The organism is Streptomyces sp. NPDC002845, from assembly GCF_053591955.1.
This window is the reverse complement of record NZ_JBSFUU010000008.1, coordinates 1-114,360: the sequence shown is the minus strand read 5'-3', so window position 1 is coordinate 114,360 and position 114,360 is coordinate 1. Positions and strand designations below refer to the sequence as shown.

Genomic DNA, 114,360 nt, shown 5'->3' with positions numbered 1-114,360 from the left:
TGGCGGGTGGCCGTCGACACCGGCCTGGTCGAGGTCACGGACGAGGAGGAGGGGACGGTCGCCGCGGGCGAGGAACTGCGGACGCTCACCGCGGGCGCGCCGCGGGACGTGCTCGGCGTCTGGCTGACCGCGCTGGAGACCGTCGTGGCCGACGCGACCGTGCCCGACCTCGACGACCTCGTCGACGCCATGGACGACGGCCGTGAGATCGACCTCTCCCAGCTGGACTGGGACCCCGAGGCCGAGGCGGAGTTCCTCGACGGTGTCCTCGGCAACCTCTACCTGCTGACCGTCGGCGAGGAAGGGCCCGCCGACGGTCCGGTGCCGCTGCCCGCGCTCGCCGCCTCCATGATCGTGCCCGACGACATGGGCGAGCCCACCAACGACGTACTGGAGCAGGTGTCGGACGCGATGATGCGCCTCGACGACCAGTTCCGGCTGCTGGAGCCGGTCGGGCTCGTCGAGTACCAGCCCGTGGACGAGGCACTCATGGCCGATGCCGAGGAGGCCGCAGGGGGGGCAGCCGAGGGGGCTGCCGCCCAGATCGACGACACGGACGTCACGCGCTACGGCATGGTGCGGCTCACCCCGCTCGGCCTGTACGGGCTGCGGGCGCGGCTGCTGGAGGCGGGCATCACCGCGCCCGCCGTCGGGGACCTCTCGGACAAGGGCGCCGATGCCCTCCTCGACGGCACGGCCTCCTTCCCGCCCGCGGCGGCCCAGGCCGAGACCGAGCAGTGGGTCGCCCGGCGCGAACCCCTCGCCGCGGCCCGGGAGTTGCTCACCGCGGCCCGGGGCTCCGACTCCGGCGGACCGCTGCGACGCCTGCGCTGCCAGCAAGCCCTGTCCCTGGTCGGACTGGAGGCCGAGGCCGCGCTCCGGGAGGTCCTCGACGACGCCGAACTGGGCGGGCTCGCCCGGGTGTGGCTCACGGAACGCGGCCTCACCGACGTGCCCGCGCCGCCCGAGTCGATGGTCTTCTGGCTGACCATCGACACCCTGGCCGCCCAACTCGCCGCCGAGGGCAACTCGGCGGAGCTCCAGGCCCTGGTGGAGGGCCTGGCCCAGCAGCACAGCGGGTTCTTCGCCACTGCCTGGCGGGTGGATCATCCCGCCACGGCCGATGTGCTGGAGGCCATGGGGCGGTTGCACCCCGACAAGAAGGTGGCCAAGGAGGCACGGAAGGCGGCGTTCAAGGCGCGGTCGCAGCGGTCGGAGTGAGCGCGGCGGGGGCGAGCGATCTGAGCTGAACGTCGGCATGGAAAGCGCGGGTAATTAATTCAGTCGCTGAGGCCGTGGCCGTCCTCCTAAAGTTGTGCATGTCCAGGTGCGAAGGCAGGACCTACTTCCACTGATAATGGGGCGGCCGCGGGTTCGAGTCCCGCCACCGGTACAACGGGCCGGTGTAGCTCAGGGGTTAGAGCACCTACGTCGGTTCAGCCGACCTGAACTCTGGACACCAGGAATTACCTCGCACCTCCCGGTGCGCGGGCTGCGGCTACTTCTCTCCCACAGAATCCAGGCCGCCGCCGACTTGATCTCGGGAGGCGCGGCAGAGCATTCGGCCAAGTCCGCCGCCGACCCCTGATCTCGGGCACACTCCTCTTGCCGCTCCTCCCTCCGAAACGCGAACGAATTCGGGGGAATTCACCGTGGCACGATTCAACACCAGGGCGGCCAAGGCGCAGCCCACGTCGCGAGTCACCTCGACCGGACGCATCCTTCGTACATACGAGGGCGGCCGAGGCCGAGAGCGCGACACACGTTCCGAGCTCTTTCTGCTGTCGGTCGCCAACTTCGTATCCCAGAAGACCTTCTACGAGACCGGCGAGGCCCGCGACGACCGGTTCGCCGCGCTCGTGCGGAAGCTCGCCGTCGAGGACCCGTCCTGGACGGCCGGCCTGCTCGGCTGGCTGCGCGGCGAGGGGAACCTGCGGACGGCCTCGATCGTGGGCGCCGCCGAGTACGTGAAGGCGCGGCTGGACGCCGGTGCCACCGACGGGCCGTCGAACCGGCAGGTCGTGGGCTCCGTGCTCCAGCGCCCGGACGAGCCCGGTGAGCTGCTCGCCTACTGGACCTCGATGTACGGCCGCAACATCCCCAAGCCCGTGAAGCGGGGCATCGCCGACGCCGTACGACGTCTCTACAGCGGCAAGTCGCTGCTGAAGTACGACACGGCGTCCAAGGGCTACCGCTTCGGTGACATCCTCAACCTCGTGCACGCGGCGCCGGACCCCGACAAGCCGTGGCAGGGCGAGCTGTTCCAGTACGCCCTCGACCGGCGCCACAACCCGGACACGGCGGTACCGCCCGCGTCGAACCGCCTGCTCACCGCGCACCGCGAGCTGATGGCACTGCCGGTGGCGGAGCGGCGCGCGGTCATCACCTCGCCGGGCGGCGCCGAGCGGCTCGCGGCGGCGGGGATGACGTGGGAGGCGCTGGCGGGCTGGCTGCAGGGGCCGATGGACAAGGCGGCCTGGGAGGCCGTGATTCCGGCCATGGGCCCGATGGCGCTGACCCGGAACCTTCGGAACTTCGACGAGGCCGGCGTCTCCGACGAGGTGGCGGCACAGGTCGCCGCGCGCATCAGCGACCCGGCGGAGGTCGCGCGCTCGCGGCAGTTCCCGTTCCGCTACCTCGCCGCGTACCAGCACGCGCCCTCGCTGCGCTGGTCGTACCCGCTGGAGCAGGCGCTCGGTCACTCGCTGGCCAACGTGCCCGTGCTGTCCGGCCGGACCCTGGTGCTCGTGGACCGCTCGGGCTCGATGTTCTACTCGCGGATGTCCGACCGCTCCGAGCTCAGCCGGGCCGACGCGGCGGCGATCTTCGGCACGGCGCTCGCGCTGCGGGCGGCGGACGCGGATCTCGTCGAGTTCGGCAGCAGCAGCAATCGCATGAGGTTCCGCAAGGGCGAGTCGGTGCTGAAGATCCTCGGCCGCTTCGGCGACCTGGGCGGTACCGACACCACCGAGGCGGTGCGCCGTCATTACAGGAAGCACGACCGGGTGCTGATCGTCACCGACGAGCAGTACGCGTACAACCGCCACGGCGACCCGACCGAGCAGGTCCCGGCGGACGTGCCGGTCTACACCTGGAACCTGGCGGGACACCGGGCGGGTCACGGCCCGTCGGGGAAGGGGAACCGGCATACGTTCGGCGGCCTCTCAGACGCGGCTTTCCGAATGGTTCCGCTGCTCGAATCGGCTCGGGACGAGGACTGGCCCTGGGTGGCCTGAGCGCGAGAGGTGAGTGTGGCCCGTACTTCGGTGCGGGCCACGGCCTTGTCCGCGTGCTGCTCTGACATCTAACATTTCAATTCATGGAGGCGATACGGCCCGTCCGCCGGACCCTGCTGAGAGACCGCGCCTACGAAGCGATCCGGGACGCCATCGTCGTCGGTGAGATCGAACCCGGCGCGGTGGTGCGCGACGCCGAGCTCGCCGAGCGGCTCGGGCTCTCCCGGGGGCCGGTGCGCGAGGCCTTCTCGCGGCTCGTGGACGAAGGGCTGCTGGAGAGCAAGCCACAGAGCTATACGCGGGTGACGCCGGTCGTGGCCGCCGAGGTACGGGACGCGGCGGCCGTGGTCGGGGCCGTGCACGAGCTGGTGACCCGGGTGGCCGTGCCCCGGCTGGGCGGCGCCGATATCGACGTGATGCGCACGGCCAACGCGCGGTTCGCGGCGGCTGTCGGCTCGGGGGACGTGGACGCCGCCCTCCGTGCTGACGACGAGTTGCACGACGTCCTGGTCCGGATGAGCGACAACCGGGCCGCCGCCGCGACCATCGCGCGCTACACGCCCCTCATCCGCCGACTGGAGCGACGGCGCTTCGGCGAGGGCGGCAACTGCCGTTCGGCCGGGCTGCACGAGCGGCTGATCGAGGCCTGCGCGGGCGGTGACGTGGACGAGGCGGTGCGCGTGACCGCGGAGATCTGGCGGGGCTTGGAGGAGCTCGCTGATGACGTCCTCTGAATCCCGTGAATCCCGTGAATCCGGAGAACTCTGGAGGCTCCCATGTCCTTTTCCGAGTACGGCCGTTACCCCCTTCTCTTCGGGCCGTCTCCCGTGCACCCGCTGGAGCGCCTGACGAAGCACCTCGGTGGCGCGGCGATGTGGGCCAAGCGCGAGGACTGCAACTCCGGTATCGCGTACGGCGGCAACAAGACCCGCAAGCTGGAGTACCTCGTCGCCGACGCGCTCGCGCAGGGCTGCGACACACTGGTCTCGATCGGAGGGGTGCAGTCCAACCACACCCGCCAGGTCGCAGCCTGCGCCGCTCGCGCCGGGCTGAAGTGCGTGCTGGTACAGGAGAGTTGGGTGGAGTGGCCCGACGCCGTGTACGACAAGGTCGGCAACATCCTGATCAGCCGGCTCGCCGGTGCCGATGTGCGGCTGGTGCGCGCCGGGTTCGGGATCGGGTTCAAGGAGAGCTGGGAGCAGGCGCTGCGGGAGGTCGAGGAGAGCGGCGGCAAGCCGTACGCCATCCCCGCCGGCGCCTCCGACCATCCGCTCGGCGGGCTCGGCTTCGCCGGATGGGCGTACGAAGTGGCGGAGCAGGAGCGGGAGTTGGGGGTCTTCTTCGATGTCGTCGTGGTGTGCTCGGTGACGGGTTCCACCCAGGCGGGCATGGTCGCCGGGTTCGCGGCCCTGGAGGAAGCGGGCGGGCGGCCGCGGCGTGTGATCGGGATCGACGCCTCGGCCAAGCCGGCCGAAACCCGGGCGCAGATCGCCAGGATCGCCCACAACACCGGTCAACTCATCGGCGTCAAGCGGGAGTTGACCGAGGTCGACGTCGAGCTGGACGAGCGGTACCACGCGGGCACGTACGGGGTCCCCGACGAGACCACGTTGGAGGCGATGCGGGTCGCCGCGCGGACCGAGGGCATGGTCACCGACCCCGTGTACGAGGGGAAGTCGATGGCCGGGATGATCGATCTGGTCGGGCGCGGGGAGATCGGCCGTGACTCGACCGTGCTGTATGCCCACCTGGGCGGGCAGCCGGCGCTCAACGCGTACAGCACGCTGTTCTAGGTCCGGGGCCTGACCGCCCGGGTGGGGGTGGGGGGACTCGTGCCCCCACCCCCGGTATTGATCACAGGGCCTGGGCCGCCGGCTTCACCATCCCCCTGACCGTGCGGGACTTGACGAAGTCGCCGATCGCGGTCATCTCCCACTCGCCGGAGAACTGCTTGATCAGCTTCGCCATCATGACGCCGGTCTGGGCCTCGGCGTTGGTGAGGTCGAAGCGGACGAGTTCCTCGCCGGTGGCGGCGTCGAGGAGGCGGCAGTAGGCCTTGGCGACCTCGGTGAACTTCTGGCCGGAGAAGGAGTTGACCGTGAAGACCAGGCCGGTGACCTCCTGGGGGAGGCGGCCGAGGTCGACGACGATCACCTCGTCGTCACCGCCGCCCTCGCCTGTGAGGTTGTCGCCGGAGTGCTTGATCGCGCCGTTGACGATCGAGAGCTTGCCGAAGTAGCAGCTGTCGATGTGGTTGCGCTGCGGGCCGTACGCGATGACCGAGGCGTCGAGGTCGATGTCCTTGCCCCGGTACGCCGGCTCCCAGCCGAGGCCCATCTTGACCTGGGAGAGCAGGGGGCGGCCGCCCTTGACCAGGGAGACGGTCTGGTTCTTCTGGAGGCTGACGCGGCCCTTGTCGAGGTTGATCTTGCCGGTGCCCGCGGCCGGGGGAGGGGTGGCGGGGGCCGGGGGTGCCGAGACGTGAGGGCTCATGGGCGGGGCCGGTGGGGTCACCGGGGGCTGCATCGCGGGGGCGGGCGGGGCAACGGGGGCAGGGGTCGGTTCCTCCACCGTGACGCCGAAGTCCGTGGCGATGCCCGCCAGGCCGTTCGCGTACCCCTGGCCGACCGCGCGGGCCTTCCAGGCGCCGCCCCGGAGGTAGATCTCCACGATCACGAGGGCCGTTTCCGTGCCCAGCTGGGGCGGGGTGAAGGTGGCGAGGGCCGAGCCGTCGTCCGCGTTGCGGATGGTGGCGGTGGGTTCGATGCCCTGGAAGGTCTGGCCCGCCGCGTCCGGGCTGGCCGTGACGACGATCTTCTCGATGCCCGGGGGGACGGCCGTTGTGTCGACCGTGATCGAGTCGGGGGTGGCGCCGCCTCCCGAGCGGTACGTCACGCCCGGGCCGGTCGGCTGGTTGTAGAAGATGAAGTCGTCGTCGGAGCGCACCTTGCCGTCGGCGGTGAGCAGCAGGCCCGATACGTCGAGCCGCACGGGGGCGGCGACGTCCACCGCTACGCGGGCGGCGGAGAGAGGGATGTTCGAGCCGGGGGTCATAGCTGTCATGACCCGTGAACGAGCCAGCCCGCTTTACCGTTCCCTTACCGTGCCACCCGATCGGGTGCCGATCGGGTGCCAGTCCGGTCAGTGGCGGTTTCGGGGGTGGTTGCGGGCCGTGCGCTCGTTGCCCCGGCGGTAGTTTCCCGTCCAGCGGGCCATGACCAGCTGGGGGTCGTCCGTCTCTGCCTCGGTGAGGAACTGGTCGGCTCGGGGGCCGCGGAGGGTGCCTGCGGGGTGGCCGTGGTGGGTGATCTGGACGGTGCCGTCCGCGTGCGTTTCGTAGTGGAAACCGTGGGGTTTGGGCATGTTCCGAAGGGTAAGGCTCGGCGGGGGCTGGCCCCAGTGGTTTTCGCCCCCGCCGCCCCTACCCGTCCCATCCCCAGGGGCTGCCGCCCCTTCGACCCCGCCTGGGGGCCGGGGGTGGGTGAGGGTTGCTGTGGGATCGGCCTGAACGGCCTAGTCCTCAAGCGCCGGACGGGCTGGAGGGGCCGAGGTGGGGGTTCAGCCTCTCCGGCGCTTGAGGAGCGGGGTTCGGGGCGGAGCCCCGAAGGGGGGCCAGGGGGGCGGAGCCGGCTTGGCGGGGTCGAAGGGGCGGAGCCCCTGGGGGATGGGACGGGTAGGGGCGGCGGGGGCGAGGAAAATCAGGGGACCGGGGAACCCAAGGAGTCCTTACGGTATGACCACGATCTTCCTTCCCACCCCCGACGCGAACTGGTCCAGGGCTTGGGGGTAGCTCGTCAGGGGGAGGCGGTCGCTGATGAAGATCTGTGGGTCCAGGACACCCGTCGCGAAGAGCTCCGCCGCGCGCTCGAAGCTGTGGAGGACGGCCATCGAACCCGTGATGGTTATCTCTTGGTTGTAGATCTTGTACGGGTCGATCGTCACCCTCGTCGCATAGTCCGCCACGCCGAACTGGAGGAAGGTGCCCGCCTTGGCCACCCGGTCCAGGCCGTCCTGGATCGCGGCCGCGTTGCCCGTGGCGTCGATGACGAGGTCCCAGCCCTGGGGGCGGTCCAGTTCGTCGGGGTTCGCGGCGGAGGCCGAGACGCCGAGTTGGCGGGCGGTCTCCAGGCGGGTGGGGTTGACGTCCACCATGTCCACGCTCGCGGCGCCCGTGCGCTTGGCCAGCTCCAGCATCATCAGGCCCATCGTCCCGGAGCCGTAGATCAGGACGTGGGCGCCCAGCCGGGACTGGAGCACGTCGTAGCCGCGTACCGCGCAGGACAGGGGTTCGACCAGCGCCGCGTCCTGGGTGCGGATGTGCTCGGGGAGCCGTACGCAGTTGGCGACGGGAGCGACGGCGTACTGCGCGGCGCCGCCCGCGGTGGTGACGCCGATCGCCGCCCACCGCTCGCACATGTTGTTGTGGCCCGTACGGCAGTAGCGGCACTCGTAGCAGTAGAGGGAGGGGTCGACCGCCACCCGGTCGCCGATCGACAGTTCCGTGACCTGGGTGCCGACCCCGACCACCTCGCCCGCGAACTCGTGGCCCGGCACGATCGGCAGCTTCGGCGCGAACTCGCCCTGGAGGATGTGCAGGTCCGTACCGCACAGCCCGCAGGCCGCGACCTCCACGACGACCTCGCGGGGCCCTGGTGTCGGGTCCGGGACCTCGGAGACGACGGCGCGGCCCACGGACTCGATGACGGCGGCCTTCATTTGACGGCTCCCAAGGACAGGCCCTGGACCAGTTTGTCCTGGGCGGCGAACCCTGCGGCGAGCACCGGCAGGGAGATGACGAGCGACGCGGCGCACACCTGCGCCAGGAACAGGCCCTGGCTGGTGATGAAGCGGGTGAGGAAGACGGGGGCCGTCTCGGCGACGACGCCCGTCAGCACGCGGGCGAAGAGCAGCTCGTTCCAGCTGAAGATGAAGCAGATCAGGGAGGTCGCGGCGATGCCGGGAAGGGCGATGGGGGTCACCACGCGCCCGAGGATCGTCGGCAGCCTGGCGCCGTCGATCTGCGCCGCCTCGATGATCGCGACCGGCACCTCGGAGAGGAAGGACTGCATCATCCACACCGCGATCGGCAGGTTCATGGCCGTGTAGAGGATGACCAGCGCCCAGATGTTGTCGAGCAGGCCGGTGTTCCTGGCGAACAGGTAGATCGGCAGCAGACCGGCCACCAGCGGCAGCATCTTGGTCGACAGGAAGAAGAACAGGACGTCGGTCCACTTCTTCACCGGCCGGATGGACAGCGCGTACGCGGCCGGCAGCGCCAGGACCAGCGTCAGCAGGGTGGAGACCAGCGATGCCGTCGCCGAGTTGATCAGCGCGGGCCAGGGGCTGGCGCCGCCGTCCACGCCGAAGAACTCGCGGTAGCTGTCCAGCGTGAGCGAGGCGGCGATCGAGGGCGGGTTGGTCGCCGCGTCCGCCTCGGAGTGGAGGGACGTCAGGACCATCCACAGGATGGGCAGCACGAACAGGATGCCGGCCAGCCACGCGGCGACCCCGAGACCCGCGCTCCGGAGCCGGACGCCGGGCCGGCTCCGCCCCGGGGCGGTGGTGGTGATGGTGGTCATGCGCGGGACACCTCCGCACGGAACAGGGACGACACCACGCGCAGGGCGAAGGTCGCGAGGATGAGCGAGCCGATGACGACGAGGACACCGGCCGCGGAGGCGAGACCGTTCTCGTGTGCCTGGTAGAAGGTCTGGTAGATGGTGTACGGCAGGTTCGCGGTGCCCAGGCCGCCGGAGGTGATCGTGTACACCGCGTCGAAGTTCTGCACGATGTAGATCGAGCCGAGCAGCACGCTCAGTTCGATGTAGCGGCGCATGTGCGGCAGGGTGAGGTGGACGAACACCTGCCAGTTGTTCGCGCCGTCCATCCGGGCGGCCTCGATCAGCTCCGGGTCGCGGCTCTGCAGTCCCGCCAGCAGGATCAGCGTCATGAACGGGGTCCACTGCCAGATCAGCGAGGCCTCGACCGCCATCAGCGGCATCTCGGAGATCCAGTCCGGCTGCGGAGCCCCGTCCCCTCCGATCCAGTTCAGGACGCCGTTGAACAGGCCGTACTCGGGGTTGAACAGCACGTGCTTCCACAGCAGCGCGGCCGCCACGGGAACCAGCAGGAAGGGGGCGATGAGCATGGTGCGCACGGCGGCCCGGCCGCGGAACCTACGGTCCAGCAGGAGCGCCAGCAGCATGCCGAGCACCAGGCTGACGAACACCACCGTGAAGGTCAGCAGGGCGGTCGTCCACACCGACTTGCGCAGGTCGGGTGTGCTCAGCACCTCGGAGTAGTTGGCGAAGCCGGCGAAGTGACGCTCGTCCGGGTACAGCGCGTTCCAGTCGAAGAACGAGATCACCAGGGTCGCCACGAAGGGCAGCTGCGTCACGACGATCATGAAGATCAGCGCGGGCAGCAGGGGGGCCCGGGTGGCCCACGCGCGCATGCGGTTCGGCGGCCGGGTCGCCGGCCGCGGACTGGCGGCGGCGACCCGGGTGGGGGGAGTGGTGACGGTCATGATCCCTCGTACTTCTTGCCTACGGCCTCGGCGAGCTTCTGCGCGTTCTTCAGCGCGCTGTCCACGGACTGCCGTCCGGCGATGGCGGAGCTGATCTCCTGGGAGACCTTGGTGCCCAGGTCGGTGAACTCGGGGATGCCGACGAACTGGATGCCGGGCGCGGGCCGGGGCTGCACGCCCGGGTCCTCGGGCTTGGCGTTCGCTATGGCGTCCCGGGTGACGTCGGCGAAGGCGGCGGCCTCCTCGCGGTACTGCGGGATGTCGTAGGTCGACGCACGCTTGCCGCCCGGCACGTTGGCCCAGCCGATGGACTCACCGACGAGCTTCTCGTAGTCCTTGCCGGAGGCCCAGGAGATGAACTTCCAGGCGTTCTCGGCGTTCTTGGACGCCTTCTGGATGCCCCACGCCCAGGTGTAGAGCCAGCCGGAGCTCTCGGTCTTCTCGACCGGGGCCGGAACGTAGCCGATCTTGCCCTTGACCGGGGAGTCGCCGGCCTCCAGGGAGCCGGCGCCGGCCGTGGCGTCGTACCACATGGCCGTCTTGCCCTGCGTCATGTTGTTCAGGCACTCGGCGTAGCCGGCCTGCGCGGCGCCGGACTCGCCGTGCTCACGGACCAGGTCGACGTAGAACTGCGTGGCCTCCTTGAACTCCTTGGAGTCCACCTGCGCCTGCCAGTCCTTGTCGAACCAGGTGCCGCCGAAGGTGTTGACGACCGTGGTCAGCGGTGCCATCACCTCGCCCCAGCCGGGCAGACCGCGCAGGCAGATGCCCTTCATGCCGGACTCGGCCTCGTCCACCTCGGCGGCCAGGTCGGCGACCTCCTGCCAGGTGGGCTTCTCGGGCATGGTCAGGCCCGCCTTGTCGAAGATGTCCTTGCGGTACATCAGGAAGGAGGACTCGCCGTAGAAGGGCTCGCCGTAGAGCCGGCCGTCCTCCGCGGTGAGGGCCTGCGTCATCGGGGTGAGGATGTCGTCCTGGTCGAAGGCGGTGTCGCTCTCGACGTAGGAGTCCAGGGAGTGGAGCCAGCCGTTCTTGGCGTAGATCGGGATCTCGTAGTTGCTGAGCGTGGCGACGTCGTACTGGCCCGCCTGGTTGGCGAAGTCCTGGCTGATCTTGTCCCGGACGTCGTTCTCCGGGAGGACGGTGAAGTTCACCGTGATCCCGGTGTCCTTGGTGAAGTTGTCGGCGGTGAGCTTCTGCAGCTCAAGCATCTGCGGGTTGTTCACCATCAGGACGTTGATGGAGTCGCCGCCCGATCCGGATCCGCCGCCGGCGCCCGAGCAGGCGGCGAGTGAGGTGATCAGCGTCCCTACGGCGGCCACGGCGAGGAAGGTGCGTGGCGTTCGTCGGCTCTGGGTTCGCATGGATTACTCCTGGACATATAGGGAGATAGCGGACGGTAATGGGCGTGGGGGTGCCCTGTGGGGTGGGTGGGTGTGCTGGATTTCCGTATGCGCGGTGCGTCTTGGCGGCCTGGAGGTTTCAGACGAGGTCGGTCCTGGCGGTTTCAGACGCGGTCGGTTTGGCTGTTCAGACGCGGATGACCTGCGGCCCGAGCAGGGAGTAGCGGTGGGCCTCGGCCGACGGGAGCAGGGTGCTGGTGACGATCGTCTCCAGGGCCCCGACATCCGCGAACCGGCAGAAGCTGACCGCGCCGAACTTGGTGTGCACGCCGGCGAAGACCGTGCGCCGTGCGGCCCGGATCGCCTGGGTCTTGACCTCGCTGACGGCCGGGTCGGGGGTGGTGAGGCCGTGGTCGCGGGAGATGCCGTTGGCGCCGATGTACGCCAGGTCGACGACGAAGCCGGCGAGCATCTTCGTCGTCCAGTGGTCGACGGTCGCGAGTGTGCCGGGGCGCACCCGGCCGCCGAGCAGCAGCACCGTGGTGTTGCCCGCCTCCGCGAGCGCGCCCGCGGTGGCGAGGGAGGCCGTGACCACGGTCAGCGGACGGTCTCTGGGCAGGGCCTCGGCGATGAGCTGGGGGGTGAAGCCCTCGTCGACGAAGACCGTCTCCGCGTCCCCGAGCAGCTCGGCCGCGGCGGCCGCGATCCTGCGCTTCTCGGGTACGTGGCTGGTGGCGCGGAAGGCGAGCGTCGTCTCGAACCCGGCGCTCTCCACGGGGTAGGCGCCGCCGTGGGTGCGGCGGAGCAGTCCGTGGTCCTCCAGGGCACGCAGATCGCGTCGTACGGTCTCCTTCGCCACGCCCAGTTCGGCGGCGAGCGTGGTGACGTCGACCGAGCCGGTACGGCGTGCGGCGTGCACGATCTCGCGCTGGCGCTCTTCGGCCGTCCTCGGGGTCATCGTCGACACCTCCTGCTGTGCTCTGTTCTCCGGCTCGCTCGCCTCCGGGGCGAATCAGGCCGGTGCCCGTTCGGGCCCGGTGAGGCCCATGCCGGAAGTTCTACAGCGACTGTGCGGCACTGACCAGGCCTGTTGCAGGCCCGATGGCGCCCGTATGTGCCCGTTTGACTCGGCCGGTGCCCGCCTCGGACCTGCGAGGCTGTGAACAAGGGCGTGAGATCGGGCAGCACGGATGCCCGAATACGAGAGCGGGCGGGCCCGTTCGGTGCCCGCCCGCCCTTTTGAGACGACTGGTTTCGGTCAGTACGGCCGGTCAGTACGGCCAGATCGGGGGGTCGCTCACGAAGTGGCCGCCCAGGTAGGAATGCGCCACGTTCTCCGGGTCCAGCTCGCCCTGCTCGGCGATCAGCTTCTCGGCGTACGGCTCGGAGTCGTCCTGAGGCTCGTATCCGAGTGCGCGGGCGGTCGAGAGGTCCCACCACAGCCGCGTGTTGGCGGAGGAGCCGTACACCACCGTGTGCCCCACGTCCTCGGCGGTCAGGGCCGCATGGAAGAGGCGGGCGCCGTCGGCCGGACTCATCCAGACGGAGACCATGCGGACGCCGGTGGGCTCGGGGAAGCAGGAGCCGATGCGCACCGAGACGGTCTCCAGGCCGTGTTTGTCCCAGTAGAACTGGGCGAGGTCCTCGCCGAAGGACTTGGACAGGCCGTAGAAGGTGTCGGGGCGGTGCGGGGTGTCGACCGGGATCAGGGGGTCGTCGCCCTCGGGGCGGGGTGTGAAGCCCACCGCGTGGTTGGAGGAGGCGAAGACGATCCGCCGTACGCCCTCCTCGTGGGCGGCCTCGTACAGGTTGTACGTGCCCTCGATGTTCGCCTTGAGGATCTTCTCGAAGGAGGACTCCAGGGAGATGCCCGCGAGGTGGAGGACCGCGTCGACGCCCCGCACGGCCTCGCGCAGGGCCGCCTTGTCGGCGAGGTCCGCGGTGATCGCGTCCGGCTCGCCCTCGATCGGGCGCAGGTCGAGCAGGCGCAGCTCGTAGCCGTACTGGGGGAGCAGCTCCCGCATCAGGGTGCCGAGTCCGCCGGCGGCGCCGGTGAGCAGAACGGTACGGGGAGCGGGCATCCTCGGTCTCCTTGGAGCGACGGCCGTACGTATGTGCGTACGGCATTCACATGCGTGGACACGCTAAGGAGCGGCGGTGTGGTGCGTCAAGTGTGGCGCGGAGGGGCGGAATCCGCAGCTGAGTTGCGGGTTTGCGTGCTTGACCGGCTCCAAAGGGGCGTCCTAGGGTGATGCTGTTCAGAAATATATACGCAAGTCAGAAATATGGACCTGGGAGAGCCCGTGACGTCGTCAGCCCCTCTCGCCGCCCGACTCGGTGTCCCGAGCGGGCCGCTGTTCTTCCCCGTCACGGCGTACGGCCCGGACGGCACGCTCGCCCTCGACGCGTACCGCACGCATGTCCGCCGGGGCGTCGAGGCCGGGGCCGCCGCCGTCTTCGCGTGCTGCGGCACCGGGGAGTTCCACGCGCTCACCCCCGAGGAGTTCCAGCAGTGCGTACGGGCCGCCGTCGAGGCGGCGGAGGGACGGGTGCCGGTCGTCGCGGGCGCGGGCTACGGGACCGCGCTCGCCGTCCGGTACGCACGGCTCGCCGAGGAGGCCGGCGCCGACGGGCTGCTCGCCCTGCCGCCGTACCTCGTCGTGGCCGCGCAGGAAGGGCTGCTGCGCCACTACCGGGAACTCGCCGCCGCGACCTCGCTCCCCGTCGTCGTCTACCAGCGCGACAACGCCGTGTTCACGCCCGGGACGGTGGTGGGGCTGGCCCGCACCGAGGGGATCATCGGGCTGAAGGACGGCGTCGGCGACCTGGACCTGATGCAGCGGACCGTCAGCGCGGTGCGCGCCGAGGTGCCGGGCGACTTCCTCTACTTCAACGGCCTGCCGACGGCCGAGCTGACCGGGCTCGCGTACCGGGGCATCGGGATCACGCTGTACTCGTCCGCCGTCTTCTGCTTCGCGCCCGAGATCGCCCTGGCGTTCTACCGGACGTACAACTCCGGCGACGACGCGACGGTCGACCGGCTCATCGACGGCTTCTACCGCCCGTTCGTCGAACTGCGAGCCCAGGGACGCGGATACGCCGTGTCACTCGTCAAGGCCGGGGTACGGCTGCGGGGTCTCGACGTGGGGGAGGTGCGGCCTCCGCTGCACGAACCGACCGAGGATCATGTCAAGCAGCTCGCGCAGCTGATCGAGCGCGGGTACGGGCTGCTTGAGGAGGGCAAATGAAGGCGTCGGCGTTCGTCTACCCCTGGGACGTCAACGGGGACCCGGGAGCGGGGGAGTTCATCGCGGGGCTCGGGGTGCGGCAGGTGACGCTCGCCTCCGCGTACCACTCCACGCGCGCGTTGACCCCCCGCCACCCCCGCCACCGGATCGTCACCGCCGCGCACGCCGCCGTGCTCTACCCGCCGGAGGAGGCACGGTGGTCGGGGCGGCGGCTGCGGCCGTACACCGCCGGGGAGTGGGCGCCCGGGGACGCGTACGGGGAGGCCGCCGCGGCGCTGACGGAGGCCGGGCTCGACGTGCACACCTGGGTCGTGCTGGCGCACAACTCCCGGCTGGGGGAGGAGTTCCCGGACACGTCCGTGGTCAACGCGTACGGGGACCGGTACGGGTGGGCGCCCTGCATCGCCCAGCCGGAGACCCGGGAGTACCTGGTCGACCTCGCCGTCGAGGCGGCCGTACGACCCGGGGCGCGCGGGACCGAGCTGGAGTCGCTCGGGTGGTACGGGCTCACCCACCTCCACGCCCACGACAAGACCGCCGGGGTCGGGCTCGGGGACGCCGCACAGTATCTGATGTCGTTGTGCTTCTGCCCGGCCTGCCGGGAGGGGTACGGGCAACAGGACCTGGATGCCGAGGAGTTGGCGTCGGCCGTACGGGCCGCGCTGGAGCCGGTGTGGCGGGGGGCCCCGTCCGACGGGGGCTGGGCGGCCGTGGAGAAGCTGCTCGGGGGCGAGTTCGCGGGCGGCACGCGCGCGTGGCGGGACGCGACCGCGCGGTCCCTTCAGGAGGCGGCGGTCACGGCGGTACGGGCCACCGCGCCCGACGGGTTCCAGGTGCTGTTGCACGCCGACCCGGTGTCGTACCACTGCGGAGCGAACGCGGGCGTCGACGCCGGGCACATCCTGGGCGTCGCCGACGGAGCGGTCGTGCCGTGCACGGGCGGGCCGGGGCTGCTGACGCCGTTCGCCGAACAGGACAAGGAGGGCACCGTGCTCGCGGCCAACTTCACCGTGGTGTCCGGCATGGGCGGCAGCCCGGCCACCCTGGCGGCGGACGCGGCACGCGCGGCCGGGCTGGGGGCGAGTGAACTGCGGCTGTATCACGCGGGGTTGGCGTCGGACGGTGATCTGGCGGTGGTGCGGGAGGCGCTGGCCGGGCTGGGGTGAACCCTGCCCTCCGTTCGGAAGGTTCCGCCCGTTTTACCTGGTCGGACGTGTGAACGACGGCCCAAGACTGCTGTCCGCAGTGGAGAGCCGTGGCGCACTGGTGGGGCAGGCGACGTGTCCTGCCCCACCGCCGGGGGCCCTGGCCCTGGACACCTACGGTTCCCGCGCGGACTCCGGCTGGGACATGCCCTTGCTGTTGTCCTGACGCCCGACCCGCGACGCCGGCACGAGGCACAGCAGCCCCAGCGCCGCCAACAGCGCCCGGTGATCGACGAGTTCGACCAGGGCCGCGCCCATCGCGATCCCCAGTACGGTCGGGGCGAACACGAGCGTGTTGGCTGTGGCCGCGACGCGGCCGAGCAGGTCGCCCGGCGTTTCCCGCTGAACCGTGGTGAGGGCCGCGATCAGGGGGCACGGCAGGCCGACCCCGATCACCGCGCTGCACACCAGGGCCACCGTGTCGTCGGGGATCGCGCGGAGCGCCACGCCGGCGGCGGTGAGCGCGATGCCGTACGCGGCGAAACGGCGTTCACCGAAGCGCCGCAGGAGCGGGCCCGTGGCCAGGCCGATGGCCACCGAGCCGATGCCCTGGGCGACGGACAGGACTCCGGTGTACGTGGGGGAGTGGCCCAGGGCGTCGACCACCGCGTAGATCAGCGCGCCGTTGACGCCGGAGAGGAGCATGGCCGTACCGGCGGCCAGGACCAGAGGACGCAACCGCTCGTGGGCCCACAGATAGCGGGCGCCCTCGGCCGTCCGGGCGCGCCATCCCGTGGTGGGCGGCGACGGGCGGGGCTCGCGGACGCGCACGAGTGCGTACAGGCCTGCCGCCAGAGCGAACGTGACCGCGTCCAGGAGCGCCACCCTCGCCCCGCCGTACGCCGTGTAGAGGCCTGCTCCGGCCAAGGGCGCGACGAGCTTCATCCCCTCGTTGGCGGTCATACGCAGGCCGTTGAAGTCGCCCAGGAGTGACGTGTCCACGGCCGCGGTGACCAGGGCGGACTCGGCCGCGTCCTGGACGACGCCCGTGGCCCCGTACACCAGGAGGACCCCGAAGAGGAGCCAGAGCCGATCGGGCGATTCCACCAGGAAGAGGATCAGGAGCAGGGCCGCCAGGCCCAGGTTCGTCCCGATGAGCAGCGGGCGGCGGCGGGTGCGGTCCGCGAGGGTGCCGAGCAGGGGGCCGAAGAGCAGGGGAGCCCAGAGGGCGAACGTGCACAGGGCCGCCAGGCCGTTCGAGCCCGTCAGGTCCTTGACCCAGATGCCCGCCACCAGCCCCATCGCCGTCGACCCGAAGCCCGAGACCACCACTCCGGCCAGGTACAGCCCCGCGTTGCGGCCCCCGAGGACACGCGTCACTGTCCATGTCATGGGACGGGATCGTGGCCGTAAGGCCGGGCCCTCGGGATCGGGCAGGTGCCTTACGGATCCCGACGAGTCCCGTGAGCCAGGCGGCGAGCGATGAGTTTCCCGTGCGCCCTCGGTCTACCACTGAAAGGGATCTCAGCGCTGAGGAGCACCGGATGACCGACACCACTCTCGACCTCGGACGGCAGGCCCGGATCGTGGCGCGCCTCGCGGAGAACGTACGCGACGAGCAGCTCGGCGACACGACCCCATGCCCCCAGTACGCGGTGCGCAACCTCCTGGGGCACCTGCTCGGACTGGCGGTCGCGTTCCGGGACGCCGGACGCAAGGACCTTGGCCCGACCACGGACACCAGCCCGGACACCGCCGTACCCGACGTGGACGCCGGCTGGCGCGCAGCCCTGCTCAAGGCCCTCGACGAGCTCGCCGAGGCCTGGCGTGACCCGGCCGCCTGGACGGGTGAGACCCGCGCGGGCGGCGTGGACCTTCCGGGCGCCGTCGCCGGGGTGATCGCGGCCGACGAGCTGGTGGTCCACGCCTGGGACCTCGCTCGCGCCACCGGCCAGCCGTACGATCCTGACCCCGCCGCCCTGGAGGCAGCGCACGGCTTCCTCGCCGCCGCGGCCGAGGACCCGAGTCGGGGCGACGGCATCTTCGGCCCGGTCGTACCCGTACCGGACGACGCGACCCTCCTCGACCGCGCGATCGGCCTGAGCGGCCGGGACCCGGAGTGGACGCCGTAGCGCCCGCAACAGTGCCGGTGATCACTCGTTCGGGGGATGCAGGTGCGTTCGGCCGCCCCGCTTCGGGCACGTGGATACCGTCGGCGACATGCCCGTCAGTGCGCACCACGAATCCCTGCACCAGGTGTTCCAGCAGGACACCGAGCTGCTCGTCACCTCGATGCAGGGCCTGCTCGGTCTCTCCGTTGGACCGGTCCTGGAGATCACACCGCTAGACACCGTCACTACCGAGTTGTTGCCGGTGGAGAGACGGGTCGACGCCCTGTTCCAACTGGACACGGAGAAGACACGCTACGTCGTGGCCTTGGAATCCCAGGGGAAACCCGACCCGGACAAGCGTCGCTCGTGGCCTTACTACCTGGCGTATCTCGGTGAGCGATACGACGCCGACGCCGTGCTGATCGTGCTCACCGACGAACCGGTGACCGAGCGGTGGGCCGCACAGCCGATCGCCTCGGGTTTCCCGGAGCGGCCCTCGCTCGTTGCCCAGCCGCTGGTCCTCGGTCCGACCAGCGTGCCGCTGATCAGCAGCGCGGACGAGGCGCGCGGCGACATCGCCCTGTGGGTGCTGTCCAGTCTGGTTCATGGTCGCCGGCCGGCGAACGCTGGCATACTGACCGCACTGGCCCAGGAACTCAAAGACATGGACCCCGACGAATCGGTGGTCTACGCCGAGTACGTGGAGGCCGGCCTCACGGGCTCCGAAGCCGTCGAGATCTGGAGACAACTGATGAGTACCACGAAGATCTTCTACCGTTCCGCGGCAGCCCAGCAGGTCCGTGAGGAGGCCCGTGAGGAGGAGCGGGCGTTGTCTGTGCTCATGGTGCTGGAGCGGCGTGGGCTGGAGGTCCCGGACGGTGTGCGTGAGCGTGTGCTGTCCTGCCATGACTACGAAGAGCTCAGCGCTTTGCTGGACCGGGCCTGGGAGGTCACGCGCGCGCAGGAGCTCTTCGGCGACTGACACCGGCGGCCGTACGGACCGGTCCCGTACGCTCCCCGCATGCCCCTCACCCTCACCGTCCTCGGAACCGCGTCCCCGCACCCGGGGCCGGGGCAGCCCTGCTCCGGCTATCTGCTGCGCGGCGGCGGCGCCGAGGTGTGGGTGGATGCCGGGTTCGGGACGTTCGCCGAGTTGCAGCGGCACACGGATCCCACGCGGCTCACGGCGATCTGGATCTCGCATCTGCACGCGGACCACAGTGCCGACCTACTGGCCGCCGTTTACGGGTTCGCGTACGGCGGGCTCACCCTGTCCGCGCCGCTTCCCGTCTACGCGCCCGGCGACTGCGGGCAGCGGCTCGCGGGGTTCTTCGGGCGGCCCGATGCCACCTTCCTGAGCGGCGTCTTCGACTTCCGGCCCCTGTGCGACGGCCATACCGTCCGGCACCGGAACCTCAGCCTCACCTCCCGCGCCGTCGCCCACGACAGTGAGGCGTACGGGCTGCGCGCCGAGTGTCAGGGGCGGGTTCTCGCGTACTCGGGGGACAGTGGGCCGTGCGAGGCGCTGACCGAACTGGCGAGCGGGGCGGACGTGTTTCTTTGCGAGGCGGACATCGACCGGCATCGCGAAGGCGAAGAGCGGGTGCATCTGACGCCGGAGGACGCGGGTGCGTACGCGAAGGGCGCGAGCAGGTTGCTGGTCACGCATGTGGGGCCGACACTCACGCGGCAGGAGGCGACCGAGCGGGCCGCTGTCGCGTTCGGAGGGCCGGCCGAGGCCGCTCGTGAAGGCGCCACCGTGATCGTCTGAGGGCGCGTCCCGGCGTCACTTCAACTTCTTTTGACAGAAGCATTGACGAAACACCACGCCCCTCCTACCTTCAACGCGTCGTACTTCGTACGTCATATATGAGACGCGATACGCGAGATCAGATACGCGAGGCTCCGCCCCTGGAGCCTCCGTGACCCCGAGAGGCGCGCATGACCTCTGTGCCCATGCCGATCCCGTCCCGCACGCAGTACGTGCTGGAGGGGATCAAACACCGCATCCTCACCGGGCAGTTGACGCCCGGTCAGGCACTGGTCGAGACCGAGCTGGCCGCGCAGTTCGGGGTGTCCAAGACGCCCGTGCGCGAGGCGCTGAAGACGCTGGCCGGGACCGGGCTCGTCGTGATGAGCCAGTACAAGGGCGTCACGGTGCGCATGGTGGACGCGGACATGGCGCGGGAGGTCTACGACGTACGGCTGCTCCTGGAGCCGGAGGCCCTGAGGCGGGCCGTGCGGCGCGGGTCCTCGCTGGACGCGGCGCGTGACGCGCTCACCCGCTCCGACCAGGCCGCCGACACCGCCGAACGCTCCCTGGCCAACCGGGAGTTCCACCGCGCCCTGTACGTGTCGTGCGGCAACCCGCTGCTCGGCCGGATGCTCGACGAGGTGCGGGACCAGGCGGCGCTGGTCTCGGCGGTGGCCTGGGCCGCGAACCCCTCCTGGGAGCGGGAGGCCGCCGAGCACAAGGAGATCCTGCGGCTCGCCCTCGAAGGCGACGCCGACGGAGCCGCCGTCGCCCTGCACGCGCACATCGCGTCATTCGTCCACCGGGCCTTCCCCGAGGCCGAGGTCCCGGAAGCCGGGGCGGGCGCACCCGAGGCCCACGAAGAGGAAGGTCATCAATGAGCAGCGTGACGTTCGAGACCCAACGGGCGGCCCTGGCCGACGTGGTGGCGATCCCGGTGACACCGTTCGCCGAGGACGGCACCGTCGACCAGGGCGCCCACCGGGCCCTGCTGCGTCGCCTGCTCGACGGCGGGATCAGCACCCTGACGCCGAACGGCAACACGGGTGAGTTCTACGCCCTGACCCCCGAAGAGCGGCAGCTCGTCACCGAGTTGACCATGGACGAGGTCGGCGACCGGGCCGTCATCCTGGTCGGGGTCGGGCACGACGTGCCGACCGCCGTGGCCACCGCGCGGCACGCCCGCGAGGCCGGCGCGCAGATGGTGATGGTCCACCAGCCCGTCCACCCGTACGTCTCCCAGGCCGGCTGGGTCGACTACCACCGGGCGATCGCGGCGGCCGTGCCCGAGCTGGGGGTCGTGCCGTACATCCGCAACGCCCAGCTGCACGGCGCCCGGCTCGCCGAACTCGCCGACGCCTGCCCGAACGTCATCGGCGTCAAGTACGCCGTCCCGGACGCCGCCCGCTTCGCCGCCTTCGCCCGGGACGCGGGTCTCGAACGCTTCGTCTGGGTCGCCGGTCTCGCCGAGCCGTACGCGCCCTCGTACTTCTCGGCGGGCGCCACCGGCTTCACCTCGGGGCTGGTGAACGTCGCCCCGTCCGTTTCGCTGAACATGATCGAAGCGCTTCGATCCGGCGACTACCCGGCCGCCATGAAGGTCTGGGAGCAGATCCGCCGCTTCGAGGAGCTCCGCGCAGCCGACGCCTCCGCCAACAATGTGACCGTGGTGAAGGAGGCCCTCGCCTCCCTCGGGCTGTGCCGCCGCGACGTCCGCGCGCCGAGCAAGCCGCTGCCCGAGGACGAGCGGGCCGAGGTCGCCGCCATAGCCGCCGGGTGGTCCATATGACGAACCCCGAGTACGCACACGAGAAGGGCCCCGAAGAACTCAGAAGCCACCAGTGGTACGGGACTGACGGCCTGCGCTCCTTCAGCCACCGCGCCCGTACCCGCCAGCTCGGCTATCTGCCCGAGGAGCACCTGGGCAAGCCGGTCATCGCCATCCTCAACACGTGGAGTGACATCAACCCCTGTCACGTCCATCTGCGCGACCGGGCGCAGGCGGTCAAGCGGGGTGTGTGGCAGGCCGGCGGGTTCCCGCTGGAGTTCCCGGTGTCGACGCTGAGCGAGACCTTCCAGAAGCCGACCCCGATGCTCTACCGCAACATGCTCGCGATGGAGACCGAGGAGCTGCTGCGCTCGTACCCGGTCGACGGCGCCGTGCTGATGGGCGGCTGCGACAAGTCCACGCCCGCGCTGCTCATGGGGGCCGCGTCGGTGGACCTGCCGGCCGTCTTCGTGCCTGCCGGACCCATGCTGCCGGGGCACTGGCGGGGCGAGGTCCTCGGCTCCGGTACCGACATGTGGAAGTACTGGGACGACAAGCGCGCCGGGCTCATCGGCGACTGCGAGATGCAGGAGCTGGAGAGCGGTCTGGCCCGCTCGCCCGGTCACTGCATGACGATGGGTACGGCCTCCACGCTCACCGCCGCCGCCGAGGCGCTCGGCGTCACCGTGCCGGGCGCGTCGAGCATCCCCGCCGTCGACTCCGGGCACGACCGGATGGCCGCCGCCTCGGGGCTCAGGATCGTCGAACTCGTCCGCCGGGACCGTAAGTTGTCCGACATCCTCACCCAGGAGGCCTTCGAGGACGCCGTCACGACCGTCCTGGGCCTCGGCGGCTCCACGAACGCCGTCATCCATCTGATCGCCATGGCCGGACGGGCGGGGGCGGCACTCACCCTCGACGACTTCGACCGCATCGCACGGACCGTCCCCGTACTGGCCAACGTCCGCCCCGGCGGCCGGAGATACCTGATGGAGGACTTCCACTTCGCGGGCGGGCTCCCCGGGTTCCTGTCCCGGATCACCGACCTCCTCCACCTCGACCGGCCGACGGTGTCGTACGACACGATGCGCGAACAGCTCGACGGCGCGCTCGTCCACGACGACGACGTCATCCGCACCCGGGACAACCCGGTCGCGGCCGAAGGCGGAGTCGCAGTGCTGCGCGGCAACCTCTGCCCGGACGGCGCGGTCATCAAGCACATCGCCGCCGAACCGCACCTGCTCAAGCACACCGGCCCCGCGGTCGTCTTCGACGACTACCGGACGATGCAGCGGACCATCAACGACCCGGAGCTGGGCATCACCGCCGACAGCGTGCTGGTGCTGCGCAACGCCGGACCCAAGGGCGGTCCGGGCATGCCCGAGTACGGGATGCTGCCCCTCCCCGACCACCTGCTGAAGCAGGGCGTACGGGACATGGTGCGGATCTCCGACGCCCGGATGAGCGGCACGAGCTACGGCGCCTGCGTGCTGCACGTGGCACCGGAGTCGTACGTCGGCGGGCCGCTCGCCCTGGTCAGGACCGGGGACCCGATCACGCTCGACGTCGAGGCACGGACCCTTCAGCTCCACGTGGACGACGAGGAGCTGAAGCGCCGCAGGGCGGACTGGACGCCGCCGCCCGAGCGGTACGAGCGCGGCTACGGCGCGCTCTACAACGAACAGATCACCCAGGCGGACACCGGCTGCGACTTCGAGTTCCTCGCGCGGCCGGGCAAGGTGCAGGACCCGTACGCGGGCTGAACGCGGTACCACCCCACGGTCGATCCCAGGACGGCCGGAATCTCGCACGTTGATACGGAAAGCGCTTCCCCGCACGAGACGCACCAGAACGCACCACGTATGAGAAACGGAGAACAGTCATGGCCCAAGCCGCAGCCGTGGCGAAACCGCCCAGGCCACCCCGGCGGCGCCGTGCCTCCGCGACCCCGCGCAGGCTCCCGTACCTGCTGATCGCTCCGGCAGCCCTGCTGATGCTGGGCTTCATCGCCTACCCGGTCATCAGCGTCTTCTACTACAGCCTGCAGCACTACAACCCCACCAAGCCCTGGCGTAACGGCTTCGCGGGCTTCGACAACTTCGTCCACGCCTTCACCGAGGACCCGCTGTTCTGGGACACTCTGGTCTTCAGCGCCAAGTGGGTGGTCGTCGAGGTCGGACTGCAGTTGCTCTTCGGTCTCGCCCTCGCGCTGATCGTCAACCAGACCTTCGTGGGCCGGAGTCTGGGACGCGCGATGGTCTTCTCGCCCTGGGCCGTGTCCGGTGTGCTGACCTCCGCGATCTGGGTGCTGCTCTACAACTCCCAGACCGGCATCACCCGTTACCTCGCCGACATGGGCATCGGCGCGTACGGCACGAGCTGGCTGTCGGACACCGGCACCGTCTTCTGGGCCGCGATCGTCGCCGACCTGTGGCGCGGTGTCCCCTTCTTCGCGATCCTCATCCTCGCCGACCTCCAGTCCATCTCGAAGGACCTCTACGAGGCAGCCGAGGTCGATGGCGCCAGCCGCTTCCGGCAGTTCTTCCACATCACGCTGCCGCATCTGAAGGACGCGATCATCCTGTCCACGCTGCTGCGCGCGGTGTGGGAGTTCAACAACGTCGACCTGCTCTACACCCTGACCGGCGGCGGACCCGCGGGCGTGACCACGACCCTGCCGCTCTACGTCGCCAACACCAGCGTCGACGCCCACAACTTCGGCTACGCGTCGGCCCTGACCACCGTCGCGTTCGTGATCCTGCTCTTCTGCTCGATCGTCTATCTGCGGCTGAGCAAGTTCGGAGGCGAGTCCAAGTGACCACCAAGGCCCCCGAGACCATCGTCCCGATGCGACTCGCCCCCGCCGCCGAGGAACCCCCGCCGCGGCCGCGCAAGACCCGCCGCTCCTGGGACGAGGTACCGCGCTGGCAGATCTACTTCCCCCTGTCCGTCTACCTGGTCTTCACCCTCGTCCCCTTCTACTGGATCCTGCTCTTCGCGCTGCGCCCGGCCGGGTCGACCTCGCTCGTGCCCTGGCCGATGACGTCCGTGCACTTCGAGAAGGTGTGGAACGAGCGAAGCTTCAGCGTCTACTTCCAGAACAGCGTCCTCGTCGGCGTCGCCACCCTGGTGATGACTACGGTCGTCGCCCTCGCCGGCGGCTACGCCCTCGCCCGGTTCGACTTCAAGGTCAAGAACGCGTTCATGCTGGCGCTGCTGTGCTCCCAGTTCGTGCCGGGCGCGCTGCTCCTGGTGCCGCTGTTCCAGATCTTCGCCGAGCTGCAGATGATCAACTCACTCGGCAGCGTCATCCTCGCCGAGACCGTGTTCCAGCTGCCGTTGTCGATCATCCTCATCAGCAACTTCATCAAGAACGTCCCGTACTCACTGGAAGAGGCGGCCTGGGTCGACGGCTGCAACCGGTTCACCGCCTTCCGGGTGGTCGTGCTGCCGCTGCTGCGGCCCGGTCTGATCGCCGTCGGCTCCTTCGCCTTCGTGCACTCCTGGAACCACTTCCTGTTCGCCCTGATGTTCCTCAACAACCAGGGCAAGCAGACCATCCCCGTCGGCCTCAACACCCTCCTCAGCGCCGACAGCGTCGACCTGGGCGCGCTCGCCGCGGGCGGCATCATCGCCGCCGTACCCGTCGTCATCGTCTTCGCCTTCATCCAGAAGTGGCTGATCACCGGCTTCAGCGCAGGGGCGGTGAAGGGATGAGAAGAGTCCAACTGATCGCCGTGGCCGGGCTGCTGGGCCTGACCCTCAGCACTCCGGCGGGGGCCGAGTCCCGCGACATCAGCCGCGACACACTGAGCGACCCCGGGGAGGTGAGGGCACGCCCCCACGCCGCCCGGCACGCACTCTCGCCGCACCGGGCAAAGGCCCAAGTAGCTCCGCTACGAGGACCTTCGTCCGGCACGCCGAGAGCACGCACCGAACGACGCGGGAACGCACCCTCACTTCCCCGGACCCGCTTGGCCGCGAACGACGGCTGGGCGGCGGCCGACGGTGGTACCACGGGGGGTTCCACCGCCGCCGCTGACCACGTCTTCACCGTACGGAACCGGAGCGAGCTCGTCCGCGCCCTGGACGGCGGCAGCGCGACCCCGAAGATCATCCGCATCGCCGGGACGATCGACGCCAACACCACCGACGACGGGAAGAAGCTGGACTGCGAGGACTACGCGACCGACGGCTACGAGCTGAAGAAGTATCTCGCCGCGTACGACCCGCGCACCTGGGGCTCCGCCAGGCCGAGCGGCCCGCAGGAGGAGGCCCGGCAGGCGTCGGCGGCCAGGCAGGCCGAACGGGTCCAACTGGCCGTCGGCTCCAACACCACCATCGTCGGGCTCGGTTCCTCAGCCGTCCTCAAGGGCGCCGGCCTCCAGCTCAAGGGCGCGGACAACGTCATCGTCCGCAACCTCGAACTCCGCGACGCCTACGACTGCTTCCCCGTCTGGCAGCCCAACTCCGGCGGCCTGGGCGACTGGAAGACCGCGTACGACAACATCTGGCTGCGCGGCGCCACCCACGTCTGGATCGACCACGTCACCGTCAGCGACAAGGGCCACCCCGACGAGGACGAGCCGACCTACTACGCCCGCAACTACCTGCGCCACGACGGCCTGCTGGACATCACCAACGCATCCGACCTGGTCACCGTGTCGTGGAGCCGGTTCACCGGCCACGACAAGGCGATGCTCATCGGCAACAGCGACTCGGCCACCGGCGACCGCGGGAAGCTCCGGGTCACCCTGCACCACAACGAGTTCGACAACCTCGTCCAGCGCGCGCCCCGCGTCCGCTTCGGGCAGGTGCACCTCTACAACAACCGGTACGTCGTCCCGGCCGACGCCCACGACTACCGGTACTCCCTCGGCATCGGCACCGAGTCCGCCGTGTACGCCGAGAACAACGCCTTCACCACGCCCGGCCATGTCGAGGTCGCCGACCTGGTGAAGAGCTGGAACGGCACGGCCCTGCACCAGACCGGCACCCTCTTCAACGGCTACCCGGTCGACCTGCTGGCCGTTTACAACGCGTACAACTCCGGAAGCGAGCGCGACCTCACGGCGGATGTCGGCTGGACGCCCACGCTGCACGGGGAGATCGACAGCGCCCGGCGGGCGGACCGCGAGGTCGCGCGGGGCGCGGGCGCCGGGAGGATTCCATGACCACCTCTTACGACCTGCCTCTGCCCGTCGTCCTGGCCGGTGCGCGCGGCCACGGACGCTGGCACCTGGCCAACATCCGCCGCCTTCAGGAGAAGGGGCTCGTACGGCTGGCGGGCGTCTGCGAGCTGAGCCCGCTGACCGACGAGGAGCTGGAGGGCCTCGGCACCCCCGAGTGCACCCCCGAGCAGTCCGCCGACTTCGGCGCCCTCCTCGACTCCACCGGCGCCGCCGTCGCCGTGATCTGCACGCCCATCCCCACCCACACCGACCTGGCGCTCACCGCCGCCGAAAAGGGCGTCCACCTCCTGCTGGAGAAGCCGCCGGCCCCCTCCTACGCCGAGTTCCGCCGCATGGCCGACGGGGTCGCCGCGGCCGGGGTCGCCTGCCAGATCGGGTTCCAGTCGCTCGGCTCGCACGCCGTGCCCGCGATCCGGGCGATGGTCGCCGAGGGCCTGCTCGGCACGGTGGTCGGCATCGGCGGCGGCGGGGCCTGGGCGCGCGACGAGGCGTACTACCGGCGGGCGCCCTGGGCGGGCAAGCGGCGGCTGAACGGTGTCGACGTGATCGACGGGGCGCTCACCAACCCCCTCGCCCACGCCGTCGCCACCGCGCTCGCCCTCGACGGCTCCACCCGCGCCGAGGACGTCGCCGAGATCGAGACCGAGCTGCTGCGCGCCAACGACATCGAGTCCGACGACACCTCGTGCGTGCGCGTCACCACCGCGCACAGCGGCCGGATCACCGTCGCCGCGACCCTGTGCGCCGAGCACCCGGACGAGCCGTACGTCGTCGTCCACGGCACCAGCGGCCGGATCACCTTCTGGTACAAGCAGGACCGCGTGCTCGTACAGCGGGCCGGACACGGCCCCGAGGAGATCGAGTACGGCCGTACGGACCTGCTGGAGAACCTCGTCGCCCATCTCACCGAGGGCACCGAACTGCTGGTCACCCCCGACGCGACCGGCGCCTTCATGAAGGTCGTCGAGGCCATCCGCCAGGCCCCGGACCCGCTCGCGCTCCCCGCCGAGGCCTGGCACCGCGTGCCGGGGGAGAACCGCCGGATCGTCCACGGCATCGACGGTCTGGTCGCGGCCGCCGCCGACACCCTCGCCCTCTACTCCGAACTGGGCGCCTCCTGGGCGCTGCCCGAAGCCACTCCGAGCGCTTCTTCCCAAGCTCTGCCGAATGAGGTGAGCACAGGATGAACCACGACTCCCTGGTCCTGCGCGTCGCGGGCCGCCCGGTCGGCCGCTACATCACCCGGCCCGAACTGCCGGACCGGCTCGCGCCCCGCCCCTATCTGCACCCCGTGACCACCCTGTCCGGTACGGCCGTCACGGAGTTCAGCCCGGCCGACCACATTCACCACCTCGGCGTCGGTGTCGCCGTTCCCGACGTCGAGGGGCACAACTTCTGGGGCGGGCGCACCTTCGTCCGCGATCAGGGACCCACCGAGCTCGACAACCACGGCGCCCAGCGGCACTCCGCCTTCCAGCTGCGGGACCCCGACGGCTTCGTCGAGGAACTGCGCTGGACGGCCGCGCACCGGGAGCTGCTGCGTGAGCGCCGTACTGTCGCGGCCACCGAACTCACCGAGTCCGCCTGGGCGCTGGACTTCACGTTCTCGCTCACCAACACCACCACCGGCCAGCTGTCGATCGGCAGTCCGGCCACCAACGGGCGCCCCGGCGCGGCCTACGGCGGCTTCTTCTGGCGCGCCCGCAAGGAGGCTGCGGCACCGAGGGTGTTCACCGCCGGGACGGAGGGCGAGTCAGCGGTACACGGCACCCGCGCCGACTGGCTCGCCCTCGCCGGCACCACCTGGACGCTGGTCTTCGCCGGGGCCACCGAACGGACCCGCCGGGACCCGTGGTTCGTGCGCGCCGAGGAGTACCCGGGCGTCGGCTCTTCCCTCGCGCACGAGGAGCGGCTGCCGATCGAGCCGGGGGAGACCGCCGTGCGCCGGATCGTGACCGTCGTCGCCGACGGCCGGCTCGACCGGGCCGAGGCGGCGGCGCTCGTACGGAAGGCGGTGAGCCCATGAGCATCATCGGCCCGGACCTCGGAGACGGGACCTACCGCAACCCGGTGCTGAACGCCGACTGGTCCGACCCTGACCTCCTGCGCGTCGGCGACGACTACTACCTGACCGCGTCCAGTTTCGGCCGGGTCCCGGGTCTTCCCCTGCTGCACTCCCGGGACCTGGTCAACTGGACGCTGGTCGGCCACGCCCTCGGTCGCCTGGAACCGGCCACCGAGTTCAGGACGCCCCGGCACGACTGCGGAGTGTGGGCACCCTCGCTCCGGCACTACGACGACCGGTTCTGGATCTTCTGGGGCGACCCCGACCAGGGCGTCTTCCAGGTCAACGCCCCCGCGATCCGGGGCCCCTGGACCCGGCCGCACCTGATCAAGGAGGGCAAGGGGCTCATCGACCCGTGCCCGCTGTGGGACGAGGAGACCGGCGAGGCGTACCTCGTGCACGCCTGGGCCAAGTCCCGCTCCGGCATCAAGAACCGTCTCACCGGGCACCGTATGCGGCCCGACGGCACCGGACTGCTCGACGAGGGCAAGGTGATCGTCGACGCGGACCGGATACCCGGCTGGTTCACCCTCGAAGGCCCCAAGCTGTACCAATACGACGGCTGGTTCTGGATCTTCGCCCCCGCCGGGAGCGTGGAGACCGGCTGGCAGGGCGTCTTCCGCTCACGCGGCTTCTTCGGGCCGTACGAGGAGCGGATCGCCCTGGAGCAGAAGGACACCCAGGTCAACGGGCCGCACCAGGGTGGCTGGGTGCGCACCCGGACCGGCGAGCACTGGTTCGCGCACTTCCAGCAGCGGGGCGCGTACGGCCGTGTCGTGCACCTCCAGCCGATGCGCTGGGGACCGGACGGCTGGCCCGTGCTCGGCGACGAGGGCGCCCCCGTCGCCGAGCACCGGAAGCCGGACCTGCCGCCGCAGCCGCTCGCGGCGCCCGCGACCGACGACGACTTCCCCGGTGGGCGGTACGGCCGGCAGTGGCAGTGGACGGCCAACCCGGAGCACGGGTGGGCCACCGAGCACTCCGGGGACGGGCTGCGGCTGGCCTGCGTACGCACCGTGGACGCGCACGATCTGCGCAAGCTGCCGAACGTGCTCACCCAGCGGCTGCCGGGGATGTCGTGCTCGGCCGAGGTGGAGCTGCGGCTCGACAGCGAGGAGCCGGGGGCGCGGGCCGGGTTCGCGGTGCTCGGGGACGCGTTCAGCTGGATCGGGCTCCAGCGGGGCGCGGACGGGAGCATGCACCTGGTGCACCGGTTCGCGGAAGGGGTCGCCGATCGGGAGCGGGACGCCGAGCATCCTCGGCCGGCGCCCGGGGGGACGGCCCGGCTGCGGATCGAGATCGGGGCCGGGGCGCGCTGTAGCTTCTCGGCCGACGTCGGCGACGGCCAGGGGTGGCAGCCCTCCGGCCAGGTCTTCGCCGCCACCCCCTGGCGCTGGGTCGGCGCCCTGCTCGGCCTCTTCGCGGTCGCGCCCACCGGCGCGGGACACGCCGGGGCGGCCACGTTCACGCAGTTCCGCATCACCGCCACGAGAACCACGACCGCCTGACACCACGTCGTCGTACGCCTGTTGGGAGCCGCAATGACGCACCTCCGTAGCAAGCGCTTGCCGGGCAGAGGGAGAACCCTCGCCGCCGTCACCGCCCTGGTGGCCTCCTTCGTCATCGGGGCGTTCACCCCCGCCGAGGCCGCCGAGGCCGCCGGGTCCGCCGAGGCCACCGGGCCCGGCCCCGAGTCGCACCGGAGCCGGAGCGACAAGCCCCATGGCTTCGCCTCCCTCGCCGGGGGCACCACCGGCGGCGCGGGCGGCAAGGTGGTCACCGTCACCGACCATGCCTCGCTGGCGGCGTACGCGGCGGCCGAGGAGCCGTACGTCATCCGCGTCTCCGGGGCCATCGACGTCGAGCCCTTCGGGTCGGACATCGTCGTGGCCTCGAACAAGACGATCATCGGCGTCGGCCGTACCGGCGAGATCGTCCACGGCGAGCTGCACCTCAACCCCGGCACCAGCAACGTGATCATCCGCAACCTGACGATCCGGGACTCGGCGGTCGAGGGCGACTGGGACTGCAAGGACACCGACTTCGACGGCATCCAGATGGACACCGTCCACCACGTCTGGATCGACCACAACCGCTTCTCGCGCATCTGCGACGGGCAGCTCGACATCCGCAAGGACAGCGAGTACGTCACCGTCTCCTACAACCGCTTCGAGAACAACAACAAGACCCTCGGCATCGGCTGGACCTCGAACGTCAGGACACAGCTCACCCTCGACCACAACTGGTTCCGGGGCACCAAACAGCGCAACCCGTCCGCCGACAACTGCGCCTACGCGCACCTGTACAACAACTACTTCTCCGAGCAGCCGGCCGACGGCGACCCGACGTGGACATACGCCAGCTGGTCGCGCGGCCGGACCAGGATGGTGATCGAGAACAGCTACTACGACGGTGTCCAGCATCCCTACCAGGCCGACGACACCGCCGAGCTGGTGGAGCGCGGGTCGATCCTGAAGAACACCAGCGGGCGGCACGACGAGTGGGGCGCTGCCTTCGACCCGAAGGACTTCTACGACTACCGGCTCGACCCGGCGGCCGCCGTCCCCGCGCTGGTCAGCCGCTTCTCCGGGCCGCAGAAGCAGCTCGGCACGAACACCGTGCTGAACGTGCCCGCCGACTACCCGGCCGTCCAGGCCGCCGTGGACGCCGTGCCCTCCGGCAACGACGGCACGGTCACGATCCGCATCGCGCCCGGCACGTACCGCGAGAAGGTCCACATCCCCACGAACAAGCCGAATTTGGTGCTGCAGGGGACTGGACAAGATCGCTCCGACACCGTCATCGTCTACGACACGCCCGCCGCGTTCGGAGGCTCCACCGGGAGCGCCACCGTGCGGATCGACGCCGGCGACGTGACGGCCCGCCACCTCACCTTCAGCAACGACTTCGACGAGGCCGCGCACGAGCTGAACGGCGAGCAGGCCCTGGCGATGAAGACGAGGGGCGACCGGATCGTCTTCGAGGACACGGCCTTCCTGGGCAACCAGGACACCCTCATGACGGACAGCCCCAAGCTGGACGTCATCAGCCGGGTCTACATCCGCGACTCGTACATCGAGGGCGATGTCGACTTCATCTACGGACGCGCGACCACCGTCATCGAGCGTTCCGTGATCAAGGCCCTCAGCCGTGGGTCGACGAGCAACAACGGCTACATCACGGCCGCTTCGACCTGGAAGAACAACCCGTACGGCTTCCTGATCACGAAGTCGGAGGTCGTCAGCGACGCGCCCGCCGGGACCTTCCACCTCGGTCGGCCCTGGCACCCGGGCGGCGAGCCGGACGCCATCGCCCAGGTCCTCTTCCGCGACACCGAGTTGCCCGCCGCGGTCAAGTCCTCTCCGTGGACCGACATGAGCGGCTTCTCGTGGAAGGACGCGCGCTTCGCCGAGTACGGCACCTACGGGCCGGGCGCGGGCGTCACCGCCGACCGGCCGCAGCTGCCGGACGCGGACGCGGACACGTACACGGTCGCCAGGTACCTCGCGGGAACGGACGGCTGGGCTCCGCACACCGACCGTCGCTGAGTCCGCTCGGCGGCCCGCAACCCCCCCCACAACTTCACAAACCCTCGTTGGATCCAGAAGAAGAGAGCCGACCAATGAAGATCAGCATTCGCAGAAGCACCACAGGCGGGCGCCGCGTATCGGCCGCCGTCGCCCTGAGCGCCGCGCTCGCGCTGACCGCCACCGCCTGCGGTGACGACGGCAGCGGCGCGGGCGGCGAAGAGGGCGCCGAAGGCAGCGGCACGGGCAAGATCGTCTTCTGGGACAACAACGGCGGTGTCCGCACCGACATCTGGCAGGAGATCATCGCCGACTTCGAGGACGCCAACCCGGACATCGACGTCGAGTACGTCGGCGTCGCCTCCACCGAGGTGCAGTCCAAGTACGACACCGCCATCCAGGGCGGCGGCCTGCCGGACGTCGGCGGGGTCGGCGCGGCCATGCTCGCCGGGATCGCCGCCCAGGACGCGCTGGAGCCACTGCAGGACCGTCTCGCCGGGTCGTCCCTGAACGGCAAGCTCAACGAGGCCATGGTCGAGTCGGTGAAGGTGGCCGGCGGCTCCGACGAGGACATGTACTCGATCCCGACCTCCGCCAACAACGGCGTCCTCTACTACCGCACCGACCTGTTCGACGAGGCCGGGCTGGACGAGCCGACCACCTGGGACGCGTTCTACGACGCCGCCGAGAAGCTCACCGACGCCAAGAACAACAAGTTCGGCTACACCATCCGCGGCGGCGCCGGCTCCATCGCGCAGGCGCTGGACGCGATGTACGGGCAGTCCGGCATCACGTCCTTCTGGGACGAGAGCGGTGAGAAGACCACCCTCAACGACCCGAAGAACGTCGAGGCGCTGGAGAAGTACGCCGGCCTGTTCAAGAGGGTCACCCCCGCGGCCGACCTCAACAACGACTTCACCAAGATGGTCGCCCAGTGGGACTCCGGCACGATCGGGATGCTGAACCACAACCTGGGCTCCTACCAGGACCACGTGAAGGCGCTGGGCACCGACAAGTTCCGCGGTATCCCGCAGCCCACCGGCCCCGACGGCAAGCGGGTCCAGGTCTCCAACCCCGTCGACGGCCTCGGCATGTTCAAGAGCTCCAAGAACAAGGACGCCGCCTGGAAGTTCATCGAGTTCGCCGCCTCCCACGAGTCGAACTCCAAGTGGAACGAGTCCGCCGGCGCCATCCCGTCCAACACGGAGGCCGCCCAGGACGAGTGGATCGGCGAGGCCGAGCCGACCAAGCTCGCGGCCACGGCACTGAACGACGGTTCCACCTCGATCGTCCAGCTGCCGTACTACCTGCCGGACTGGAACACCCTGTCCAAGGCCGACAACGAGCCGAGCTTCCAGAAGGTCCTCATCGGCGACATGAGCGCCAAGGACTTCCTGGACACCATGGCCGAGCAGCTCAACGACGCGCAGGCGGAGTGGGACGAGCAGAAGGGCTGACCCCGGCCCGCTGACTCCACACGCGCACAGAACAGGACCGGCGGCGGACAGCACGTCGCGCCCCGCCGCCGGTCCCTCCACCCCCCACGCCCGAAAGTATGAGGAACCGTCCGGAATCATCTGAATTGTCAACCTGAAAGGCACACCGTCGTGACCCTCACCCGCAGACAGGTCACCACGGCGGCCCTCGCCGCCGTCCCCCTCGCCGTCGCCGCGACGGGACCCGCATCCGCCGCGACGACAGCGCGCCGAGCGCGCACCCTTTTCATCGCGGGCGACTCCACCGCCGCCCAGAAGTACGCCGACGCCGCGCCCGAGACCGGCTGGGGCATGGCCCTGCCGTTCTTCCTCCACCGGGACCTGAAGGTCTCCAACCACGCCGTGAACGGCCGGAGTTCGAAGAGCTTCATCGACGAGGGCCGGCTCGACGCCATACTTGAAGCCATTCGGCCCGGGGACTTCCTGGTCATCCAGTTCGGCCACAACGACTCCAAGTCCGCCGACCCCACCCGCTACACCGAGCCCTGGACCACCTACCAGGACCATCTGCGCCAGTACATCGACGGCGCCCGCGCCCGGGGTGCCCGGCCGGTCCTCGCCACCCCCGTGGAGCGCCGGCGGTTCGACGCGAACGGCAACGCGCGGTCGAGCCATGGGGAGTACCCGGCGGCCATGCGTGCGCTCGCCGCCGACGAGGGGGTCGCCCTCCTCGACATCCACGCGCTGTCCATGGCGCTGTGGCAGGAGCTCGGGGTCGAGGAGACCAAGAAGTACTTCAACTGGACCGAGACCGAGCAGGACAACACGCATTTCAATCCGCCGGGGGCCATTGCCGTGGCCCGGCTGGTGGTCTCCGAGTTGTTGCGGCGGAGGGTTCTCCTGCCGCGTGATGTCTGTCGGCTTGAGGACGAGATCCCGGAGTCGTGGATCAGTTGGCCTGAGGCGTAGCGCTCCGTTGCAGGCCGGTTTTTTAGCTGAGGCCGTATGCGGCTGGTCGCGCCCACGCGGCGGAGCCGCACATTGCCACAGCCCCGCGCCCCTTAGGGGCGCGCCCCAATCTCCCCTTGCTCGAAAGGAAGCCGCATCCCCATGCGCTCTCGTTACTGGCATGCCCATGTCATGACATCCGTACTTGCCTGCACCGCCCTAGTCCTCACCGTCACCACCACCTCCGCCCAGGCCCAGGCCCAAGGGCGCGACCTCGGTCGTGAGACCCTCGCCGCGAACGACGGGTGGGCCTCGCAGGGGGCCGGGACCACGGGCGGCGCGGACGCCGACGCCGAGCACGTCTACACCGTCACCACCTGGGAGGAGTTCAGAGCCGCGCTGAAGGACGGCGGGACGGCGCCGAAGATCATCAAGGTCAAGGGGATGATCGACGCCGTATCCGCCGGGTGCGAGGCGTTCGAGGCCGAGGGGTACGACTTCCAGCAGTACCTCGCCGACTACGACCCCGCCGTCTGGGGCTACGAGAACCCGGTCAGCGGGCCCCAGGAGGACCTGCGGGACGCGTCCGCCGACAACCAGGACAAGGCGATCAAGGCGAACGTCCCGGCCAACACCACCATCGTCGGCGTCGGCAAGAACTCCGGGATCCTCGGCGGCAGCCTCCAGATCCGGGCCGTGGACAACGTCATCGTCCGCAACCTCACCATCGAGGCCCCGATCGACTGCTTCCCGCAGTGGGACCCGACCGACGACAACAACACCGGCGCCTGGAACTCCGAGTACGACGCCGTCGTCGTCTACGGCGCCACCCATGTGTGGATCGACCACAACACGCTCACCGACGGCCGCTACCCCGACAGCTCCCTGCCGACCTACTTCGGCAAGACCTACCAGCAGCACGACGGCCTGCTCGACATCGTGCGCGGCGCCAACTACGTGACGGCGTCCTGGAACTCCTTCGAGGACCACGACAAGACCATGCTGATCGGGAACAGCAACAGCGCCGGCGCGACCGACGAGGGCAAGCTCAAGGTCACGCTCCACCACAACCGCTTCGAGGGCATCGTCGAGCGTGCGCCGCGCGTCCGGTTCGGCGAGGTCGACGTCTACAACAACCACTTCGCCGTGACCAAGGGCCAGAAGTACGGCTACACCTTCGGCATCGGCATCGCCTCCCACCTGTACGCCACGGACAACGCGTTCTCGCTGACGCCCGGGGTCAGCGCCGCCAAGACGCTGAAGAGGTGGAACGACGAGCCGCTCACCGCCGAGAACAACTACGTCAACGGCAAGCTCACCGATCTGATCGCCGTGCACAACGCGGAGATCCCCGAGGAGACCCTCCGGTCCGGCGCCGGCTGGACGCCGACCCTGCGCACCCAGGTCCACCCGCCGCGGTCGATCCCGTGGATCGTCGACCACCGCGCGGGCGCCGGCCGCGTGTGCTGACCTGAGCGACCCCGGGGAAGTTCGGGCACGCCCCCACGCCGCCCGGCACGCTCCCCCAGAGGGGGACCCCCACTCGCCGCACCGGCCAAAGGCCCAAGTAGCTCCTCCCCCACTCTCGGCTTCGCTCGAGCGGGGGGGGGGACCCCATCGAGGACCTGCGTCCGGCACGCCGAGAGCACGCACCGGCGGCGACACGAGCCGCTGCCGCGGCGGGCGCGGGAACACACCCGAACTTCCCCGACGCCGCTTGCCGCACCACCGGGCCGGGGCGCACCGCCGCCCCGGCCCCGCACCCCCCACGGCGAGGAAACAGCCGACACCACCCCCAGAACGTCCCGCACTGCGAAGGAGCACCCGCATGGCCTCGCCCCGCCCCCGACTTCCCCTGTCCAGAAGGGGTTTCCTGCTGGCGACCGCCGGTGCCGGCGCCGCCCTCGGCCTCGCGCCCACCCCCGCGCGAGCCGCCGCACGGCGCCCGTTCGGGCGCCACGGCTCCCCGGCCGCGCGCCTGAACGCACAGACCCTGTACGTCGACCCGCACGGCCGGGGCGACCACACCTCCGTCCAGGCCGCCGTGACCGCCGCGACCGGCAGCGGCTGGACCCTCGTCATCGCGCCGGGCACCTACCGGGAGACGGTCTCCGTCGACCGCTCCCGCACGGAGATGACCTGGCTCGGCGCCGGCGACGGCCCGCGCGACGTCGTCATCGTCTACGACAACGCGGCCGGCACCCCGAAGCCCGACGGCTCCGGCAACTACGGCACCACCGGCTCCGCCACCACCACCGTCCGGGGGGACGGCTTCACCGCCCGCCGGATCACCTTCGCCAACGACTTCCTGCGCGCCGAGCACCCCGAGATCAGCGGCACCCAGGCCGTCGCCATCAAGGTGCAGGGCGACCGCTCGGCCTTCCACCACTGCCGCTTCCTCGGCCACCAGGACACCCTGTACGCCGACTCCAACTCCTCCAGCCTCTTCGCCCGCCAGTACTTCTCCCACTGCTACGTCGAGGGCGACGTCGACTTCGTCTTCGGCCGGGCCACGGCCGTCTACGAGCACTGCCACTTCCGCACGCTCAACCGCACGGACCTCTCCTCGGCCCCGTACGGCTTCGTCTTCGCCCCCTCGACCGAGGGCGCCAACCCGTACGGCTACCTGGTCCTGCGCGGCCGGGTGACGAGCGAGGCCCCCGACACCTACTACAAGGTGGCCCGCCCCTGGGTGCCCAGCTCCAGCGCCACCGCCCGCCCCATGCTCACCGTCCGGGAGACCTGGCTCGGCCCCGGCATCGACGCGGTCGCGCCCTACGCCAACATGCGCGACGCCCACCCCTGGCAGGACCAGCGCTTCGCCGAGTACGGCAACACCGGCCCCGGCGCCGAGATCACCGTCCCCGAGAACCGGCCCCAGCTGACGGACGAGGAGGCCGCGGCGCACACCCGTGGGGCCTACCTCGGCGACTGGGCGCCGTGGAAGGCATGCTGACGTGCGCAGACGCACGCTGCTCGCCGGGATCGCCGGCGGCCTCGTGGCCGCCGGCGCCACCCCCGCCTTCGCGGACGCCCGCCGCCGGGTCCGCCACGTCCGACCCGGCGGCTCCGTCCAGGCCGCCGTGGACGCGGTCGACGGCGCCGGCTGGACGATCGTCGTGCACCCGGGGACGTACCGCGAGGTTGTCAACATACCCGCCGACAAAGGGAACTTGACCCTGCGCGGTGCCACCCGCGACCCCCGCGACGCCGTGATCGTCTACGACAACGCCAACGGCACGAAGAAGCCCGACGGCACGACCTACGGCACCGCGGGCTCCGCCACCTTCACCTCGGCGGCGCCCGGCCTGACCGTACGCGGGCTGACCATCGCCAACGACTGGCTGCGCGCGGACCACCCGGAGATCACGGGCACGCAGGCCGTCGCCGCGTATGTCACCGGTGATCGTTCGCACTTCGACGACGTCCGCCTGCTGGCCCACCAGGACACGCTGTTCGCGGACACCACCGCGCTGGACGCCTTCGACCGGCAGTACTACCGCGACTGCTACATCGAGGGCGATGTGGACTTCGTGTTCGGGCGCGCCACCGCCGTCTTCGAGCACTGCCACTTCCACACCCTGGACCGGGACGTGTCCTTCAAACCCGAGGGCATGGTCTTCGCCCCCTCGACGGCCCGCGCGAACCCCTACGGATTCCTCGCCGTGCGCGGCCGGGTCACATCCGGTGCCGAGGACGGGGCGTACAAGATCGCGCGGCCCTGGGTGCCGTCGTACGAGACGACCGCCTGGCCCTCGTTGGTCGTCAGGGACACCTGGCTGGGGCCGGGCATCGACGCGGTGACGCCGTACACCAACATGCGTGAGGCGTACCCGTGGCAGACCATGCGCTTTGGCGAGTACGCCAACTCCGGTCCGGGCGCGGTGATTTCGGTACCCGAGAACCGGCCCCGGCTCACGGACGCGGAGGCCGCGGTGCATACGCGGGAGACGTACCTCCGGGGCTGGAGGCCGTATGCGTGCCCGTGACCGCGCTCCTGGCCACGGGCAGCACCACCATGGGCGGGACGAGGGGCCGAGCCGGGGAGCTACCGCCGTACCGGCTTGATCGACTCCAGAGTCGGCAGCACCGGCTCGATCGTCCCGTCGGCCGCGAACTCCATGCGGTCGATGGTGGTCTCCCGGTGCATGCCGTCCCCGCCCGCCCTGCCGGGGCCGTTCAACGCGAACCGGTGGTAGACCATGTACCAGTCGTCCGTGCCGGGGGCGTTGACCACCGAGTGGTGGCCGGTGGCCTTGATGCCGTACTCGGGGCGCTTGGACAGGATCGTGCCCTGCTTGGTCCACGGGCCGAGCGGGGACGGTCCGGTCGCGTACGCCACGTGGTAGTTCTCGCTGCGGGTGTCGTCCTCGGACCACATGAAGTAGTACGTGCCGTTCCGCTTGATCACGAAGGCGCCCTCGCGGAAGTTGTCCGGGGTGATGTCCCGCACCTTCGCCGCGTCGTACGACACCATGTCGTCGTTCAGCGGCACCACGTACCCGTGTCCGTTGCCCCAGTACAGGTACGCCTGCCCGTCGTCGTCCGTGAACACCGCCGGGTCGATCATCTGGCCGCTCAGCGAACCGCCCTTGGCGACCAGAGGCCTGCCGAGCGCGTCCTTGAAGGGGCCGGCGGGGGAGTCGGCCACCGCCACACCGATCTGCTGCTCGGCACAGAAGTAGAAGTAGTACTTGCCGTCGCGTTCGGCGATCGCGGGGGCCCAGGCGTTCTTGTCCGCCCAGGACACATCAGGGCCCAGGTCGAGGATCACGCCGTGGTCCTTCCAGTGGACCAGGTCCTTGGACGAGAAGGCCTTGAACCGCGTGCCGCTCCAGCCCGGGAAGCCGTCCGTCGTCGGGTAGATCCAGTAGCGGCCGTTCATGTACTTGACGTCCGGGTCGGCGTACAGGCCGGGCAGGAGCGGGCTGCGCGTCGGTACGGCCTCGACCGTCCAGGTGCGGCTTGTCCCGTCCGCCGCCGTCACGGTGTACGTCCGCGGCTTGCGGAAGTCGCGGCGCGTACCGGACCGGGGGCTGACCTCGGCACCCTCACCGACCCACAACCTGGGTGCGAGCCGCCTGAGGTCGGCGTCCGGCTCCATCGGCAGGACGACCTTCGACGTCTCCTCGGTGACGACGGCGTAGCCCTTCCGGCCGCGTGCCGTCGCGTCCACGACCGAGGTGGGGCTCACCGGGTACGCGGCGAGCAGCCGGTCGTACTCCTCCTGCGTGACCGGGATGACCGTGCCGTGCCGGGGGCTGGCCGGCAGCTGGTAGTCGGTGGACATCGTCCACTCGCCCGAGTCGAGGTCGGTCGTCTCGAAGGGGACGTAGCCCCGGCCGCCGTACTCGTCGATGAACAGGTACCACTTCTCCTCGGTGTTGGACTTGAAGACCGTCGGGCCCTCGCCCCGGTCGATCGAGCCGCTGCCGATGCAGTCGGAGACGAAGTCGTACGAGGTGTCCGTCAGCGAGGCCGACTTCTCACCGGTGATGAACTTCGAGCAGGGGGTGGAGGAGGTGGGGTCGCGCTCGTCCTTGGTGTAGCGGTAGTACGTGCCCTGGTGCGACACGACCGTCGAGTCGATGACCGAGTAGCCGGGGTCGTTCCAGACCTTCGGCTCGCTGAAGGCGCGGAAGTCCTTGGTGGTCGCGTACATCATCTTGTTGTACGTCGAGCCGGTGTGGTCGGGGTCGTCGTCGGCGTAGAGCTTCGACGCCCAGAAGACGACGAACTCGCCGAGCGTGTCGTCCCAGTAGGCCTCCGGCGCCCAGGTGTTGCCCGCGTTGTCGGGGGACACCTTCACCAGGCGCTGGTCGGTCCAGTCGACCAGGTTCGTGGACTCCCAGACCATGATGGACTTGCTGCCGTGCCGCTGGACGTGGTCCCAACTCCCGCTGGAATTACGGTACATGCGCAGATCGGTGGCGATCATGTAGAACTTGTCGCCCTCGGGGGAGCGGATCACGAACGGGTCGCGCAGGCCCTTCTCGCCGATGGTGGACGTCAGGACCGGCTCGCCCGCGTTCAGCTCCCGCCAGTGCAGGGGGTCGTTGCCGCGGCTGAGCGCGTAGCGGATCTGCTCGCCGTCGGCGGTGCCCTCGCCGGTGAAGTAGGCGAAGAGGTAGCCGGCGTACTTCGCTCTGTTCACCTGGGAATCTCCGGAGCTTTCTGACTGGGCTGGACTGGGCGGGGCGGCGATCAGGCCGAGAAGAAGGGCCAGCAGAGGGAGCAGGAGCGTACGGGCGGTGCGGCGCATGACACATCCTGTGGGGGTCTGATGGATTCTGTTGGATGAGCTGTCTCGGAGTGTCATCAGTGGGGGACAGGGCGTCAATGGGGGCGGTGTGAAGATCCGAGCGAAACTTTCGATCGTTTTCGCTTGGGACGCGGCAACCTTTCCGGTCGTGGTGGCGACCAGGTCTCAGAAGCGGGCCGGGGCGGCCCCTCCGGCCCGCTTCGCTCCTCGTCCCCCTGAGAAAGGAACACTTCTGTGCGCCAGAGCACCGGACGCCATCGCCGAACCCGTACCCTCTCGGTCGCCGCCGCGGTGGCCGTCGCCTCGGGTGCGTGCGGCGTCTACCTCGGCCTCGCGGACGACGGCGCCCAGGCCGCCACGACGACGGTCACCGTCTCCAACACCGCCCAACTGGAGTCGGCCGTCGCGAACGCCTCCGCGGGCACCACCATTCAGGTGCGCGGCGGCACGTACTACCCGGCGAAGACGCTCAAGTCCACGGCGAACGGCACCGCTTCGGCCCGGATCACGCTCACCGCGTACGGCAGCGAGAAGGTGAAGATCGACGGCTCGAAGCTCCCCGCGGGCTCCTGGCTCGCCGGGATCTACGGTGACTACTGGACCGTCCAGAACCTCACCTTCCAGAAGTCGCCCGCCCAGGGCTTCGTCGCCACCTCGTCCGTCGGCGGGATCTTCAAGAACCTCGTCACCGCGAACAACGGCGACTCCGGCTTCACCCTGCGCGGCGACGGCACGACCGACAACCTCGTGCGGAACCTGGACAGTTACGGCAACTACGACGCCGCCAACCACGGCCAGAACGCCGACGGCATCGCCATCAAGTTCGGCTCGGGGACGGGCAACAAGGTCACCGGGGCGCGTTTGTACAACAATGCTGACGACGGGATCGACCTGTGGCAGTTCTCCTCCCCGGTCGTGATCGAGCACTCCTGGGCCTTCGGCAACGGCAAGAACCGCTGGAACGACGCGGCCTTCGAGGGCAACGGCAACGGCTTCAAGCTCGGCGGGGGAGGCGTCTCGGTCGCCCACTGGGTCAACAACAACGCGGCCTGGGACAACACCCTCCACGGCTTCACCGAGAACTCCAACACCGGCGGCATCCTCCTCAACCGCAACACCGCGTACTCCAACGCCTCCACCGGCTTCTACTTCGCCACCGGCAAGGCCCGCCTCGCCGGCAACCTCGCGGTGAGCAACAAGGCCGGCCTGTCGAAGCTGGGCTCCCGCACCGTGTCGGCGGCCAACAACTGGGACAGCGGGGTCTCCACCCCGTCCTTCAAGTCCACGGACGCCACGGCCGCGTACGGCGCCCGGAAGGCGGACGGGTCGCTGCCCGAGAGCACGTTCCTGACGACGGGGTCGACGGCGATCGGTTCCACCATGAACTAGCCCTCCGCGCAAGAGTGAACGCCCCCGCCGGTCGTCACCGGCGGGGGCGTTCTTCTACTGGCCGAGGGGGGCTCGGGCCAGCAGCTCTACCGGAAGGGACGTGAAAAGCGAACGTGTGGTTGTTTCCGCGACACGAACCTTGCCGCCTCCTGCGAACTTCTTGAACTTCTCTACGAATCGCCCTCGTCCGACGACTCGTCGCCGCCCTGAGCCGCGAAGTCCCCCGCCACGGCGAGCTGTTCGCCGTCCGCCTGCGCCGCGGCCGAGTAGGTGTCGTCCTTCGCGTCCCGGCCGCCGCGCTCGTGGTCGTACTGGCCCGCGAAGACGAACTCGCCCTCCGGGACGGTACGTCCGTCCTTGAGCACCCACGTGTACACGAGGAAGCCGTCCTTCTCCTCGACCGTCAGCGTGAAGTCCTGCTCCGGCAGTGAGCGCCAGGCGCCGGTCGAGGTGACCCCGCCGGTCTGCGCGATCCGCAACTCGACGGTGAGCTGGGTGAGTTCCTTGCCCGTCTTCAGGGTCACATTGCTCTGCGCCCAGAAGTCGTTGCTGTGCGGGTCCACCGAGCCGTCCGACCACAGCGGGCCGTCCTCGACGGCGCCCGACGCGGGCGGCTTCAGCGGGGCGGAGTTCTGCGGCTCGGGGGTGCGCGACGGGGTCGAGCTGGGCTGCTCGTCGACCTCGGCTTCCCGGGACGGCTCCGGGGCCGGCTGGATCGGCGCCCGGCTGGTCGCGTCCGGGGACGGCGAGGGGGTGGGCGTGGGGGAGACCGCGACCGTCTGGTCGTCGGTCGGCTCCTCGCCCTTGACCGCGGAGGCGACCGCGAAGCCGCCCACGCCGAGGATGCCCGCGACCGCGGCCGTGGCACTCACCACCCGCACCCAGCCCCACAGCGGCGGACGCTCCGCCCGCCGGCCCCGGCCGCGCTCCTCGGGAGCGGCGATACCGCGCTCGATCCGGGCCAGGATGCGCGCGCGGTCGGGCTCGTGGGCCTCGGCCGCCTCGTGCAGCCGGGCACGCAGCTCGTCGTGCACGTCCCGCCGCGTCGTCATCGGACCCTTCCTCCCGCCTCACCGCTGGTGCGCGCCATCGCCCTGGGCACGCGCAGCGGAGCCCCCTCGGTACCGAGGAGCCGCTGCAGCTCGGCCATGCCCTTCGACGTCTGGCTCTTCACCGTACCGACGGAAACCCCCAGTGCGAGCGCGGTGTCCTTCTCCGAGAGGTCGAAGGCGTGCCGCAGCACCACGCACGCCCGTTTCCGGAACGGCAGTCTGCGCAGGGCCTCTTGGACATCGACCACGCCCGGTATGTCAGGATTTTCTGTCTTCTCGTCACGTTGCGACCAGAACAGGGTGATCCGACGGCGTTCGCGCACCGCGCTGCGTATGCGGGTGCGGGCCAGATTCGCCACCACACCCCGCGCGTACGCCACCGGATGGTCGGCCGCGCGCACCCGGTCCCAGCGGTGCCACAGCGCGAGCAGCGCGTCCGCCGCCAGATCGTCGGCCGCGTCCGCCTCGCCGGTCAACAGATGGGCCAGGCGCGCCAGTTCGGCGTAGTGGCGCTCGAAGAAGGCATGGAACTCCACGGAGGCGGCGTCGTCGACGACAGTGCCCACGGGCGACCTCTCCCCTTTCCTCCCAGGCAGTGCGGCTGCCGGCCGGAGCCGGCCACGGGCGTATACGGCCCTGTGATGCGCCCGTGAAGGGATGGTGATCTTCTGGCGCGAGAGCCGAGAGAGTATCAGGAGTTCGTACGGAGCTTCGGGCCTCGTGCGGCCCATCGAACTCGATTCCGTAACACGGCGAAAACCTGAACCGGGTTCAACAAGGGAACAATCCCAGCCAGCATCCGCGCGCAGTACCCGCACGTCACGAGGAGTACCAGCCATGTCCGACGCACAGAAGGTGGCCGACCGGCCGAGCGCCGTGCCACCCCGGGTGAACAACGTCGATCGCTTCTTCAGGATCAGCGCCCGGGGTTCCACCTTCGCCCGCGAGATACGCGGCGGTTTCGCCACGTTCTTCACGATGGCGTACATCCTTGTCCTGAATCCCATCATCCTCGGCAGCGCCGAGGACAAGTTCGGTAACCGGCTCGACGGCGCCGAACTCGTCACCGCCACCGCCCTCGTGGCCGCCGTGATGACGATCATCATGGGTGTCGGCGGCAACCTGCCCCTCGCCCTCGCCGCCGGCCTCGGCCTGAACGCGGTCGTCGCCTTCCAGATCGCCCCGCTGATGAGCTGGGCCGACGCGATGGGCCTGGTCGTCCTCGAAGGCCTGCTGATCTGCGTTCTCGTGGTCACCGGGCTGCGCGAGGCCGTCATGCACGCCATCCCGCAACCGCTCAAGCAGGCCATCAGCGTCGGCATCGGCCTGTTCATCGCCTTCATCGGCTTCGTCGACGCCGGGTTCGTCACCCGCATCCCGGACGCCGCGAACACCAGCGTCCCGGTGCAGATGGGCCTCACGGGGTCGCTGACCGGCTGGCCCATCCTCGTCTTCTGCGCCGGTGTGCTGCTGACCGTCGGCCTGCTCGCCCGCAAGGTCAAGGGCGCGATCCTGATCAGCATCCTGGCCATGACGGTCGTCGCGATCGTCATCAACGCGGCCGCCGACATCGAGAGCTGGGGCCTGACCACGCCGAAGCTCCCCGACGACATCGTGGCCGCCCCCGACTTCGGACTCCTCGGCGAGTTCAGCCTGCTCGGCGCCTTCGGTCAGACCGGCGTCATCACCGTCGTCCTGCTGATCTTCACGCTGATCCTCTCGGACTTCTTCGACACCATGGGCACGGTCGTCGGCATCAGCGCCGAGGCCGGACTCCTCGACGAGCGGGGCAGGGTGCCGAACCTCGGCCGGGTGCTGCTCATCGACGGTGCGGCGGCGGTCGTCGGCGGCGCGTCCTCGTCCTCCTCCGCGACCTCGTACATCGAGTCGGCCTCGGGTGTCGGAGAAGGCGCGCGCACCGGCTTCGCGAACCTGATCACCGGCGGTCTCTTCGCCCTCGCGCTCTTCCTGACCCCGCTGCTGACCATCGTCCCGCTCCAGGCTGCGGCCCCGGCGCTCGTCGCGGTCGGCTTCCTGATGATGACCCAGGTCAAGCACATCGACTGGGAGAAGTACGAGATCGCCATCCCCGCGTTCCTGACGATCGCCGTGATGCCGTTCACCTACTCCATCACCAACGGCATCGGCGCGGGCTTCCTCGCGTACGTCCTGATCAAGGTGGTCCTCGGCAAGGCGAAGGAGGTGCACTGGCTGCTGTGGGGCACCGCGGCGCTGTTCCTGGTCTACTTCGCGATCGACCCGATCGAGCAGCTGCTCGGGGTGAAGTAGCCGTACCGGTGAACTGAGGGGCGATGAGCCGCCCCCTGGGGGGAAGGGGGCGGCTCATCTCTTCATATGGCTTCCGGGCGGCCGGGGTTCAGTCCCGCAGGGCCGTTTCCATCATTTCCCTGGCGACCGGCGCCGCCAGCCCGTTGCCGCTGACCTCCGAGCGGGCCGCGTCCGACTGCTCGACGATCACCGCGACGGCGACCTCCTTGCCGGAGGAGTCGGACTTCGCGTACGACGTGAACCAGGCGTACGGAGTCTGGCTGTTGTTCTCGCCGTGCTGGGCGGTACCGGTCTTGCCGCCCACGGTGGCCCCGGAGATCCGCGCGTTCGTGCCCGTGCCCTCCTCGACCACGGTCCGCATCGCGGACTGGAGCTGCTCGGCGGTGGAGGAGCTGACGATCTCCTTGGTCCCGGCGTCGCTGTCGTAGTCGGTCAGCACATTGCCGTCGCCGTCCGTCGTCCGCGACACCATGTGCGGCGAGACCAGCTCGCCGCCGTTGGCTATCGCGGCCGACACCATGGCCATCTGCAGCGGAGTGGCCGTGACGTCGAACTGGCCGATGCCGGTCAGGGCCGTCTGCGCCTCGTCCATGTCCGACGGATACACGCTCGCGTACGCCCGCACCGGCACGTCCTGTGTCTCGTCGTTGAAGCCGAACTTCTCCGCCATCGCCCTGACCTTGTCCTGGCCCAGGTCGACGGCCATCTTCGCGAAGACGTTGTTGCAGGAGTACTGGAGGGCCACCCGGATCGTGGCGTTCTCGCAGGGCGCGGACGGGTTCTCGTTCGACAGCACCGTGCTCGACAGCGGCAGCGTGTACGGGTCCGGACTGTCCGTCCGCTCGTCCACCGACGCGTACAGCCCGTCCTCCAGCGCCGCGGCCGCCACGACCAGCTTGAAGGTCGACCCCGGCGGCAGCGGCTGGCGCAGCGCCCGGTTCGTCATCGGCTTGTCGGCGTCCTTGGTGAGCTGCTTCCAGGCGTCACCGTCGGCGGAACCGCTGCCGCTGATGGTCCCCGGGTCGTACGACGGGGTGGAGACGACCGCGAGAATCCTGCCGCTCGCCGGGTCGATCGCGACGGCCGCGCCCTTCGTGTCGCCGAGAGCCTCGTACGCGGCCTTCTGCACATCCGGGTCGATCGTCGTGATCACATCACCCGGGGCGGCGTGCTTGTCCATGAGGACGTCGAGCGGGTCCTTCAGCCGGGTGGCCGTGCCGTCGAGCAGGTCCTGGTAGATGCCCTCCAGCTGCGTCGCCCCGTACACCTGCGAGCTGTAGCCCGTCACGGCCGCGTAGAGGCTGCCGTCCGTGTACGTCCGCTGGTACGCGAGGTCGCCTCCCGTGGTCCGCTTCGAGCCGGTGATCGCGTCGCCGGCCACGACGATGTTCCCGAGCGGCTGCGCGTACTTCTCCATCACGTTCCGCCGGTTGTCCTTGCCGTCTGCGAGGGCCTGGCCGTCGTAGAACTGCACCCAGGTCGCCCTGACCAGCAGCGCGAGCACGAGCAGCAGCGTGAAGACGGCGGTCCGCCTGATCGTCTTGTTCATCCCGCTCAGGAGGACGAGCGGGATCGGGTGGATCGTTCCTTGCGTCCGGTTTTCTCATGGGGCCTTCATGAACTCATGGGGACTTCATGAAGGGGACCGCATCAGGAATTCCGGACATCAGGACTTCAGGGCGAGGAGGACCTCCTCGATCTCCTCGCCCCGCGCGTTCGCGTATCCCCTCGCCCGGGCCGTCTCTTCGAAGCCGCACTTCCGCAGCACCCGGCGCGAGGCCGTGTTGTCGGCGGCGGCACGGGCGTACAGGGGCCGTTCCGGTATCTGTGCGAGCAGGGCCCGCAGCGCGGCCGTGGCGATGCCGCGGCCCCAGTACGCACGGTCGATCCAGTACGTGACCTCACGTTCCTCCGGAGCGCCGTACACCGCCGCGCTGCCCACCACGTCGCCGTCCACCAGCACCGTACGGACGACGACGTCGGACGAGGCCCGGATCCGTGCCCAGTGCGCGTCGAAATGCGCCCGGTCGGCCGGGTCCTCGGCCGTGAACGCGGCCATCCGGAGCGCGGCCGGGTCGTTCATCTGGCGGAAGAAGACCGGCAGGTCGCTGTCGTGGACTTCGCGCAGGACCACCTCCATGTCACAGCCTCCGCGTCGCCAGCGTCAGGCGGTCCCGGGCATCGAAGAGCGCGTCCTTGACCAGCTGCTCGTGCGCCGGCGTCAGCCGGGCCACCGGCACCGAGCAGCTGATCGCGTCCCGCGCCGGCGTGCGGTAGGGAATCGCCACGCCGAAGCAGCGCAGCCCCAGCGTGTTCTCCTCGCGGTCGACGGCGAAGCCCTGTTCGCGGACCTGGTGGAGTTCCTCGATGAGCTTCTCGCGGTCGGTGATGGTGTTCTCGGTGAGCGCGGGGAGGGTCTCGGGGAGCATCTTGCGGACCTGCTCGTCGGTGTGGGTGGCGAGGAGGGCCTTGCCCAGCGATGTGGAGTGGGCGGGGAGGCGGCGGCCCACGCGGGTGAAGGGGCGCAGGTAGTGCTGGGACTGGCGGGTGGCGAGGTAGACCACGTTCGTGCCGTCCAGCCGGGCCAGGTGGATCGTCTCCGTCGTGTCGTCCGACAGGCGGTCCAGCGTCGGGCGGGCCACGGCCACGACCTCGTCGCCGTCGATGTACGACGTCCCCACGAGCAGGGCCCGTACGCCGATGCCGTACCGCGTGCCCGTCGCGTCCGTCTCGACCCAGCCGAGCTCGACGAGGGTGCGCAGCAGCATGTACAGGCTGGACTTGGGGTAACCCACGGCCTCCTGCACGGCGGCCAGCGAGTGCATACCGGGGCGACCGGCGAAGTACTCAAGCAATTCAACGGTCCGCACCGCGGACTTGACCTGCGACCCGCCGCCTGTCTCGCCTGCCGACATCGCCCTTGACCCCTTCGTTCGACGGCAAATAGTCTCCGCATCATATTCACCATCAGAGACAGTGTTCAGCATATCGAACAGCCCTGGTAGCTGACCCGGTGAATGACCTACGTACCGCGGCAAGACATGTGGAGGAACCCTCGGTGGCAGCAGCACCAGTCTGGAGTGTCGACCCCCGAACCGGGAAGCAGCGTGAGCAGGTTGCGGTGGAGGCCACAGCCCAGGAGGTGGACGCCACCGTACGCGCCGCGCACGCGGCCCGCGGGGCTCTCGCCGACCGCACGGTCCGCGCGGCCTTCCTGCGCTCGGCCGCCGACCAGCTTCAGGCCGCCAAGGACCAGCTCGTCGAGGCCGGGGACGCGGAGACCGCACTCGGCCCGGTCCGGCTCACCGGCGAACTCGCCCGCACCTGCTACCAGCTGCGGGCCTTCGCGGACATCGTCGACGAGGGCGCCTTCCTCGACGTGGTCATCAACCACCCCGACGACACCGCGACCCCGCCGATCCCGGACCTGCGCCGCTACAAGGTCCCCCTGGGCGTCGTCGCCGTCTACTCCGCCTCCAACTTCCCCTTCGCCTTCTCCGTCCCCGGCGGCGACACCGCGAGCGCGCTGGCCGCGGGCTGCCCGGTCGTCGTCAAGGCCCACCCCGACCACCCGGCCCTGTCCGAGCTGGTCGCCAAGGTGCTGCGCCGGGCCGCCGCCGAGCACGGCATCCCCGAGGGCGTCCTCGGCCTCGTCCACGGCTTCGAGGCGGGCGTCGAGCTGGTCGGGCACCCGCTGGTCGCGGCGGCCGGGTTCACCGGTTCCGTACGCGGCGGCCGGGCCCTCTTCGACGCGGCGGCCGCGCGGCCGGTGCCGATCCCGTTCCACGGCGAGCTGGGCTCCCTCAACCCCGTCCTGATCACCGAGGCCGCCGCCGCCGAGCGCGCCGAGGCCATCGGCTCCGGGCTCGCGGGCTCGATGACGCTGGGCGTCGGCCAGTTCTGCGTCAAGCCGGGCCTCGTCCTCGCCCCGTCCGGCGCCGCGGGCGACCAACTGGTCAAGTCCCTCACCGACGCCGTCAGCAACGTGGACTCCGGGGTCCTCCTCGACCACCGTATGCGCGACAACTTCATCGCCGGGGTCGCCGAGCGCACCGAACTCCCCGACGTGGACTCCCCGGTGACCCCGGGCGCGGGCAGCGAGCACACGGTGAGCCCGGGCTTCCTGACCGTCCCGGCGAGCAGGCTGGCCGCCGAGGGCGAGTACGACCTGCTCCTGGAGGAGTGCTTCGGGCCGGTCACTGTCGTGGCCCGCTATGAGGACGAGGGTGAGGCGACCTCCGTGCTGTCCCGCCTTCCCGGCAACCTCACCGCGACCGTGCACCTGTCCTCCGAGGAGGCGGCCGGGGAGGGGCGCGGTCCCGAGCTCCTCGCCGAGCTGACGCCGCTCGCGGGGCGTGTCCTGGTCAACGGCTGGCCGACGGGGGTCGCGGTGGCTCTGGCCCAGCACCACGGTGGGCCCTACCCGGCGACCACGTCGACGTCGACCTCCGTGGGCGGGACGGCGATCGAGCGGTGGCTGCGGCCGGTGGCGTACCAGAACGCGCCGGAGGCGCTGCTTCCCGCGGAGCTGAGGGACGACAACCCGCTGGGGCTGCCGCGGCGGTTCAACGGGCGGCTGGAGCGCTGATCGCACCGGCCCGGGGCACCGCCGACGAGACGGTGCCCCGGTACTCGTACGAACCACGGAACTGGGACACTCTCGGGATGGACGTCGAACTTCCCGAACTCCCCTTCTCCCTCCGCACATACGGCCCCGACGGTCACTGGTCCCACGAGGACGGCGTCCTCACCGGCTGGGCCGGTGCGCGGCAGGACCGTTTCGTGGCGCCGACCGACGAGGCGCTGGACCCGGCCTCGGACGCGCCGCGTCTCCTGGGTGCTCCGGAGGGCGACTTCCAGCTGATCGCCCGGGTGGCCGTCGGTTTCAACACGGCCTTCGACGCGGGGGTCCTCTACGTCCACGTGGGGGAGCGGGCCTGGGCGAAGCTGTGCCTGGAGTACTCGCCGGACGTGGCCACCGTCTGTTCGGTGGTCACCCGGGGCCACTCCGACGACGCCAACTCCTTCACGGTGGAGGGCAGTTCGGTCTGGCTGCGGGTGAGCCGCACCGGCCGTGCCTTCGCCTTCCACGCCTCCCGCGACGGCAAGCGCTGGACCTTCGTCCGGCTGTTCACGCTGGGGGAGGAGAAGGAGACCGGTGCGGCTCTGGTCGGCTTCATGACCCAGTCGCCCCTCGGCGAGGGCTGCGTGGTGACGTACGACGAGATCGAGTTCAGGGCCGCTTGGCCGAGCGACCTGCGCGACGGCAGCTAAGGACGCCGAGAGCAGGGTGAACCGAGCGCGTACCGCGCTCGGTTCACCCATGTCGCAGGAACCGCAAAGGCCCCGTGCACGTCCTCCGCTGCATGATCAGGGAGCGTTTGAACCCTCCCCCAGTTAAAGCATGGGGGATTCCTGGCTCAGGAAACCCCGCAGGCCAGCGGCCCGAAAGGTCTTACTCCCTCAACACCAGCCGGGACGGAACCTGCCCGGTTGCCCGAAAGCATTGGGTTGCGCCGACTTGGTTCTCACTCAGCGCGTCGTACGTGCTTGGTTCTCGCAACGCACGGCGTGCAGCTTACCCGATCGTTTGGCGGCATTGCCTCCTTCCGTACGCGCGAGGCGGCGCCCGTGGACACGGTGCAGCTGTTCCAGTTCCACGTCGACCCCGAGCGGTGGCGCCGGGGCGTCGGGCGGGCGCTGCACGCGGCCTGCGCGGAGGAGTGGCGGGCCGACGGCAAGCGGACGGCCACGCTCTCCGTGCACGTCGAAAACCACCGCGCCCAGGCCTTCTACGCCCGCCAGGGCTGGGTTCCCGATCCGGAGAAACCGTTCGCCGAGGGGGACCACCATCTGTATCTGCGGTTCTCCGTGACCGGGGAATGACCCGGGTTCCTTGAACGTTCACGTACTGAGCGGAGGGTGTCTCCGTGCCCGTGCGAGTGGAGAGAAGCCGTAGACATGCGCGTCGAGATCTGGAGCGACATCGCCTGCCCCTGGTGCTACGTGGGCAAGGCCCGCTTCGAGAAGGCGCTGGAGGCCTTCCCGCACCGCGACGAGGTCGAGGTGGTGCACCGGTCCTTCGAGCTGGAACCGGGCCGCGCGAAGGGCGACGTCCAGTCCGTGACCGCGATGCTGACGAAGAAGTACGGGATGAGCGCGGCCCAGGCGCAGGCCGGTGAGCGCAACCTGGAGACGCTGGCCGCCGCCGTGGGGCTCGGGTACCGGGCCGAGGGCCGCGACTTCGGCAGCACCTTCGACATGCACCGCCTGCTGCACCTCGCCAAGGAGCAGGGCAAGCAGGACGAGCTGCTCCAGGTCCTGTACCGGGCGAACTTCGTCGACGAGCGGCCCCTCTACACCGACGCGGACGACTACCTGGTCGAGCTCGCCGTCGAGGCCGGGCTCGACGCGGACGCCGCCCGCAAGGTGATCGCCGACCCGGAGGCGTACGCCGCCGAGGTGCGCGCCGACGAGCGCGAGGCCGCCGAGCTGGGCGCGAACGGCGTGCCCTTCTTCGTGCTCGACCGCAAGTACGGCATCTCCGGCGCCCAGCCCATCGAGACCTTCACCCAGGCGCTGACCCAGGCGTGGGGCGAACGTTCACCGCTGAAGCTCGTCCAGCAGGCGGACGCCGAGGCGTGCGGGCCTGACGGATGTGCCGTACCGCAGCAGTGACGGGATGGGCGTCGGCCCTGGTCAAGGTCGACGTATAAGCGTTCCTTGGGCGGATCACGCAAAAGAAGTCAATGGACGGGGAGGTCGCGAAGCTCCAGAGTGGTCCCATGGAGACCTTCGAGAGCCTCGTCCGAGGCGAGTTCGCCCCGAAGAACACCTACCTGAACACCGCGAGCACCGGGCTGCTCCCGGCCCGCACGGTGGAAGCCATGCGGGTCGCGGTGCAGTCCGCCGCCGACGGGCGGCCGACGGACATGTTCGCCGACGTGGAGGCGGCCCGTGCCTCCTTCGCCCGGCTGCTGGGGGGGCCGGAGCGCCGGGTCGCGGCCGGCGCCTCGGTCGCCGTCTACACCGGCCTGATCGCCACCTCGCTGCCCGAGGGCGCCGAAGTCCTCACCGCCGAGGCCGACTTCACCTCCGTGGTGAACCCCTTCCACATGCGCCGCGACCTCAAGGTGCGCACGGTCCCGCTGGAGCGCGTCGCCGAGTCGGTGCGCCCCGGCACCGCCCTCGTCGCGGTCAGCGCCGTCCAGTCCGCCGACGGCCGTGTCGCCGACCTGCCCGCGATCCGCGAGGCCGCGCGCACGCACGGGGCGCGTACGTACATCGACGCTTCCCAGGCCGCCGGATGGCTGCCGCTCGACGCGAACGCGTACGACTACGTCTCCTCCGTCGCCTACAAGTGGCTCGTCTGCCCGAAGGGCGTGACCTTCCTGGTCGTCCCGGAGGACCTCGGCGGGCTCAACCCCGTCTTCGCGAGCTGGGTCGCGGGGGAGCACCCCTGGGACAGCTGCTACGGCCCGGTCGAGGAACTCGCCCACTCCGCCCGCCGGTTCGACGAAAGCCCCGCCCTCTTCTCGTACGCGGGCGCCCGCCCCTCCCTGGCCCTGATCGAGGAACTGGGCGTCGAGGCCGTACACGCCCATGACCTCGCCCTCGCCGACCGCTTCCGCAAGGGCCTGGCGGAACTCGGCCACGAACCGGTCCCCGCCCCCGGGTCGGCCATCGTCTCCGTCCCCCGCCTCGGCCACCGGCAGCCGGAATTGAGCCAGGCCGGGATCGAGGTCGCCAACCGCGCGGGCAACCTGCGGGCGGCCTTCCACCTGTACAACACGACCGCCGACGTCGACGCCCTGCTGGACGTCCTGTCCGGCTGAACAGTGGCGCGGAATCCGCAAGGACGCCAGGGACGGTGGGTGGCGGTGGAGCCGAGGTTCATCTACTGGGTGAGCGAAACGTAGCGATCCTGTGGCAGAGTGTCACGTGCGCGCCCGGCGCCCAGGCGACGTCGGGCACCCTCCTCGGTCAGACCATGCGGCCTGACCGATCAGCGTCCGGAGGGACGTGTCACGCGGGCTGACGGCCTCTGCCGCTCAGCACCAGGGCACGAAGGCGAGTGGCTTGCGCCCTGAGCAACGCTCGGGATCCCTAAGCCAATCAGAGACGCTCGACAGTCGTCCTACGGATGCGGAGTTGCATCGGCGGCTGGGTGGGGGGACGAGTCCGCGCTGAACGAGGCGTACGAGGCCTACGGCGGACTCGTCGACCCGCGAATGCTCCCTGTTGCTCCACACTGGAAAGGGGCGCAGGGTGACTCCGCTCCCCCACCCGTAAGGAGAGGGCTTCCAACCCGAAGGCTGCGGTCCAGCCCGAACCGACCTCTTGTCGAGGCGGAAAGAACCCACCACAGGCCCGGGATGCGACTCCCCCACCGGCTGAAGCCGGTGCTCCCCTCGCCAGGGAGACCGATGGAGTTCCGGGCAGCGGGAGGAGGCATGTGATGGCCACGGACCACGAGGGCGTACGGGAACTGCTGGCCGCCTGGGCCGTCGGCGCGCTGCCGCCCGACGAGGACAAGACCGTTCCGCCGCACCTCGCCGAGTGCGAGGAGTGCGCGGCGGAGGCGGAACGGCTGAGGGAAGCGGTACGGCTGCTGGACGGGCCGCCTGTCTCCCGCAACGGCCATCGCGCCGACGGCGTCCTCGCCGCGGCCCGCCGCTCCCGGCCCCGCACACCCAGGGCCGCCTCGCACGCGGCCCCGTACGCCGCCGCCGTCGCCGGACTCCAGTCGCTGCTCAAGGAGGTGGACGGACGCTGGGCGACACCGGTCGTGCACGACTGGGACGTCCACGCGACCGTGGCCCACCTCCTCGCCGCCGACGAGCCGCTGGCCCGGGAACTCGGCATCGACCCGCGCGTACCGCCCTCGCGGATTCCCGAGGGGGCCTCGTGGGAGGGCGCCTGGACGGCCCGGACCGCCGACGTGATCGCGCACGAGCGGACCCGCGCGCCCGAGGAGACTGTCGCCGACTGGGCCGCGCAGGCCGCCGCACTGCTCGCCACACCTGAGGCCCACGACCACGAACGCGCCGCGCATGCCGTGCCGTTGATGGGCCTGAGGCTGCCCGTCGCCGACCACTTCGTCGTACGCGCCTTCGAGACGTGGATCCACACCGACGACATCGGCCGCGCCCTCGGCCTCGCCGTGCCCCCGCTCCCCGACGCCCACCTGTGGCAACTGGTCCGCCTCGCCGTCCGTATCCTCGGCATGGCCCTGGCGAGCGCGCCCCCGGTGCTGTTCACGGTGACCGGGACAGAGCCCGACGACCAGTGGGTCCTGGGCTCCGAGGACGAGCCGGTGCACGCCGAACTCGTGCTGGCCCCGGTCGACTTCTGCCGCCTCGTCGGCGGCCGGTACGACCCGGACGAGGTGCCCCGGGGTGCCACGGGCGACGAGCGGGCCGTACGCAACGTACTGGAGCGGGCGGCGTCGCTGGCGTGGCTGTAGGCAGGCGGCAGCACGCGGGCCCGGACCTTCTCGCAGGAGAAGTCCCGGGCCCTTGGCTCGCGTCAGTTCACCGTACGGGGGTGAAATCCCTGGCCCCGATGCTCCATCTGATTGCGACTGCGCCGCGGGCCGGCCGGATTCCGCTCACCGCACGGGTGTGAAGTCCCGCGCCCCGATGAACTCAGGCCGGCGGATCGGTGCCGCGAACGGCTCCACCGCCGAGTTCTCCACGCTGTTGAACACGATGAAGACGTTGCTGCGCGGGAACGGGGTGATGTTGTCCCCGGAGCCGTGCATGCAGTTGCAGTCGAACCAGGTCGCCGAACCGGCCCGGCCCGTGAAGAGCTTGATGCCGTACTCGCCCGCCATCGAGGTCAGCGCCTCGTTGGACGGCGTGCCCGCGTCCTGCATCTGGAGGGACTTCTTGTAGTTGTCCTTCGGGGTGGCCCCCGCACATCCGAGGAACGTCTTGTGCGAGCCGGGCATGATCATGAGCCCGCCGTTGGTGTCGTAGTTCTCGGTCAGCGCGATCGAGACCGACACGGTCCGCATGTTCGGCAGTCCGTCCTCGGCGTGCCAGGTCTCGAAGTCCGAGTGCCAGTAGAAGCCGGAGGCACCGAAGCCGGGCTTGACGTTGATCCGCGACTGGTGGACGTACACGTCCGAGCCGAGGATCTGCCGCGCCCGCCCCACGACACGCTCGTCGCGCACGAGCTGGGCGAAGATCTCGCTGATCCGGTGCACCTCGAAGACCGAGCGGATCTCCTGCGACTTGGGCTCGATGATCGACCGCTCGTCGGCGCGGACCGCCGGATCGGCGGTCATCCGCTCCAGCTCACCGTGGTAGAGGGCGACCTCGTCCTCGGTGATGAGCTCCTCCATGGCGAGGAAGCCGTCGCGCTCGTACGACTGGAGGCCGGACAGCGAGATCGGGCCGGGGTGGCCGGGGCCGCTCCACACGACCGGGTCCTGGCGGGGAGTCGTCACCTCGGTGGCGCCGCGGCTGGGGTAGAGGTCGGGGACGGTGGTGGTCATGGGTGTGGTGGTCACGGTGAACTCAGACCTCCTCGGTGAGCAGGGGGTAGACGCCGTTCTCGTCGTGGTCCTCCCGGCCGGTCACGGGAGGATTGAAGACGCAGATGCAGCGGAAGTCCTTCTTGATCCGCATCGTGTGCCTCTCGTGCCCGTCGAGGAGGTACATGGTCCCGGGCGTGATGGTGTACTTCTTCCCGGTCTCGTCGTCGGTGAGCTCGGCCTCGCCCTCGACGCACACGACGGCCTCGAAGTGGTTCGCGTACCACATCGACGTCTCCGTACCCGCGTACAGGGTCGTCTCGTGCAGCGAGAAGCCGACCTTCTCCTTGGCGAGGACGATGCGCTTGCTCTCCCAGGTGCCCGACGCGGACTTCACATGCCGGTCGGTGCCTTCGAGTTCCTTGAACGAACGGACAATCACGATGCTGCGATGCCTCCTGCTCGGTGTGTTTCTCGGTGTGTCGTCTGAGATGGTGGTCAGACGGTTTCCCGTACGGCTCGGGCGAGGATCCGCAGGCCCTCGTCCAGCTCGTCGGGCGTGATGGTGAGGGCAGGGAGCAGTTTGACGACCTCGCCCTCGGGGCCGGACGTCTCGATGAGCAGCCCGAGCTCGAAGGCGCGCCGGGCCACGCGGTCCGCGCGCTCCTTGTCGTGGAACTCCAGCCCCCAGACGAGCCCGCGGCCCCGGTACTCCTTCACATCGGCGAGGTTCTCCTCGGCGATCGAGATCATGGCCTGCTCGACCTGCTCACCGCGGGCAAAGGTCTGCTTCTCCATGGCCGCCCCGTCGGCCCAGTACGCCTCCAGGGCCGCGGTGGCCGTCACGAACGCCGGGTTGTTGCCGCGGAACGTGCCGTTGTGCTCGCCCGGCTCCCAGACGTCCAGCTCCGGCCTGAACAGGCACAGCGACATCGGCAGTCCGTACCCGCTGATCGACTTGGACACGGTGACGATGTCCGGCGTGATCCCGGCCTCCTCGAAGGAGAAGAAGGCGCCGGTGCGCCCGCACCCCATCTGGATGTCGTCGACGATCAGCAGCATGTCCTGGCGTTCGCACAGGTCCGCGAGGGCACGCAGCCACTCGGCGCGCGCGACGTTGATGCCGCCCTCGCCCTGCACGGTCTCGACGATCACGGCGGCGGGCTTGTTGAGGCCGGACCCCTGGTCGTCGAGCAGCCGCTCGAACCACAGGAAGTCGGGCACCCTACCGTCGAGGTAGTGGTCGAAGGGCATGGGCGTGCCGTGCACGAGCGGGATGCCGGCCCCGGCGCGCTTGAAGGCGTTGCCGGTCACGGCCAGCGACCCCAGGGACATCCCGTGGAAGGCGTTCGTGAACGACACGATCGCCTCCCGCCCCTTCACCTTCCGCGCCAGCTTCAGCGCGGCCTCCACGGCGTTGGTGCCGGTCGGCCCCGGGAACATGACCTTGTAGGGCAGGTCACGCGGCCGCAGCACCAGGTTCTGGAAGGTTTCGAGGAAGGCGCGCTTGGCGGTGGTCGACATGTCGAGCCCGTGCGTGACGCCGTCGCGTTCCAGGTAGTCGATGAGGGCGCGTTTCAGTACGGCGTTGTTGTGGCCGTAGTTGAGTGACCCGGCCCCCGCGAAGAAGTCCAGGTACGCGTGGCCGTCCTCGTCGTACATCCGGCTGCCCTGCGCACGGTCGAAGACGGTGGGCCAGCCGCGGCAGTAGCTGCGCACCTCCGACTCCAGGGTCTCGAAGACGCTCAGGTCGGGCTGGGTGATGGTCACGGCAATCGCTCCTCAGAGGGGGAGGTGGGTCAACGGGCCGATGCGGTAGAGCACTTCGGGGTCGTGCGGGTCGTGTGCGCCGCTCGGGTCGGTCGGGTCGTTCGGGCTGTCGGGGAAGAGGTCCGTGTCGAACAGCACCTGGGTGGTGACGCGGGCGCCGTGCCGCTCGGCGAAGGAGGCGAACAGGCGCTCGGAGGCGGTGTTGCCCGGCGTGATGGTCGTCTCGACGGTGGTCAGCGGGTGCCGACGCGCGACCTGTGCGGTGAGCCCGTCCAGCAGCGCGGCGGCCAGCCCGCGCCCGCGGTACGCGGCGTCGACGGCCACCTGCCACACCAGGAGGGTGCCCGGCTGGTCGGGCCGGACGTACGCGGTGATGAACCCGACCGGTTCCCCGGTCGCGTCCCGCGCGACCACCGAGGTGCCGGCGAAGTCACGGCACCACAGCAGGTAGCTGTAGGAGGAGTTCAGGTCGAGGGTCCGTGAGTCCCGGGCGATCCGCCAGAGCGCGGCGCCGTCGGTCACTTCGGGGCGCTCGATGCGCAGTCCCTCCGGCATTTCCAGGAATTCCGCCGCTGCCTGTGCTGAGGTTGGCACTGGCATCGGCGCTGGCGCTGACGTGTCTGCTTGTGCGGCAGTCATACGGCTTGAATTTACCGAGAGGAATTTCGGATTGCATCGCCGTGCGGGGTTACGTACTGGGCGCTCGTGTGTTATCCCGCGGGCGTGTGTAGGCGCGCGAAGGGGCGGCAAAAGGTGGTGTTTTGCCCGGAAATTAGGGGAGGAAACGGGCGCGATGTGGAGTCGGTCACATGTGTGTAACTCTCGTGAGACCTGCCTGAATTGCGTCTCGCGATGTTCGCTAAATCTTTGTGTTTAGGAGAGGGGAGAGCGGGCAGAAGAATACGGGGACCTACCCTCGGTGAATTCCCCGGATCAACCCCGGAGAATTGGGGTGGAAAGGGTTCTCGAATTCCCGGAGATCAGGCACCGGTGACCCCGTCGATGCGCTCACGCACGATGCCGACGTGACTGTTGTGGCGGGCGCTCGGGGCCGGTCATCAGGGGATGGGGCGGCCGTCGGGGAGGATTGCGGGGGGAGACGGTTGGGCAGCGCCCCCGAAGGGGCGCAGGGCGGCGTCAGCATGCGGCTCCGTCGCGCGGGCGCGACCGGCCACGACGGTTGCCGCAGACGAACGACGGCACATCGCGGCACTTCCGGCGGAGCGCTCAGCCGACCACCCGGCCGTTCAGCACCACCCGCCGCGGCGCCGCCAGTATCCGTACGTCCGCTCGCGGGTCCCCGTCGTACACGACGAGGTCCGCGGGTGCGCCCTCGTCCAGGCCGGGCCGGCCCAGCCACCGCCGCGCGCCCCACGTGGTCGCGGACACCGCCTCGACCGCCGGAATGCCCGCGGTGACCAGTTCGGCGACCTCCGCGGCCGCCAGCCCGTGCGCGAGTGATCCGCCGGCGTCGGTCCCGACGTACACGGGGATGCCGGCGTCGTACGCGGCCCGCACGGTGTCGTAGCGGCGCTCGTGCAGCCGCCGCATGTGGTCCGACCAGCGCGGGAACCTGGCCTCGCCGCCGTCCGCGAGGGCCGGAAACGTCGCGATGTTGACGAGGGTGGGGACGATGGCGACACCGCGCGAGGCGAAGAGAGGGATCGTGTCCTCCGTCAGGCCCGTCGCGTGCTCGACGCAGTCGATGCCCGCCTCGACGAGGTCCCGGAGGGAGTCCTCGGCGAAGCAGTGGGCCGTGACCCGCGCGCCGAGCCTGTGGGCCTCGGCGATCGCCGCCTCCACCGCCTCCCGCGGCCAGCAGGCCGTCAGGTCGCCCGCGTCCCGGTCGATCCAGTCGCCCACCAGCTTCACCCAGCCGTCGCCGCGCCGGGCCTCCTGGGCGACGTACGCGACGAGGTCCTCGGGCTCGATCTCGTACGCGTAGTTGCGGATGTAACGGCGGGTACGGGCGATGTGGCGGCCGGCCCGGATGATCTTCGGGAGGTCGTCGCGGTCGTCGATCCAGCGGGTGTCCGAGGGCGAGCCGGCGTCCCTGATCAGGAGCGTGCCCGCCTCGCGGTCGGTGAGCGCCTGCTTCTCGGAGACGTCGTCGGGGACCGGCCCATGGGCGTCGAGGCCGACATGGCAGTGCGCGTCGACGAGGCCGGGCAGGGCCCAGCCCTTGACGGTACGGACCTCACGGGCGCCGGCGGGACGGTCGTAGGAGACCCTCCCGCCGACGACCCAGAGTTCGTCGCGGACGTCGTCGGGCCCGACGAGCACCCGCCCCTTCACGTGCAGCACCGCCTGATTCCTCATGTACCGCACCTTAGTGAGCGGGCCGCTGGTCGGACTTTCCGACCTGGTCCGACGTCTCCTCCTCCACGTCCGCCATCGCCGGGTCGAGGAGGCGGGAGAGGAAGTGGCGGGTACGCTCGTGCCGCGGCTTCACGATGACCTGCTCGGGTGTGCCGTCCTCGACGACGACCCCGCCGTCCATGAAGACGACCCGGTCGGCGACCTCGCGGGCGAAGGTCATCTCGTGGGTGACGACCATCATCGTCATGCCCTCGTCGGCGAGCATGCGCATGACGGCGAGTACGTCGCCGACGAGCTCGGGGTCGAGCGCCGAGGTCGGCTCGTCGAAGAGCATCACCTCAGGGCCCATCGCGAGCGCGCGGGCGATGGCGACGCGCTGCTGCTGGCCGCCGGAGAGGGAGGACGGGTAGGCGTCCGCCTTCTCGGCGAGGCCCACGCGCGCAAGGTTCTCGGCGGCGATCCTGGCCGCCTCCGCCTTGTCCCGCTTCAGTACGCGCCTCTGCGGCAGCGTGAGGTTCTCGGTCACCGTGACGTGCGGGAAGAGGTTGAACTGCTGGAAGACCATGCCGATACGGCGGCGTACGGCGTCGATGTCGACATCGGGGTGCGTGACCTCCGTACCGCCGACGAAGACCTGGCCCTCGGTGGGTTCCTCCAGGAGGTTCACGCAGCGCAGCAGGGTCGACTTGCCGGAGCCGGACGGGCCGATGACGCAGACGACCTCGCCCTGGCCGATCTCCAGGTCGATGCCGCGCAGGACGTGGTTGTCGCCGAAGGACTTGTGCAGGCCGCGGACCTGGATCTCCGGGTTCTCCGGGTTCTCCGGGTTCTCCGGGTTCTCCGGGTTCTCCGGGTTCTTCGGGTTCTTCGGGTTCTTCGGGTTCTTCGGGTCGCTCATTGCGTGGCCTCCGCCGCCTTCGCTTCCAGCCGCCGTACGACGAACCCGAGCGGCACCGTCACCAGCAGATAGCACAGGCCCGCCACCAGGATCGGCGTGGAGTTGGCGGTCTGGCTCGCCAGGTCGCGGCCGAACTTGGCGAGTTCGCGCTCCTCCAGGGTCACGCCGAGGAACAGCACGAGCGAGGAGTCCTTGAACAGGAGCACCAACTCGTTGGTGAGCGGCGGGATCACGATCCGGAACGCCTGCGGGATGATGATCGAGACCATGGCCCGGGCGTGCGAGAAGCCCAGCGAACGGGCCGCCTCCATCTGCCCCTTGGGCACGGCCTGGATGCCCGCGCGGATCGTCTCGGCCATGTACGCGGCGGCGACGAGCCCGAGGGCGAGTGCGACCTTGCCGTACGTACCGCCCGGGATCTGCGTGCCCGGGAAGGCCAGCGGTACGGCCACGCCCACGAAGATGAAGATCAGCAGGGCGGGCAGGCCGCGGAAGAACTCGATGTAGACGCCCGCGAGCCAGCGGTACGGGCCCACCGGGGACAACCGCATCAGGGCGATGACCATGCCGAGCACGAGCCCGAAGACGAAGCCGGACAGCGTGTAGAGCACGGTGTTCTTGAGGGCCACCGAGATGATCTCGGGGAACATCCGCTCGGCCAGGTCGGGCTGCGCGAACTGGTTCCGCAGCCGGCCCCAGTCCGCCGAGACCGCGAGGGCGATCACGGCGGCGACGAACACGGCGTACTGGGCTCCGCGCGACAGACTCCGCTTCTGACGCCGGGTCAGACCGGTCTTGCGGGGCTGGAGCCGGACGTCGTTCTCGGCCTCACTCATGAGGCGGACGGGGAGGCGCTGGAGTCGGCGCCCTCGTCGTACGGGCCGATCCACTGCTCGTACAGCTCCTTGTACGTGCCGTCGGCCTTCGCCTCGTCGATCGCCTTGTTGACGGCGTCGAGGAGTTCGGTGTTGCCCTTCTTCACCGTGAAGCCGTACTCCTCACCGGTGTTGATGTTGTCGGCGACCTCGAAGGCGTCGGCGTTCGCCTTGTCCTTCAGCCAGCCCTGGACGACCGGGTAGTCGATGACGACGGCCTGGACCTGGCCGGTGCGCAGCCCGTTGAGGACGGCGTCGGAGGACTCGAACGAGACGGGGTTCAGGCCCTGGCTGGTCGCGTACTCCTCGCCGGTCGTCTGCGCCTGGGCGCCGACCTTCTTGCCTTCGAGGTCCGCGGAGGAGGAGATGCCGCTGTCCTTGGCGGCCAGCACGGCCTGGGTGGCGTCGAAGTACGGGACCGAGAAGTCGACGTTCTTCTTGCGCTCCTCGGTGATCGTCATACCGGCCGCGGCGAGGTCGCACTGGCCGGCGTTGAGGAAGGCGCCGGTCTTGAAGTTCTCGAACGGCGTGTCGACGATCTCCTGCTGCACGCCCAGGTCCTCGGCGACCAGGTCGACGAGGGAGACGTCGAAGCCCTGCACCTTGCCGTCGATCTCCGACTGGAACGGCGGGTACGGCAGGTGGGTGCAGGTAGTGAGCCGTCCGGCCTTCACCAGGGTGACCCCGCCCGCGGTGGTCTCCCCACCGTCGTCGTCCGAGGAGCAGCCGGCGACGAACAGCAGTCCGGCCGTCGCGGTGGTGGCGGCCAGAATGCGGGTCCGGCGTCCGAGGACCGTGTTCACGGGGTGACCTCCTGTGAGTGAACTGATAGTTCCGATTATAAGGAAATGTTTGAGGTGCTCAAATTAATCCCAAGGCTGCCGACCCGTCTGGCCTCAGAAGTCGCCAGTGCGGGGCAGGGTGTACCGCGGGATCACGCTCGAACGACGCCGTATGGACACCTGCCGACCGAGGAGACCGACCGACCCCGTGACCCACCCCTTCCTGGACCTGCCCGCTGAGCGCGGCGCGCTTCGCGTGCTTGGGGCGGAGGAGCCTGGCGCGGGATTGGTGTGGTGGGGCGCGGGCTGATGAGTGCTGCTCCGGGCTGGAGCCGCGCCCAAAAAGGGGCGCGGGGCTGTATCGATATGCGGCTCCGCCGCGTGGGCACGACCAGCCACAAACAACCCGCAGTCCCCCGACAACCCCACCACCCACCCCCTGCCCGGCGGGGTCGAAGGGGCGGCAGCCCCTGGGGATGGGACGGGTAGGGGCGGCGGGGGCGAAACAAAACCCCTCAGCGCCCCGCCAGGGTCACCGCCCGGTCCAGCGCCTGCAGGAAGCGATTCACCGTCACCCGATCCCGCACGGCCAGCCGCAGCCACTCATCACCCAGACCGGGAAACGTGTCACCCCGCCGCACGGCGAAGCCGAGGACGCGCAGGTGCCGGCGTACGGCGGCGGCATGGGGAAGGCGGACGAGGACGAAGGGCCCCTCCGCGGGCTCGGCGACGAGCAACCCGTCGGGAGCGAACTCCCGGAGCCCCGCGACGAGATGGGCGCGATCCGCGGCGACACGGCGCGCCGCACCGGCCGCCTCACCCAAGGCCCGCGAGGAGACACACGCCTCGGCCGCGGCGAGGGCCGGCGTCGACACCGGCCACAACGGCTGCGCCCGCTCCAGCTCCGCGACCGTCTCCGGGGAGGCCAGCACGTACCCGATCCGCAGCCCGGCCAGCCCCCAGGTCTTGGTCAGACTGCGCAGGACCACCAGCCCGGGGACATCCGTCCGCCCGGCGAGAGCCTCCCGCTCCTCCGGCACCGCATCCATGAACGCCTCGTCGACCACCAACGTCCGCCCCGGCCGGGCGAGTCGGGCGACGGACGCGGCGGGGTGGAGCACGGACGTCGGGTTCGTCGGGTTGCCGATGACGACGAGGTCCGCGTCGTCGGGGACGGCAGCCGGGTCCAGACGAAAGCCGTCCTCCACCCGCAGCAGAACCCGGCCCACCGTGTGCCCCGCGTCCCGCAACGCCGCCTCCGGCTCGGTGAACTGCGGGTGTACGACGACGGGCTGACGGGCCTTCAGGGCACGCGCGAGCAGCACGAAGGCCTCCGCCGCACCGGCCGTCAGCAGCACATGCTCCACGGGCACCCCGTGCCGGGCCGCCACCGCGGCCCGCGCGGCCCGCCCGTCCGGGTACGCGGCGAGCCCCCCGAGCGACGAGGCGATCCGCTCCCGCAGCCAGCCCGGCGGCGTATCCGCCCGCACGTTGACCGCGAGATCGACGAGCGCGGACCCGTCGTCCCGGACCTCGGCGTCACCGTGATGCCGCAGATCGTGCGACGCGTCCGCGTGTGACGGGCCCTCGTACGACGACACGCCTTCGTACGACGACACGCCCTCGCCGCGCTCGTCTCTTCCGCCGTCGTCAGTGCGCATGTGAGTGGTGGGAGTGCGCATGACCGTGACGTCCGTCGTGGTGCCCGTGATGGTGGTGACCGTCGTCGTCCGGGTGGAAGTGCGGCTGCTGCGGCAGCCCCACCTTGTCCTCGAAGCCGGGGAGCGCGATGCGGTAGACGCAGGAGTCGCAGTTCATGCGCAGGTCGCCCTTGACGGCCTCCTCGTACCGTTCCATGACCAGATCCAGCAGCTCCGGCTCCGGCCCGATGACATCGGCCGACCGTACCTCGATCTCCGGATGGGCGGCGGCCCACCCCTCGGTCTGCTGGCGCACCCGGTCCGGCAGGATTCCCGTGAAGAGGAAGTACGGCAGGACGACGATCCGGCGCGCCCCCAGCTTCGCGCAGCGGTCCAGCCCGGACGGCACGTCCGGCGCCGCCAGCGAGACGAACGCCGTCTCCACGCCCGCGTACCCGCGCCCCTCCCACAGCAGCCGAGCCGCCTTGTGGACCTCCGCGTTGGCGTCGGGGTCGGTGGACCCGCGCCCGACGAGCAGGACGGTCACGTCGGCCCGGTCGGCGGGCGTCCGGACCGTGTCACCCGTACCGCCGAGCGCCTCGTCGAGCCGCCGCTCCAGCACGTTCAGCAGCGCCGGGTGCGGGCCGAGCGGGCGCCCGTAGGAGTACGAGATCCCGGGGTGCCGCTCCTGCTCGCGGGCCAGCGCGGCCGGGATGTCCCCCTTGGCGTGCCCGGCGGACACCAGCATCAGCGGTACGGCGGCGAAGCGTTGTACCCCCTGCTCGACCAGCTCGGTCACGGCCTCGCCCAGCGGCGGCGGGGACAACTCGATGAAACCGCCCGTTACGGGCAGGCCGGGGTTCCGGCGCCCCAACTCCCGTACGAAGTCGCGGAAGGCCTCGGCGCCCGCGTCGTCCCGAGTGCCGTGGCCGGCGATGAGCAGGGCGGGGGACGGGGTGGTCACGATTTCTCCTTCGAGACGGGTGCTACGGGGGATACGGATTCTGCGAGGGGTGCCGGTGATGTAGATGGTGCCGGCGGCGCAAGTGATGCAGGTGATCCGGGAGATGCAGAGGATACGGGCGCCGCCGACCCCGCCGACGCCAAAGGTGACACAGACGACCGCGACGCCCCAGATGCCCCCGACCGCACCGGGCAGTACAGCAACGCGTTCAGCGCCGCCGCCGCCACCGCCGAGCCGCCCTTCTCGGAGAGGTTGCTCACGGCGGGCAGCCCGCTCTCGCGCAACGCGGCCTTGGACTCGGCTGCCCCGACGAAACCGACGGGCAGACCGATGACGAGCGCCGGGGAGGCGTCCAGGGTCAGCAGCTCCTCCAGGGCGGTCGGCGCACAGCCGATCACCCACAGGGCGCCGGGCCCGACCTCCTCGTACGCCAGGCGGATCGCATGGGCCGAACGCGTCAGCCCCGGCCCCGACCTGGCGTCCTTCAGCCTGCAGACGGTCTGACGGCGGGTGATGCCAGCCGCGACCATCTCCACGTCCACGACGACGGGCGCCCCGGCGTGCAGCGCCGCATGCGCCGTCACGAGGTCGCCCTCGTCCATGACGAGATCGTCCGCGTACTCCAGGTCGGCGGCGGAGTGGATGACCCGCTCCACCACCGCCCGGGTCAGCGGCGCAAAGTGCGAGGTGTCCAGGCGGGCACGCAGCCGCCGGAAGGACTCCTGCTCGATCGGATGAATCACGCGGTTCACCGAGCCTCCCGGTGGTACGGTCGGGGCGTGCTGAGCGAGAACCAAGCCAGCACAGCAGCCTCCAATCTTTGGGAAAACCGGGCTGGTTCCAACCCGGCTGGCGTTGATCGCGGAAGACTTGATCGTTTGCTGAGCGACCGAGCGGCGTGAGCCAGGAATCCTTCTCGTTCGCGAGGAGGAGGGTTCAATTGGGTTCCACCTGCCAGCGGTAACCGCGGGGCGTCACCATGCGCCCCGCGACCTGCCGGGTCGCCGTGTTGCCCACTGTCACGACCGTCATCATGTCGACCGTCGCCGGGTCCAGAGCGCTCAGCGTCGTCACCCGGCTGGACTCGTCCGGCCGTGAGGCATTGCGTACGACTCCGACCGGCGTCGTCGGCTCCCGGTGCCCGGCGAGGATCGCGAGCGCCTTGGGCAGCTGCCAGTCGCGGCCCCGGCTGCGCGGGTTGTAGAACGTCACCACGATGTCGGCCTCCGCCGCCGCCCGCACCCGCCGCTCGATGACCTCCCAGGGAGTGTGCAGGTCGGAGAGGCTGATGGACACGTGGTCGTGGCCCAGCGGCGCCCCCAGAACGGCGCCCGCGGCCAGCGCCGCCGTCACGCCGGGCACCCCGACCACGTCGATGTCGTCGGACGCCTCGGCCAGCGCGGGCGACGCCATCGCGTACACCCCCGCGTCCCCGCTCCCGATCAGCGCCACGGCCCGCCCCTTCCGGGCCTCGGCCACCGCCGTACGCGCCCGCTCCTCCTCGGCCCCGAGCCCGGACTCCAGGACCAGGGTGCCTGGGCGGAGCAGATCGCGGATCTGGTCGACGTACTGGTCCAGCCCCACGAGGACGGAGGCGCGCCGGAGTTCCGCCGTGGCGCGCGGGGTCAGCAGGTCGCGGGCGCCGGGACCGAGCCCCACGACGGCGAGCCGCCCGCGCGCCGGACGCCGTACGACGGCACACGTGGCCATCGCCGGCTGCCCGTCCGCGCGCTCCGACTTCCGCTTGGGGACGAGGAGTTCACCCCCGCGGACGAGGGCCGCCGCCTCCGCGACCGACGGCGTGCCCACGGCGGCGAGCGGCGCGCCGGAGGGGTTCGGCACCTCCACCGTCGCCAACTCCTCGGCCGCGTACGTCACCACGGGCACCCCGAGCCGCTCCGCCGCCCCGACGATGCCGGGCTCGTCGGCCTTGGCGTCGACCGTGGCGAACTCGGCGATGCTGCGAACCGACAGACCCGCCTCCCCAAGGGCGCTCTCGACGAGGCCGAGCACCTCCTCCACGGGCGCGCCCTTGGAGGCACCGACCCCGACGACGAGGGAGGGCGGGCGCAGGACGACCTCACGCTCGGACCGCTCGGCGGGCTCAACCTCCCGATCAGTCACACGAATCGTGCACGCCCCCTGCTCCGCGACCGGCAACGGCGGCAGCGGCCACGCCGACTCCGCCTCCAGCACGACCGGTTCGCCGTCCAGCAGCGCCCGAGTCACCCCGGCGACATCCCCCTCCACGGGGAACCCGAGCGTGTCGAGGCCCGGCACCCCCACGGCATCCGTCGCCGTGGTCACCACGGGCTGCGCCCCGAGCAACTCGCCCACCTCACGGGCGAGTTCGTTCGCCCCACCCCCGTGCCCGCCCACGAGCGCGACGGCGAACCGCCCGCCCTCGTCGACGCACACGATGCCCGGGTCGGAGGCCTTGTCGTCCAACAGGGGGGCGACAAGCCGTACGACCGCGCCCGTCGCGAGGAAGCACACCAGCTGGTCGCACTCCCCGAACGCCCGCCGTACGGCGTCCCCTACGGCACCGTCGTACACGCGGGTGCGCGCGGGCCAAGCGGCGGCGAGCCGCTCGCAGGCCGCCGCGCCCGCCGCCGTCGCGGAGATCAGGCCGATCACTGGGTCACTCCTTCAATGGGGTCTGTAGTGGGGTCTGTAGTGGGGTCTTCATCGGGTTCTGCCAAGGCTTCCGGAGGCCGGACGACGCCCCACAGCAGGAAAACGGGATTGGTGGCCGCCAGCCGGGTCACGTCCCCCGGCAATGGCGCGAGCCGGGACGCCTGGAGCAGTACGCCGTCGCAGGTCAGCCCGGCCGCCATGAGTGCCTCCCGGGCCGCCGGGACCCGGTCGAGCGCGGCCATGGCGACCACCACCGCCCGCCGGGCGCGCCGGGCGCAGGCGGTGACGATGGCGGGCAGTTCACGGCCTCCGCCGCCGATGAACACGGCGTCGGGATCGTCGAGTTCCGACAGGGCGGCCGGGGCGGCGCCGTGCACGACCCGGACGTCGACGCCGTGCGCGGCGGCGTTTGCGCGGACGCGTTCCGCCCCGTCCCGCGTCTTCTCGACGGCGGTGACGGCGGCCCCCAGCCGCGCGCACTCCACGGCGACGGAGCCGGACCCCGCGCCCACGTCCCACACCAGATCGCCGAGGCGCGGCCCGAGCCGGGCCAGCGCCAGCGCCCGTACCTCGAACTTGGTGATCATCGAGTCACGGTACGCGAACTCGCCCTCGTCCAGGGCCCATTGGGCAGGCGAAGGGCGGACCCCGGCGACGGTACGCACGGGAGCGACCAGGTGCTCCTCCGCCAGGCACAGCACGATACTCACCGCCGTATCCCAGTCCCGCGCCGCGGCCTCCGCCGGCGTCACGCGCTCCACCCGCTCGCGCCCGGGATCGCCCAGCGCGGACGCCACGACCAGAATCCGCCCGCTCGACCGGAGCCCCGCGCCCAGTTCGGCGGGCCCGGAGCCGGGACCGGTCAGCACGGCCACCTTCGGGTGGGACCGGCACACGTTGAGCGCGGTGCGCAGGTCACGCCCGTGCGCGCTGACCACGACCGCGTCGTCCCAGGGCAGCCCGAGCCGGGCGAACGCGGTGGCGACGGACGACACGCCCGGCCGCACGTCCAGCCGTCCCGCCCCGAACCGCTCCGCCAGCGCCCGGACGATCCCGAAGAACCCGGGGTCGCCGGAGGCGAGGACGACGACCCGCCGCTCCGGGACGTACTTCTCGATCTTCTCGATGGCGTCGAGGGCGGGCGCCAACGGCCCCAGAACGATGCGCTCGGCCGTGTCCGGCAGCCGCGCCGCGTCCAGATGCCGCCGCGCGCCCACGACGAGTGCGGCCTCGCCGAGTGCGGCCTCGGCGTCCGGGGTGAGGGGCGCCCCCGTTCCCGTACCGATGACGGTGATCACGGCGTCGCACCCCGCTCCCGTGCCTCACGAGCGGCCTCACGAGCGGCCTCACGGAGGGCCCTGCGGGCCTGCGGGTCGGCTTTCCGGTAACCGTGGAAGTGGCCGGGGTGGTACAGGTGCGAGCGGGTGCCGTGCGCGTCGAGGGCCGGGCCGACCAGGAACAGCGTGTGCTTCCACAGCTTGTGCTCCTTGACCGTCTCCTCCAGGGTCTCGATCGTGCACTTCACGACGAGTTCCTCCGGCCAGGTCGCCTGGTACGCGATCACGACGGGCGTCGATGTCGGATAGCCGCCCTCCAGCAGTTCCCGTACGAGCTGACCGCTGCGCGCGGCCGACAGGAACACCGCCATGGTCGTGCCGTGCCGCGCGAACTCCCGTACCTCCTCACCGGGCGGCATCGGCGTCTTGCCGCCGCCGAGCCGGGTGAGGATCACGGACTGCGCGACCTCGGGGATGGTCAGCTCGCGCTGAGCGAGCGCGGCGACGGCGGAGAAGGAGGAGACACCCGGAACGATCTCGGTCTCGATGCCGATCCCGGCGCACCGGTCGAGCTGCTCCTGCGTACCGCCCCAGAGCGCGGGGTCGCCGGAGTGGATACGGGCCACCTTCAGCCCTTCCGCCGCGGCCCGTTCGTAGACGGCGACGACGTCCTCCAGGGACATGGCCGCCGAGTCGAGGATCTCCGCACCCTCGCGCGCGTGGTCGAGGACCTCCGCCTGGACCAGGCTGGCCGCCCAGATCACGACGTCGGCCTCGGCGATCGCGCGCGCGGCACGGAACGTCAGCAGGTCGGCGGCGCCGGGGCCGGCACCGACGAAGGTCACCTTGCCGGCGGGGGCGTCGGCCATGGGGGCAGTGGGAGCCACGGGGGCTGGTCCTCTCATACAGGCATACAGGCATACGGGGTTACTGCTGGTGCGGGGCCGGGACGTTCGCTCGGCAGGACACGGGCGCCCGGTCACGCGGGACGACGGCCCGATCGGATAGCAAGGTCCCATGGCGGTCCTCGTCGCGCTCGGCGCGTTCCTGATGACGCTGGTCGGCGGCTGGACGGCCGGGCGCGTGACGGACCGCCGTCACCTGGTGCTGGGCCTGGCCGGCGGCCTGATGCTGGGCGTGGTCGGCCTGGACCTGCTGCCGGAGGCGCTGGACGCGGCCGACGGTGAGGTCTTCGGCGTACCGGCCGCGCTGCTGCTGTTCGTCGCCGGGTTCCTGCTGGCCCATGTGGTGGAACGGCTGCTGGCGGCGCGGCAGGCCCCCCATGGCGCCGAGGAGCCCGCTGGGCGACCCCGGGGTCCGGCTCCGCCACCGGGGCGCGTCGGCCGCACGCCCGAAGTGGGCCTGACGGCCGCCGCGGCGATGGTCGGCCACAGCGCCATGGACGGTGTGGCGCTCGGCGCGGCCTTCCAGATCGGCGGCGGCATGGGCGCGGCGGTCGCGCTCGCGGTGATCGCCCACGACTTCGCGGACGGCTTCAACACGTACACGATCACGAGCCTGTACGGCAACGCCCGCCGCCGGGCGATCGCCATGCTGCTCGCCGACGCGGCGGCCCCGGTCCTGGGCGCGGCCTCCACGCTCCTCTTCACGATCCCGGAGGACCTGCTCGGCGGCTACCTCGGCTTCTTCGGCGGCGCACTCCTTTACCTGGCCGCCGCCGAGATCCTCCCCGAGGCCCACCACGAGCACCCCGCCCGGCCGACCCTGCTGTGCACGGTCGCGGGCGCGGCCTTCATCTGGCTGGTGGTGGGCATCGCCGAGTGACCCGCCCGGCCGCTCGGGAGTCACCTCAGGGGCCACCCCGGGGGTCACAGCTTGCCGCCGCGTCCGCCGTCGCGCCGGGCGGGCGCGATGAGCGTGGACAGATACGGCAGCGGCTCACCGCCGAGTTCACCGGCCGACCGGATCGACTCGCCGGCCAGCCCGAGCGCGGACCCCCATACGGCGTCGTCCAGCCGCCCCGTCTCGTGCAGCGCCTCGGCGACCTCCTTCGCCTGCCGCCCGAACTTGTACGCCACCACCGTCCCGGGCCCCCGCAGGGCCTCCCGCAGCACGGCCGCCCCGGCGGTGACCGGCACGAGGGTGAGCGGCTCGGTCCCCTCGGTCAGCACGGCACCGGAACGCGCGGCGAGATCCTGCATCGCGGTGATGCCCGGCACGGTCTCGACGACCGTCCCCGGCAGCAACTCCCCGATGGTCTGCGCGAGATACGTGAACGTGGAGTACACGTTGGGATCACCGATGGTCGCGAACGCCACGGTGGAGTGCTCCTTCAGCAACTCGGTCACCCGCTCCCCGGCCGCGTCCCAGGCGGCCTCGCGCCGCGCACGGTCCGTCCGCTCGTTCAACGCGAACACGACCCGTACGACCTTGTCCTCGGGCACGTAGTGCAGGACGGTGGCTTCGGCGCGCCCCCGTTCCCCAGTGTCCATTACCGGTACGACGACGACATCGGCGGCCCGCAGAGCGTTGACGCCCTTGACCGTCACCAACTCCGGGTCGCCCGGCCCGACTCCGACCCCGATGAGGCGCTGCGTGGTCGTCATGATGGGGAGACTCCTCGTCCGAAGGTGACCTTGCCGTGCCTTCCTTCCGGCACGGCGATGAGATACGGCCGCTCCGCGTCGGCCCGGAGCGGGGCCCAACCCGACCAGGTCGCCGCGTACGGCGTCGGTTCGGGATGTCCGGTGCATCGCCTGCGGGTCCGTGGTGGCTGGTCGCGCCCCGCGGTGGAGCCGCTGATGTCACGGCCCCGCGCCCCTTTGGGGCGCGGACCGTTCGGCGCGGGTTGCCCGTCGTCGGGCCCGCCGCCCAGCGGCGCGGTGCTCATCTCATGCTCCTGACGGTGCGCTCGGTGCGCCCGGTGTCCTTGGCGGCGTACTCGACGAAGCGGCGGGCCACGTCAGGCGACGCCGCCCAGTGCGTGTGCAGATAGCTGGCGTGCACACCCCCCTGGACGAACCCCTCCACCCGGCGCCCCGGCCGGTGCAGCCCCCAGGCCGGCCGTTCGCCCGCGCCCGGTTCCAGTACGGTGCGGTGGAACTCGTGCCCCCGCAGCCGGGTGCCCGACACGGCCAGCACACTGTCGGACACGGCCACCGCGTCCCGGTAGCCGAGGGTCAGCCGTTCCGTCATACGCGCGCTCGCCCCGATCACCCCGCACATGGGCTGCCCGTCGAGCTCACGGCAGAGGTACAGCAGCCCCGCGCACTCGGCCGCGACGGGCGCCCCCGACCCCACCAACTCGGCCACCGCCTTGCGCAGCGGCTCGTTCGCGGACAACTCCGGCGCGTACACCTCCGGGAAACCACCACCGATGACCAACCCACCCGTCCCTTCGGGCAGTTGCTCGTCACGGAGGGGATCGAAGACCACGACCTCCGCTCCGGCGGCGGCAAGCAATTCGGCATGCTCGGCGTAGGAGAAGGTGAAGGCGGGACCGCCCGCGACGGCGATCACAGGCGCCTTCGGGGCCGGGGCGGCATCATCCGGCCGGTTCGGTGCCTTCGAGGCGTGCCGAGCCACATCCAGCCCGTCCGGCGTTTGAGGACGAGGCCGTCCAGGCCGATCCCCACCCCCCACCGGGCCGCCACTTTCCCATGTCGCCCAGCCGCCTCCAGCCCGTCCGGCGCTTGAGGACGAGGCCGTGAGGCCGACAGCGGGGGTCTGGGGGCGGCAGCCCCCAGGGTCGGGAACGGGAAGGGGCGGAGGGGGCGAACCAGCCAGGACCTCAGCCGCATCCCAAGCCGCACCCGACAACCCACCCGCGCTCCGCGCCAGCCCCAGCAACGCCTCCAGATCGCACCCTCCGGCCACCTGCCCGGCCATGGCGCGGACGGCCTCCACCGCCTCCACCCGCCGCTCGGCAACCGGCACCAGCCCCAGATGCCGCGACGGCGTGTCCACCCGAGCCACCCGCCGCAGCACACCCAGCACCGGCACCCCGACCGACTCCAACGCCTCCCGCAACAACTCCTCGTGCCGGTCCGACGCGACCTTGTTGAGAATCACGCCCCCGACCCGCACCTCCGGATCCCACGACACGAACCCGTGCACCAGCGCCGCCACCGACCGCGCCTGCGACGAGGCATCCACGACCAGCACGACCGGCGCACGCAGCAACTTCGCGACCTGCGCCGTCGACGCCAGCTCACCCTCGCCGCTCGCCCCGTCGTACAGCCCCATTACACCCTCGACCACCGCGACGTCACACCCCGCCGCCCCGTGCGCGAACAGCGGAGCGACAAGCTCCGCACCGCACAGGAACGCGTCCAGGTTCCGCCCCGGCCGCCCCGTGGCCAACGCGTGATACCCGGGATCGATGTAGTCCGGCCCGACCTTGTGCGGAGACACGACGAGCCCCCGCGCGGCGAACGCGGCCATCAGCCCCGTGGCAACGGTGGTCTTGCCGCTGCCCGAGGAAGGCGCGGCGATGACCAGCCGGGGAACGGACGAAGACATCACGACGACCTCACCACTCGATGCCCCGCTGCCCCTTCTGCCCGACGTCCATCGGATGCTTGACCTTGGACATGTCGGTCACGAGGTCGGCGAAACCGACGAGCTTCTCGGGCGCGTTCCGCCCGGTGATCACCACATGCTGGGCCCCCGGCCGGTTCCGCAGCACGTCGACGACCTCGTCGGTGTCGACCCATCCCCAGTGCATGGGGTACGCGAACTCGTCGAGCACGTACAGCTTGTACGTCTCGGCCGCCAGATCCCGCTTGACCTGCTCCCAGCCCTCCCGGGCCTTCTCCTCGTTGTCCATCTGGGAATCCCGCTGAACCCAGGACCAGCCCTCGCCCATCTTGTGCCAGGCGACGGAACCCCCCTCACCGGAGTCCCCGAGCACGCGCAGCGCCCGCTCCTCGCCGACCTTCCACTTCGCCGACTTGACGAACTGGAAGACCCCGATGGGCCACCCCTGATTCCAGGCCCGCAGCGCGAGCCCGAACGCGGCGGTGGACTTGCCCTTCCCCACCCCCGTATGCACAACGACCAGTGGCCGGTTACGCCGCTGACGAGTCGTCAGCCCGTCGTCCGGCACCACACTCGGCTGCCCCTGAGGCATTACGCGGCCCTCCTGTCGCCCTGAACTTCCCTGACCAGCCCGGCGATCGAGTCCGCCCGCAACTCGTCCAGCGTCACCGCCGTACCACCGAGCTCACCCGCGAGCTGCCCGGCGAGCCCCAGCCGCACGGGCCCGGACTCGCAGTCCACGACCACGGAGGCGACCCCCTCGGCGGCGAACAGCCGAGCGGCCCGCCCCGCGAGGGCGACGGGCTCGGGCCCACCGGTGGCCCGCCCGTCGGTCACGACCACGACAAGCGCCCGCCGAGCCGGATCCCGCAGCCGCTCCACCCGCAGCACGTCATGGGCCTTCAACAGCCCGGCCGCGAGGGGCGTCCGCCCACCGGTCGGCAGCGACTCCAGCCGAATCGCCGCCGCGTCGACCGACGAGGTCGGCGGCAGCGCGACATCAGCTGTCGATCCCCGGAAGGTCACCAGCCCCACCTTGTCCCGCCGTTGATAAGCGTCAAGGAGCAGAGACAGCACGGCTCCCTTGACCGCGCTCATCCGCTGCCGGGCCGCCATGGAGCCCGAGGCATCGACCACGAACAGCACGAGATTCCCCTCGCGCCCTTCCCTGGTCGCCTGCCGAAGGTCGTCCCGACGCACGATCAACCCCCGCCCGGACCGTCCCCGCGCCCGCTGATGCGGGGCCGCCGCTTGCACGGTCGCCGCCAAGTGCAGCTTGGTCAGCGCCCCTTGAGGCCGCCGCGCACCCGTCGTACGCCCATGCTCGGTCCGCGCCCGCGAACGCCGCCCGGCGGCGCCCGTGCCGATACCGGGCACGCTCAGCACCTTGGTACGGAAGGGCTCGGAGGCGCGTGCGGGGGACTGCTCCCCGGCACCGGAGGCCTGCGGTTCGCCGCCCTCACCGGCCTCGGGACGCGCGGCGGTGTCACTCCCCTGCGGCCCGCCGTCGTCCGGCGACGGCTGCTCACCGCCTCCATCGCCGGGCCCGTCCGGATCGGGATCCTCGTCGTGGGGGTCTTCCCCGGAGAACTGCTCCAACGTCTCGTCGAGCTTGTCTTCGTCAAGCCCGGGCGCATCAAACGGATTCCTTCGCCGCCGATGCGGCAACGCCAGCAAGGCAGCCTGCCGCACATCCTCGGCGAGCACATCGGTCCGCCCGGCCCACGCGGCCAACGCGGTGGCGGTACGAGCCATGACGATGTCGGCCCGCATCCCGTCGACCTCAAAAGCCGCGCAGGTGGCCGCGATCTGCCTGAGTGCCCCATCACCCAGCCGCACCGACGGCAACAACTTCCGTGCAGCGACGATCCGTTGCCGCACGGCGGCCTCCTCGTCGGCCCACCGCGCAGCGAACCCGGCGGGGTCGTCGTCGTACGCGAGCCGCCGCCGCACGACCTCCACCCGCTGCTCGGGCTCCCGCGAGGCGGCGACCTCGACGGTCAGCCCGAAACGGTCCAACAACTGGGGTCGCAACTCGCCTTCCTCGGGATTCATGGTCCCGACGAGCAGAAACTTCGACGCATGCTGTACGGAAACGCCTTCGCGCTCCACGTATGAGGCACCCATCGCCGCCGCGTCCAGCAGCAGGTCGACCAAGTGGTCGTGCAGCAGGTTCACCTCGTCGACGTACAGGATCCCTCTGTGTGCCTGCGCCAAGAGGCCCGGCTCGAAGGCCTTCACACCTTCGGCCAGCGCACGTTCGATGTCGAGGGCGCCTACGAGCCGGTCCTCGGAAGCGCCGACAGGCAACTCGACGATGCGCGCCGCGCGGGTCACACCAACAGCCGACTCGTGCAGCCCGTCCGGGCAGGCGGAATCCGGCTTCGCCGGGTCACAGGAGAACCTGCACCCTGTGACGACGTGTACCTCCGGCAGCAATGACGAAAGCGCCCGTACAGCAGTGGACTTCGCGGTCCCCTTTTCTCCGCGTACGAGCACACCGCCCACTGCGGGGCTCACTGCGTTGAGGAGCAGTGCCAAACGCAGGTCGTCCTGTCCGACGACAGCAGAGAACGGGTAGGGCGTGCTCACGTGGTGATCACTCCTTCGGGTGACGCATAACAGAGCGGATCGAGTTCCGGCTGCAGGCATGCCAAGGTCAAAATCTGGTCTCCGCCTACGCGGGGGTGTTCCACGCGCTGCATGGCGTACCGAGACACCTTCTCGGTTGTCCCCGCCGACGCGGGGGTTCCCAGGGAGATCATTGGTCTCCCTCCAGGTCTCCCTCAAGTTCGAGGTAGGTCGCCCGGAGCCGGTCCAGGGTTTCCTGGTCCGGCTCCGCCCACAGCCCTCGGTCGGCAGCCTCCAGCAGACGCTCGGTAATGCCCCTCAGCGCCCACGGATTGGACTTCCGCATGAAGTCCTGGTTCTCAGGCGAGAACACGTACTCGCTCGCCAACTTCTCGTACATCCAGTCGTCCACGACCCCGGCCGTGGCGTCGTACCCGAAGAGGTAGTCGACGGTCGCCGCCATCTCGAAGGCGCCCTTGTAGCCGTGGCGCCGCATGGCCGCCATCCAGCGGGGATTGACCACCCGCGCGCGGAAGACCCTGTGCGTCTCCTCACCGAGCGTCCGGGTCTTCACCTGGTCAGGAACGGCCGAATCACCCACATACGCCTCAGGGTTGGCCCCCGTCAGGTGCCGGACCATGGCGACCATCCCGCCGTGATACTGGAAGTAGTCGTCGGCGTCGTGAATATCGTGTTCGCGCGTGTCGACGTTCTTCGCGGCCACGGCGATCCGCCGAAACGCCGTCTCCATGTCCCCCCGAGCCCCCCGCCCATCAAGCCCCCGCCCGTACGCGTAACCACCCCACACGGCGTACACCTCGGCCAAGTCGGCATCCGACCTCCAGTTCCGCGCATCGATCAGCGGCAGCAACCCGGCCCCATAAGCCCCCGGCTTGGACCCGAAGATCCGGGCCGTAGCCCGCCGCCGGTCCCCATGCTCGGCGGCGTCCTCGTCCACATGCGCCCGTACGAAGTTGGACTCGGCCGGTTCGTCCAGCTCGGCCACCGCCCGCACCGCATCGTCGATCAGCCCCACCACATGCGGGAACGCATCCCGGAAGAACCCGGAGATACGCACGGTCACATCGATGCGAGGCCGCCCCAGCTCCTCCACCGGGATCACCTCGAACCCGGTCACCCGGCGCGAGGCGTCGTCCCACACCGGCCGGCAGCCCAGCAGCGCGAGGATCTCGGCGATGTCGTCACCTTGGGTGCGCATGGCGGACGTACCCCACACCGTCAGCCCGACCGACTTCGGATACCCGCCCGTGTCCTGCAGATACCGCGCGACCAGCGAGTCCGCGAGCGACTGCCCGACCTCCCAGCTCAGCCGGGACGGAATGGCCTTGGGGTCGACGGAGTAGAAGTTCCGGCCGGTCGGCAGGACGTTGACGAGCCCGCGCGTCGGCGAACCCGACGGCCCGGCGGGGACGTAACCGCCGTCCAGCGCCCGCAGAATGTGCCCGATCTCGTCCGTCGTACGGGCGAGCCGGGGCACGACCTCCGTGCAGGCGAACTCCACCACAGCGACGGCCTCGGGGAGTTCGACCCCGAGCACCTCCCGCACGAGCGACGGACCCTCGGCCACCGCCCAGCCGCGCTCTTCCATCCCCTCCGCGATCCGCCGGCACAGTTGCTCCAGCAGATCGATCGCGTCGGAGGCCGTTCGCGCCGGCCCCTCCACCAAATCTGTCAGCTCCACCGGCACCTTCACCGGTGCCCCAGGCTCGGCCAGCAACTCCTTCTCCACCAGCCCGAAATGAGCCGCGAGCGAGGCGCGGAGCCCCGGCAGCGCGTTCGCCTGCCCGCCCCATACCTGCGAGGCCCGCAGGACGGCCAGTACGAGGTTCACGCGCGGTTCGCCCACCGGCCCGCCGCCCAGGATGTGCAGGCCGTCCCGGATCTGCACGTCCTTGATCTCGCACAGATAGCCGTCGATGTGCATGACGAACTCGTCGAACTCGTCGTCGTCCGGCTGATCGTCGACGTGCAGGTCGTGGTGGAGTTCGGCGGCCTTCACCAGCGTCCAGATCTGCGCCCGCACGGCCGGTGCCTTGGTCGGGTCCAGGTCGGACACCAACGCGTACTCATCCAGCAGCTGTTCCAGCTTCGCCAGGTCACCGTACGTGTCGGCGCGAGCCATCGGCGGTACGAGGTGGTCGACCACCGTGGCGTGCCCGCGCCGCTTGGCCTGGGTGCCCTCGCCGGGGTCGTTGACGATGAAGGGATAGATCAGCGGCAGGTCACCGAGGACGGCGTCCGGCGCGCAATCGCCGCTGAGCCCCAGCCCCTTGCCCGGCAGCCACTCCATCGTGCCGTGCTTGCCCATGTGGACGACGGCGTCCGCGCCGAACGAGTTTTCCAGCCACCTGTAGGCCGCCATGTAGTGGTGCGACGGCGGCATGTCCGGGTCGTGGTAGATCGCGATCGGGTTCTCGCCGAATCCGCGCGGCGGCTGGATCATGACCACGACGTTCCCGAACTGGAGGGACGCCAGGACGATGTCCTCCCCGTCGACGTACAACGAGCCCGGCGGCTCTCCCCACGCCTGAAGCATCGCGTCCCGCAAGCCGCTGTCGAGCTTGTCGAACCAGGCCCGGTAGTCCGCGAGCGGCACCCGCGCAGGCGCGGAGGCCAACTGCTCCTCCGTCAGCCACTCGACGTCGTGGCCGCCGGCGTTGATGAGCCGGTGGATCAACTCGTCGCCGCCGGAGGGGTATTCGGTGACCCCGTAGCCCGCGTCCCGCAGCGCGTCCAGCACCCGCACCGCCGAAGCGGGCGTGTCGAGGCCCACCGCGTTGCCGACGCGCGAGTGCTTCGTCGGGTACGCGGTGAAGACGAGCGCGAGCCGCTTCTCCGCGTTCGGCTTGTGCTTCAACCGGGCGTGCCGTACGGCGATCCCGGCCACCCGTGCGGCACGCTCCGGATCGGCGACGTACACCGGAACGTCGTCCGGACCCTGCTCCTTGAAGGAGAAGGGGACGGTGATCAGCCGCCCGTCGAACTCGGGGATGGCGACCTGCATCGCCGCGTCCATGGGGGAGAGGGCCGCGTCCGACTCGTCCCAGGCGGTCCGCGAGGATGTGAGGCACAGTCCTTGCAGGACAGGGATGTCGAGATCGGCGAGTGCCCCGATGTCCCAGGCCTCCTCGTCGCCGCCCGCCGACGCCTGCGAGGCGTGCGTGCCGCCGGCGGCGAGGACGGTGGCGACCAGGGCGTCGGCCTTCGACAGCAGCTGATACAACTCGGCGTCCGCTCCCCGCAGCGAACCGCAGTACACCGGAAGGGCATTGGCGCCCCGTGCCTCGATCGCGTCGCACAGGGTGTCCACGAAGGCGGTGTTGCCGCTCAGCTCGTGGGCGCGGTAGAAGAGCACGCCCACGGTCGGCCGGCCTTCGACGAAGGCACGCTCACCGTGCACCCCGTACTCCGGCATCTTCTGCGGCTCGACGAAACCCTCGCCCGTGAGCAGCACGGTGTCGGACAGGAACCGGGCCAGCTCGGTGAGGTTGGCCGGTCCGCCCTCGACGAGGTACCGCAGCGCCTCCGCCACGACCCCGGCGGGCACGGACGACTCGGCCATCAACTCCGCGTCCGGCACGGCCTCGCCGCCGAGCAGCACGGTCGGGATGCCGGAGGCCTTGAGCGCGGCCAGCCCGTCCTCCCAGGCCCGTTTGCCGCCGAGGAGTCGTACGACGGCGATGTCCGCGCCCTCGATCAGCCCCGGCAGTTCCTCGGCGACATCGACGCGGGTCGGATTGCCGATCCGGTACGCCGCCTCGGAGGCCCTGGCCGCCAGCAGATCCGTGTCGGCGGTCGACAACAACAACACTGTGCTCATGCGGGCGCTCCCGGTGGAATGAAAGGCAGTCCTGACGGCACGCCCGACTCGATGAGCCGCCAGAGCGCGTCCGTGTTCGCGTGTTCCTCGATCAGGTCGCCGAGCCGGTCGAGCTGCTCCTCGCGCAGCGCGGCGAACGACGTGTCGGCGGCCGGTACGAAGCGGCGCCCCGCGGCGGCGGCCACCTCGCGCAGAAAGGCCCGCCGGAAGCCGTCCGACTCCAGCGAGCCGTGCCAGTGCGTCCCCCAGACCGCACCGACCCGGCAGCCGTCCAGGCTGTGTCCATCGTCATCAGAGATGAACGTGTCCCCGCCTGCGACTTCGGCGACCCCGTGGTGGATCTCGTACCCCTCGACGTGCTCGCCGAGCGCCTCGCCGACGGGTCGCGTGAGCGTCTTCTCCCGCGCGAACCGCACCCGTACGGGGAGGACGCCGAGCCCGTCGACATGACCTGCCCGCGACTCGACCTCGTCCTCGATGTGCTCGCCGAGGATCTGGTAGCCGCCGCAGATGCCCAGCACGGGCCGCCCCTCGGCGGCACGCCGCTCCAGAGCGTCGGCGAGCCCGCGCTCGCGCAGCCACTCCAACGCCTTCACCGTCCCCCGGGTGCCGGGGACGACGGCGAGGTCCGCGTCGGCCAGTTCCTCCGGCCGGTCCACGAACCGCACCACGACGCCCGGTTCGGCGGCCAGCGCGTCGACGTCGGTGAAGTTGGACATGAGGGGGATGGCGCAGACGGCGACGCGCAGTACGTCCTCGCCGACGGGCGGAGCGACGACGGACTCCCGCACGGTCCCCCGCAAAGAGACCCGGAGCCCGTCCTCTTCGTCGATGCCGAGCCCGTGCCGGAAGGGGAGGACGCCGTACGTACGCCGTCCGGTGAGGCCGTGCAGCATGTGGAGCCCCGGCTCCAGCAGGGAAACGTCCCCCCGGAACTTGTTGACGAGGAACCCGGCGACGAGTTCCTGGTCCTCGGGCGACAGCAGGGCGACCGTGCCGAAGAACGAGGCGAAGACGCCCCCGCGATCGATGTCACCCACCACGAGCACAGGAAGCCGGGCGTTCCGGGCGATGCCCATGTTGACGATGTCGGTCCGCCGCAGATTGATCTCGGCAGGACTGCCGGCCCCCTCACAGATCACCGCGTCATACGTGCCCCGCAACTCGGCGAGGCACTCCAGCACGGTTCCGAGGAGCTTCTCCTGGCGCCCGCCGTGGTAGCCGCGCGCACTGAGTTCCCCCACCGGCTTGCCCATGAGTACGACCTGACTGGTCCGGTCGCTTCCCGGCTTGAGCAGCACGGGGTTCATCAGCGCGGTCGGTTCGACACGGCACGCCTGGGCCTGCATGGCCTGCGCCCGACCGATCTCGGCGCCCTCGCGTGTCACGAACGAATTGAGGGACATGTTCTGCGCCTTGAAGGGCGCGACCTTGACCCCCTGCCGCACCAGCCACCGGCAGATCCCGGCGGTGACGACGCTCTTCCCGGCGTCGGAGGTGGTGCCTGCGACGAGCAGTCCGCCGCTCATGACGTCCGTCCTCTCCTGAGCAGTCGCGTCCTGAGCAGTGGCGTCCTGAGCAGTCGCGCGGCGGTGCGGTTGAGCGGTCGCGCCCCGGCGCACACGCCGAGCGCGAGCCACCCCACGCGCCGTGAGAGCCGTACGGTCCGCTCGATGTCCCCCACGGCCACGGCGCGCCCCTCGCCGTTGAGTACCGGCCGGTGCTCGACACGCCCCCCGTACGAGAGCGTCCCGCCCAGCCGCACGCCGAGCGCCCCGGCGTACGAGGCCTCCACGGGCCCGGCGTTGGGGCTCGGGTGCGCGGCGGCGTCGGCACGCCAGGCACGTACGGCCCCGCGTGGCTGGCTTCCGGCCACGGCGGCGAGCGCGGCGGTCAGCCGGGCCCCCGGCCACCCGGCCACGTCGTCGAGCCGGGCGGAGGCCCACCCGTACCGCCTGTAGCGGGCCGACTTGTGCCCGACCATGGCGTCCAGGGTGTTGACGGCCCGGAACCCGAGAAGCCCGGGCACTCCGCCCACGGCCCCCCACACCAGGGCCCCCACCACCGCGTCCGACGTGTTCTCGGCGACGGACTCCACGACGGCCCGGGCGATCCCGTCGGCGTCGAGCGCCTGCGGGTCCCGCCCGCACAGGTGCGGCAGCCGCGCCCGGGCGCCTTCGACGTCTCCGGCTTCCAGTGCCTGCCCAATGGCCCGAGCCTCTCGCCCGAGCGAAGTCCCCCCGACAACCGCCCAGGTGGCGGCGGCGGTCAGCGCGACGGAAGCGGTACGGGACGGACGTACGACGGCAGCGGCGACGGCCCCGAGCGCCACGACCCCACCGGCGCACACGGCGGTGTGCAGCGCGCCCCACCCGCGGTGGTCCCGCCACAGCACCCGCTCCACGGCGCCCGCGGCCCGCCCGAACGCGGCGACCGGATGCCCGCGGCGGGGGTCGCCCAGGAGAAGGTCACCGAGAAGTCCGGCGGCGGCGCCGTACGCGAAAACGCGATCGGCACGCATGACTTCAGCCGATCGCTACGGCGGGAAGGTCGCGCGTACCGCGTCGCGTACCGGGTGTACGGAGCCTCGTACCGCTACGGAGCCTCGTACTGTTCGGGAGCCTCAACGGGCAGCCGCTCATGGCGTTATGTCCTCACTCAGGGTGTCCGCGCCCTGGTTCGACGAGACCGGCGGCGAGAGTTCCTGGCTCCCGGGGCTCGGCACCCCGGTGACAGTGGCGGGACCGCGCCGGATTCACACCGGCTTCCTCTCCTGCCGCCGTACTGGCCCCGGCAGTCCACCACGGGGTTGGAAGACCCGTCAACTTGCCGTTGACCTGCGGCGCTGTGCTGTGCTGAGGCCCACACCGCTGAAATGTCGTCAGCCGGCCGAATCGGCGGTTTCTGTGCTCTTTCCCGGCCCGGAAGCTGGGAAGACTGGAGGGAACGGCAGTACGAACACTGAAAGCGCCGGCGAGCGGCATTGGGTGATTCGTGGCGGGGAGACGAACCTGGTGTGGCCGAGCCTCCGCAGCCTCGGGTACGCCCGGGCGGTGGCTGGACGCGGCGCTTGGGGACGTCACGGTGAGGACGCCGGGCCGGTGCGCTGACTTGTGGGACGAAGGAGTTCGGTGTGGTCGGCAGGGAGTCTTCGGGGCGAGTGTGGGTCAGGAGCAGTCACTCCGGTGACCAGGGCGAATGTGTGGAAGTGGCCGCTGAGGAGGGGCTCGTGCTGATACGTGACTCGAACCGGAGCAAGGACACGGTGCTCGTCTTCCGCCAGGCGTCGTGGTGTGGTTTTCTGGCGGAGCTTGTGAACCCGGGAGCGGGCGGCTCGTGACGATCCGCCCGGGGGGCGGGAGGTAGGCACATGGGAGATCGGGCCAGGGAAACAGCTTCGGCGCACACGGGGAAAACCGGCGCGCGAGGGACGTGGGTTGCGGCAGCCGCTCCGCTGGCGCTCTTCTGTTCGGTGGTGGGAGTGCTCTCCGTCGGGGCGGGTGCCCTGGCGGCGCTCCTGGTGCCGGGAGGGGCGGCGCGCGGTCTCGTCTGGCTGGTGGTGACCGTGCTGATCGCCGTCGGCGCCGGCGTGTGGTGGGGGCTCACCCCCGTCACCGAGCGGCTCCGGGTTCTGAACCGGGCTCTGTCGGGGGTTCAGCCCCGGAGGTCACAGCACCACTGACGGTGGTGGTCTGCGTACCTCCGGAGCGGTGGCGCAGCGCCCTGCCCAGCACCGTGCCGATCGCGGTGACGAGGGCCGCGCCGACCGCACCGATCACCGCCGTGGTGAGCGGGGTCGCGGCCCCGAAGGGAACGCCGGGGGCGACCCGGGCGGCCACGGAGACGCCGAACAGCAGGACGCTGCCGCATGTCGTGCCCAGCAGCAGCCGGACCGACAGCAGGCGTATCTCCCCGGCCACCCGGGCGCTCTCGACCTCGATGAGGGCCTCCGCCCACTCGGGCCGCTGTATGGCGTGCGCCTTGAGGGCGTGGTCGTTGAGCGCGGCGGGCTCGTCCTGGTCCGTCGTCTCGGGAGGCACTGCCGGTGGTTCGCCCGTCGGAACGGTGGGGGCCGTGCGTATTTCCCGCCACCACGCTCGTAATCCGAAGACCGCCATGAGGCCTCCCCCCGTTCTCCGCCCGGGCCACTCGTCCCGGGGTCAGCTGTTGTCCAGACTCTCCCTGATCGCGTCGAGCGTCTCGATCAACTGCTCGTCGCGGTACGCGATGGCGCTGATGTCCTCGAAGCACTCCTGGTAGCGCGCAGTGAGGCCCAGGTCGTCACGGTTCGACAGGCCCCCTGTGGGGCCCTCCATGTACAGCAGGTCGTCCTCGTCCTTGAACCCGAGCAGGATGAACGACGTAGCGGTGGCGTAGTGCGCCCCGGCGGAGAAGGGCAGCAGCTGGATGGTCATGCGGGGGTGTTCCGCCATGGTCTTGATGTGGTCCAGCTGGCGTCGCATCACCGCCGCGCCGCCGATCTCACGCCGGACGGACGCCTCGTCCAGAACGATGTTCACCTCGGGGCCGCTCTCGCCGTCGAAGAACCGCTCCTGTCGCGTGCTGCGCAGCTCCACCTGCTGGCGCATCCGGGACTCGGGCGCCCGGGCCGAGAGCAGTGCGGTGGCGTAGTCCTCGGTCTGCAGGAGACCGGGGAGGACGATCGGGTTGTACATACGGATGGTGCTCGCGGCGCCTTCGTAGCCCAGGTACTGGGCGTACGCGGGGGAGACCAGCTCGCTGTACGGCGCCCACCAGGACTGGCCCTTGGAGCCCCGGGCCGCCTCCTCCAGCTCCGTGACCAGACCGGCGTCCGTGACCTCGTAGATCTGGAGCAGCGCCCGTAGGTCCGTGACGCCGAGGCTGACCGTTCCCGCCTCGATCCTGATCAATTTGGAAAGTGACCATTCCAGGCGTTTCGCGGCGTCCCGCTGGGTCAGTCCAGTCTGTTCACGGGCCTTGCGCAGCTCGATTCGGAGCCTGCGTCGATTCAGGCTCGGATCGATGTCCCTGGCCATGGTGCTCCCTGCCACATGTCGTCCTTGACTCGTCAGGCCGCCACTGGCGAACAGTAACTTCCCATTAGATTAGGTTAGTTGGCCGTCAGCGGCTAGCCGTCGTCAGTATGACATGTGTCGTTGCGATGAGGTCGCAGTGACGTTATGAAAACAAATAAAACCCCCGTAAGCATCACAAAGTGCCTACGGGGATTGATTCTGAAGTTGTGAGTGGGGCCTCAGGAGATCAGCGAGATTTCCGGTCTCAGGCCACGATCAGAAAAATTCCGTACGCCACGGCCGCCGCACACAGCGCAAAGCACGCGTACGCCCCTGTCGTCGCCAGCGCCACTGAGCCGCCCCGGGTTGACGCCTCCTCCCGCTTGGAGAGGCCGACGATCCCCAGGGTGAAGAGGCCGACGAGGGCCACGGTGACCACGAGGCTGACGCCGAAGACGGAGCCGAGGGCTTCCCAGTCGATGTGCATGGTGGTGATTCCTTAGCGGGTCAGGCCACGGGGGACGGGTTCGCCGGAGCGTCGGCGGAAGCCGCGGGGGCCGGGATGGCGGCTGCGAGGTCCTCGGAGCCGGCGCCGGTCGGGGGCGGGGTGACGGCGGCCATGGCCGTGGTCACCACTCCGGCGGGCGCCCCGGTCTCGTCGGGTCCGTTGACGTTGGTGTGGTCCACCACCGTGCGGCGGGAGAGCACCCAGATCGCGGCGCTGGACGCGACGAGGAAGACGGCGACGAGGCCGGTGCCCCAGCTGCCGAAGGAGGTGATCCACTCGGCGAGCGCGGCGACGAGCGCGGCGGCCGGCAGGGTCAGCCCCCAGGCGACGAACATCCGGGTGGCGGTGGACCAGCGGACCACGCCTCCCTTGCGGCCGAGGCCCGCGCCCATCACGGCACCGGAGACCGAGTGCGTGGTGGAGAGGGAGAAGCCCAGGTGGGAGGAGGCCAGGATGACCGTGGCGGCGCTGGTCTGGGCGGCGAAGCCCTGCTGCGGCTGGAGGTCGGTCAGGCCCTTGCCCATGGTGCGGATGATGCGCCAGCCGCCCAGGTAGGTGCCGAGCGCGATGGCCAGACCGGCGGAGAGGATGACCCAGACCGGCGGGTCGGAGTCGGGGGCGAGGGCGCCACCGGTGACCAGGGCCAGGGTGATGACGCCCATCGTCTTCTGGGCGTCGTTCGTGCCGTGGGCCAGCGAGACCAGGCCGGCGGAGGCGATCTGACCGGCGCGGTAGCCCTTGGAGGCGGCCTTCTCGTCGGCGTGCCTGCCGAGCCTGTACGTCAGCCGTGCGCCGATCATCGCGGCGATACCGGCGACCAGCGGGGCCGCGACGGCGGGGATCAGCACCTTGGTCACGAGGACGTCGCCGTGCACCGCGCCGATACCGGCCGAGGCGACGGCGGCGCCGATCAGGCCGCCCATCAGGGCGTGCGAGGAGCTGGAGGGGAGGCCCACGAGCCAGGTCATGAGGTTCCAGAGGATGGCGCCGACGAGCGCCGCGAAGATCACTTCTGGTCGGATGCCGGTCTCGTCGACGAGCCCCTTGGAGATCGTGTTGGCGACCTCGATGGAGAGGAACGCGCCGACAAGGTTGAGAACGGCGGACATGGCCACCGCGGCCTTGGGCTTCATCGCGCCGGTCGAGATGGTGGTGGCCATCGCGTTGGCGGTGTCGTGGAAACCGTTCGTGAAATCGAACGCGAGCGCGGTGACCACCACGATCGCGAGGATCAGCGAGAAGCTTTCCATTTACCCGGTCTTCTGTTGGACGTCAGTGGCCCGTGGACCGTAGGCAACCTGGGTGAACAGAAGATGAACTGAGGGGGGTGTGGGGGTGTCGCGGGTCGAGTGCGGCCGTTCCGCTTGCGTCGAGGGGGCTCTGGGGTGTGTGTCGAGGTGGGGTGGGGTGGGTGTCGTCGGGGTGGGGTGGTGGCGTGAAGCCATCGAACGGAGGCGGAATATCGGGCTCCGTAAGGCCCCGCGGGGGCTCTTCGGGGCTCCCGCGGGGCTTGTGGGACGACCTCGGCTGCTTTTCGGCTAGCCCTTCGCGAAACGCTTGAGCTGGGTCATGGACCCGTTGAAGAGATTCTGGTCACCGGCAGGGTCTTCAACTGTTGGTGGTTTCGCTGCGTTCCCCTCCATGAATCGGGCGCGGTCGCCGGGGTGCGTGTCTTTGTGCGGGGGTCGGTCGTTAGGCCGATCGGGTGCGGAGAGGCGCCCGGTTCGGAGCCGTGGCAGGGGGTGGTGGGTGTGGGCCGGTTGGTGGCGACGGCCACGTGCACCGCCTTCGCCGGTGTGGTCGAGGGCAACGGCGAACACGTCGGTCAGCGGCTGCTGTACCAGCGGGTGTCCGTCCTGGCCTCCTTGTGCCGGGAGCTGACCCGGGCCCTGGTAGCCGCCCGGTGGGACGAGGGGTCGCTGGATGTGCTGGCCGCCGGCCTCGACGGGCGGGACGAGAAGCTGCCGTCCGAGGGGTGGATGGCGCTGCGCCGCCTGGGCTGGGCGGGGGATGCCGTGCTGGCCGAGGGGGTGTATGTGTCGGACCGGGTGCGCCGGGCGGCCGAGGAGTACTCCGGCGCGCACCCTGCGTCTGGCGGTGCACCGACGCACCATCGTGGCCGCGATCCTCACGGCCTGGCCCGCCGATCCCCGTCGGCGCACCGGGGCGGAGTGGGCAGAGCTGCGGGCGCTGCTGCCCGCCGGGGTGAGTAGTGCGGAGATCCGCAACCGCACCCGGCAGGTGCGCGCCTATCTATCCCACACCGCCACCGACCGGGCTACCGGCGCCCGTACCATCCGCACCACTGCGGAGGGCACGGTCCGCGGCGTGCGCCGCCCGAAGCGGACCACCCGCCGCCTGCGCCGCGCCCGCCGCCAGACAGCCGCACCACCCAGGCCGCCCGGAACCAAGACCACCTCCGGCAAGGCCCGCCCCACACCGGCCCGGCCCTCCCCGGCCCGTCGGCCGAAGACTTCCCGCCGTATGCCCGATGTGCGTACGGTCCCCGCCACCACCCCCACCGGGGCGGTCAAGCGTCCGGCGGGGCATGACACCCAGGCACCAGCACCTCACGGGCCGGTGCCAGGTCATGGAGTACCCCGCACCCGGCAACCGGCCGGAAGACCACCTTCCCACCGGTCACCGGGCGCGGGTCTCCCACGGAACCTGTCGGCGGCGCACCCGCGCCGCCGAGCGGACCGGGTTCCACCACGCGCACGCCACCGAGGTCCACCCCCTCATCCCGAGGTTCGGACCCCACGACGGCAACCGCACACGGCCACGCCGCGCCCGAAAAGCCTGACACCCTCAGGCACACACAGAGTTCCAGAGACGCTCCCGCCGTTGTCGTAGTGCCAGAACGTCCAGAACTTCCACCCAGCGGGCAGTTGGCCCGCCCCCGCCCTCCGCCCCGCAGTGCCCTCGCCCCCCGTGTCCGGCCGCGCGCCTGGCAGGATCGCGGCATGACTGAGCGGCGATGGGACGCGCGAGACGGGTGTGGGGTTCCGCGGGATTCACGGGGCGCCGGGAGCGGGGGTGCGCCGGACGAGGTGGCGCGGGCGTGGGACGAACTCGTCGCGACGGCCCGCCGTACGGTTGCCGATGGTCTGGTCGTCGGTACGTCCGGCAACGTCTCCGTGCGCGTCGGCGACACCGTGCTGGTCACGCCGACGGGAGTGCCGTACGACCGGCTGACGCCCGGTGATGTGGTGGGTGTCGGCCTCGACGGGCGGCAGGTCCTTGGCATCCTTCGCCCGACGAGCGAGTTGCCCATGCATCTCGCGATCCACCGCACCGCCGGTGCCCGCGCCGTCGTCCATACCCACGCCGTCCATGCGACGGCCGTTTCCACCCTCGTGCGGGAGTTGCCGCTGATCCACTATGTGTCCGCGGACCTTGGTGGGGCGGTTCGAGTTGCCCCGTATGCGACCTATGGCACCGAAGAGTTGGCCGAGAACATGCTCCGTGCCCTGGAGGGGCGCACAGCTTGCCTCCTCCAGAACCACGGCACGATCACATACGGAGCCAGCCTCTCCCAGGCCTACGACCGCACCGCCCAGCTGGAGTGGATGTGCCGTGTCTGGCTGACCGCCTCCTCGGTACCGGGGCTGACCCCGACGCTCCTGACTCGGGAACAGGTGGCGGAGGTGGGGGAGCGGCTTCGGGGGTATGGGCAGTTGGGATCGGGTGGGGGCGCGTGATGGCTCGGGGTGTTCTGGGGTGGCGGGTGCGGGGGAGTGCGTGGGCGCGTTGTGGGTCGAGGGCGCGCCGGGGGTCTCCGTCCTCGGTCTGACGCGACTTGGGTGGGTTCCAGGGGAAACTTTTGTTGCCGCGGCATCCGCTGCGGGCGGACACCCCCGGCACATCTCCATCCTGGCGGGGTCGAAGGGGCGGAGCCCCTGGAGGATGGGACGGGTAGGGGCGGCGGGGGCGAGAACCTCCCGGGTGCGCGGCCGGTGTGCCGAGTGTCGCAGGTCGCGAACGGAACGGCGGCGGTGGCGGCGCGGTGGGGCGTTGGGGCACCCCGGGGTGTCCGCCGGCTGGCCCGAGGCGGGGCGTGACTGGACACTGGACGGGTGCGGACAGTCAACGCGGCGGTCGCGGCCGTCGGTGTGGCCCTCGCGGCCGGGGCGGCGAGCGTGGTGGCCGGCCGGGTCGCCAGTGACGCGGCGCTGAAGGCACCGGCGGGCAGGCCGCTGCCCACGGAGCCCCGGCTGACCGTGCACGCCACGGCCGCCGGCCGGGTCAGCCTCACCCGGGCCTTCGCCTCCCAGCGCCCCGGTGTCTACGGCCTCGCCGGCGACGGCTCTCACGCGGTCGTCGGCACCGTCCTGGGTACCGGCGCCCACTCCGCCGACACCGTCGTACGCCGCCTGGAACGCGTCACCCACGGCACCCTCGGACCCGGCGACAAGGTCTGGCTCACCCCGAACCTGCACATCGGCGACCCGGGCTCCGCCCTCGGCCTCGACCACGCCGACGTCGACGTCCCCGGCGAACTCGGCGCCCTGCCCGCCTGGTTCGTGCCCGCGGCCCGGGACACCTGGGTGATCACCGTGCACGGCCTGGGCACCACCCGCGAACACCCCATGAACGTCATGGAGTTCCTGCACCGCCACCGATTCCCGGTCCTCGACCTCGCCTACCGCGGCGACCTCGGCGCACCCCGCCCCCCGGACGGCCTGAACCACCTCGGCCGGACCGAGTGGCGCGACCTCGACGCCGCCATCCGCTACGCCGTGCGCTACGGCGCCGAACGGGTCGTCCTGCACGGCTGGTCCACCGGCGCCACCATGGCCCTGCGCGCCGCCGCCCACTCCCCGCTGCGTGAGCGCGTCACCGGGCTCGTCCTGGACTCACCCGTGCTCGACTGGGAGGCCACACTGCGCGCCCTCGCCCGGGCCCGCCGCACCCCCGGCGCGCTGCTGCCTCTCGCGGTCCGCGCCGCCCAGGGCCGCACCGGCCTGCCCGCCGACCGTGCCGGTGACATCGGTGACGCCGACCAGCCGAAGGTTCCGGTGCTGGTCTTCCACGGCCCGGACGACGCCGTCGCCCCCTGGGGCCCCTCCCGCCGCCTCGCCGAGCGCCGCCCGAACCTCGTCGCCCTGCACACCGTCCGCCACGCCCCGCACGGCGCCATGTGGAACGCCGACCCCAAAGGTTATGAAGAAGCTCTCCGCCGGTTCCTCACTCCTCTCATGTAGCCACCATCGCCTGTAGCCGCCATCGCCCCTGCTGGATCTGCGCTTGTGAGGCCGCCCCGCCGTCCGCTCGGCGGGCGCGGGTGCGCGGTGATGCCGTGGGGGCGGCGGGTCGGTGACCGACCCCCTGGGTGGGGCAGCCCGAGAGTGCCTTGTGCCCCCTCTCGGGACGGTTCCGTTTTCCGCTCGGACAAGGCCGTACGCATACGTGCCGATCCCTCGCCGAACCCCTTTCGTTGGCTGCCTCTGTCGCCCGCCGTGACATTCCGTTTGGGTTTTCGGACCGTCAACCGGAAGACTGCCCCCGTGACGTCCCGTAACCCGCGCGACTCCAGGCTCCGACTCGTCCGCCCGCGAACCCTGGCCGCCGCCCCGCAAGCGGTGTCCCAGCGCCGCCGCCCCGCACCCCGGCCACCGGAGGGCACCCCGCCGCCCGCCGAACTGGCCCGCATGGCCCGCGCCGGCCTGGCGGACGCGGCCCGCGTCGCCCGCTGGGCCGACGCCGCCCTCCGCCCCGGCCGCGAGGGCGTGGGCTCCGACGGCAGGGGAACCCTCTCCGACGCGACCGCCGAACGGGCCGCCGCCGAACTCGGGCTGACCCCGGATCAGGTCCGCCACGACTGGGACACGGCACGTCTCGCCGGCCTCGTCGAGGTGCACGGCGACAGCGCCCGCCCCGGCTGGCGGCTGCGCGCCTGGAACCGCGACGACAGCGCCGTCCTGCGCGGCTGGGTCGCCCTCTTCGACGCCTGGTCCCTCGCCCGCCCCGAGCCGGCCGATCACGAGCCCGCCGCCGTCGCCGAGGTCGTCTCCGCGATGCCCCAGGTGCTCTCTTTCCTCCAGCTCTCCGCCGGACCCGTCCCCGTCGAGCAACTCCTCGACCTCCTCGAACAGAGGGTCTCGGAGCTCCACACCGAGCGTTGTGAGATTCCGTACGTCCCGCCCGCCGCCCACCACCACCCTTATAAAGAGGCGCTTCGCGCCGCGCCTGCTGATTCGGAGCCCGCTACGGAGGCGAGCACCGAGGACACCCCGCTCGCCCCTCTCCTCGACTGGGCCCTGGGCGCCCTCGCCTCCGTCGGCGCCCTCACCTACGGCGAGGGCCAGGCCACGCTCACCCCGCTCGGCAGCTGGGCGGTGTGGGTCAAGCTGGAGCAGATCTGCGTCGCCGCGCAGAGCCCCGCCGGGAACATCGAGGTCTCCGCCGAGGACATGCTCCGCGGCTGCGCCCAGCTCCGGCCCAACGCGGCCCGCGCCGAGTACCGCGCCTGGCTTGCCGCCCGCCCCGTCGGCAGCGCCGTCACCGAACTCATCGACGCCGCCCGCGGCGAGGACGCTCTCATCCGCGGCCTCGCCTTCGAGGCGCTGCGCGTGGTCGGCGCCCCCGCCGAGCCGGATGTGCGCGCCGTGGCCGACGAGACCCCGCTGCGCCCCTACGCCCTGCTGTGGCTCGCCGAGCACGACGGCGCCGACCCCGAGGACGCCCACGAGGTGCTCACCCGCGAGGAGGCCACCTGGCTGTGGGTCGACACCGCCGCGGCCGTCGCCGACCACGGTGAGGCCCCGCTTCTCGTACGGCACCTGGAGTCCGCCGTGCAGGCCACCGTGCCCGGGCTCCTCGACGAGGTCCGCGCGGTCGACCACCCCCGCACCGTCCAGGTCCTGGTCGCGCTCGCCGCCGCCCACCCCGATCCGGCGCTCGCCAGGGCCGTACGGCGGGCGGCCTTCCAGGTGCACACCGGGGGGAGCTGAGCGCGGAGGACCTCAAGGGCGCGCCGCGTGGGGGCGGGCCGCGTGGGAGGTCAGACGTCTATCTCCGGCGCGTACGTCCCGAAGCTCCACACATTGCCCTCGGCGTCCCGGGCCATGTAGTCCCGCGATCCGTAGTCCTGGTCCGTCGGGGGCATCAGGATCTCCACGCCGTGCTCCACGGCCCGCTGGTGGTGTGCGTCGACGTCGTCCACCACGACGTACACCCCGACAGGGCCCGCGCCCTTCATCGCGCTGTCGAAGACGCCGCCGCGGCCCTTGGAGCCGATCATCACCGCGCCGTTGCCCTGCGTCAGCTCGGCGTGCAGCACTGTGCCGGCACCGTCCTCGTCGCTCTCGTACACCGACAGTTCCGTGAAGCCGAGGGCCTCCGTGAGCTGCCTGATCGCCGCTTTGGCGTCCGCGTACAGCAGCGTCGGGTAGACGCTTGGACGTCCGCCGTCCATGCCGTTCATGCCTGCCATACCGATCACTCCCTCTTCGTCCCGCCATGGGAAGACAGCCGGACATCGCCGGATTCGATCTGCTTCTCAGTCTGGCACCGGGCACTGACAACGCCCCCGAGTCCCGGTGACCGAGACCACGCAAGCCCTCACCGCAAGGGCGGAAAACCGCTTGCGACCCCCCGTTAGAATTGGCCGCATGGCCATTCTCCTCGCGCATTAGACGGCGGGAACGTCCTCAGCCGCCCACCCGCCAACCATCCCTGCCCTGGAGTCTGTCCGTGATCTCCGCCTCCGGTATCGAGCTGCGCGCCGGTGCCCGTGTCCTCATCGAGTCCGCCACCTTCCGTGTCGCCAAGGGCGACCGCATCGGCCTGGTCGGCCGCAACGGCGCCGGCAAGACCACTCTGACCAAGGTCCTCGCGGGTGAGGGCATCCCCGCCGCGGGCGCCGTGACCCGTTCCGGCGAGGTCGGCTATCTGCCGCAGGACCCGCGCACCGGTGACCTGGACATGCTGGCCCGTGACCGCATCCTGTCCGCGCGCGGCCTGGACGTACTGATCCGCAAGATGCGCGACAACGAACAGCGCATCGCCAGCGGCAAGGGCTCCACCCGGGAGAAGGCCCTGAAGCAGTACGAGCGGCAGGAGACGGAGTTCCTCACCAAGGGCGGGTACGCCGCCGAGGCCGAGGCCGCCACCATCGCCGCCGCGCTCAACCTGCCCGACCGGGTGCTCGGCCAGCCGCTGCACACCCTCTCCGGCGGTCAGCGCCGCCGTATCGAGCTGGCCCGCATCCTGTTCTCCGACGCGGACACGCTCCTGCTCGACGAGCCGACGAACCACCTGGACGCCGACTCGATCATCTGGCTGCGCGACTATCTGAAGACCTATCGCGGCGGCTTCATCGTCATCTCCCACGACGTCGACCTGGTGGAAACGGTCGTCAACAAGGTGTTCTACCTGGACGCCAACCGCGCCCAGATCGACGTCTACAACATGGGCTGGAAGCTGTACCAGCAGCAGCGCGAGGCCGACGAGAAGCGCCGCAAGCGCGAGCGGGCCAACGCCGAGAAGAAGGCAGCCGCCCTCAACACGCAGGCGGACAAGATGCGCGCCAAGGCCACCAAGACGGTCGCCGCGCAGAACATGGCCCGCCGCGCCGAGCGTCTGCTGTCCGGCCTGGAAGCGGTCCGCCAGTCCGACAAGGTCGCCAAGCTGCGCTTCCCCGACCCCTCGCCCTGCGGCAAGACGCCGCTCACCGCCGAGGGCCTGTCGAAGTCGTACGGCTCCCTGGAGATCTTCACCGACGTCGACCTGGCCATCGACAGGGGCTCCCGCGTGGTCATCCTCGGTCTCAACGGCGCCGGGAAGACCACCCTGCTCCGCCTCCTGGGCGGCGTCGAGAAGCCCGACACCGGCCAGGTGATCGAGGGTCACGGCCTCAAGCTCGGCTACTACGCCCAGGAGCACGAGACCCTCGACCCGGACCGCACGGTGCTGGAGAACATGCGCTCCGCCGCGCCCGACATGGACCTCGTCGAGGTCCGCAAGGTGCTCGGCTCGTTCCTGTTCTCCGGCGACGACGTCGACAAGCCGGCCGGTGTGCTCTCCGGCGGCGAGAAGACCCGCCTCGCGCTCGCCACCCTGGTGGTGTCGTCGGCGAACGTGCTGCTGCTCGACGAGCCGACCAACAACCTCGACCCGGCCAGCCGTGAGGAGATCCTCGGAGCGCTGCGCACCTACAAGGGCGCGGTCGTGCTGGTCACCCACGACGAGGGCGCGGTCGAGGCGCTCCAGCCGGAGCGGATCATCCTGCTGCCGGACGGTGTCGAGGACCTGTGGGGTGCCGACTACGCGGACCTCGTCGCCCTGGCTTGACGGTCACGGTCCGCCGGTCGCGGCCCGCCCGGCGGTCTCGTCCGCTTGATCGAATGATTGATCAACTGGCTCTGGATCATTCGGCCGATCCGTGATCCATCATCTGTGTGAGATCTCCTCGTACCGAGGTGTGTCCTACATCAACTTCACGGCCGAGCCCTTGGCGGACAAGGGCTCGGCCGTCGCGCGTCGCTGACCAGCCGCTTCGTGGAACAACTCGTTCGGCCGTACGGACGACGTAGGGCGGAAGCATGTATTCCGCTCGTGGGGACGGACTCCTGTCGTCAAAACCTTGTCTCACGGACCTTGCCGAATGGGTGGCCATCACGCCCCGGAGGGGTGATCATGAGGAGACCAGAGCGCACTTCCCATGAGGAGGCACGGGTGGCCGAGACTCTGAAGAAGGGCAGCCGGGTGACCGGCGCCGCGCGCGACAAGCTCGCGGCAGACCTGAAGAAGAAGTACGACTCCGGTGCGAGCATCCGGGCGCTGGCCGAGGAGACCGGCCGCTCGTATGGCTTCGTCCACCGGATGCTCAGCGAGTCGGGCGTCACGCTCCGAGGGCGTGGCGGGGCGACGCGGGGCAAGAAGGCCACGTCGGCCTGACCCCGGGCGGCCCATCGGCTTCGATGGTGGCCACCCGGTCGGTCGGGTGACCGACCGGGTGGTTACTGTGCAGTCACTTAAGGATGTCCGGTACCTCTGAGGTCCACCTCCGAGGTACCGCATTCCACGATGACCGCACCCATCGGAGGCGCCCCATGGCTTCGCTCGACCCGGTACTCGACAAGGACGGCGTACGGCTCACCGTCGACGAGACCATCGCCACGGTGACCCTGGCCAACCCGGCCAAGCGCAACGCCCAGAGCCCCGCTCTGTGGCGTGCGCTGACCGAGGCGGGGCGGGCACTGCCGGGCTCCGTCCGCGTGGTCGTGCTGCGCGCCGAGGGCAAGTCGTTCTCGGCCGGACTCGACCGGCAGGCGTTCACGCCCGAGGGCTTCGACGGCGAACCGTCGTTCATCGACCTCGCGCGCGGCTCCGACGCCGAACTCGACGCGACCATCGCCGAGTACCAGGAAGCGTTCACCTGGTGGCGGCGCAGCGACATCGTGTCCATCGCCGCCGTCCAGGGGCATGCCATCGGCGCGGGCTTCCAACTCGCGCTCGCCTGCGATCTGCGCGTCGTCGCGGACGACGTGCAGTTCGCCATGCGCGAGACCAGCCTCGGGCTCGTCCCCGACCTCACCGGCACGCACCCCCTGGTGGGCCTCGTCGGCTACGCCCGCGCGCTGGAGATCTGCGCGACCGGGCGCTCCGTACCGGCCGAGGAGGCTGTGAGCACCGGGCTCGCCAACCTCGCCGTGCCCGGAGAACAGCTCGACGCCGCCGTACAGGACCTCGCGGCGGCGATTCTGGCCGCACCGCGCGACGCCGTCATCGAGACCAAGGCGTTGCTGCGCGGGGCACAGGAGCGGACGTACGAGGAACAGCGCGCCTCCGAGCGCGCCGCCCAGGCGCGACGGGTGCGGGACCTCACCGGGGTGGGTGACTGAGCGCTCCGCCGGAAGTGCGGTGCATCTCCTGCGGGTCCGTCGTGGCTGGTCGCGCCCACGGCGGAGCCGCATGTTGACGCCGCCCCGCGCCCCTTCGGGGGCGCTGCCCAAAGCGTGCGGACTTCGCCCTACCCGCTTACGCGCCCACGGCGGTGACCAGGACCGCGGTCGAGGGGTGGTCGTGCAGGGACCGCGTGACCGCCGTCCGTACCGCACGCGCCACGTCGAGCACGCGTTCGTCGTCGGTGACCGCCACCTCGACGCGTACATGGCGGGAGGGCAGCGCGGGACCGACCTCGGTGATGTGCACCGCGTGACCGAGGCCGCCGAGCGCGCCCGTCAGCCGGGTCACCCCCGGAACGGACAGCGCGGCGGCGGCCACGCGGAACTCCTCGGTGTCGCCGTCGGCCGGGAGCGGAGCGAGGGCAGGTTCCTCCGGAGGACGAGGTACGGGCTCGTGCTCGCCCTCCAGCAGCCCCGTCACCCGCAGATCCACCCCTGTCACCGTCAACCCGAGCCGCTCCGTCGCCGCCGCGGCGATGGCCGAGCGGAGTCGTGCCGCGGTCGCCGGGAGGGGTTCGGCGCCCGGGGCGGTGAGGTCGGCCGCGGCCAGGAACTCGGCGCCGATCCGGAGCGGGCCGGGCGGGAGGGCGCTCGGTGGGGGCGGTACGGCGGGGTCGTACGACTCCTCCGGGTCGGCCAGGGAGATACGGAGCGGGCCCAGACGGGCCCCGCGCACCTGGGCCGCCGCACGGCGCAGTACCGCGTCGGCCGCGCTCTCCGTGATCCACGCGCCGTCGTGCGCGCCGCCCAACGGAAGCACCCGGCCGAGCCCGAGCTGTTGCCGTACAGCTTGTGCCCATCCGTCTTGCGTCCATCCGCCCGCCGTTCCGTCCGCCGTCATTGCTCCAGGCTGCCGCATCCTCGGCGCCGGACCCCGCAAGCGCGCTTACTGTGGGCGGAGGGACGACGGAGAGCGCCGACCGAAAGGGACGTACGGCATGACCGACATGACGGAGCGGGACCGGACAGAGACCCCGGAGGGCGAGACAGAGGTGCCGCAGGGCGGCGCCGCCCGCAAGACCGCCCGGCGCGGGGGCGGAGACCCGGCCACCCGGGGGCGTACCACCATCGCCGACGGAGTCGTCGAGAAGATCGCCGGGCTGGCGGCCCGTGACGTACTGGGCGTGCACGCCATGGGCAGCGGGCTGTCGCGGACCTTCGGGGCCGTACGCGACCGGGTTCCCGGCGGTTCGAAGTCCGTGACCCGGGGTGTGAAGGCCGAGGTCGGCGAGGTGCAGACCGCGCTCGACCTGGAGATCGTCGTCGACTACGGCGTGTCCATCGCCGATGTCGCCCGCGCCGTGCGCGAGAACGTCATCGCCGCGGTGGAGCGCATGACCGGGCTCGAAGTCGTCGAGGTCAACATCGCGGTCAGCGACGTGAAGCTGCCGGACGAAGAGGAAGAGGAGCCGGAGGCCCGGCTCCAGTAGACGGCCGCCCTGCAACCCTGAGGAACGCAGGACGAACGAGGAGCGCAGGACAGACGAGGAGCACAGGATGAGCTTGGCCGTGATCGGCATGATCGCCGGAATGGCGCTGGGCTTCGCCGGGTACTTCGGCGGATTCGGTGCCTTCCTGCTGGTGGCCGCCCTGGGGGCCGTCGGGTTCGTCGTCGGCCGGTTCCTGGAGGGGGACCTGGACATCGGTGACTTCTTCCGCAGCCGCGACGACCGCCGACGGTGACGGCAGCGGTGACGGACCCGGACAGCCCGCGCACGGCTGTCGCACCCGCCGAGCGCGGGGCGACCCGGATCGCCGACCGGGTCGTCGCGAAGATCGCGGGACAGGCGGCGCGCGAGGCACTGGGGGCACTCCCGCCGGACGCCGTGCCCCCGCACGCCACCGTGGTCGTCCACCACGAGACCGCGCGCGTCCGCGTCAGTGTGGAGCTCGGCTACCCCTCCGACATCGGCGGCCGGTGCGCCGCCGTGCGTCGTCATGTCGCCCAGCGGGTAGGGACGTTGGCGGGAATGGACGTATCGGAGGTGGCCGTGGAGGTGGAGCGGCTGCACCTGGTGCACGGACCCGACGCGGCACAGGGGAGGACGCGATGAGCGAGCCCCAGAGCTCCGGAGTCTCCGCAGGCTCCGAAGGCACAACTCAACGACTGCCGGTCATCGAGAAGGCGACCGAAGGCGAACTCGACCAGTCCGCCTCGGCCGCCACGTACGAACCCCTGCCGACCCTGGAGGCGGCGGACGGCGAGCAGGGCCGCTTCTGGTCCGCCCGCCGCATCCCCGCGGGCGTCCTGGCGCTCCTGGTCCTCGTCGGCGCGGGGCTCTTCCTGTACGACATCACCGCCGTCCGCGCCGACCGGCCCGCCATGGGCTGGCGCAGGACCCTGGCCCGGGAACTCGCCGAACGCCCCCTGGACGACACCTGGGTGCTCGCCGGCGCCGGGGTCGCCGTCGCCCTCGGCGGCTGGCTGCTCGTGCTCGCCGCGACACCCGGGCTGCGCGACGTCCTGCCGATGCGCCGCGCCCACGTCGACGTCCGCCCTGGGCTGCACCGTGGCGCCGCCGAGATGGTGCTGCGCGACCGGGCCATGGAGGTGGCGGGCGTGCAGTCCGTACGGGTCCGGATGGGCCGTACGAAGGCCGACGTCCGCGCGGTGTCCCACTTCCGTGAACTCGACGACGTACGCGCCGACCTGGACGCCACGCTCGCCGACGGCATCCGGGGGCTCGGGCTGGTCCGGCCGCCCGCGCTGGTCGTGCGCGTACGGCGTTCCGAGCGGCCCGTCCGGAACCGGAAGGGGTGAGGTGCGGTGCTGAGGATCGTGAACCGGGTGCTGCTGGGCATCGCCGGGCTGGTGCTGGTCGTGGCCGGCGGCGCGGTGCTCGCCGTCGGCCTCGGCGTGGACCCGCCCTCCTGGTGGGTGCACGACGGGCAGCGGGACGTGCTGCTGAGCGACACCGAGCGGACCCGGTGGCGGGACGAGGGCTGGTGGTGGCCGACCGTCATCGCCGTACTCGCCGCCCTCGTGCTGCTCGCCCTGTGGTGGCTGTCCGCGGTACTGCGACGCCACCGCCTCACCGAGGTGCTCGTCGACACCGGCGACGGCCAGGGCGCACTGCTGCGCGGGCGGGCCCTGGAAGGCGTACTGGCCGGTGAGGCGGCGCAGCTGGACGGGGTCGAACGGGCGCACGTCCAGCTGACCGGCCGCCGCAGTGCCCCCGAGGCGCGGGTGCGGCTCCTGCTGGAACCGCACGCGGACCCCGGGGACGCCCTGCGCCGGTTCACCACGGAGGCCGTCGCACACGCACGGGACTCGGCCGGACTGGCCGGGCTCCCCGCGGAGGTGCGGCTCCGCGGGGCCAAGCACCCGGCGGGACGGGTGAGCTGACCTCCGGGGTGGCCTTCCGAGACGGCTGAGTGCTCCGCCGGAAGTGCCGCGATGTGCCGTCATTCGTCCACGGCACCGTCGCGGCTGGTCGCGCCCACGATGGGGGTTCCCCGCTCAAGTGAAGCCGAGAGCGGGGGAGGAGCCGCATGTTGCCGCCGCCCCGCGCCCCTTCGGGGGCGCTGCCCCACCGCAGCGGACTTCGCCCGACCTGCTTAGAACCCGTGCCGCGCCCCGCCGTCCACCGGCAGCATGAGGCCCGTCAGATACGAGGCGGCCGGTGACAGCAGGAACGCGGCCGCGCGCCCGAACTCCTCCGGGGTGCCGTACCGCCGCAGCGGAATGCGGGCCTCGTTGGCCGCGCGGGTGGCCTCCGGGTCGGGGGAGAGGCCGTCCAGCTCGCGTACACGGTCGGTGTCGATGCGGGCCGGGAGGAGCCCCACGACCCGGATGCCGAGCGGGCCCAGCTCGTCCGAGAGGGACTTGGCGAAGCCCGCGAGACCGGGGCGCAGGCCGTTGGAGATGGTCAGCCCGGGGATCGGCTCGTGCACGGAGCCGGACAGCACGAAGCCGATGACGCCGCCCTCGGCCAGCTCCGCGGCGGCCGAGCGCGCCAGCCGCACCGCGCCCAGGAAGACCGACTCGAACGAGGCCGTCCACTGCTCGTCCGTGTTGTCCGCGACGAACCCGGGCACCGGGCCGCCCACGCTGACGAGGATGCCGTCGAAGCCGCCGAAGTGCTCGCGGGCGGCCGCGATGAGCCGGGTGGGGGTCTCGGGGTGGGCGTTGTCCGCGGCCACGCCCACCGCGTTCGGCCCGAGGGAGGCGGCCGTGTCGACGGCGCTCTTCTCCGTACGCCCCGTGACGATCACCTTCGCGCCGTCGGCGACGAGTTCCCGTGCGGCCGCGTTGCCCAGCCCGCGGGTGGCCCCGGTGACGACGTACACGCGGTCCTTCAGTCCAAGATCCATGGCCCCTATCCTGCCCCCTCGTCCCCGAACAGGGCGAGGGCGGTACCGACCAGGCCGATGTGGCTGAACGCCTGCGGAAAGTTACCCAGCTGCCGGTCCGCCACCGGGTCGTACTCCTCCGCCAGCAGCCCCACGTCGTTGGCCAGCCCCACCAGCCGTTCGAACAGCTTGCGCGCCTCGGCCGTCCGCCCCGTCAGATGCAGGGCGTCCGCGAGCCAGAACGAACACACGAGGAACGTGCCCTCCCGCCCCGGCAGCCCGTCGATGACCGTCTGGTCGGAGCCGTAGCGGCGGACGAACCCGTCCTGGCACAGCTCGTCGCGGATCGCTTCGATCGTGCCGGTGACCCGCGGATCGTCGGGCGGCAGGAAACCGGTGCGGGGGATGAGCAGCAGGGCGGCGTCGAGTTCGCGCGAACCGTATGACTGCGTGAACGTGTTCCGCCCGGCGTCGTAGCCGCGCTCGCACACCTCGCGGTGCACCTCCTCGCGCAGCGCGCGCCAGCCGTCCAGGTCGCCGTGGAGGTCCGGGTTCTCCTCCACGGCGCGTACGGCGCGGTCGGCGGCGACCCAGGCCATCACCTTGGAGTGCGTGAAGTGGCGGCGCGGGCCGCGCACCTCCCACAGCCCCTCGTCCGGCCGCCGCCACGCCGACCGCAGGAACTCCATCAGGGCGCGCTGTACCCGCCACATGTCCGGCTCGGCGGGCAGCCCCGAACTCCGTGCCAGATACAGGGAGTCGATGACCTCGCCGTACACGTCCAGCTGGAACTGGCGTACGGCGTGGTTGCCCACCCGGACGGGACGCGAGCCGCGGTAGCCGGCCAGCCACGGCAGCTCGTACTCGGGCAGCCGCCGTTCACCGGCCAGGCCGTACATGATCTGCAGGTCCGCCGGATCGCCCGCGACCGCGCGCAGCAGCCAGTTCCGCCAGGCCTTGGCCTCCTCGTGATAGCCGGCCCGCAGGAGCGCGCCGAGGGTGAGGGTGGAGTCGCGCAGCCAGCAGTGGCGGTAGTCCCAGTTGCGGACGCCGCCGATCTCCTCGGGGAGGGAGGTCGTCGCGGCGGCGACGATGCCGCCGGTCGGGGCGTACGTCAGCGCCTTCAGCGTGATCAGGGACCGGACCACCATGTCCCGGTACGGCCCGTCGTACCGGCAGCGGGCCGCCCACGCACGCCAGTCGGCGAGGCTGTGGCGCAGCGACTCGTACGGGTCGACCCTGCCCGGACGGGGTTCGTGCGACGGGTGCCAGGTGAGTACGAACGCGACCTTCTCGCCCTCCTCCACGGTGAACTCCGCGTGTGTGGCGTGCCGTTCCTCCCACATCCGTACCTCGGGCTCGGCACGCAGCCACACCGCGTCCGGGCCCGCCACCGCCACCCAGCGTCCGTCCGACCTGCGCATCCACGGGGTGATCGAGCCGTAGTCGAAGCGGAGACGGAGTGTGCTGCGCACGGTCACGCTGCCGCCGAGGCCCTCGACGACGCGTACGACGTCGGGGGCGCGGTCGCGTTGGGGCATCAGGTCGGTGACGCGCACCGCGCCGTGCGGGGTCTCCCACTCCGTGTCGAGCACGAGCGTGTCGTGGCGGTACGCGCGCCGTGCGCACACGTCCGCGCCCTCGGGTGCGATCCGCCAGTGGCCGTTGTCCTCGTCGCCGAGCAACGCGGCGAAGCAGGCCGCCGAGTCGAAGCGGGGCAGGCAGAGCCAGTCGATCGAGCCGCGGCGGCTCACCAGCGCGGCCGTCTGGTGGTCGCCGATGAGGGCGTAGTCCTCGATGGCCGCGATCTCCTCGGTGTTCTCAGCGGCCTCAGCGGCCTCAGCGGCCTCAGCGGCCTCGGTGTTCTCGGTGTTCTCGGTGTTCTCGGTGTTCTCGGTGTTCTCGTTGGGTGAGTGCACGCGGTCCGGGTTCCCGGAGTGACCGGTGATCAGTCCGGCCGGCCGGGCCCGGCTCCGGTGACGGCCGTGTCGGTGCCGGAGAAGATGACCCCGGGGTCGGACGGGGCCTGGTTGAGGACCCACAGGCCGATCAGGGTGGCGAGGGTGAAGACGACGGCGATCAGCACGGCGAGCACCAGCCGCCGCCGGCGCTCGCGGCGCAGCCAGTCGCCGCGGGCCGTGCGGTACGCGTCCGGGGCGGCCCGCACACCACCGGCTAGGGCTTCCAGGGCCGCGGCCAGTTCCTGCTCCGTACGGTCCGTGCCCGTGGCCTGCGGTGTCTGCTCCTTGCCCGTCCGGTTGCGGGAGGTGTCGTTCATCGCCGGGCCTCCATCGCCTGGGTCAGGGCGGCGATGCCGCGCGCGGTGTGTGTCTTGACCGAGCCGCAGGAGATACCCATCGCGGCGGCTATCTCGCTCTCCTTCAGACCGAGCCAGTGGCGCAGCACGAGCGCCTCGCGCTGCCGGGCGGGCAGCTGCTGGAGCGCGTCGATCAGCACCCGCTGGTCGTCGTGGAGCAGAGCGGTGCTCTCGGCGGAGGCGACGGCCTCCTCCGGCGGGCTCGCGGGGCTCTCCACGTGCTTGCGGGCGACCTGGAGGTGCCGTATCCGCATCCGGGTCAGATTGCAGACGGTGGAGCGCAGATACGCCTCCGCCGCCTGGGCGTCCCGCAGCCGCCGCCACTTGCGGTAGATCTGGTAGTACGCCTCGGCCACCACGTTCTCCGGGTCGTCGGCGCCGAGCAGCACGGCGAGCCGCAGCATCGAGGAGTAGTGCAGCTCGAAGAGGCGGGCGAGGCCGGCTTCCCGCTCCAGCTCGTCCGGGTCGCTCACCGCGGGGGCGAGGGGCTCGGCGGCGGGCTGGGGCACCGTCGGCAGTACGGCCGGGGAGTTCTGTCTCTGTCTCACGGGTTGTTCGCTCCCGTCTCGGGGCGCCGCCTGACATTCAGGCGGGACGGTAGGTCGGTCGCGTCGGTGCCGCGCGGGACACCGAGGCGTTCCAGGGCCGCGGTTGCGGCCACGGCGACGAGCAGATTGAGCACGAGGGCGGCGAGGCCCGCGTAGATCTCCAGTGGCTGGTCGGCGGGACCGAACGGCACGATCGAGGAGAACCCCTCCCGCACCACCATGACCGTCCCCGCCACCATGCCCACGGCCCACCCGGCGAGCAGCGCCCGCGGATGCAGCCGGCGGGTGAAGAGCCCCACGGCCACGGCCGGGAAGATCTGCAGAATCCACACGCCACCGAGGAACTGCAGGTTGATGGCGTCCTGGTCGCGCAGCCCGAACACGAACGCCACCGCGCCCACCTTCGCCGTCAGCGACACCGCCTTGGCGATGCGCACCTGCCGCTTGGGCGTGGCCGTCGGATGGACGTACTCGACGTACACGTTCCGTACGAAGCTGGTCGCGGCCGCGATCGACATCACGGCGGCCGGCACCAGCGCCCCCACGGCGATCGCGCCGAACACCAGCCCGGCCAGCGGCCCCGGCATCAGCCGGTCGACCAGCATCGGCACGGCGGCCTCGGCACCGCCCTCGGGCGCCTCCACCCCGGCCGCGAGCGCCGCGATGCCGAGGAAGCCGAAGAGCGCGAGCAGCCCCGTCCAGGCGGGCAGCGCCACGGCGGCCTTGCGCACGGTGCGCGCGCTGTCGGCGGCGAAGGAGGCGGTCAGTACGTGCGGGTACATCAGCAGCGCCAGCGCAGAGCCCAGGGCGAGCGTGGCGTAGGCGGGCTGCTGTTCGGGCGACAGCAGCAGCGGGGACTCGTCCACACCCGTGCCGCCGAGCCGCCGGGCCGCCCCCTCGAAGACCGCGCCCGGGCCGCCGAGCCGGTCGAGCACCAGCCAGCACACGGCGGTGAGCGAGACGAACACCGCCACCGCCTTCAGCGCGGAGATGACGGTGGGTGCCCGCAGCCCGTGCCGGTACGTGGCGACCGCGAGCCCCGCGAACAGCGCCACCAGCACCAGGTCACCGGCCGCACCCCGCGGATACACGCCGCCGGCTGTCAGCACCGCGCGTATCCCGAGAAGCTGCAGCGCCAGATAAGGCATCGTCGCGAGGATCCCGGTCAGCGCCACCACCAGCGCCAGCGGCGGCGAACCGTACCGGCCGCGCACGAAGTCGGCCGCGGTCACGTACCCGTGCCGGCGGGCCACCGTCCACAGCCGGCTCAGGAGCACGAAGGCGAGCGGGCAGACGACCACCGTGTACGGCACCGCGAAGAAGGCGGGCGCGCCGTTGCCGTACGCCAGTCCCGGTACGGCGGTGAAGGTGTACGCGGTGAAGATCGTGCCGCCGAGCAGCAGCCAGGTCCAGACGGGGCCGAGGCTGCGGTCGGCCAGCGCCCAGCCTTCCAGGGAGGGCAGCCGGTCGCTCGGGTACAGGCGCCGTGCGGTGACGGCGAGCAGCGACGCCCCGCCGATCACGGCGAGGAACGTCGCGGTCATGGCGCCGTCGGCCATGGGTCACCGTCCTTGGTGTGCCTGTGCCCGTAGGCCCTGTCGTCAAATTTCCCGCCTGCCCGGCGGGCGGGCGACGGGAATTTGACGACAGGACCTCACGCGAGAGTTGCGCGGGCGGCCGGTTCGGATGACACAGAACCGGCGGGAAATCTTCTGGAAATTCGCTGTCAACCGTCTCCAACGAGTGCGCAACTCTTGCACAGACCCACAGCGAACGGGAGAGGAGCGCAGGTCATGACACAGACCGGTCAGAACCGGCTACGGCGCGTCGCGATCGCCGTACTGCTCCTCGCGCCCGCCGCAGGCCTGCTGTGGGTCCCCTGGTACGCCGGTGCGAGCCCGCGGCTGGCGGGAACGCCGTTCTTCTACTGGTACCAGCTCGCCTGGGTGCCGGGGTGCGGCCTCTGCCTGCTCGCCGCGTACGCGCTGAGCGGGCGCGGGCGCAACGGCCCCTGATCCGCACCCCTTCACACACAGCCGCACGGGCTTCGCACACAGCCGCACCCCTTCGCACACAGCCGTACCGCCCAACACCACCGCCTCGGTGAGGAGCCGCCATGCCTACGTCAGCCATGCCCGAATCCGGTCTCCCGGCCCCCGGAGGACCACCGTCCCGATCCCGTATGACACCGCGGTCGATCCTGGTGTGGAGCGCGGTCGCCGTGGCCGGCGCGATCGGATGGGCCGTGCTCGCCCTGTCCCGGGGCGAGGAGATCTCGGCCGTCTGGCTGGTCGTTGCGGCCCTCGGTTCGTATGCGATCGCCTACCGCTTCTACTCACGGTTCATCGCCCGGAAGGTCCTCCAGGTCGACGACACCCGCGCCACTCCGGCCGAGCGGCTGGAGGACGGTGTCGACTACCACCCCACCGACCGCCGGGTCCTCTTCGGCCACCACTTCGCGGCCATCGCCGGAGCCGGCCCGCTGGTCGGCCCGGTGCTGGCCGCCCAGATGGGCTATCTGCCGGGCACCATCTGGATCGTCGTGGGCGTGATCTTCGCCGGAGCGGTGCAGGACATGATCGTCCTGTTCCTCTCCATGCGCCGGGACGGCAAGAGCCTCGGCCAGATGGCCCGGGACGAGATCGGCAAGGTGGGCGGAGCCGCCGCGCTCATCGGCGTCTTCGCCATTATGATCATCCTCCTCGCGGTGCTGGCGATGGTCGTCGTCAACGCGCTGGCCGAGTCCGCGTGGGGCACCTTCTCAGTCTCCATGACCATCCCGATCGCCCTCTTCATGGGCTTCTACCTGCGCTACCTGCGGCCGGGCCGGGTCGTGGAGACCAGCGTCATCGGTGTGGCCCTGCTGCTGCTCGCCATCCTCGGCGGCGGCTGGATCCAGGACTCCTCACTGGCCGAGCACTTCGTCTGGAGCCCCGAGACCCTGGTGTTCTGCCTGATCGGCTACGGCTTCGTCGCCTCCGTGCTCCCGGTGTGGATGCTGCTGGCCCCGCGTGACTACCTGTCGACCTTCATGAAGGTCGGCACCATCGCCCTGATGGCCGTCGGCGTGCTGATCGCCGCCCCGGCCCTCAAGGCCGAGCCGGTGACCGAGTTCGCCACCAGCGACGCCGGACCCGTGTTCGCCGGGTCGATGTTCCCGTTCCTGTTCATCACCATCGCCTGCGGTGCCCTGTCCGGCTTCCACGCGCTGGTCTCCTCCGGTACGACCCCGAAGCTGATCCAGAAGGAATCCCAGGTCCGGATGATCGGCTACGGCTCGATGCTGACCGAGTCCTTCGTCGCCGTCATGGCCCTGATCGCCGCCTGTGTGCTGGAGCCCGGCCTGTTCTACGCGATGAACTCCCCGGCCGCACTGCTCGGCCCGACGGTGGAGACCGCCTCCGAGGCGGTGAAGAACCTCGGCTTCACCATCACCCCGGACCAGCTCACCGCGGCGGCCGAGGCCGTCGAGGAGGAGACGCTGGTGGCCCGCTCCGGCGGCGCGCCCACCCTTGCCGTGGGCATGTCGGAGATCTTCGCCTCGGTGCTCGGCGGCGCCGGGATGAAGGCCTTCTGGTACCACTTCGCCATCATGTTCGAGGCGCTGTTCATCCTCACCACCGTGGACGCCGGCACCCGGGTCGGCCGTTTCATGCTCCAGGACATGCTGGGCAACGTATGGAAGCCGATCGGCCGGGTCACCTGGAAGCCGGGCATCTGGATCACCAGCGCCCTGGTCGTCGGCGCCTGGGGCTACTTCCTCTACGCCGGTGTCACCGACCCGCTCGGCGGCATCAGGCAGCTGTTCCCGCTGTTCGGCATCGCCAACCAGCTGCTGGCCGCGGTCGCCCTGGCCGTCACCACCACCCTGCTGATCAAGCACGGCAAGCTGCGCTGGGCGTGGGTCACCGGCGTCCCGCTGGCCTGGGACGTGGCCGTCACCTTCACCGCCGGCTGGCAGAAGATCTTCTCGGACGACCCGAGGATCGGCTTCTTCGCCCTGCGGGAGAGGTACGCGCAGGCCATCGACAACGGTGAACTCCTGCCGGGGGCCACCAACATGGACGACATGCACAAGATCGTGCTCAACAACACGGTCGACGGCGTGATCATGGCCGTCTTCCTCCTGCTGGTCCTCATCGTCCTGCTCAACTGCGCCGTGGTGTGCGTGCGCGCCGTCCGTGCCCCCGAGCCGCTGCCGACGACCGAGGCGCCGTACGTCGAGTCCCGCATCGACGTTCCGGAGCGGTCCGGCGAACCACTGGTGGGGACGCGGTCATGAGGACCGTCAAGAAGATGCTGGGGGTGATGCGCTGGTACGCGCGCGAGCTGACCGGCGAGGCGGAGTACGACCGCTACTGCGAGCGGCACCGGCGCCACCACCCCCATGACCCGGTGCCGACCCGGCGGGAGTACGAAGCGCTGCGGACGCTGCACCAGGAGGAGCACCCGCGGAGCCGCTGCTGCTGACGCCGCAGGCGTCGTCCTCGACCGCGGGGCGGGCGTGCCTCCTAGCCCTGACACCGCGCCCGCCCCGCACACCCTCTGCCCCCGACCTTCGCAGACCCGCCCGCGCATCCGACCCGCGCCGGCCCTCCCGTGGCGAGACACAGATGCCGAGACGCCGACCATCCCTGCTGATCCGCCCCGAACTCGACGACGACCTCCTGCACAGGACCCTGATCGAACTCCGGCCCGCCCAGCAGCTCCACGGTCTCGGCGCCGGTCGGAGCAGCCCCCTCTGGGAGCCGGTGGCCGAACTGCTGCGCGCCACCGGACGCGACTGGGACCGCCGTGCGCACCGGGTCTCCGTCCTCGCCCAGGGCCTGCCGGCCGTGGTCGCCGAGAGATGGGCCGCCGACCGGCCCGACGACGGTGACGCCCTGGTCCTGCGTGCCTTCGTCCAGTCGGCCCGGGCCGCGGCCGAGGGACACTCCGCGGTCCGCCGGGCCGAGCAGACGTGTCTGCGCGCCGCCACGGCCTGCCCGGAGGACCCGACTCCCTGGCTGGCGCTGCTGTCCCTGATGCACTCCTGCGCCGTACCGGTGCAGGACGCCGTGCCGGTGTGGACCCAGGCCGTCGACCGCGCGCCCTGGCATCGCACGGCCTACCACCTGCTGCTGCGGTACCTGTCCCCGCGCGGGCACGGCGCGGTCCCCGACATGATGGACTTCGCGTGGCAGGCCGCCTTCCGAGCACCGCACGGATCTCCGATCGCCCTGCTCCCGGTGGCAGCCCGCGTGGAACTCGTCGCGCACCGCCAGAAGCAGACGGGTCTCGCCGCGCTCGGCGCGAGCGGTCACTGGAACGAACCCAGGGCGGTACAGGAGATCGATACGGCCCTCTCCCGCTGGTTCCACACCGCCGCCGCACCGCACGCCGAAGCCGTCATCGACCTCAACGTCCTCGCCTTCGCCCTCACCCGTGCCCACCGCCCGGCCGAGGCAGGCCTCGTCTTCCAGCGCATCGGCCGCCATATGACGCGTCACCCGTGGGACCTGCTGCTCGATCCGGAACGCGCCTTCCTCTACTGGCGGGACCAGCAGGCCGGCCGCCGCCGGAAGTGAACGCGGCACGGTGGCCCGCAGCGCCCGGGAGACTATGCCGGAGCGGGCGCCGTCTCCTTCTCCTCCGGTGCGGCCCCCTCAGCCCGGTCGCGGGCCTCGCGCCGGGCCAGGACGACCCAGCCGATCGGGACGCCCGCCGCGAACAGCCACCACTGGATGGCGTACGCGTAGTTCAGCGCGGCGTTCTCGTCGCCGGGCTTCCCGATCAGCTGCGGGGTGTCGCCCTTGGGCTCGGGTGCCGTCTGCGCGATGTAGCCGCCGAGCACACGGGCGTCGAGGCGGCGTGCCTCCTGCTCGCTATTGATCAGCATGATCTGCCGGTCCGGCAGCCCCTTGAGGTCCTTGATGCCGCTCGCCTCGGTCGTCTCGTCGGGCATCAGCCGCCCGGTGACGGTGACCTGGCCGCTCGGCGGCGCGGGGACCTCGGGGAAGGCCTTCTGGCTCGGGCCGTCGGCGGGAATCCAGCCGCGGTTGACCAGCAGCACCTCGCCGTCCGTCAGGACGAAGGGGGTGAGGACGTGGAAGCCGACCTCTTCGTCGGCGTTGACGCGCCGCCTCACGACGACTTCCCGCTCGGTGTCGAAGCGGCCCTCGGCGGTCACGGCGCGGTACCGCTCGTCGGTGGTGACGGTGTGTCCCGGCGAGGTCAGCTCTTCCACGGGCACCGGCTCGGCGTCGAGCGCGTCGGCGACCAGCTGGTTCCGGTCGGTGCGCTCCTCGTAGCGGTGCATCTGCCAGATGCCCAGCCTGATCATCGTGGGGATGAGGAGGAGAGCGACCAGTGTGAGGATCACCCACTGGCGGGACAACAGGAAGCGGTACACCCCACGACGGTACAACTCGGTCGTGGGGTGTACGCAGGCGGGTGCCGGGGCCGCTCAGACTTTGTCGACGATCCCCACCTTCCCCTCCGCCCGCGCGCAGTGGGCGCCGCAGTACCAGTGGCCCTCGACCTCCACGCCCTGCCCGATGATCTGGACACGGCAGTGCTCGCAGACGGGGGCCATGCGGTGGATCGCGCAGGAGAAGCAGTCGAAGACGTGCACCGAGCCCTGCGCGTGCACCTCGAACGTCATGCCGTAGTCGTTTCCACAGACTTCACATCTCGCCATGCGCCACAGGGTGCGGCGCCGACGCGGCACGGGCGAGCGGGCGGTGGGCGAGTCGCGGCGCAATCACCCGTCTGACGCCGCGGGCTCGACATCGCGCAGCAACTGCCCGAAGGCCGCCTCGTCGATCACCGGCGTCCCGTACTGCCGGGCCCTGGCCGTCTTCGACGTACCGGAGTCGGGGTCGTTGGTGACGAGGAGGCTGGTCAGCCGGGAGATGCTGGTCGCCACGTGCAGGCCGGCCTCGACGGCTCGGTCCTCCAGCAGCTCGCGGTCGACCGAGGTGTCACCGGAGAAGGCGACGCGCATGCCCTGCTTGAGCGGTTTGCCGTCTTCGTACCGGCCGGGGTTGGGGTACGGGCACGGCGGCCGCTTGCGTGAGGGGCGCCAACTGCCGGGTTGGTAGCCCCCGGAGTACTGCCGGCCGATGGTCGGCGAGGCAGACCACTCGGTGAGCGGCCGGCACTCCAGCAGGGGCAGCCGCACGCCGTCCCGGGCGGCTGCGTGCAGACTCGGCCGGAACGCCTCGGCCAGCACGCGCGCGTCGTCGAGGGCGTGGTGCGCGCGCTGCTGTACGACGCCGAAGTGCGCGGCGAGCGACTCCAGCCTGTGGTTGGGCAGCGGAAGGCCCAGTTCCTTGGAGAGCGCGATGGTGCACAGCCGCTGACGCACCGGCGCCTCGCGCTCCGCGCGCGCGTACTCCCGGGCGATCATCGACCAGTCGAAGACCGCGTTGTGCGCGACGAGCACACGGTCGGCGAGCCGGTCGGCGAACTCCTCGGCGATGTCCCCGAAAAGGGGCGCCCCTTCGAGCGCCTCGCTCGTCAGACCGTGAATCCACACCGGGCCCGGGTCCCGCTCCGGGTTGACCACCGTGTACCAGTGGTCCTCGACCTCACCGCGCGCGTCCAGCCGGTAGACGGCCGCCGAGATTATCCGGTCGTCCCGGGCCAGGCCCGTGGTCTCCACGTCGACGACTGCGTACCCCTTGGGATACGCGGCTGGCCAAGGGGCGTCGGACGCCGCGGTCGCAAGGTCTTCGAGCATGGTCACTGAGGATACGGGCCACGACTGACAGCCCCGTCCCCGGAGTCCGGCTCGGGTCCCCTGCCGAGTCCGCCCGTTCGGGGGCGTGAACGTCTGTGCGCATTCGGGACTTTTCGCCTGTGCGGAACTCGGGATCGATCGGACGGGCTGACGAACACGTTGGCGGAGATCGCCACGGCAGGCTCGGGGTCGCCGCCGCTCTCGGTGGCGCCCTGTTCCTGCTATCCGACACGCTCATCGCGACCGGCGTCGCCGGGTGGCCGCAGTTCCCGCGCCCCGAGCTGTAGATCATGCTCACCTATCTGGCGGCCCAGTACCTCCTGGCCCGCGGGACGCTCACGACTCGCCGTTCCCCAGGGCTCACCAGCGGATCGGCACCGGCAACGCCGTCAGCAGCGCCGACACCGTGACGGCCACACCCAGCGCCACCGCCTCCGCGCGCGCGAGAGCACAGGCACTGAGCGGGTCGCTCGCACGGGCCAGACGGACACGGGCCACCAGCGCGAGCACGGCGACGACGGCCACGACGAACACCTTGGCGAGCAGCACACGTCCGTACGCCGTCGTCGTCAGCTGCTCCACCACCGTCTCCGACGGCATACGACGCAGGGTGCTCCATACTCCGGTGGCGGTGATGACGCCGAGGAGAACGGCCGCCACGCGCGCGTAGAGGCCCAACAACGCGGCGCCCGTCTCCGTAGTACGCCATGGACGCATACGGAGTGTGCGCAGGACGTGGAACAGTCCGCCCACCCACAGTGCCGCGCAGAGCAGGTGAATCAGTGTCAGGCCGCTGCCCACCAGAGGGCTGTACTCCGTCGTGGGATGTGCCCGCAGTGCCTCCGCGACGACGATCGCGGCGAGCGGCCACACCTGCGTGGCCGGGCGGCGGGAGACGGCGCACAGGCCCGCCGCGGCGAAGGCGTTGACCTCAAGGAGGGCGAGTCTGCCGTCCCGGGTCTCGTACAGGCCGCCCACGTCGATGTCGGCCGGGCTGTGCGGGACCAGGTTGCCGGTCGCCACGACCGACGCGAGGCCGAGCGCGGCGACGAAACCGACGGTGGCCGCGTACGGCGCCCAACTGCGCGGGGACTCCAGAGGCGCACCCGGCAGCCGGCGCGCCAGCCGGGCCACGAACAACTCGCCCACGGGCACGCACAGCGCCGCGAACAGGACCGCACGCAGCAGCGCGATGCCACCGGCACCCGGCGCCGCCGCCTCACCCGTACCGTCCAGCGCGGCACGCGGCCCGAGCAGCGGGACCAGGGCGGCGACGGCCACGAGGACGAGCACGGCGACGGCCCGGGCGACACCGGTGGCTCCAGGCTCCCGGGAGGCGCCCCCGGCGCCCTCGCTCGCATCGTCTGCGGGTCTGGTCAAGGTCACCCAAGAACTTCACCAGTCGCCACAGACCCGGGCAAGCCCTCGAAAACAACTGACGGTGCACCATTCCGCCCATGAGTACGCGTGAAGCCGTCATACGGCTCAAACCCAGCGGGCTTCGTCCGCACCCCAAGTCCCCGGCGGGCGCGACCAGTCGTGCGGACCGCCGTCGAACGCCACCGGTGGCAGCGCGTACCGCAGCCGCCCGAGAGGGCTCTCGGTCTCGGAGAGCCAGGGGTCGGGACGATCGTACGGGGCACCCGCGGGCCCACCCCTGCCCGTGCCCCCGCTCATCAGCCAAGCCGCCGTCCGCGCCAGCGCCACCTGCACGAACCGGGTGCCGCCCTGCGCCGTCTGCTCGGTGAGCGAGCGGAGCACGGCCGCGGCCAGCAGATAGCCGGTGCCATGGTCCAGGGCCTGGGCGGGCAGCGAGCCCGGCCGCTGAGGAGACCCCTCGGTCGCCGCGATCCCGGTGGCCACCTGCACCAGGCTGTCGAAGCCCCGCCGACCGGCCCACGGCCCGTCCTCGCCCCACGCCGACAACCGGGCCACCACGAGCCCGGGCCTGCGCTCCGCCAGCGCCTCGGGGGCGAGCCCGAACCGGTCGAGCGCCCCGGGCCGGTAGCCCGTGACCACGACGTCGGCCTCGGCGAGCAGTTCCTCGAAGGCCCGCCGGTCCGCGCGGTCGGCCAGGTCGAGCGTGGCGGACCGCTTCCCGAAGCCGGTGTCCGTGTGCTGGTCGGGGAGTTCGGGCAGCCCCGGGGGGTCCAGGCGCAGGACGTCAGCGCCCAGGAAGGCGAGCGTGCGGGTGGCGACCGGGCCCGCGATGACCCGGGTCAGATCCAGTACACGTATCCCCTCGGCGGGCAGCGCGGGGGCGTCGGAGAGCCGGCGGCCCGGTGCGGCTCCCACGATCTCCCGGCTCACCAGTGGCCCGGCGGCCACCGCCCGCCCCTGCTCGTGCTCCGCCCACTCCTTCGCCGTCCGCAGCGCGACCGCGAGGCCCCCGGCGGCGTACACGGCGTCCTCGACCTCCGCAGCGGACCGCTCGGCGAGACACCCGGCGACGGCCTCCACCGACGCGTCCTGCGCGAGCGCCAACGCCCCCAGCAGCCGCGCCCGGTGATGCGGATAGTTCGCGTGCGTCCGCACCCACCCGTCCGCCGTCCGCCAGTGCCGCGACAGCGGCGCGAAGGTGACGGGCGCCCGGCCGTCGACCAGCAGATGCCGCTCGCTGACGAAGGCCGTGGCGACCGCGCCGTCGTCGAGCCGTACCCCGGGCACCCCGGACACGTCCCGACGCCCGGACCGCCGCGCCCCCAACTCGGCGGCGGCCAGCCCGCACGCCCCCACGCAGGCCCGCGCCAACTCCCGTACGGGCAGCCGTGCTTCGAGCGTCCCGTCCCGTACGACGGTCGAGACCCGCCGGAGCAGGGCGGGGTCGCCGCCCAGGGCCGTCCAGGCGAACTCCGTGTCCACTGCGTCCATTGCGACAGTCATGCACGGCACTATGCCGGGTGTACGGAATCAACATGCCGACCAGGGCGGCAAGGGAAGGGCCGGGCAGTGCGGCGGCACTGCCCGGCCCGACACACCTGCCAGGAGCCCTACTTGGTGACCGCGTCCAACGCGTCCGCGAGCGTCGCGGTGTCGTTCCGGCGGAGCCGGACCCTGCTGGCGACGGTGATGCTTCGCTCGTATGTTCCCGATGACGGCGCTTGCTCGGCGTGTCTAGTGTGATCGTCGTGCAGCTCCGGTACGCCTTCAGGTTGTACCCGGACACCGGTCAGCGGATCGCGCTGGCGAAGGCGTTCGGGTGCGCCCGCGTGGTGTTCAA

Annotated in this window: 103 protein-coding genes, 2 pseudogenes and 1 riboswitch (1 of these 106 only partly in view); of the genes and pseudogenes, 52 read left to right on the top strand and 53 right to left on the bottom strand. The window is 70.9% G+C overall.

Annotated elements, in window-relative coordinates:
• The 4 genes from ACWD3C_RS08045 to ACWD3C_RS08030 all read left to right on the top strand — a co-directional run.
• Positions 1–1,221 carry the 3' portion of a hypothetical protein gene (locus ACWD3C_RS08045; protein ID WP_451141295.1) on the top strand. Its footprint begins 228 nt before the window's first position, so 1,221 of the gene's 1,449 nt are visible here — the last part of the coding sequence; the start codon falls outside the window, past its left edge; it ends in the stop codon at positions 1,219–1,221.
• Positions 1,222–1,652: 431 nt separating this feature from the next.
• A complete protein-coding gene (locus ACWD3C_RS08040) occupies positions 1,653–3,236 on the top strand; it encodes a TROVE domain-containing protein (protein WP_451141293.1) in 1,584 nt (527 codons plus the stop codon).
• 83 nt (positions 3,237–3,319) lie between these two features.
• Positions 3,320–3,970, top strand: coding sequence for a GntR family transcriptional regulator (locus ACWD3C_RS08035; protein WP_451141291.1), 651 nt, complete (start codon positions 3,320–3,322; stop codon positions 3,968–3,970).
• 42 nt (positions 3,971–4,012) lie between these two features.
• A complete protein-coding gene (locus ACWD3C_RS08030; RefSeq protein WP_451141289.1) occupies positions 4,013–5,029 on the top strand; it encodes a 1-aminocyclopropane-1-carboxylate deaminase in 1,017 nt (338 codons plus the stop codon).
• A 61-nt stretch (positions 5,030–5,090) separates the two neighbouring features.
• Here the strand turns inward: ACWD3C_RS08030 and ACWD3C_RS08025 are convergent, their stop codons facing one another.
• From ACWD3C_RS08025 to ACWD3C_RS07990, 8 genes are all read right to left on the bottom strand, one after another.
• Positions 5,091–6,290: a TerD family protein gene (locus ACWD3C_RS08025; RefSeq protein WP_451141430.1), complete on the bottom strand. Its 1,200-nt coding sequence runs from the start codon at positions 6,288–6,290 to the stop codon at positions 5,091–5,093.
• A gap of 87 nt (positions 6,291–6,377) precedes the next feature.
• Complete coding sequence (locus ACWD3C_RS08020) at positions 6,378–6,599, bottom strand: hypothetical protein (protein ID WP_451141287.1); 222 nt, start codon at positions 6,597–6,599, stop codon at positions 6,378–6,380.
• Positions 6,600–6,962: 363 nt separating this feature from the next.
• Entirely contained in the window at positions 6,963–7,952 is a 990-nt protein-coding gene (locus ACWD3C_RS08015) for a zinc-dependent alcohol dehydrogenase family protein (RefSeq protein WP_451141285.1), read from the bottom strand.
• On the bottom strand, positions 7,949–8,815 hold the full coding sequence (locus ACWD3C_RS08010; RefSeq protein ID WP_451141283.1) for a carbohydrate ABC transporter permease: 867 nt from the start codon (positions 8,813–8,815) through the stop codon (positions 7,949–7,951). Before ACWD3C_RS08010 ends, ACWD3C_RS08015 begins: the two co-directional genes overlap by 4 nt.
• Positions 8,812–9,762, bottom strand: coding sequence for a carbohydrate ABC transporter permease (locus ACWD3C_RS08005; RefSeq protein WP_451141281.1), 951 nt, complete (start codon positions 9,760–9,762; stop codon positions 8,812–8,814). Before ACWD3C_RS08005 ends, ACWD3C_RS08010 begins: the two co-directional genes overlap by 4 nt.
• Positions 9,759–11,126, bottom strand: coding sequence for an ABC transporter substrate-binding protein (locus tag ACWD3C_RS08000; protein WP_451141279.1), 1,368 nt, complete (start codon positions 11,124–11,126; stop codon positions 9,759–9,761). Before ACWD3C_RS08000 ends, ACWD3C_RS08005 begins: the two co-directional genes overlap by 4 nt.
• A gap of 166 nt (positions 11,127–11,292) precedes the next feature.
• Positions 11,293–12,063, bottom strand: coding sequence for a DeoR/GlpR family DNA-binding transcription regulator (locus ACWD3C_RS07995; protein ID WP_451141277.1), 771 nt, complete (start codon positions 12,061–12,063; stop codon positions 11,293–11,295).
• A 313-nt stretch (positions 12,064–12,376) separates the two neighbouring features.
• Entirely contained in the window at positions 12,377–13,186 is an 810-nt protein-coding gene (locus ACWD3C_RS07990) for an NAD-dependent epimerase/dehydratase family protein (protein WP_451141275.1), read from the bottom strand.
• Between the two features lie 204 nt (positions 13,187–13,390).
• On the opposite strand from ACWD3C_RS07990, the gene ACWD3C_RS07985 reads away from it, so the two are divergent.
• Both ACWD3C_RS07985 and ACWD3C_RS07980 read left to right on the top strand, forming a co-directional pair.
• Positions 13,391–14,353 carry a 5-dehydro-4-deoxyglucarate dehydratase gene (locus ACWD3C_RS07985; RefSeq protein ID WP_451141273.1) on the top strand — a complete coding sequence of 321 codons (963 nt, stop codon included), beginning with the start codon at positions 13,391–13,393 and terminating at the stop codon, positions 14,351–14,353.
• Positions 14,350–15,519, top strand: coding sequence for a hypothetical protein (locus ACWD3C_RS07980; RefSeq protein WP_451141271.1), 1,170 nt, complete (start codon positions 14,350–14,352; stop codon positions 15,517–15,519). The genes ACWD3C_RS07985 and ACWD3C_RS07980 overlap by 4 nt, the downstream gene beginning before the upstream one ends.
• 153 nt (positions 15,520–15,672) lie before the next feature.
• On the opposite strand, the gene ACWD3C_RS07975 is transcribed toward ACWD3C_RS07980, so the two are convergent.
• Entirely contained in the window at positions 15,673–16,890 is a 1,218-nt protein-coding gene (locus ACWD3C_RS07975) for an MFS transporter (protein WP_451141269.1), read from the bottom strand.
• Between the two features lie 152 nt (positions 16,891–17,042).
• On the opposite strand from ACWD3C_RS07975, the gene ACWD3C_RS07970 reads away from it, so the two are divergent.
• The 18 genes from ACWD3C_RS07970 (at position 17,043) to ACWD3C_RS07885 (ending at position 38,287) form a co-directional block, all read left to right on the top strand.
• Positions 17,043–17,630: a TIGR03086 family metal-binding protein gene (locus ACWD3C_RS07970; protein WP_451141267.1), complete on the top strand. Its 588-nt coding sequence runs from the start codon at positions 17,043–17,045 to the stop codon at positions 17,628–17,630.
• A gap of 88 nt (positions 17,631–17,718) precedes the next feature.
• Positions 17,719–18,591: a hypothetical protein gene (locus ACWD3C_RS07965; RefSeq protein WP_451141265.1), complete on the top strand. Its 873-nt coding sequence runs from the start codon at positions 17,719–17,721 to the stop codon at positions 18,589–18,591.
• Between the two features lie 39 nt (positions 18,592–18,630).
• Complete coding sequence (locus tag ACWD3C_RS07960) at positions 18,631–19,380, top strand: MBL fold metallo-hydrolase (protein WP_451141263.1); 750 nt, start codon at positions 18,631–18,633, stop codon at positions 19,378–19,380.
• A gap of 170 nt (positions 19,381–19,550) precedes the next feature.
• Positions 19,551–20,243, top strand: a complete 693-nt coding sequence (locus ACWD3C_RS07955; RefSeq protein ID WP_451141261.1) for a GntR family transcriptional regulator — start codon at positions 19,551–19,553, stop codon at positions 20,241–20,243.
• Positions 20,240–21,151, top strand: coding sequence for a dihydrodipicolinate synthase family protein (locus ACWD3C_RS07950; RefSeq protein ID WP_451141259.1), 912 nt, complete (start codon positions 20,240–20,242; stop codon positions 21,149–21,151). Before ACWD3C_RS07955 ends, ACWD3C_RS07950 begins: the two co-directional genes overlap by 4 nt.
• A complete protein-coding gene (gene araD, locus ACWD3C_RS07945) occupies positions 21,148–22,893 on the top strand; it encodes an L-arabinonate dehydratase (RefSeq protein ID WP_451141257.1) in 1,746 nt (581 codons plus the stop codon). Before ACWD3C_RS07950 ends, araD begins: the two co-directional genes overlap by 4 nt.
• Before the next feature lie 119 nt (positions 22,894–23,012).
• Complete coding sequence (locus tag ACWD3C_RS07940) at positions 23,013–23,948, top strand: carbohydrate ABC transporter permease (protein WP_451141255.1); 936 nt, start codon at positions 23,013–23,015, stop codon at positions 23,946–23,948.
• A gap of 29 nt (positions 23,949–23,977) precedes the next feature.
• Positions 23,978–24,847, top strand: a complete 870-nt coding sequence (locus tag ACWD3C_RS07935) for a carbohydrate ABC transporter permease (RefSeq protein ID WP_451141428.1) — start codon at positions 23,978–23,980, stop codon at positions 24,845–24,847.
• Positions 24,844–26,304 (top strand): pectate lyase family protein, encoded by a 1,461-nt coding sequence (locus ACWD3C_RS07930; protein WP_451141253.1) that lies wholly within the window; start codon positions 24,844–24,846, stop codon positions 26,302–26,304. The genes ACWD3C_RS07935 and ACWD3C_RS07930 overlap by 4 nt, the downstream gene beginning before the upstream one ends.
• On the top strand, positions 26,301–27,509 hold the full coding sequence (locus ACWD3C_RS07925) for a Gfo/Idh/MocA family protein (RefSeq protein ID WP_451141251.1): 1,209 nt from the start codon (positions 26,301–26,303) through the stop codon (positions 27,507–27,509). The genes ACWD3C_RS07930 and ACWD3C_RS07925 overlap by 4 nt, the downstream gene beginning before the upstream one ends.
• Positions 27,506–28,348, top strand: a complete 843-nt coding sequence (locus ACWD3C_RS07920) for a DUF6807 domain-containing protein (RefSeq protein ID WP_451141249.1) — start codon at positions 27,506–27,508, stop codon at positions 28,346–28,348. The genes ACWD3C_RS07925 and ACWD3C_RS07920 overlap by 4 nt, the downstream gene beginning before the upstream one ends.
• Positions 28,345–29,895, top strand: coding sequence for a glycoside hydrolase family 43 protein (locus tag ACWD3C_RS07915; protein WP_451141247.1), 1,551 nt, complete (start codon positions 28,345–28,347; stop codon positions 29,893–29,895). Before ACWD3C_RS07920 ends, ACWD3C_RS07915 begins: the two co-directional genes overlap by 4 nt.
• Positions 29,896–29,928: 33 nt before the next feature.
• The gene (locus tag ACWD3C_RS07910) at positions 29,929–31,935 is read left to right on the top strand and encodes a pectinesterase family protein (RefSeq protein ID WP_451141245.1); all 2,007 of its coding nucleotides are present in this window, start codon (positions 29,929–29,931) and stop codon (positions 31,933–31,935) included.
• Positions 31,936–32,009: 74 nt separating this feature from the next.
• Positions 32,010–33,371: an ABC transporter substrate-binding protein gene (locus ACWD3C_RS07905; protein ID WP_451141243.1), complete on the top strand. Its 1,362-nt coding sequence runs from the start codon at positions 32,010–32,012 to the stop codon at positions 33,369–33,371.
• 150 nt (positions 33,372–33,521) lie between these two features.
• A complete protein-coding gene (locus tag ACWD3C_RS07900) occupies positions 33,522–34,319 on the top strand; it encodes a rhamnogalacturonan acetylesterase (RefSeq protein ID WP_451141241.1) in 798 nt (265 codons plus the stop codon).
• A 141-nt stretch (positions 34,320–34,460) separates the two neighbouring features.
• Complete coding sequence (locus ACWD3C_RS07895; protein WP_451141239.1) at positions 34,461–35,768, top strand: pectate lyase family protein; 1,308 nt, start codon at positions 34,461–34,463, stop codon at positions 35,766–35,768.
• Between the two features lie 358 nt (positions 35,769–36,126).
• On the top strand, positions 36,127–37,254 hold the full coding sequence (locus ACWD3C_RS07890) for a pectinesterase family protein (protein ID WP_451141237.1): 1,128 nt from the start codon (positions 36,127–36,129) through the stop codon (positions 37,252–37,254).
• 1 nt (position 37,255) lies between these two features.
• A complete protein-coding gene (locus tag ACWD3C_RS07885; RefSeq protein ID WP_451141235.1) occupies positions 37,256–38,287 on the top strand; it encodes a pectinesterase family protein in 1,032 nt (343 codons plus the stop codon).
• 59 nt (positions 38,288–38,346) lie between these two features.
• Here the strand turns inward: ACWD3C_RS07885 and ACWD3C_RS07880 are convergent, their stop codons facing one another.
• The gene (locus tag ACWD3C_RS07880; RefSeq protein ID WP_451141233.1) at positions 38,347–40,560 is read right to left on the bottom strand and encodes a family 43 glycosylhydrolase; all 2,214 of its coding nucleotides are present in this window, start codon (positions 40,558–40,560) and stop codon (positions 38,347–38,349) included.
• Between the two features lie 234 nt (positions 40,561–40,794).
• Between ACWD3C_RS07880 and ACWD3C_RS07875 the strand changes: the two genes are divergently transcribed.
• On the top strand, positions 40,795–41,949 hold the full coding sequence (locus ACWD3C_RS07875; protein ID WP_451141231.1) for a right-handed parallel beta-helix repeat-containing protein: 1,155 nt from the start codon (positions 40,795–40,797) through the stop codon (positions 41,947–41,949).
• Positions 41,950–42,119: 170 nt separating this feature from the next.
• Here the strand turns inward: ACWD3C_RS07875 and ACWD3C_RS07870 are convergent, their stop codons facing one another.
• Entirely contained in the window at positions 42,120–43,001 is an 882-nt protein-coding gene (locus ACWD3C_RS07870; RefSeq protein WP_451141229.1) for a hypothetical protein, read from the bottom strand.
• Positions 42,998–43,567 carry a SigE family RNA polymerase sigma factor gene (locus ACWD3C_RS07865; protein ID WP_451141227.1) on the bottom strand — a complete coding sequence of 190 codons (570 nt, stop codon included), beginning with the start codon at positions 43,565–43,567 and terminating at the stop codon, positions 42,998–43,000. Before ACWD3C_RS07865 ends, ACWD3C_RS07870 begins: the two co-directional genes overlap by 4 nt.
• 271 nt (positions 43,568–43,838) lie before the next feature.
• Here ACWD3C_RS07865 and ACWD3C_RS07860 point away from each other — a divergent pair, with 271 nt between their 5' ends.
• Positions 43,839–45,290 carry an NCS2 family permease gene (locus ACWD3C_RS07860; RefSeq protein WP_451141225.1) on the top strand — a complete coding sequence of 484 codons (1,452 nt, stop codon included), beginning with the start codon at positions 43,839–43,841 and terminating at the stop codon, positions 45,288–45,290.
• Positions 45,291–45,378: 88 nt separating this feature from the next.
• On the opposite strand, the gene ACWD3C_RS07855 is transcribed toward ACWD3C_RS07860, so the two are convergent.
• The 3 genes from ACWD3C_RS07855 to ACWD3C_RS07845 form a co-directional block, all read right to left on the bottom strand.
• Positions 45,379–46,839, bottom strand: coding sequence for a peptidoglycan D,D-transpeptidase FtsI family protein (locus ACWD3C_RS07855; RefSeq protein WP_451141223.1), 1,461 nt, complete (start codon positions 46,837–46,839; stop codon positions 45,379–45,381).
• A gap of 117 nt (positions 46,840–46,956) precedes the next feature.
• Complete coding sequence (locus ACWD3C_RS07850) at positions 46,957–47,430, bottom strand: GNAT family N-acetyltransferase (protein ID WP_451141221.1); 474 nt, start codon at positions 47,428–47,430, stop codon at positions 46,957–46,959.
• A 1-nt stretch (position 47,431) separates the two neighbouring features.
• The gene (locus tag ACWD3C_RS07845) at positions 47,432–48,205 is read right to left on the bottom strand and encodes an IclR family transcriptional regulator (protein ID WP_451141219.1); all 774 of its coding nucleotides are present in this window, start codon (positions 48,203–48,205) and stop codon (positions 47,432–47,434) included.
• Positions 48,206–48,348: 143 nt separating this feature from the next.
• Here ACWD3C_RS07845 and ACWD3C_RS07840 point away from each other — a divergent pair, with 143 nt between their 5' ends.
• From ACWD3C_RS07840 to ACWD3C_RS07815, 6 genes and pseudogenes are all read left to right on the top strand, one after another.
• On the top strand, positions 48,349–49,878 hold the full coding sequence (locus ACWD3C_RS07840) for an aldehyde dehydrogenase (NADP(+)) (protein WP_451141217.1): 1,530 nt from the start codon (positions 48,349–48,351) through the stop codon (positions 49,876–49,878).
• Positions 49,879–49,955: 77 nt separating this feature from the next.
• On the top strand, positions 49,956–50,564 hold the full coding sequence (locus ACWD3C_RS07835; RefSeq protein WP_451141215.1) for a DUF1349 domain-containing protein: 609 nt from the start codon (positions 49,956–49,958) through the stop codon (positions 50,562–50,564).
• 321 nt (positions 50,565–50,885) lie between these two features.
• Positions 50,886–51,176 (top strand): annotated as a pseudogene (locus ACWD3C_RS07830) (GNAT family N-acetyltransferase); the annotation flags it as partial.
• 75 nt (positions 51,177–51,251) lie between these two features.
• Complete coding sequence (locus tag ACWD3C_RS07825; RefSeq protein WP_451141213.1) at positions 51,252–51,968, top strand: DsbA family oxidoreductase; 717 nt, start codon at positions 51,252–51,254, stop codon at positions 51,966–51,968.
• A gap of 107 nt (positions 51,969–52,075) precedes the next feature.
• Positions 52,076–53,125, top strand: a complete 1,050-nt coding sequence (locus ACWD3C_RS07820) for an aminotransferase class V-fold PLP-dependent enzyme (protein WP_451141211.1) — start codon at positions 52,076–52,078, stop codon at positions 53,123–53,125.
• A gap of 623 nt (positions 53,126–53,748) precedes the next feature.
• Positions 53,749–54,756, top strand: a complete 1,008-nt coding sequence (locus tag ACWD3C_RS07815) for a maleylpyruvate isomerase family mycothiol-dependent enzyme (protein WP_451141209.1) — start codon at positions 53,749–53,751, stop codon at positions 54,754–54,756.
• A 144-nt stretch (positions 54,757–54,900) separates the two neighbouring features.
• Here ACWD3C_RS07815 and thpD read toward each other — a convergent pair whose 3' ends face one another.
• From thpD to cobM, 14 genes are all read right to left on the bottom strand, one after another.
• Positions 54,901–55,791: an ectoine hydroxylase gene (gene thpD, locus ACWD3C_RS07810; RefSeq protein WP_451141426.1), complete on the bottom strand. Its 891-nt coding sequence runs from the start codon at positions 55,789–55,791 to the stop codon at positions 54,901–54,903.
• Between the two features lie 22 nt (positions 55,792–55,813).
• Entirely contained in the window at positions 55,814–56,212 is a 399-nt protein-coding gene (locus ACWD3C_RS07805; RefSeq protein WP_451141207.1) for an ectoine synthase, read from the bottom strand.
• A gap of 56 nt (positions 56,213–56,268) precedes the next feature.
• Entirely contained in the window at positions 56,269–57,540 is a 1,272-nt protein-coding gene (gene ectB / locus ACWD3C_RS07800; RefSeq protein WP_451141205.1) for a diaminobutyrate--2-oxoglutarate transaminase, read from the bottom strand.
• A 12-nt stretch (positions 57,541–57,552) separates the two neighbouring features.
• Positions 57,553–58,179, bottom strand: a complete 627-nt coding sequence (gene ectA / locus ACWD3C_RS07795; protein ID WP_451141203.1) for a diaminobutyrate acetyltransferase — start codon at positions 58,177–58,179, stop codon at positions 57,553–57,555.
• A gap of 588 nt (positions 58,180–58,767) precedes the next feature.
• A complete protein-coding gene (locus ACWD3C_RS07790; RefSeq protein WP_451141201.1) occupies positions 58,768–59,859 on the bottom strand; it encodes an amidohydrolase family protein in 1,092 nt (363 codons plus the stop codon).
• 10 nt (positions 59,860–59,869) lie between these two features.
• Positions 59,870–60,757, bottom strand: coding sequence for an amino acid ABC transporter ATP-binding protein (locus ACWD3C_RS07785; protein ID WP_451141199.1), 888 nt, complete (start codon positions 60,755–60,757; stop codon positions 59,870–59,872).
• Complete coding sequence (locus ACWD3C_RS07780) at positions 60,754–61,593, bottom strand: amino acid ABC transporter permease (RefSeq protein WP_451141197.1); 840 nt, start codon at positions 61,591–61,593, stop codon at positions 60,754–60,756. Before ACWD3C_RS07780 ends, ACWD3C_RS07785 begins: the two co-directional genes overlap by 4 nt.
• Positions 61,590–62,435, bottom strand: a complete 846-nt coding sequence (locus ACWD3C_RS07775; protein ID WP_451141195.1) for a transporter substrate-binding domain-containing protein — start codon at positions 62,433–62,435, stop codon at positions 61,590–61,592. The genes ACWD3C_RS07780 and ACWD3C_RS07775 overlap by 4 nt, the downstream gene beginning before the upstream one ends.
• 494 nt (positions 62,436–62,929) lie before the next feature.
• Positions 62,930–64,075 (bottom strand): Rv2231c family pyridoxal phosphate-dependent protein CobC, encoded by a 1,146-nt coding sequence (gene cobC, locus ACWD3C_RS07770; protein WP_451141193.1) that lies wholly within the window; start codon positions 64,073–64,075, stop codon positions 62,930–62,932.
• Positions 64,065–65,018 carry a sirohydrochlorin chelatase gene (locus tag ACWD3C_RS07765; protein WP_451141191.1) on the bottom strand — a complete coding sequence of 318 codons (954 nt, stop codon included), beginning with the start codon at positions 65,016–65,018 and terminating at the stop codon, positions 64,065–64,067. Before ACWD3C_RS07765 ends, cobC begins: the two co-directional genes overlap by 11 nt.
• The gene (locus ACWD3C_RS07760; protein WP_451141189.1) at positions 65,015–65,770 is read right to left on the bottom strand and encodes a precorrin-8X methylmutase; all 756 of its coding nucleotides are present in this window, start codon (positions 65,768–65,770) and stop codon (positions 65,015–65,017) included. Before ACWD3C_RS07760 ends, ACWD3C_RS07765 begins: the two co-directional genes overlap by 4 nt.
• Before the next feature lie 184 nt (positions 65,771–65,954).
• Positions 65,955–67,655, bottom strand: coding sequence for a precorrin-3B C(17)-methyltransferase (cobJ, locus tag ACWD3C_RS07755; protein WP_451141187.1), 1,701 nt, complete (start codon positions 67,653–67,655; stop codon positions 65,955–65,957).
• Positions 67,652–68,953 (bottom strand): precorrin-6y C5,15-methyltransferase (decarboxylating) subunit CbiE, encoded by a 1,302-nt coding sequence (gene cbiE / locus ACWD3C_RS07750; RefSeq protein WP_451141185.1) that lies wholly within the window; start codon positions 68,951–68,953, stop codon positions 67,652–67,654. The genes cobJ and cbiE overlap by 4 nt, the downstream gene beginning before the upstream one ends.
• Entirely contained in the window at positions 68,950–69,801 is an 852-nt protein-coding gene (gene cobM, locus ACWD3C_RS07745) for a precorrin-4 C(11)-methyltransferase (protein ID WP_451141424.1), read from the bottom strand. The genes cbiE and cobM overlap by 4 nt, the downstream gene beginning before the upstream one ends.
• A gap of 148 nt (positions 69,802–69,949) precedes the next feature.
• Here cobM and ACWD3C_RS07740 point away from each other — a divergent pair, with 148 nt between their 5' ends.
• The gene (locus tag ACWD3C_RS07740; RefSeq protein ID WP_451141184.1) at positions 69,950–70,717 is read left to right on the top strand and encodes a ZIP family metal transporter; all 768 of its coding nucleotides are present in this window, start codon (positions 69,950–69,952) and stop codon (positions 70,715–70,717) included.
• 44 nt (positions 70,718–70,761) lie between these two features.
• Here ACWD3C_RS07740 and cobI read toward each other — a convergent pair whose 3' ends face one another.
• The 8 genes from cobI to ACWD3C_RS07700 form a co-directional block, all read right to left on the bottom strand.
• Complete coding sequence (cobI, locus tag ACWD3C_RS07735) at positions 70,762–71,499, bottom strand: precorrin-2 C(20)-methyltransferase (RefSeq protein ID WP_451141182.1); 738 nt, start codon at positions 71,497–71,499, stop codon at positions 70,762–70,764.
• Entirely contained in the window at positions 71,496–71,783 is a 288-nt protein-coding gene (locus ACWD3C_RS07730; RefSeq protein ID WP_451141180.1) for a hypothetical protein, read from the bottom strand. The genes cobI and ACWD3C_RS07730 overlap by 4 nt, the downstream gene beginning before the upstream one ends.
• Positions 71,780–73,414: a cobyrinate a,c-diamide synthase gene (locus ACWD3C_RS07725; RefSeq protein WP_451141178.1), complete on the bottom strand. Its 1,635-nt coding sequence runs from the start codon at positions 73,412–73,414 to the stop codon at positions 71,780–71,782. Before ACWD3C_RS07725 ends, ACWD3C_RS07730 begins: the two co-directional genes overlap by 4 nt.
• Positions 73,415–73,424: 10 nt before the next feature.
• Positions 73,425–74,024 carry a cob(I)yrinic acid a,c-diamide adenosyltransferase gene (gene cobO, locus ACWD3C_RS07720; protein ID WP_451141176.1) on the bottom strand — a complete coding sequence of 200 codons (600 nt, stop codon included), beginning with the start codon at positions 74,022–74,024 and terminating at the stop codon, positions 73,425–73,427.
• Positions 74,024–76,024 (bottom strand): putative cobaltochelatase, encoded by a 2,001-nt coding sequence (locus tag ACWD3C_RS07715; protein ID WP_451141174.1) that lies wholly within the window; start codon positions 76,022–76,024, stop codon positions 74,024–74,026. The genes cobO and ACWD3C_RS07715 overlap by 1 nt, the downstream gene beginning before the upstream one ends.
• A gap of 169 nt (positions 76,025–76,193) precedes the next feature.
• Positions 76,194–79,844, bottom strand: coding sequence for a cobaltochelatase subunit CobN (cobN, locus tag ACWD3C_RS07710; RefSeq protein ID WP_451141172.1), 3,651 nt, complete (start codon positions 79,842–79,844; stop codon positions 76,194–76,196).
• On the bottom strand, positions 79,841–81,373 hold the full coding sequence (locus ACWD3C_RS07705; protein ID WP_451141170.1) for a cobyric acid synthase: 1,533 nt from the start codon (positions 81,371–81,373) through the stop codon (positions 79,841–79,843). The genes cobN and ACWD3C_RS07705 overlap by 4 nt, the downstream gene beginning before the upstream one ends.
• Positions 81,370–82,365: a cobalamin biosynthesis protein gene (locus ACWD3C_RS07700; RefSeq protein WP_451141168.1), complete on the bottom strand. Its 996-nt coding sequence runs from the start codon at positions 82,363–82,365 to the stop codon at positions 81,370–81,372. The genes ACWD3C_RS07705 and ACWD3C_RS07700 overlap by 4 nt, the downstream gene beginning before the upstream one ends.
• A gap of 158 nt (positions 82,366–82,523) precedes the next feature.
• Positions 82,524–82,662: riboswitch (cobalamin riboswitch) on the bottom strand.
• A gap of 315 nt (positions 82,663–82,977) precedes the next feature.
• Here ACWD3C_RS07700 and ACWD3C_RS07695 point away from each other — a divergent pair.
• On the top strand, positions 82,978–83,184 hold the full coding sequence (locus tag ACWD3C_RS07695; RefSeq protein ID WP_451141166.1) for a DUF397 domain-containing protein: 207 nt from the start codon (positions 82,978–82,980) through the stop codon (positions 83,182–83,184).
• A 271-nt stretch (positions 83,185–83,455) separates the two neighbouring features.
• On the opposite strand, the gene ACWD3C_RS07690 is transcribed toward ACWD3C_RS07695, so the two are convergent.
• The 4 genes from ACWD3C_RS07690 to ACWD3C_RS07675 all read right to left on the bottom strand — a co-directional run bounded on the left by ACWD3C_RS07690 (position 83,456) and on the right by ACWD3C_RS07675 (position 86,599).
• On the bottom strand, positions 83,456–83,884 hold the full coding sequence (locus ACWD3C_RS07690; RefSeq protein WP_451141164.1) for a hypothetical protein: 429 nt from the start codon (positions 83,882–83,884) through the stop codon (positions 83,456–83,458).
• 120 nt (positions 83,885–84,004) lie between these two features.
• Complete coding sequence (locus tag ACWD3C_RS07685; RefSeq protein ID WP_451141422.1) at positions 84,005–84,862, bottom strand: helix-turn-helix domain-containing protein; 858 nt, start codon at positions 84,860–84,862, stop codon at positions 84,005–84,007.
• A gap of 244 nt (positions 84,863–85,106) precedes the next feature.
• Positions 85,107–85,328, bottom strand: a complete 222-nt coding sequence (locus ACWD3C_RS07680; RefSeq protein WP_451141162.1) for a hypothetical protein — start codon at positions 85,326–85,328, stop codon at positions 85,107–85,109.
• Positions 85,329–85,348: 20 nt separating this feature from the next.
• Positions 85,349–86,599 carry an anion permease gene (locus ACWD3C_RS07675; RefSeq protein WP_451141160.1) on the bottom strand — a complete coding sequence of 417 codons (1,251 nt, stop codon included), beginning with the start codon at positions 86,597–86,599 and terminating at the stop codon, positions 85,349–85,351.
• Between the two features lie 513 nt (positions 86,600–87,112).
• Here ACWD3C_RS07675 and ACWD3C_RS07670 point away from each other — a divergent pair.
• From ACWD3C_RS07670 to ACWD3C_RS07655, 4 genes are all read left to right on the top strand, one after another.
• The gene (locus ACWD3C_RS07670) at positions 87,113–87,562 is read left to right on the top strand and encodes a hypothetical protein (protein WP_451141158.1); all 450 of its coding nucleotides are present in this window, start codon (positions 87,113–87,115) and stop codon (positions 87,560–87,562) included.
• A gap of 750 nt (positions 87,563–88,312) precedes the next feature.
• Positions 88,313–89,050, top strand: a complete 738-nt coding sequence (locus ACWD3C_RS07665) for a class II aldolase/adducin family protein (RefSeq protein WP_451141156.1) — start codon at positions 88,313–88,315, stop codon at positions 89,048–89,050.
• A gap of 375 nt (positions 89,051–89,425) precedes the next feature.
• A complete protein-coding gene (locus tag ACWD3C_RS07660) occupies positions 89,426–90,553 on the top strand; it encodes an alpha/beta hydrolase family protein (RefSeq protein WP_451141154.1) in 1,128 nt (375 codons plus the stop codon).
• A gap of 303 nt (positions 90,554–90,856) precedes the next feature.
• Positions 90,857–92,302, top strand: a complete 1,446-nt coding sequence (locus tag ACWD3C_RS07655; protein WP_451141152.1) for a hypothetical protein — start codon at positions 90,857–90,859, stop codon at positions 92,300–92,302.
• A 50-nt stretch (positions 92,303–92,352) separates the two neighbouring features.
• Here the strand turns inward: ACWD3C_RS07655 and ACWD3C_RS07650 are convergent, their stop codons facing one another.
• Complete coding sequence (locus tag ACWD3C_RS07650; protein WP_451141150.1) at positions 92,353–92,784, bottom strand: VOC family protein; 432 nt, start codon at positions 92,782–92,784, stop codon at positions 92,353–92,355.
• Positions 92,785–93,044: 260 nt separating this feature from the next.
• Between ACWD3C_RS07650 and ACWD3C_RS07645 the strand changes: the two genes are divergently transcribed.
• The 3 genes from ACWD3C_RS07645 (at position 93,045) to ACWD3C_RS07635 (ending at position 96,196) form a co-directional block, all read left to right on the top strand.
• A complete protein-coding gene (locus ACWD3C_RS07645; protein ID WP_451141148.1) occupies positions 93,045–94,643 on the top strand; it encodes an ABC-F family ATP-binding cassette domain-containing protein in 1,599 nt (532 codons plus the stop codon).
• 384 nt (positions 94,644–95,027) lie between these two features.
• On the top strand, positions 95,028–95,249 hold the full coding sequence (locus tag ACWD3C_RS07640) for a helix-turn-helix domain-containing protein (RefSeq protein WP_009337982.1): 222 nt from the start codon (positions 95,028–95,030) through the stop codon (positions 95,247–95,249).
• A 155-nt stretch (positions 95,250–95,404) separates the two neighbouring features.
• The gene (locus ACWD3C_RS07635) at positions 95,405–96,196 is read left to right on the top strand and encodes an enoyl-CoA hydratase/isomerase family protein (RefSeq protein ID WP_451141146.1); all 792 of its coding nucleotides are present in this window, start codon (positions 95,405–95,407) and stop codon (positions 96,194–96,196) included.
• 136 nt (positions 96,197–96,332) lie between these two features.
• Here the strand turns inward: ACWD3C_RS07635 and ACWD3C_RS07630 are convergent, their stop codons facing one another.
• On the bottom strand, positions 96,333–97,100 hold the full coding sequence (locus ACWD3C_RS07630) for a nucleopolyhedrovirus P10 family protein (protein ID WP_451141144.1): 768 nt from the start codon (positions 97,098–97,100) through the stop codon (positions 96,333–96,335).
• A gap of 97 nt (positions 97,101–97,197) precedes the next feature.
• Between ACWD3C_RS07630 and ACWD3C_RS07625 the strand changes: the two genes are divergently transcribed.
• From ACWD3C_RS07625 to amaP, 5 genes are all read left to right on the top strand, one after another.
• Positions 97,198–97,689: an Asp23/Gls24 family envelope stress response protein gene (locus ACWD3C_RS07625; protein ID WP_451141142.1), complete on the top strand. Its 492-nt coding sequence runs from the start codon at positions 97,198–97,200 to the stop codon at positions 97,687–97,689.
• 67 nt (positions 97,690–97,756) lie between these two features.
• Positions 97,757–97,942: a hypothetical protein gene (locus ACWD3C_RS07620; protein WP_451141140.1), complete on the top strand. Its 186-nt coding sequence runs from the start codon at positions 97,757–97,759 to the stop codon at positions 97,940–97,942.
• An 8-nt stretch (positions 97,943–97,950) separates the two neighbouring features.
• Positions 97,951–98,313, top strand: a complete 363-nt coding sequence (locus ACWD3C_RS07615) for a hypothetical protein (RefSeq protein WP_451141138.1) — start codon at positions 97,951–97,953, stop codon at positions 98,311–98,313.
• Entirely contained in the window at positions 98,310–99,020 is a 711-nt protein-coding gene (locus ACWD3C_RS07610) for a DUF6286 domain-containing protein (protein WP_451141136.1), read from the top strand. The genes ACWD3C_RS07615 and ACWD3C_RS07610 overlap by 4 nt, the downstream gene beginning before the upstream one ends.
• A gap of 6 nt (positions 99,021–99,026) precedes the next feature.
• Positions 99,027–99,605, top strand: coding sequence for an alkaline shock response membrane anchor protein AmaP (gene amaP, locus ACWD3C_RS07605; protein ID WP_451141134.1), 579 nt, complete (start codon positions 99,027–99,029; stop codon positions 99,603–99,605).
• Between the two features lie 212 nt (positions 99,606–99,817).
• Here amaP and ACWD3C_RS07600 read toward each other — a convergent pair whose 3' ends face one another.
• The 5 genes from ACWD3C_RS07600 to ACWD3C_RS07580 all read right to left on the bottom strand — a co-directional run bounded on the left by ACWD3C_RS07600 (position 99,818) and on the right by ACWD3C_RS07580 (position 104,976).
• The gene (locus ACWD3C_RS07600; RefSeq protein ID WP_451141132.1) at positions 99,818–100,573 is read right to left on the bottom strand and encodes an SDR family oxidoreductase; all 756 of its coding nucleotides are present in this window, start codon (positions 100,571–100,573) and stop codon (positions 99,818–99,820) included.
• Positions 100,574–100,578: 5 nt separating this feature from the next.
• Entirely contained in the window at positions 100,579–102,360 is a 1,782-nt protein-coding gene (locus tag ACWD3C_RS07595; RefSeq protein ID WP_451141420.1) for a glycoside hydrolase family 15 protein, read from the bottom strand.
• A 140-nt stretch (positions 102,361–102,500) separates the two neighbouring features.
• Complete coding sequence (locus ACWD3C_RS07590; RefSeq protein ID WP_451141130.1) at positions 102,501–102,830, bottom strand: hypothetical protein; 330 nt, start codon at positions 102,828–102,830, stop codon at positions 102,501–102,503.
• Positions 102,827–103,417, bottom strand: a complete 591-nt coding sequence (locus ACWD3C_RS07585) for an RNA polymerase sigma factor (protein ID WP_451141128.1) — start codon at positions 103,415–103,417, stop codon at positions 102,827–102,829. The genes ACWD3C_RS07590 and ACWD3C_RS07585 overlap by 4 nt, the downstream gene beginning before the upstream one ends.
• A complete protein-coding gene (locus tag ACWD3C_RS07580; protein WP_451141126.1) occupies positions 103,414–104,976 on the bottom strand; it encodes a sodium:solute symporter family protein in 1,563 nt (520 codons plus the stop codon). The genes ACWD3C_RS07585 and ACWD3C_RS07580 overlap by 4 nt, the downstream gene beginning before the upstream one ends.
• A gap of 234 nt (positions 104,977–105,210) precedes the next feature.
• On the opposite strand from ACWD3C_RS07580, the gene ACWD3C_RS07575 reads away from it, so the two are divergent.
• The 4 genes from ACWD3C_RS07575 (at position 105,211) to ACWD3C_RS07560 (ending at position 108,984) form a co-directional block, all read left to right on the top strand.
• On the top strand, positions 105,211–105,432 hold the full coding sequence (locus tag ACWD3C_RS07575) for a DUF3311 domain-containing protein (RefSeq protein WP_451141124.1): 222 nt from the start codon (positions 105,211–105,213) through the stop codon (positions 105,430–105,432).
• A 101-nt stretch (positions 105,433–105,533) separates the two neighbouring features.
• Positions 105,534–107,699: a carbon starvation CstA family protein gene (locus ACWD3C_RS07570; RefSeq protein ID WP_451141122.1), complete on the top strand. Its 2,166-nt coding sequence runs from the start codon at positions 105,534–105,536 to the stop codon at positions 107,697–107,699.
• Positions 107,696–107,887, top strand: coding sequence for a YbdD/YjiX family protein (locus ACWD3C_RS07565; protein WP_451141120.1), 192 nt, complete (start codon positions 107,696–107,698; stop codon positions 107,885–107,887). Before ACWD3C_RS07570 ends, ACWD3C_RS07565 begins: the two co-directional genes overlap by 4 nt.
• A gap of 143 nt (positions 107,888–108,030) precedes the next feature.
• Positions 108,031–108,984, top strand: a complete 954-nt coding sequence (locus ACWD3C_RS07560; protein ID WP_451141118.1) for a hypothetical protein — start codon at positions 108,031–108,033, stop codon at positions 108,982–108,984.
• A gap of 32 nt (positions 108,985–109,016) precedes the next feature.
• On the opposite strand, the gene ACWD3C_RS07555 is transcribed toward ACWD3C_RS07560, so the two are convergent.
• The 3 genes from ACWD3C_RS07555 to ACWD3C_RS07545 form a co-directional block, all read right to left on the bottom strand.
• Entirely contained in the window at positions 109,017–109,808 is a 792-nt protein-coding gene (locus ACWD3C_RS07555; protein WP_451141116.1) for an SURF1 family cytochrome oxidase biogenesis protein, read from the bottom strand.
• A 54-nt stretch (positions 109,809–109,862) separates the two neighbouring features.
• Complete coding sequence (locus tag ACWD3C_RS07550; protein WP_451141114.1) at positions 109,863–110,096, bottom strand: hypothetical protein; 234 nt, start codon at positions 110,094–110,096, stop codon at positions 109,863–109,865.
• 63 nt (positions 110,097–110,159) lie between these two features.
• Positions 110,160–111,140 (bottom strand): DEDDh family exonuclease, encoded by a 981-nt coding sequence (locus ACWD3C_RS07545; RefSeq protein WP_451141112.1) that lies wholly within the window; start codon positions 111,138–111,140, stop codon positions 110,160–110,162.
• Positions 111,141–111,319: 179 nt separating this feature from the next.
• Here ACWD3C_RS07545 and ACWD3C_RS07540 point away from each other — a divergent pair.
• Positions 111,320–111,550, top strand: a pseudogene (locus tag ACWD3C_RS07540) (lysoplasmalogenase family protein); the annotation flags it as partial.
• Here ACWD3C_RS07540 and ACWD3C_RS07535 read toward each other — a convergent pair.
• Together ACWD3C_RS07535 and ACWD3C_RS07530 are read right to left on the bottom strand one after the other, a co-directional pair.
• Positions 111,501–112,526, bottom strand: a complete 1,026-nt coding sequence (locus tag ACWD3C_RS07535; protein WP_451141110.1) for a CopD family protein — start codon at positions 112,524–112,526, stop codon at positions 111,501–111,503. The pseudogene ACWD3C_RS07540 and the gene ACWD3C_RS07535 sit on opposite strands and share 50 nt — an antisense overlap.
• A 99-nt stretch (positions 112,527–112,625) precedes the next feature.
• Positions 112,626–114,023, bottom strand: a complete 1,398-nt coding sequence (locus ACWD3C_RS07530; protein WP_451141108.1) for a CoA transferase — start codon at positions 114,021–114,023, stop codon at positions 112,626–112,628.
• A 245-nt stretch (positions 114,024–114,268) separates the two neighbouring features.
• Here ACWD3C_RS07530 and ACWD3C_RS07525 point away from each other — a divergent pair.
• On the top strand, positions 114,269–114,360 hold a 92-nt coding region (locus ACWD3C_RS07525; RefSeq protein ID WP_451141418.1), incomplete at its 3' end, for a helix-turn-helix domain-containing protein.

Bases quoted from the DNA above. Each gene is read 5' to 3' on its own strand.
- ACWD3C_RS08035 (WP_451141291.1), top strand. From the start codon at position 3,320: ATGGAGGCGATACGGCCCGTCCGCCGGACCCTGCTGAGAGACCGCGCC.
- ACWD3C_RS08030 (WP_451141289.1), top strand. From the start codon at position 4,013: ATGTCCTTTTCCGAGTACGGCCGTTACCCCCTTCTCTTCGGGCCGTCT.
- ACWD3C_RS08025 (WP_451141430.1), bottom strand. From the start codon at position 6,290: ATGACCCCCGGCTCGAACATCCCTCTCTCCGCCGCCCGCGTAGCGGTG.
- ACWD3C_RS08020 (WP_451141287.1), bottom strand. From the start codon at position 6,599: ATGCCCAAACCCCACGGTTTCCACTACGAAACGCACGCGGACGGCACC.
- ACWD3C_RS08015 (WP_451141285.1), bottom strand. From the start codon at position 7,952: ATGAAGGCCGCCGTCATCGAGTCCGTGGGCCGCGCCGTCGTCTCCGAG.
- ACWD3C_RS08010 (WP_451141283.1), bottom strand. From the start codon at position 8,815: ATGACCACCATCACCACCACCGCCCCGGGGCGGAGCCGGCCCGGCGTC.
- ACWD3C_RS08005 (WP_451141281.1), bottom strand. From the start codon at position 9,762: ATGACCGTCACCACTCCCCCCACCCGGGTCGCCGCCGCCAGTCCGCGG.
- ACWD3C_RS08000 (WP_451141279.1), bottom strand. From the start codon at position 11,126: ATGCGAACCCAGAGCCGACGAACGCCACGCACCTTCCTCGCCGTGGCC.
- ACWD3C_RS07995 (WP_451141277.1), bottom strand. From the start codon at position 12,063: ATGACCCCGAGGACGGCCGAAGAGCGCCAGCGCGAGATCGTGCACGCC.
- ACWD3C_RS07990 (WP_451141275.1), bottom strand. From the start codon at position 13,186: ATGCCCGCTCCCCGTACCGTTCTGCTCACCGGCGCCGCCGGCGGACTC.
- ACWD3C_RS07985 (WP_451141273.1), top strand. From the start codon at position 13,391: ATGGACCTGGGAGAGCCCGTGACGTCGTCAGCCCCTCTCGCCGCCCGA.
- ACWD3C_RS07980 (WP_451141271.1), top strand. From the start codon at position 14,350: ATGAAGGCGTCGGCGTTCGTCTACCCCTGGGACGTCAACGGGGACCCG.
- ACWD3C_RS07975 (WP_451141269.1), bottom strand. From the start codon at position 16,890: ATGACATGGACAGTGACGCGTGTCCTCGGGGGCCGCAACGCGGGGCTG.
- ACWD3C_RS07970 (WP_451141267.1), top strand. From the start codon at position 17,043: ATGACCGACACCACTCTCGACCTCGGACGGCAGGCCCGGATCGTGGCG.
- ACWD3C_RS07965 (WP_451141265.1), top strand. From the start codon at position 17,719: ATGCCCGTCAGTGCGCACCACGAATCCCTGCACCAGGTGTTCCAGCAG.
- ACWD3C_RS07960 (WP_451141263.1), top strand. From the start codon at position 18,631: ATGCCCCTCACCCTCACCGTCCTCGGAACCGCGTCCCCGCACCCGGGG.
- ACWD3C_RS07955 (WP_451141261.1), top strand. From the start codon at position 19,551: ATGACCTCTGTGCCCATGCCGATCCCGTCCCGCACGCAGTACGTGCTG.
- ACWD3C_RS07950 (WP_451141259.1), top strand. From the start codon at position 20,240: ATGAGCAGCGTGACGTTCGAGACCCAACGGGCGGCCCTGGCCGACGTG.
- araD (WP_451141257.1), top strand. From the start codon at position 21,148: ATGACGAACCCCGAGTACGCACACGAGAAGGGCCCCGAAGAACTCAGA.
- ACWD3C_RS07940 (WP_451141255.1), top strand. From the start codon at position 23,013: ATGGCCCAAGCCGCAGCCGTGGCGAAACCGCCCAGGCCACCCCGGCGG.
- ACWD3C_RS07935 (WP_451141428.1), top strand. From the start codon at position 23,978: ATGCGACTCGCCCCCGCCGCCGAGGAACCCCCGCCGCGGCCGCGCAAG.
- ACWD3C_RS07930 (WP_451141253.1), top strand. From the start codon at position 24,844: ATGAGAAGAGTCCAACTGATCGCCGTGGCCGGGCTGCTGGGCCTGACC.
- ACWD3C_RS07925 (WP_451141251.1), top strand. From the start codon at position 26,301: ATGACCACCTCTTACGACCTGCCTCTGCCCGTCGTCCTGGCCGGTGCG.
- ACWD3C_RS07920 (WP_451141249.1), top strand. From the start codon at position 27,506: ATGAACCACGACTCCCTGGTCCTGCGCGTCGCGGGCCGCCCGGTCGGC.
- ACWD3C_RS07915 (WP_451141247.1), top strand. From the start codon at position 28,345: ATGAGCATCATCGGCCCGGACCTCGGAGACGGGACCTACCGCAACCCG.
- ACWD3C_RS07910 (WP_451141245.1), top strand. From the start codon at position 29,929: ATGACGCACCTCCGTAGCAAGCGCTTGCCGGGCAGAGGGAGAACCCTC.
- ACWD3C_RS07905 (WP_451141243.1), top strand. From the start codon at position 32,010: ATGAAGATCAGCATTCGCAGAAGCACCACAGGCGGGCGCCGCGTATCG.
- ACWD3C_RS07895 (WP_451141239.1), top strand. From the start codon at position 34,461: ATGCGCTCTCGTTACTGGCATGCCCATGTCATGACATCCGTACTTGCC.
- ACWD3C_RS07890 (WP_451141237.1), top strand. From the start codon at position 36,127: ATGGCCTCGCCCCGCCCCCGACTTCCCCTGTCCAGAAGGGGTTTCCTG.
- ACWD3C_RS07880 (WP_451141233.1), bottom strand. From the start codon at position 40,560: ATGCGCCGCACCGCCCGTACGCTCCTGCTCCCTCTGCTGGCCCTTCTT.
- ACWD3C_RS07870 (WP_451141229.1), bottom strand. From the start codon at position 43,001: ATGACGACGCGGCGGGACGTGCACGACGAGCTGCGTGCCCGGCTGCAC.
- ACWD3C_RS07860 (WP_451141225.1), top strand. From the start codon at position 43,839: ATGTCCGACGCACAGAAGGTGGCCGACCGGCCGAGCGCCGTGCCACCC.
- ACWD3C_RS07855 (WP_451141223.1), bottom strand. From the start codon at position 46,839: ATGAACAAGACGATCAGGCGGACCGCCGTCTTCACGCTGCTGCTCGTG.
- ACWD3C_RS07850 (WP_451141221.1), bottom strand. From the start codon at position 47,430: ATGGAGGTGGTCCTGCGCGAAGTCCACGACAGCGACCTGCCGGTCTTC.
- ACWD3C_RS07845 (WP_451141219.1), bottom strand. From the start codon at position 48,205: ATGTCGGCAGGCGAGACAGGCGGCGGGTCGCAGGTCAAGTCCGCGGTG.
- ACWD3C_RS07835 (WP_451141215.1), top strand. From the start codon at position 49,956: ATGGACGTCGAACTTCCCGAACTCCCCTTCTCCCTCCGCACATACGGC.
- ACWD3C_RS07825 (WP_451141213.1), top strand. From the start codon at position 51,252: ATGCGCGTCGAGATCTGGAGCGACATCGCCTGCCCCTGGTGCTACGTG.
- ACWD3C_RS07820 (WP_451141211.1), top strand. From the start codon at position 52,076: ATGGAGACCTTCGAGAGCCTCGTCCGAGGCGAGTTCGCCCCGAAGAAC.
- ACWD3C_RS07815 (WP_451141209.1), top strand. From the start codon at position 53,749: ATGGCCACGGACCACGAGGGCGTACGGGAACTGCTGGCCGCCTGGGCC.
- thpD (WP_451141426.1), bottom strand. From the start codon at position 55,791: ATGACCACCACCGTCCCCGACCTCTACCCCAGCCGCGGCGCCACCGAG.
- ectA (WP_451141203.1), bottom strand. From the start codon at position 58,179: ATGACTGCCGCACAAGCAGACACGTCAGCGCCAGCGCCGATGCCAGTG.
- ACWD3C_RS07790 (WP_451141201.1), bottom strand. From the start codon at position 59,859: ATGAGGAATCAGGCGGTGCTGCACGTGAAGGGGCGGGTGCTCGTCGGG.
- ACWD3C_RS07785 (WP_451141199.1), bottom strand. From the start codon at position 60,757: ATGAGCGACCCGAAGAACCCGAAGAACCCGAAGAACCCGAAGAACCCG.
- ACWD3C_RS07780 (WP_451141197.1), bottom strand. From the start codon at position 61,593: ATGAGTGAGGCCGAGAACGACGTCCGGCTCCAGCCCCGCAAGACCGGT.
- cobC (WP_451141193.1), bottom strand. From the start codon at position 64,075: ATGCGCACTGACGACGGCGGAAGAGACGAGCGCGGCGAGGGCGTGTCG.
- cobM (WP_451141424.1), bottom strand. From the start codon at position 69,801: ATGGCCGACGCCCCCGCCGGCAAGGTGACCTTCGTCGGTGCCGGCCCC.
- ACWD3C_RS07740 (WP_451141184.1), top strand. From the start codon at position 69,950: ATGGCGGTCCTCGTCGCGCTCGGCGCGTTCCTGATGACGCTGGTCGGC.
- cobI (WP_451141182.1), bottom strand. From the start codon at position 71,499: ATGACGACCACGCAGCGCCTCATCGGGGTCGGAGTCGGGCCGGGCGAC.
- ACWD3C_RS07730 (WP_451141180.1), bottom strand. From the start codon at position 71,783: ATGAGCACCGCGCCGCTGGGCGGCGGGCCCGACGACGGGCAACCCGCG.
- ACWD3C_RS07725 (WP_451141178.1), bottom strand. From the start codon at position 73,414: ATGTCTTCGTCCGTTCCCCGGCTGGTCATCGCCGCGCCTTCCTCGGGC.
- cobO (WP_451141176.1), bottom strand. From the start codon at position 74,024: ATGCCTCAGGGGCAGCCGAGTGTGGTGCCGGACGACGGGCTGACGACT.
- cobN (WP_451141172.1), bottom strand. From the start codon at position 79,844: ATGAGCACAGTGTTGTTGTTGTCGACCGCCGACACGGATCTGCTGGCG.
- ACWD3C_RS07705 (WP_451141170.1), bottom strand. From the start codon at position 81,373: ATGAGCGGCGGACTGCTCGTCGCAGGCACCACCTCCGACGCCGGGAAG.
- ACWD3C_RS07700 (WP_451141168.1), bottom strand. From the start codon at position 82,365: ATGCGTGCCGATCGCGTTTTCGCGTACGGCGCCGCCGCCGGACTTCTC.
- ACWD3C_RS07685 (WP_451141422.1), bottom strand. From the start codon at position 84,862: ATGGCCAGGGACATCGATCCGAGCCTGAATCGACGCAGGCTCCGAATC.
- ACWD3C_RS07680 (WP_451141162.1), bottom strand. From the start codon at position 85,328: ATGCACATCGACTGGGAAGCCCTCGGCTCCGTCTTCGGCGTCAGCCTC.
- ACWD3C_RS07675 (WP_451141160.1), bottom strand. From the start codon at position 86,599: ATGGAAAGCTTCTCGCTGATCCTCGCGATCGTGGTGGTCACCGCGCTC.
- ACWD3C_RS07665 (WP_451141156.1), top strand. From the start codon at position 88,313: ATGACTGAGCGGCGATGGGACGCGCGAGACGGGTGTGGGGTTCCGCGG.
- ACWD3C_RS07650 (WP_451141150.1), bottom strand. From the start codon at position 92,784: ATGGCAGGCATGAACGGCATGGACGGCGGACGTCCAAGCGTCTACCCG.
- ACWD3C_RS07635 (WP_451141146.1), top strand. From the start codon at position 95,405: ATGGCTTCGCTCGACCCGGTACTCGACAAGGACGGCGTACGGCTCACC.
- ACWD3C_RS07630 (WP_451141144.1), bottom strand. From the start codon at position 97,100: ATGACGGCGGACGGAACGGCGGGCGGATGGACGCAAGACGGATGGGCA.
- ACWD3C_RS07625 (WP_451141142.1), top strand. From the start codon at position 97,198: ATGACCGACATGACGGAGCGGGACCGGACAGAGACCCCGGAGGGCGAG.
- ACWD3C_RS07620 (WP_451141140.1), top strand. From the start codon at position 97,757: ATGAGCTTGGCCGTGATCGGCATGATCGCCGGAATGGCGCTGGGCTTC.
- ACWD3C_RS07610 (WP_451141136.1), top strand. From the start codon at position 98,310: ATGAGCGAGCCCCAGAGCTCCGGAGTCTCCGCAGGCTCCGAAGGCACA.
- ACWD3C_RS07600 (WP_451141132.1), bottom strand. From the start codon at position 100,573: ATGGATCTTGGACTGAAGGACCGCGTGTACGTCGTCACCGGGGCCACC.
- ACWD3C_RS07590 (WP_451141130.1), bottom strand. From the start codon at position 102,830: ATGAACGACACCTCCCGCAACCGGACGGGCAAGGAGCAGACACCGCAG.
- ACWD3C_RS07580 (WP_451141126.1), bottom strand. From the start codon at position 104,976: ATGGCCGACGGCGCCATGACCGCGACGTTCCTCGCCGTGATCGGCGGG.
- ACWD3C_RS07575 (WP_451141124.1), top strand. From the start codon at position 105,211: ATGACACAGACCGGTCAGAACCGGCTACGGCGCGTCGCGATCGCCGTA.
- ACWD3C_RS07570 (WP_451141122.1), top strand. From the start codon at position 105,534: ATGCCTACGTCAGCCATGCCCGAATCCGGTCTCCCGGCCCCCGGAGGA.
- ACWD3C_RS07565 (WP_451141120.1), top strand. From the start codon at position 107,696: ATGAGGACCGTCAAGAAGATGCTGGGGGTGATGCGCTGGTACGCGCGC.
- ACWD3C_RS07560 (WP_451141118.1), top strand. From the start codon at position 108,031: ATGCCGAGACGCCGACCATCCCTGCTGATCCGCCCCGAACTCGACGAC.
- ACWD3C_RS07550 (WP_451141114.1), bottom strand. From the start codon at position 110,096: ATGGCGAGATGTGAAGTCTGTGGAAACGACTACGGCATGACGTTCGAG.
- ACWD3C_RS07545 (WP_451141112.1), bottom strand. From the start codon at position 111,140: ATGCTCGAAGACCTTGCGACCGCGGCGTCCGACGCCCCTTGGCCAGCC.
- ACWD3C_RS07530 (WP_451141108.1), bottom strand. From the start codon at position 114,023: ATGACTGTCGCAATGGACGCAGTGGACACGGAGTTCGCCTGGACGGCC.